We start from the raw sequence: 115,343 nt of genomic DNA, 5'->3' as shown, positions 1-115,343 counted from the left end.
TCCCATAACACCGTCAGAGGTGCTGCAGGCGGAGCTGTTCTCTGTGCAGAGACTCTGAAAGCAAAAGGATATATTACCAAAAAATAAATGAATTCACGCAGCTGTTCAGGCTGCCGGAGAATTCATACAGAGGATAAAGCCGCGAGAGGCAGGAATGATATTCTGTCTTTTGCGGCTTTCTTTTACAGAACCGGGTATCAGGAACTTTAGTTATCCGGCAAAGTGTATTTGAATGACAGGGAAATGTATGTTAAAATAAGATTCCAGTACATCGGAAAATAAATGACAGGTTATTTATTTTTCGATGTACTGGACACAGAGAAAAGGAGGTGCATCTGCATGAGTGAAAAAGAAAAGATTCGTCTGACCCAGTACGCCCATTCTGCCGGGTGAGCGGCGAAAGTAGGTCCTGGGACCCTTGCTCAGGTTCTGAGCAAGCTGCCGAAATTTACGGATCCCATGCTTCTTGTGGGAACCGAAACATCTGACGATGCGGCTGTTTATCAGATCAGTGACGATCTGGCCATGATACAGACTGTGGATTTCTTTACGCCCATCGCAGATGACCCTTATATCTTCGGGCAGATTGCGGCTGCCAATGCCCTGAGCGATGTGTACGCCATGGGAGGAGAGCCGAAGCTTGCCCTGAATATCGCTGCTTTTCCAAATTGCCTGGATCCCTCGATTCTTGGTGAAATCCTCGCCGGCGGTGCGGATAAAGTGCTGGAGGCAGGTGCTGTTCTTGCCGGAGGACATACCATTCAGGATGAAGAACCGAAATATGGCCTGTGTGTCACCGGGTTTGTGAATCCGAAGTATTTATGGAAAAATTACGGGGCAGAGGACGGAGATCTCCTGATTTTGACCAAGCCTCTTGGAAGCGGAATTATGAATACTGCAGTCAAGGGAGGGCTGGCTTCCACGGAGGAGACCGCATATGCCGTCAGAGTGATGTCCACGCTGAATAAATATGCGCGGGATGTGGCGAAGGAATTTCGTATTCACAGTTGTACCGATGTGACAGGATTTGGTCTTGCTGGACATGCACTGGAAATGGCAGAGGGAAGTGGTAAGACGCTGGTGATCGATACAGAAAAGCTTCCCGTGATGAAAGGCGTTTCGGAATATGCGCAGATGGGACTGATTCCTGCCGGAGCTTACCGCAACCGGGAATATGCAGGTGCCAGAGTTGACAGCCGTGTGGATGGAAGCTGGATCGAAGATGTGGTCTATGATCCGCAGACGTCCGGAGGACTTCTTCTGGCTGTGCATCCGGAGGATGTGCCGGAACTTCTGAATCAGCTTTCAGGACTGGAAATCCCTTCTGCCTGTATCGGAAAAGTTGTGGAAAAACAGGAAAAGTTACTAGTATTAGAATAGAAAATTTGAAAATGAATAAAAATGATTATCTTAGAATGATACCGAAGGTGGATCGGCTTCTGAAGGAGGAGCCTTATCAGGAATTGTCCGGGACATATGGCAGAGGTTTTGTGACGGAACTGATTCGTGAAGAACTGGAACTTCTGCGAAGCCGTATTCTTTCCTGCGGTGACGAGGAGAATCTGTCTGCTGCGGTTGAAGAATGGCTCAGGCAGATTCCCGTAAGGATCCGGGATGCTGCAGGATTTTCTCTGAGGAGAGTATGGAATGCTACCGGGATTATTCTTCATACCAATCTTGGCAGGGCACCGCTTGGAAAATGCCAGATGGAAGCTGCCATACAGGCGATGTCCGGATACTGCGATCTGGAATATGATCTGAGAACAGGCAGCCGCGGAAAGCGCCGGGAACATTATGCGGAGATCGGTGCGAAGGTTACAGGCGCGGAAGCGGTTCTGGCAGTCAATAACAATGCAGCAGCGGTCACTCTGATGCTTGCGTCAATTGCCGCGGGCAAAGAGGTTCTGGTATCCCGGGGGGAGCTGATTGAGATCGGCGGTCATTTCCGTCTTCCGGATGTAATGGAACAGAGCGGAGCCATATTGCGGGAAGTAGGAACGACGAACCGTACCAGAATCTCTGATTATGAAAGCGCCATTACGGAAGCAACCGGAGCCATTATGAAGGTACATACCAGCAATTACCGGATTTTTGGCTTTACGGAGGATGCTTCTGTAGAGGAACTGGCAGAACTGGGAAGAAAATATCATCTTCCGGTTCTGGTGGATCTGGGAAGCGGAGTGCTGGTAAATCTGGAACAGTTCGGTCTGGAATATGAACCGACGGTACAGGAAACACTGAAAAAAGGCGCAGATCTTGTCTGCTTTTCCGGAGATAAGCTTATGGGCGGTCCTCAGGCCGGTATAATTGCAGGAAAGCAGTCATACATTGAAAAAATGGAACACCATCCCATGATGCGTGCCATAAGGCCGGATAAGTGTACCATTGCGGTTCTTGACGCTACATTCCGGGAATATCTGGATGAGAACTGTGCAGTGAAGAATCTGCCGGTACTGGCGATGTTGTCCAGAACAGAAGAAGAACTGCGGATGCAGGCACAGAAAATCAAAACAATCCTTGAAAAAGAAGGATTTCCTGCAAAAATGGCGGTAGAATCCAGCATCAACCGCATGGGCGGAGGTTCCCTTCCAAATGAGCAGATACCGGGAATCGCCCTGACCCTGAAGCCTGTGGGAATGTCCTGTCTGGAAATGGCGGAACAGCTCCGGGGATTACCGGTTCCTGTTATCGCGCATATCAAAAATGAAATAATATGGCTGGAAATGCGGACGATTCTGCCGGAGGAAACTGCGGATTTTGTCTGTTGTATACAAAAGGGGAAAGTGCTATAATATAAAAACGAAAGGTCCGTTCCTCTGCTATGTAATGGACAAACAAAAGATACCTGTTCTTAAGTTATTATGGAGGTAGACAAATGAATTACGAAGATGTGCAGAAAGTGTCAAACGCGGCCGCAGCAAAGGCTAATTTGCTGAAGAACAATTTCAGCAGATATTTTATGCGTGCGATTATGGCTGGATTTTTTATTGTAGTAGCCATGATTTTTTCCAATGTTGTGGGAAATATTTTTTCGGCTTCTGAACTGCCAGCCTGGGGTAAATTCCTGGGAGCATTGGTGTTCTCGATCGCAGTACTTCTGATTTCCCTTGTTGGTGGAGAACTCTTTACCGGAAACAACCTGGTTATGGCATTCGGTGCCTTTGACAAAAAAGTGAGCTGGGGAGATGCCGGTAAAGTATGGATTGTAAGCTACATCGGAAACTTTGTGGGATGTCTGATCCTGAGCCTGATTTTTGTATGGGCAGGAGCATCAGGAACGAAGGATTATTTTGCAGGATTTATTAACAACAAACTGTCAATACCTGCCGGAGAAATGTTCTTCAGAGCAATTCTCTGTAATTTCTTCGTCTGTCTTGGTGTTCTCTGCGGCATCAAATTAAAGAGCGAAGCAGCAAAATTTTTAATGATCGTGATGTGTATTTCAGGATTCGTTGTAAGCGGATTTGAGCACTGTATCGCGAATATGGGAATTTTCGTAACTGCATACTGCCTGGTACCGGGACTTTCTCTTGGCGCCATGCTCAAGAGTATGGTGATTGTAACGATTGGAAATATGATAGGAGGAGCCATTTTACTCGCCTGGCCCCTTAGAAAGATGAGTGCAGATAATTAATGGGTAAATCTTTATACATAGCAGAAAAACCAAGCGTTGCGCAGGAATTTGCGAAGGCGCTGAAAATCACAGGACAAAGAAGGGACGGTTACCTCGAATCGGAGGACTGTGTGGTGACCTGGTGCGTTGGGCACCTGGTCACCATGAGTTACCCTGAAAAATACGATATAAAATACAAAAGGTGGAGTTTTGATACCCTGCCTTTTTTACCGCGCGAATTTAAGTATGAAGTCATTCCCGGAGTCCAGAAACAGTTCGATATTGTGAAAGGACTGCTGCATCGGCCGGATGTGGAAACCATCTATGTCTGTACCGACTCCGGACGTGAGGGAGAATATATTTACCGCCTTGTGGCACAGGAGGCGGGAGTCAGAGACAAAAAACAGAAACGTGTCTGGATCGATTCCCAGACAGAAGAAGAAATCCTCCGGGGAATCCGTGAGGCTAAAGATCTTTCCGCATATGATAATCTTTCCGCATCTGCTTATCTGAGGGCAAAAGAAGACTATCTTATGGGGATTAATTTTTCCCGTGTACTGACACTGCGTTACGGAAACAGTGTATCTTCGTACCTGAATACAAAATATCAGGCAATTTCCGTGGGACGTGTGATGACCTGTGTCCTTGGAATGGTCGTGCGCAGGGAGCGGGAGATTCGTTCTTTTGTGAAAACGCCATTTTATCGTGTGATTGCTGCAATCGCACTGGAGGGAGAACACTTTGACGGAGAATGGAGAGCGGTGGAAGGAAGCCGGTATTTCCAGTCTCCCCATTTATATAAAGAAAACGGTTTTAAGAAAAAGGAATATGCGCAGGAACTGATCGATATGCTCTGTACGGAACAGCCTCTTACTTGCCGTGTGGAAAAAGTGGAGCGCAAAAAAGAAAACAAAAATCCGCCGCTTCTGTTTAACCTAGCGGAGCTTCAGAACGTCTGCTCGAAATTGTTTAAGATCAGTCCGGATGAGACGCTGCGTATTGTACAGGAACTTTATGAAAAGAAACTGGTGACTTATCCCCGTACAGATGCCCGTGTGCTGTCAACTGCCGTTGCTAAGGAAATCCATAAAAACATTTCCGGGCTTCGAAATTATGCCCAGGCCGGGGAAGCAGCTGCAGAAGTACTGCAGATGGGTTCCTATCAGACAATCGCGAAAACGCGTTATGTCAATGATAAACAGATTACAGACCATTATGCGATCATCCCAACAGGCCAGGGTCTGAATGCACTTTCGAGTGTTTCTCAGACAGCGCAGAGAGTTTATGAGACCATTGTGAGAAGATTTCTGTGTATTTTTTATCCGCCTGCTGTTTATCAGAAAGTCAGCCTGGTGGTGAAAATGAAAGAAGAGTCGTTCTTTTCCTCTTTTAAGGTGCTTCAGGAAGAGGGGTATCTGAGAATTGCGGCGAATTCATTTGCAAAAAAGAAGGCATCCGAGGGAAAAGCTTCCGAAAACGAGAAAGACGGGGAAGAAACAGAGGTTGCCTGCGATGCGATTCTGCTGAGCGCATTGCAGAAACTGAAAAAGAATGATATACTTCCCGTAGATGGTCTGAGTATCCGGGAAGGAGAGACCTCTCCGCCCAAGCGTTACAATTCCGGTTCCATGATTCTTGCGATGGAAAATGCGGGACAGCTCATTGAAGATGAGGAGCTTCGTGCTCAGATCAAAGGATGCGGTATCGGTACCAGTGCGACAAGAGCAGAAATACTGAAGAAGCTTTTTACCATCAAATATCTGTCTCTGAATAAGAAGACCCAGGTAATTACTCCGACACTTCTGGGAGAGATGATTTTTGATGTGGTAAACTGCTCCATTCGCCAGCTTCTGAATCCGGAACTGACGGCAAGCTGGGAAAAAGGACTGAATTATGTGGCAGAAGGAAGTATCACATCTCAGGAATATATGGATAAGCTGGAGCATTTTGTACGGGTACGTACCAGTCAGGTGGAGGCGAGCAACAATACCTATATGCTGCGTCAGTGCTTTGATGCTGCAGCCCAGTTCTACAAAAAACCGGAAACATCGAAACGAGGAGGAAAATCATCATGATGAAAGATTATACCATTGCAAATCTTCTGGATTTGAATGAGACGATTGCGGGAGATCTCTTTGAGGGAAAGACTTATCCGTGGGAAGTCCTTCCGGAAATCGGAAATTTTATTGTAAAATTAGGCAAAACTTTAGATCCGGAAGAATACGAATACCGTGAAGGGGATATCTGGATCGCAAAGTCAGCCAAAGTCGCTCCGACAGCTTCTATTAATGGTCCTGCAATTATCGGCAAAGATGCAGAGATCCGCCACTGTGCCTTTATCCGGGGCAAAGCAATCGTAGGGGAAGGCGCCGTGGTAGGCAACTCTACAGAACTGAAAAATGTGGTACTGTTCAATAAAGTGCAGGTTCCTCATTATAATTATGTGGGAGATTCTGTACTTGGCTTTAAGGCACATATGGGTGCAGGTTCCATTTGCTCCAATGTGAAATCCGATAAGAAGCTGGTCATCGTAAAAGATGGCAGCGAAACCGTGGAAACCGGTATGAAGAAATTTGGAGCCATGCTGGGAGATCATGTGGAAGTTGGCTGCGGTTCTGTGCTGAACCCTGGTACTGTAATCGGAAGAGGTGCACATATTTACCCGCTTTCTCCGGTAAGAGGCTGCGTTCCGGCAAATCATATTTATAAGAGTAAGGATGAGATTATTAAGATTCACGAGTGAGCAAATCCTGTTGGCAAAGCCGGTCTTAAATGGTTTGCAAATCGTAACTATGAAGGTACGGAACAATTACTGACAACGAGGAAGTGAAAGTATGTATACAGAATTAATAGAAACGTTACATCGTGTAATGAAAGAGTCCGTGGAAAACAGTGAAGTGATGGGTGTGAATTTTCTGGTTGAAAAGGGAGAGGAAGAGATCCTTTACTGTCAGGAAGGAATGGCGGATAAAGAGAATGGAATGGAAATGAATAGGAATACGATTTTTCGGCTGTATTCTCAGACTAAGCCTGTCACAGGAGTAGCTGCTATGATTCTTATGGAGCAGGGATGCCTGGATCTGTGTCAGTCTGTAGGAGAAATTCTTCCTGCCTTTTCTCATTTGAAGGTTGAAAAAGATGGGAAGGTGGTGGATGCATCCCGTCCCATGTTGGTTCATGATCTGCTGCGTATGACATCCGGTCTTGTATATCCGGATGATTGCACGGCATCAGGAAAGGCAGCAGGTGTGGTATTTGATGATGCATGTGCCAGACTTCACACGGAAAACCCCATGACAACCCAGGAACTTGCAGAAAGACTTGCAGAGGGATCTCTTTTGTTTGAACCGGGCAGTTCATGGATTTATGGAACTTCCGCAGATGTGCTGGGGGCTGTGATCGAAAAAGTTTCAGGTAAGAAACTTTCGGAATTTATGGAGGATGAAATTTTCAAACCTCTTGGAATGACAGACACTGCATTTTGGGTTCCTGCAGAGAAGCAGTGTAGGCTTGCAAAAGCATATGAAACGGTTGTAAAAGAGGATGGAAGCAGAGCAATGGTTCCTTATACGGGAAATAACCTTGCTATATGTAATGATATGGCCAAAGCACCGGCATATGAGGCAGGAGGAGCAGGACTTACGTCCACTTTGGATGATTACATGAAGTTTGCCCGCATGCTGAGAAATGGTGGAACACTAAATGGAAAGCAGATTATCCGGCCTGAGACAGCCAGATATTTTACTGGTGGAGAATTGATGCCGGCACAGCAGCAGGCTTTTGAGAACTGGATCGGTCTTGACGGATTTTCCTATTCCAATCTTATGCGTGTCTGCAAAAAGCCTTCCCGCTGCGGTATGATAGCGAGAGAGGGAGAATACGGTTGGGATGGCTGGCTTGGAATGTATTTTGCTAACTTCCCAAAAGAAAATATGACGATACTCATGGGGACTCAGAAAAAGGATTCAGGTACTTTTTCCCTGACAAGAAAATTGAGAAATATAGTTTTAAGTAGTATTTAATTCGCTCTTTGTATTAAAATAAGAATCTCCTGTAGAATTCAGTGCTTTTTCAGCAAGCTGGCTTCTACAGGAGATTTCTTATTATATCTGTACAGGTAGTTGTCTTGTGTTCACAACGCACAGCCATATGTCTTGTGTTCCCACCGCTGCAGTCGGAACAGCCATATACTTCGAAAAAATTTATTTCCCTGAAGCTGTTTATGATGATATGTAAGAGCAATTTAACTGCACAAAGATGCTCTAATGAAACAGATAATTTCTCAGCAGCACAAGAATGGTGATATGCAGCGGGTAAAAAATATAAAACAGATATTTGGCCCATTTGCCGCGGATAAAGCCCCGTTCTCCATTGTACATGTTAATGGACAGAAAAGCGAAACATGCTTTCCATTCATAGGAAAGCCAGCAGCTTCCCACGATTGCCTGCGCAGGTTTGTCCATCCGCAGAACATACATGATAACGATAAAGACAAATCCCTTCCATCCGTAATCAGCACGTAGATAAACAGAGGCTGCCAGGAGAATCAGAAGACACAGGACAGTCATGTACTGTTTATCCCAGAAGTATTCAATTGCCCAGCAGGCCAGATAGCCAAGGAGCAGAGTGAAAAATACATTCTGTTTTTCGTACTGCCATTGATTGGTATGCATAAAATTCCATGGAATCTCGGAAATGAGTGCAAACAGAAGAAGATTCCGCCCATATTTCAGACGGTTCCGCGTGTGAAGAAATCCCTCAATCAGCAGAAAACAGAAAATCGGAAACGCGACTCTTCCGATATCCCGGCATATCCGGTATAGACTGTAGCCTTTTCCGTGAAAGATAAACAGTGTCTGTGTCGCAGGTTCATATTGGGAAAGCAGTACAAAAGCCGTATGATCGATCAGCATAGTGATGATTGCGATCATTTTCAGAGCACTTCCGCTCAGGATTTGCATTTTTTCCGGAAAAATCGAAGCCGGAAGTTTCTTTTCCATTGTCGTATACCTCCCTCTCAGAGTGTGTTTAAAAATTCGTTCCCATTTTACCATAGATTCTGTGAAAATGCTATCTGCTATGGTCGGAACTTGCAGATTTTGGGGAGTTCGTTTCTACAATATTCCCTTGAAAATATAACGATATTCCGTTATAATTGCTGTGGGGTGATTGATATGAATGATAATTTTAAGAGAATCGTGAATGAATCGGGAAAAACATTATACGCTATAAGTAGGGAATCAGGAATTCCCTACTCCACATTGAATGAACTTATGCATGAAAAAGGACATATAAATAAGTGTTCTGCTGATACAGTTTTTAAACTGTCACTTTTTTTTAATTGTAAATTGGAAGAGCTTCTGGATCCTATAGCATTGATGGCAAATGTATCCGGTAAATATCACAATATTAAGTATAAATGGATTGCCGGAAAAAATGCCATGGAACTTCATATCTGGGACAATGGAATTGAAAAAATTATTGATAATGACAGTGCCTGCAATCAGGTTCGTTTTTATCATTCTTATATTTCAATGACCAAGGCCATTATCGACGTTTATCTTGAGGATTCTCAAGCGGAAAGGATGCTGATGAAATGATCAAATTCTTCTTAATGCATAAAGATGACGTATGCGGAACACTGATTCTGGATGAAACCACAGGTCGTTTGCTTCAATATCATGATAATGGAGAACTACTATCTCCTTACCTTGGTACTGCTGATACACAAAAGATGAAAAAATAGTGGGAAATGCGAGCTGTTCCAGCTTCCAGAACAATGATCCAAATGCTTCTCTCGGAGGACAAATGGAAAAATACTGGAACTTACAAGGTTCTTCTCCTCTTCTGATAAAGGAAAGTTATAAGTATTATGGGCAGCAATCCATTAATGAAGTTTTTGCTTCCATGATTCATAAATTGCAGGATACAGATGTGCCTTATGTCCAGTATTCTGCCGCTATCACGGAAGATCATGGCATTCTTAGCAGATGTAATGCTTTTACTTCAGAAGAAATTGAGCTTATTTCTGCCTATGAAATCATCCAGAGTTCAAAAATCAACAACGAGTCCTCGCTTTATGACGGATATATACAAATTTGCATTCAAAATGGAATTGACCAGGAAGTAATTCAAAACTTTATGGATTATCAAACTTTGACAGACTTTGTTATCAGTAATACAGACGAGCATCTGCAAAATTTTGGAGTTTTAAGGGATACTTCGACCATGAAACTTATCGGACCTGCACCAATTTTTGATTCTGGAAACAGCATGTTTTTTTCAGAAACACGCACTCAGCCTTATACGAGAGCACAGATTCTCGAACGAAAAATTACTGGTTTTTATGAATATGAAGACAAAATGCTGCGAAAAGTTCAAAACCGCAAAATCGTAAAACTCGATTTGCTGCCCTCAAAACAGGATGTAAAGGAACGTTATGTGCAATCCGGCATCCCAGAAGAAAAAGCAGAATTCATAAGCAGTAATTATGAAACGAAATTGTCACTTCTTAATGAATTTCAACATGGGAAGATCATTTCACTGTACCATGAGAAGAAAAAAGAAAAAAATTCTTTATCTTCCCCCAAAGATAAAGAGGTATTCAAACAACAATTTATCATGATTTGTGACACAGATATGGAAGCAAAACAGAAAATAGATAAAATATGTTCTAGTTTGCGGGATGAGGGTTATACAGAAAAAGATTCGCATTTACTGTACACCGCTTCTCAGGGAGTATTTGATTCAGGATTTTTAGTTGATACAGTTGCTGCAATAGAAAATTTACAGTTGACAAAGTGTAAACCTTCTAAAAAATTTGTTCAAATAGTACTCGATGATATTCGAGATGAGTTGGAGAAAATCCAAAACCCTGTTAACCTTGTTGCCATAGATTTAATTGCTGAAAGCAGATTAAAAATTGCATTGCTCAAAGGAATGACGGTGGTTTTCCACTGTTCTGTTATTGATAAAAACGCAAAAATACGGTATTTGAAAATTGCCAGAGAAATTGGAAATATTGAATGTTCTTTGTAAAAAACCCCAGAAAAGTAAATCCTGGCAGAAATTTTGAAAGCAAACGACAGATATAAGCCAGGAATAAACAAATCTTTTTTGCAATTACCTCTCAATTATACTACCATGCACATACAATGAACGTAACTTTTATGTGAAAAACAATTCGAAAACTCAAGACGCCACATTGACTTCTTTCTGGTTGAAATCTGATTTTTCCTGTGCTATATTAAAAACGCATAATTATACATGGGAAATTTTGTATATTATTTTCAGAATCATTTAATCATATGGTATAAAAATCTGCAGCTGTATTTCGGAAAACGGACAGCAGCTGTACGACAGAATCTGGAGGCAACTATGGTAAAAAAATGGAAAGTACAATTTCCTGCCCCGACAGGCATGGAGGAAAGAACCGCATATCTGTATCTGCCGGAATCTTACCAGTGGGATTCCTGGAAAAGATATCCGGTTCTTTATATGTTTGACGGACATAACGTATTCTTTGATTCGGATGCGACCTACGGGAAATGCTGGGGGATGAAGGAATATATGGACAAAACCGGAACACAGCTGATCATTGCAGCGGTGGAATGCAATCACAGTCCGGACAATGGAAGACTGAAGGAATACTCTCCTTACAGTTTTTCAGATCCGAAACTGGGAGAAATCGAAGGACTTGGAAAAGAAACCATGGAGTGGTTCATTCATACTTTTAAGGCCGAAATTGACCGGGATTACCGGACTCTGCCGGACAGAGCGCATACATTTATTGCGGGCAGTTCCATGGGCGGACTGATGAGCCTTTATGCAGTGCTGGAGTACAATCAGGTCTTTTCCAGAGCAGCTGCACTGTCACCTTCCATCTGGACAGCACCTGTGCGGATCAAAAATTTGATAAAAAACGCAGAACTGGAGCCGGATACCGTAATCTATATGGATTATGGATCAAGGGAGTTATCTTTTCATTCCGGAATGGCAAAAATTTTCGGTAAAGTGACAGAACTTCTGATCACCAGCAAAATCATGGCAGAGTGCAGAATCGTTCCAGGTGGAAACCACTGTGAAGCATCCTGGGAAAAACAGATTCCGTTTTTTATGGATACCCTGTTATATGAGCTGCGAAATGAGGCATAAGGCATACGAGGAGAGAAAAAACATGGAAGTACAATATCGCAAACAATACAGTCAGGCACTGAACCGGGATATGGAATGCAAGATTTACGGACATGCAGGACGTCCGGTTCTGTATATTCCGTGTCAGGACGGACGGTTTTTTGATTTTGAAAATTTTGGGATGACAGAAGTATGGGCACCGTATATCGAAGCAGGTCAGGTGATGGTTTTTTCCATAGATACCATTGATAAAGAAACCTGGTCGGATTCCAACAGTGATCCGTACTGGAGAATCCGCCGTTATGAACAGTGGATTACTTATATTACAGATGAGATGGTTCCTTTTATGAGAGATATGGTAAATGAACGAAACGGCTGGACCGGTTATCCGGGAGTAATGGTATTCGGCTGCAGTCTTGGTGCAACGCATGCAGCAAATCTCTATTTCCGCAGACCGGATCTGTTTGACCGCCTGCTGGCACTGAGCGGAATTTATACTGCTGAATATGGCTTTGGCTCCTATATGGATGAAGTGGTTTATGAAAATTCAGTCATTCATTATCTGGGAGGAATGCCGCTGGATCACCCGTATATTCCGCTTTATAACAGGAAAAAGGCAGTCATCTGTGCAGGACAGGGGCCATGGGAGCTTCCGGATTCCACACGACAGCTGCAGGGAATTCTGCAGGACAAAGGAATCCAGGCATGGGTGGATTTCTGGGGATATGACTGTTCTCACGACTGGTGCTGGTGGTTTAAACAGGTGGAGTATTTTTTACCGTACCTTCTTAACAATGAATAAAAAAAACAAAAGAGGAGAGTGGATGTTATGAAAAATTTTGTGTTTATTTCCCCGAATTTTCCGGCAAACTACTGGATGTTCTGCCGGGAATTAAAGAAGAACGGGATGAACGTTCTTGGAATCGGTGATCAGCCATATGATGAGCTGACCAACGAATTAAAAGAAAGTCTGAATGAATATTACAAAGTCAGCAATCTGGAAAACGAGGAAGAAGTTTACCGTGCAGTGGCTTTTCTGATCTATAAACATGGACGGATCGACTGGCTGGAATCCAATAATGAATACTGGCTGGAGAGAGATGCAAAGCTTCGTACGGTATTTAACATTAAGAGCGGATTCCAGACAAAAGACATTCCAAGAATCAAATTTAAATCCAAGATGAAAGAATATTACAAAAAAGCCGGTATTACGGTTGCGCGTTACCATCTGGTAGATAACTGGGAAAATACCGTTGCTTTTATTCAGGAGGTTGGCTATCCGGTGGTTGCAAAACCGGACAATGGAGTAGGTGCCTCCCATACCTTCAAAATTGAAAATGAAGATCAGCTGAGAGCATTTTTTGCGGAAAAATGGGATGACACCCAGTACATCATGGAGGAATTTGTCAATGGTGAAGTGAATTCCTATGATGCGATTATTGATTCTCACGGAAAACCGTTATTTGAGACCGGAAATGTGACACCTGTGTCCATTATGGATATTGTCAACAATGAAGATGATTCTATTTTTTATATTCTCAAGGATCTGCCGGCAGATACCCGTGCCATGGGCCGTGCGACAGTGAAAAGCTTCGGTGTAAAGAGCCGTTTTGTTCATTTTGAATTTTTCCGTCTGTTAAAAGATCAGGAAGGTCTTGGCAAAAAAGGAGACCTGATGGCTCTTGAGGTCAATATGCGTCCAAGCGGAGGTGTTTCTCCGGATATGATGGATTTTGCCCATGGAACCGATGTTTATAAGATCTGGGCGGATATGATCGCATTTGATCGAACAGATATGAAACCGTACGAAGACCAGTACTGTGCGTTTGCCGGGCTTCGTGACGGCAAAAATCATGCCATGAGCCATGCCGATATTATAGAAAAATATGGCCCGAATATCAGGATGTCAGAACGTATTCCGGATGTGCTTTCCGGTGCAATGGGCAACGAGATGTATCTGGCTACTTTTAAGACAAAAGAAGAAATGGATGCATTTTACAGTGATGTGCTTCGGTGTGGAAAATAAATAGCGCTGGAGCAGAATGATGCGACATGATGGACTTTGTATAGATGTAATTATAGAAGGTTTTGTACAGGATGATGCATCACAACAGATTTGAAAAAATGATGGATTGTAACAGCTTTTGTGAAGAATGACGAATAATAACGCAATTTTTTACAAATTATGACTGGACGAATGAGCGATTTTGTGAGAAAATAACGCTAGGTTGTTATGACTATTTTAACAACATTATCAGTAAATCTATACTTGAAAGGAGTTTTAAAATGATTTATTCACGCGAAGTAGAAGAAATGTGCCCAGTTGCACAGGGCGTTCATCATGGCGCCGCTCCAATCCCGGAAGAAGCTAAATGGGTACAGGCTAAAGAAGTTAAGGATATTTCCGCTCTGACACACGGTGTTGGCTGGTGTGCACCTCAGCAGGGAGCATGTAAGCTGACTCTGAATGTAAAAGAAGGTATCATCCAGGAAGCACTGGTTGAGACAATCGGATGTTCCGGTATGACTCATTCCGCAGCTATGGCATCTGAAATTCTTCCAGGCCTGACTGTTATGGAAGCGCTGAATACTGACCTTGTATGTGATGCAATCAACACTGCTATGAGAGAGTTATTCCTTCAGATCGTTTACGGACGTTCCCAGTCTGCTTTCTCTGAAGACGGACTTCCTGTAGGTGCTGGTCTTGAGGACCTTGGCAAAGGACTTCGTTCTCAGGTTGGTACCATGTACGGAACTCTGAAAAAAGGACCTCGTTACCTGGAAATGGCAGAAGGATATGTTACCGGTATCGCTCTTGACGAAGATAACGAAATCATCGGATATCAGTTCGTAAGCCTTGGCAAAATGACAGATTTCATCAAAAAAGGCGATGATCCGAATACTGCATGGGAAAAAGCAAAAGGCCAGTATGGTCGTGTAGCTGATGCTGTTAAGATTATTGACCCGAGAAAAGAATAATTATTGTTGAGGAGGTAACGGAAATGGCTTTATTTGAATCTTACGAGAGACGAATTGACAAGATCAATTCTGTTTTAAACAGTTATGGAATTGCTTCTATCGAAGAAGCTGAAAAAATCACAAAAGATGCTGGTCTGAATGTATACGACCAGATCAAAGGCATTCAGCCGATCTGCTTTGAGAACGCATGTTGGGCATACACCGTTGGTGCAGCCATCGCTATCAAAAAAGGATGCAAGAGAGCAGCAGACGCAGCAGCAGCTATCGGTGAAGGTCTTCAGGCTTTCTGTATTCCGGGATCTGTTGCTGATACCCGTAAAGTAGGTCTTGGCCATGGTAACCTTGGCAAAATGCTTCTGGAAGAAGAGACTGAGTGTTTCGCATTCCTTGCAGGACATGAGTCTTTCGCAGCAGCAGAAGGTGCGATCGGTATCGCTGAAAAAGCAAACAAAGTACGTCAGAAACCTCTGCGTGTCATCCTGAACGGTCTTGGAAAAGACGCTGCTCAGATTATCGCAAGAATCAATGGATTTACATATGTAGAAACAGAATATGATCCATATACCAACGAAGTAAAAGAAGTATTCCGCAAACCATACTCTGAAGGTCTTCGTGCAAAAGTTAACTGCTACGGCGCAAACAGCGTTCCGGAAGGTGTTGCAATCATGTGGAAAGAGGGCGTAGACGTTTCCATCACCGGTAACTCCACCAACCCGACACGTTTCCAGCACCCGGTAGCAGGTACCTACAAGAAAGAATGTCTTGAAAAAGGCAAGAAATACTTCTCTGTTGCATCCGGCGGCGGTACAGGACGTACCCTTCATCCGGATAACATGGCAGCAGGTCCTGCTTCCTACGGTATGACTGATACATTAGGACGTATGCACTCCGATGCACAGTTCGCAGGTTCCTCTTCTGTACCAGCTCATGTTGAAATGATGGGTCTCATTGGCGCAGGAAACAACCCGATGGTTGGTATGACTGTTGCTGTAGCTGTTTCTATTGAAGAAGCCGCTAAAGCTGGTAAATTCTAAGAAATGCAGTAAAATCAAGGGTTTTGGTGTTCAATGAGTATTGTTAAAAATGGTGAAATTTCAGTCGTTTTAACACTGTTCGCACACTATTTTAACACCTTTATTTGCACATATTTTTGGGCTCCCATTTCGTTTGGGGGCCCTTTATTCTATGGTCTCGATATCTTTTCTCAGCCATTCAATATCCTTTTTACGAGAATCTGTGTATTCCACAAGAACCTGATACACTTGAGCGGATTGCATCCGTAATCAGTATGTAACAGAAACAAAACTGCTTGCTCAGCTTGAAATTACCCGCGCGGACGGAAGTGTGCTGACACTTCCTCATTGCTCCCCGCCCGGGCGGCCATTTTACCCATGCGAAAGTGTTACCAATGGTGTAGGTGTTCTCCTTGCAATCATTGTCAGGCTAAGTTATAATGAAAAAAACTGCCGGGAGGTGTGTATCGTATGGGAGTGTATTTTAATCCAGGCAATGAAAGCTTTACGCAGGCCAGAAATAGCATGATTTATGTAGATAAAACAGCCTTGCTGGAACAATTGAATAAAAGACTGTCAACTGAAAATAAGTGTATTGCAGTCAGTCATGCCAGACGATTTGGGAAATCTCATGCGGCAGGAATGATAGATGCGTATTATAGCCGTGGCTGTGATTCGACAAAATTGTTTGAAGATACCAAAATAGCTGAAGATGCTGATTTTAAGAAATATTTGAACAAGTATAACGTAATTCACCTGGATATTTCTTCATTTTGGGATGATTTTAAGGATAATATTGTTGAGAAAATACAAGAATATATTTTGGATGAATTGAAGGAAGTTTTTAAGGAAGGAATAGATTATTCAAAAAAAATTCAGTGTAATTCTTATGTCGATTTATAAGCAGACAAAGATTCCTTTTGTAATCGTGATTGATGAATGGGATTGTGTGATCAGAAACAGCGAAAATAAAGAATTGGTTCATAAATACCTGCAGTTTCTCCATTCCTTATTTAAAACAGAAGAATCGAAATCATTTTTGGCATTGGCATATATCACAGGAATTTTGCCAATCAAAAAGATAAAAGATGAGTCTGCACTTAATAATTTTATGGAATTTACAATGTTAAGTTCCTATCCGATTACGCAGTATTATGGTTTTACAGAAGATGAAGTGAGAAGTCTGTGTAATGAATATGATTTGGATTTTGAGAGTACTAAGCTTTGCAGATTTAGTGTTTATTCCAAGAACAAATGCCGGATATCGTCCGGCAATGGTTGTTGAGTTGAAGTATAATAAGTCAGCCGATTCAGCAATAAACCAGATAAAAACAAACAGATATCAAGGTGCATTAAAGGGATATTCTGACAAGGTATTGTTAGTCGGAATAAATTATGATGCAGAAGGGAAGGAGAAAAAGCATCATACATGCGTAATTGAGGAGTGGAACCACGGGGACGGAGAATGGTGAATTGTCCGTCCCCCAATGGCGGAAGAGTAGAATCATGGGGACGAAAGACCAGAAAACTCCGTCCCCAATAGTGTTTTTGAAGAAAATTCTCTGTAAGGTTTATTGACAGTTCTATGATGCAATGTTAAACTAATTATGGTTATATAAAACTAATAAAAGCAAAAGGATGAAAAACCTTATATTTTTTTGATTTATAGTTAGTTTAAACTAATTATTAAAAGGAGAAACTAAATGAGCGTTGTCATTATCGGAGGAAATGAATGCATGGTCTGTCAATACGAGAAAATCTGTAAGGACTATGGCTGTAAAGCAAAGATTTTTGCAAAGGAAAAGGGAAATATGAGGAAAAAACTGGGCAATCCGGATCTGATGATTCTGTTTACCAATACAGTGTCTCATAAGATGGTAAATACAGCTGTAACGGAGGCGAAGAGAAATAAGATTCAGATAGCCAGAACCCATTCCAGCAGCGCAGCAGCTTTGACAGATGTGCTTGAGGCGTATTGCAGTTAAAGAGGAGAAGGCGTGATCTGTCAGGAAGAGCCGGATGCAGAAGCGCTTGAAAAATGCAGGGAGCCTAGAGTGTGTTTGAAAATTCATTCCCGCCATTTGCACGTCCCACAAATTGTGACGGACATCTGTCGGAAAGCAATTTTCAAACACGCTCTGGCAGGGGATTGGTATAAGAAAAGGTATTTTTGAAGCTGGCATATAAGCGGAATTTTTGCTTGTATGCCGGCTTTTTTTATGTTACAGGAGCGTGCTTCGCATTTTCCTGTAATATAAAAAGCCTTCCGGTCGGGATTGCACAAACAAAATTTTACAAAGATATAACATAGTTTTATCTTGGAATTGACATCAGGAGATTATCATTTTTTATACTATGGGGGAAACTCTGTAGAACAGGGATAAAAATTTTGGGGAAAGGAACTGGATTATTCAGATGAAGAAAGCAGAAAAGAAGACAGAAAAAAACGCAGCCGTTTCCGTTTCTGAAAAATAAAGATATTTATGCGGTAGCCCTGCTGGCAACAAAAGGCGGTAAGACGAGAACCGCCATTATTCCATGCAGCAATAACGTTTTTAAGCGTCTGATCGATATTCCTACCAGGAAGGGGACGTTTATGCTCTCAGAAGAACTGATCTTGCATTTCCTTCCGAAGATGTTCAAAAACTATGAAGTAAAAGAAAAATCACTGCTTCGCGTGACGAGAAATGCAGATATTGATACAGAAACCATTTATGACGAAGACCTGGACTACAGAGAGGCTATGGAAAACCTGATCAAACAGAGAAAGCGGATGAATCCGGTAAGAATGGAACTTTCCAGAGAACTGGATAAAAAAATGATCAGTTCTTTGTGTAAAGATATTCAGGTAGAAAAAGACCATGTATTTCTGTCCAGAGTTCCATTGGATATGTCTTTTGTGTTTGCTATCCAGAGTTACCTGAAAAATACAGAACAGGAAGATCTTTTCTATCAGAGAAGAACTCCGAGAATGACGCCCCAGCTGGACACCAAAAGCCGCCTGATTCCGCAGATTATGAAAAAAGATGTGTTATTATCCTATCCATTTGAGAGTATCAAGCCATTTATCAATCTGCTTTATGAGGCTGCAAAGGATGATTCCGTAGTATCCATTAAGATGACCTTATACCGTCTGGCAAATAAGAGCCAGATCGTGGATGCACTGGTGGAAGCTGCTGAAAATGGCAAGGAAGTAGTTGTTCTGGTAGAACTCCGGGCACGGTTTGATGAAGAAAGTAATATTGAATATTCCAGAATCCTGGAAGAAGCCGGATGCAGAGTGATTTATGGATTGAATGGATATAAGGTACATTCCAAGCTCTGTCTGATTTCCAGAAAAACAGAGGATGGTGTTTCTTATATCACGCAGATAGGCACCGGAAATTATAATGAAAAAACATCTGCCATGTATACGGATCTGTCCCTGATCACCGCTGATCAGGAGATTGGAAAAGAAGCAGCGGAAGTCTTTGCAGCCACTGTTAAGAGGAGAAACAGTGGAAGAAACCAGAGCTCTTCTGGTAGCACCCAAGTGTTTACAGAACAAGGTTCTGGATATGATAGAGGAAGAAATTTCCCGTTTGAAAAACGGAGAAGATGGATATATCGGTATAAAAATCAATTCCCTGACAGACAAGGTGATTATTCAGAAACTGATTGAAGCTTCTCAGGCAGGTGTAAAGATTGAAATGATTGTCAGAGGAATCTGCTGTCTGATCCCGGAAGTAAAAGGCTATACAGAAAACATAAAAATAGTGAGCATTGTGGGGCGCTTCCTGGAACATTCCAGGATTTACCGGTTTGGCACAAAAGAACGGGAAAAAGTATATATTGCATCTGCTGATTTTATGACCCGGAATACCGTTCGCCGTGTGGAGGTGGCAGCACCGGTTCTTGATAAAAAACTGAAAGAACGTCTTGACTGGATGTTTGAAACCATGATGAATGACGATGAAAAAGGAAAACGTCTGACATCAAAAGGTAATTATGTTGACAGAAGTCTGAATGATGTAAAGATGAATTCTCAGGAATTGTTTTATGCGATGGCATATAGTAATTCAGAAAAAAAGTGAACTATTGACCACATCCCCAATGGTCTAGCTGGTAATATTTTTCATTAACGAATTAAGTGTTGACTTTTTGACTGAAAATAGAATAAACTAATGGAAGTTTCAAACAACTAATATCAAAGCAAGATGGAGGAAAATATGACCAGAAAATCAGTATTAGCCATGCTCACAGCAGGTACCATGGCAGTTGGAAGTTTCTCATTCACATGTATGGCAGGGGAAGAGGAAGAGCAGGCATCTCCTTCAATTGAGGTAAGTGAATATTATTTCGGAGTTCTTAATGTTCCTTATGCAGATTTTTATTATGGTGAGATCAATCATATTCAGCCGGAAGCTCTGGAAGACGGGATGGAAGGGAAATATGAAGCCGAGGATATGGCCGGACTGGAAGGATACCGGGAAGATGGCATTTATGATGCAGTGACGTCAGCAACCAATGCGAAATCCACCCGTTTTGCAAAGACCTACTACGAGGAAAATGGAGACGGTGCGAATATCATCGGTCCATCGGGAGTTCATGTAGCGATTTCCAAAGTTCTGTACGAGAATGTACAGCAGGCGATTAAAAATGGAACGGAATGTGCCAATCCGCTGATCGACCTGGTTTCTTCACTTGGTGAAGTAACAGAAGATATTCCTGCTGAATACAAGGTAATCAATTCTGATGGCACGTTGAGTGAAACAATTGGTGTAACGGTTCCGGCAGAAAATGTAACAGCAGAATTTGCATCAAACTCTGTATGGGGAAATTATCAGTTGTCCTTTGAAGGACTAGAGCTGGACGCAGCGACGATACAGGGGGCACTTCTGGAAACTTCAGATGGAAAAATTTATGGACTGGAACATCTGGATAATCTGTGGCTGCAGCCAAATGAAGTGGCATTTGCAGTGACGGAGATGACGGAACCGCATGGCAATACGCCTTCTTATCAGAGATTTGAAGATATTCAGGGAAAAACAATCACAAAAATGACATATATGATTGCAGATAGTGATGATATTTCTATTGATCTTGATTTTTACTGCAAGGAACTTCTTCCGGAAGATGCTTCTCTGTATTCCATGTCGGATGGCGTGATCACTCTGAGTCCGGAATTGAAGCCGGGACAGTATTCCCTTGTTCTTTCTGATGAAACCTATGCGGATCAGAAACTGACCTGTATGGTAGAGTCCGGTCTGAACGAAGAGGATGTTTCGATTGTGGAAAACCGGCTGACTGTAGCAGATAACGAAAGCGGACTGACAGCTTCAGATTATATTTCTGCTCTCAGTTCGGTAAGTGTGAATGGAGAGGCTGTGAACGGAAGAGATTTCGGAGCGGTTATTTTCCAGGAAGACGGAAGTGTCAATACGGATGCAGCTTTGGATGTAGATGGAGAACAGGTTCCGGTGTTTGATGAAGCAGGTTTCTGTGAAATCAGGCTGGAAGCGACAGGGTATCCGGCAGTGACAGGTACCGTTACTCTGGATTAAAACATGAGAAATGCGGATACATAAAAAATGAAAGTTTCTGTTGTTGTGGAGGACGGGATGATTGCTGAGGTTAAAATCCTGGAGAGAGTGGATGATGATCCGTATTTTACCGATGCAAGGACCGTACTTGTTCCAGCTATTCTGGAAAAACAGTCCGCTGATGTGGATACGGTAAGCGGGGCTACGTTCAGCTCCGAAGGAATTCTGGAGGCGGCAGACGATGCCCTGAAGCAGGCTATTGGGAACGTAGAATAGTGGTACTTTTTCTGTCCCTAATGGAATATGAGAAAAATTATCAATTGCGGTTATTGACATAGAATATATGTAAGTATATACTAACTACCGTAATAGATAAAAAATTATAATTAAAAGAGGAAAGCTGGTGGACTATGATGCCTTTATCTATAGCGGAAACCGGTCGGATGAATCAGATCCGGAAAATCGGTGGAAAAGAAGAGACCAGGCGTTTTCTGGAAAGTCTGGGATTTGTGGTTGGAGGCTATGTTACGGTTGTTTCTGAGATGAACGGCAACCTGATCGTGAACGTGAAAGAATCACGTGTGGCAATCAGCAGGGAAATGGCAAATAAAATTATGGTTTAGGAGGAAATGAAAATGAGTACATTGCGTGATGCAAAATGCGGTGAGACGGTAAAGGTTCTGAAAATCCGCGGAGAAGGAGCAGTAAAACGCCGGATTATGGATATGGGAATCACAAAAAATACAGATATTTTTGTTCGGAAAGTAGCTCCGCTTGGGGATCCGGTGGAAGTGACTGTGCGTGGATATGAATTATCTCTTCGCAAAGCAGATGCTGAGATGATCGAGGTTCAGTAATTTTTTTTGCTTTGTAGTTAGAAAAAGCTAATAAAAATTATATTTAAGAAATAAAAGAAAGATATATATAAAGAAAATATAAAAGAACAAACAGATATCTGACAACAAGGTTAAAATGAATGACATATTAATAGAGGAAATGAAACATAACAGGAACATGTAAAAGGAAAGAGAGGATGAATATGAAAGTTAAGATTGCGCTTGCGGGTAATCCCAACAGTGGTAAGACAACGCTGTTTAATGCACTGACCGGTTCCAATCAGTTTGTAGGAAACTGGCCGGGTGTTACGGTGGAAAAAAAGGAAGGAAAGATCAAAGGATATACGGCAAAGGGAGAAGAAGCCATCCTGGTAGACCTCCCGGGTATCTATTCTCTTTCTCCTTATACTCTGGAGGAAGTGGTTTCCAGAAATTTCCTGATCGGAGAGAAACCGGATGCCATTATTAATATTATTGACGGTACGAATCTGGAAAGAAACCTGTATCTGACTACGCAGCTGACGGAACTCGGCATTCCCGTTATCATAGCTGTAAATATGATGGATCTGGTAAAGAAAAACGGAGAAGAACTGAATGTAGACCGTCTTTCCAGGGATATCGGCTGTAAGGTTGTGGAGATTTCTGCTCTGAAAGGAGATGGAATTGACCAGCTGATCCAGAGAGCAGTAGCTATCGCAAAAACAGGAAAGAAAAATCAGCCGGCCCACAGATTTGAGGGATGCGTGGAGCATGCGATCGCGCATATTGAGGAAGCAATCAGCGGTAAAGTGGATCAGAGTATGGAGCGCTGGTATGCAGTAAAACTGTTTGAAAGAGATGAAAAGGTACGGGAAAGCCTGAATCTTGATTCTGCGCTTCTGAACCACATTGAAGAAGATATTGTCAGCTGTGAAAAAGAAATGGATGATGACGCAGAGAGTATCATCACAGGAGAACGTTACAATTACATTGGCAGTATCATTGAGGACTGTTACAAAAAGCGTGTGAAGAAGCAGATGTCTACATCCGATAAGATTGACCGCATCGTGACAAACCGTTTTCTGGCACTGCCGATCTTTGCAGTTGTGATGTTTATTGTATATTATGTGTCGGTTACTACGGTAGGAAGTATTCTTACTGACTGGACCAATGATACCCTGTTTGGGGAGTGGATCCTTCCTGCAGCACAGAGCGGTCTGGAAGCAATCGGATGCGCAGACTGGCTGACCGGTCTTCTGGTAGATGGTATTATCGGCGGTGTGGGAGCAGTGCTTGGCTTCGTACCGCAGATGCTGGTACTGTTTATCTTCCTTGCGTTCCTGGAAGGCTGCGGCTATATGGCTCGTATTGCATTTATCATGGACCGTATTTTCCGTAAATTCGGACTTTCCGGAAAATCCTTTATTCCGATGCTGATCGGTACAGGATGCGGTGTTCCGGGTGTCATGGCTTCCAGAACCATCGAGAATGACCGTGATCGTAAGATGACGATTATGACCACCACGTTTATTCCCTGTGGTGCAAAGCTTCCGATTATTGCCCTGATTGCAGGAGCGCTTTTTGACGGTGCTGCATGGGTGGCTCCAAGTGCTTATTTTGTAGGAATTGCGGCCATCATCTGCTCAGGTATTATTTTAAAGAAAACAAAAATGTTTGCAGGAGATCCGGCACCGTTTGTTATGGAGCTTCCTGCTTACCACCTTCCTACAGTAGGAAACGTACTCCGCAGTATGTGGGAACGCGGCTGGTCCTTTATTAAGAAGGCAGGAACGATCATTCTTCTTTCCACGATTTTCGTATGGTTTGCCCAGAGCTTCGGATTTGAAAGCGGAAGTTTCGGTATGGTAGAGGATATGGATAACAGTATTCTGGCAGGCATTGGTTCTGCTATTGCATGGATCTTTACTCCTCTTGGATGGGGCGACTGGAAATCAGCAGTGGCAGCGATTACGGGTCTTGTTGCAAAGGAAAATGTAGTTGGTACGTTTGGTATCCTGTATGGATTTGGCGAAGTTGCAGAAGACGGTGCTGAAATCTGGGGAACACTGGCAGGTTCTATGACTGCAGTGGCAGCTTATTCCTTCCTGGTATTCAACCTTCTGTGTGCACCGTGTTTTGCAGCAATGGGTGCGATTAAGAGAGAAATGAACAATGCAAAATGGTTCTGGTTTGCTATCGGATATCAGACACTGCTTGCATATGTTGTTTCCCTGTGTGTATACCAGATCGGTACACTGATTACCGCCGGTACCTTCGGTAGTGGAACAGTTGTGGCCTTCCTTCTTGTGATCGGGTTTATTTATCTTCTGTTTCGTCCATATAAGGAAAGTCAGAAACTGACAGTTCCAAATAGTATTGATGGAAAAGTGAGAGCGTAAATTAGAGTATGTTTGAAAATTGCTTTCCGACAGATGTGCGTCACTATTTGTGGGAAATTTGACTAAAATGAGGGAGGTATCGGGCATGGGAACGATGATTGTTTTTCTGATTCTGGCAGGAGCTGTCGGATTGAGTATTCGAAGTATGATAAAAGATAAAAAAGCCGGTAAGTCGCTGCAATGCGGGAAGAATTGCAGTCACTGCGGGTGTCATTGCCATCATTCTCAGGAGTAACCTATGCATAAAGACAGAAAAAATGTCGGAACGGAAAAGAAAAACATGGAATCCGAGCGATACCTGACGGGTAATATGGACAGAAAAACAGTGACAGAACTGCTCAGGGAAAATGGATTTCGTGTTACCAGACAAAGAGAAATACTGATCGATATTATATTGAATGAAGAATGCACATGCTGCAAAGAAATTTATTATCTGGCGTCCAGACAGGATCGTGGGATTGGAGTTGCGACGATATATCGTACGATCGGCGCACTGGAGGAAATCGGAGCGCTGAAACGCAAAAAACCGTATGAACTATGCTGCTGTGAACGGGAAATGAATGGAAGATTTCTGGTGGAACTGGAGGATCATTCTGTAGTGGAACTGGATCAGAATTCGCTGAATGCAGTAGTGGAGCAGGGATTGAAACGGTGTGGTTATTCCAGTGGAAAACGGGTGATGATGATCCGACATATGCAGCAGTCGTGAAGATACTTTCAAAAAGCGAAGTACAGAGGCAGAAAGCCGATTGTACTTCGCTTTTTGGGTTGAAACGGTTCAGTACCTCCGAATGCATTGCCAGTTCCATGGTAAATCCAATGGGGATGATATTGGGAGATTTTGGATGCGCTGCAGCAGAAAAAGTACTATTGTAATTACCTGATAAAATCGATATAATGAAAAAAGAAAAGGAAAAATATGAATACGGGGGGGAATGAAGTATGAAAAAGAAATCGAAAGGACTGTCTGCCCTGTTGATCCTGCTTTGTCTGACCGCTGTGATTTTTGGCTCAGCTCTGACGGTAAACGCGGCAGGCTACCGGCTGAACAGAACATCGTTGAGTCTGAACAAGGGAAGCAGCTATGTATTAACGGTAAATACGAAAAGCAAAATTACATGGAAATCCAGTGCTTCTTCCGTTGTTTCTGTAGCTTCAAATGGAAAAGTTACTGCCAGAAAAACGGGAACTGCATACGTGACGGCCAAATCTGCGGGACGGACATTGAAATGCAAGGTAACCGTTTTTTATGCAAAAATGGATGCGTCATCAAAATCGGTAGAAGAAGGCAAAAGCTTTTCTCTGAAAGTAAGCGGAAAAACAGTATCCAAATGGAGCAGTTCGGATACCGGAATCGCATCTGTTACATCTTCCGGGAAGGTTACCAGTAAAAAACCAGGCAAATGCACCATCTATGCCTATGTCGGCAATTCCAGGCTTTCCTGTACGGTAACGGTAACAAAAAAGAAAGCAACCGTTTCTTCGGGCAGTGCCCAGTTGATCGCTCATCGCGGAGCATATTATCAGGCACCGGAAAATACCATTCCATCGTTCCAGCTGGCTGCCCGGCAGGGATACAAAGCGATTGAGTGTGATGTAAGAGAAACCAAAGACGGCGCTCTGGTCATTTCCCATGATGCGTCTCTGCTTCGCTCCTGCGGTATAGATGCGCTGATTTCCAATCTGACTCTGAAGCAGATCCGTCAATACAGAATCATCAGCGGAAATGGAATCGGAAAATATCCAAACCTGAAGATTCCCACGCTGGAAGAATATCTGAAGGTTTGTAATCAATATAAGTGTACTCCGGTAATTGAGATTAAATCCCCCATGTCTGAGAAGGGAATTAAGAAGCTTTACAACACCATTTCCGGTTCTGTGAAGTCACCGGTAGTTATTTCTTTTTCAACAAAAATACTGGTAAGTCTGAGAAAGTACAGCTCACGCTTATCTTTGCAGAAAATTTCCAAAACCTGGAGTCAGTCCTTGCTGGATACCTGCAAAAAATATAAGTTTGATGTGTCTCTTCAGGATACGGCGTTTACTGCACAGAACGTGAAAAGCGTACATAATGCAAAACTGAAAATCGGTGTATGGGTTGCGGAAAATCAGTCCCAGATACTGAAGTATAAAAAAATGGGTGCAGATTATATTACTGTGAATATATAAGAGTTCCTGTGAATGCGGTGAACAGCAGTAGATCAGAATATGGGAGGATAACCAAAAGTCATCAGATGGAAAAACGGAATTTTTACAGATCTTTTGTTGCTGTGTATGTAGTTCTTGTGCTGCAGAATGTGATATCATTAAGTGTCAATCTGGCAGATAATCTCATGCTGGGTTCCTACAGTGAAACCGCGCTTTCCGGTGTGGCAGCAGTCAATCAGATTCAGTTTGTATATCAGCAGATCCTTACTGCAATCGGTGATGGACTTGTGATTTTATGCAGTCAGTACTGGGGCAAGAAGCAGACCGGAACTATGAAAAAAATTGCAGCAACTGCTATGCGTACAGCACTGTTCGCAGCAGTTTTTCTGTTCGTTTTAGTCAGCCTGTTTCCCGGTAAAGCCATGAGCTTTTTTACCACAGATGCAGCTATTGCGGCACAGGGCATGCGTTATATGAAGACGATTCGCTTTACTTATGTGTTCTTTGCTGTGACGATGATTCTTCTGGCATCCATGCGCAGTGTGGAAACCGTAAACATTGCGTTTTATCTGTCCATCTCCACACTGGTGATCAACTGCTGTATCAATTTTACCAGAGAGCAGTGAGGCAAATAAACATAGATACATACCAAAAGAACCGGGAACAGAAAAAATAAAAGATGATTTCAGGGAGAAGTGGAGAAAGTTGTTTTTTCCGGCAGGAGAAGGGTGAAAATGGATTATCAGGAAACGATTATATTTATTATGGAAATGCTTGGCACAGTGGCATTTGCAGCTTCAGGTGCCATGGTGGGCGTGGGCAGAAACATGGATATTTTTGGCATCAGCGTCCTTGGAGTAGTGACGGCTGTGGGCGGAGGAATGATCCGTGATATTGTTCTGGGGATTATTCCCCCGGGAGTATTCCAGAATCCTGTCTATGCTCTGGTGGCTACAATCACTTCCTGTATTGTGTTTGGAGTGATGTATCTGAAAAGAGAGATACTGGAAGGGAATTTCCGGATTGTATATGACAGGATTATGCTGATCATGGATACGGTAGGACTGGGGATTTTTACAGTAGTGGGAGTAAATACCGGAATCAAGCAGGGGTATACGGACAATACATTTTTGCTCGTGTTTCTCGGAACCATCACAGGAGTGGGCGGTGGTTTGCTTCGGGATATGATGGCAGGAGTTCCACCGTATATTTTTGTCCGCCACATTTATGCATGTGCTTCGATTGTGGGAGCTGTTACCTGTGTGTATATATATAGAAGCTATGGTATTCTGCGCGCCATGATTGTTGCCTGTGCAGTAGTCATTCTGATCCGGTATCTGGCTGCCCACTATCACTGGAACCTGCCAAGAATGCATTGGGATGAAGAACCCGTGGAGAAAGACTGCAGAAATGAGAGAAAATGATTGTTGACAGCAGTATGTCAGGGAATACATCGGGAAACGCATCGAGGGATATATCAGAAAATGTATCAGAAAAGACATCAGAAAAGACATCAGAAAATACATCAGAAAATACATCAGAAAATACATCAGGAGGTACATGATTGAAAAAACATCGATTAGCTGCAGTTTGTGCAGTGGTGACAGCAGGGACTTTCACACTGTCAGTTTCTGCAGGAGCATCTGAGGAGAAAGTCAGCAAAACAGAAACGTCTGGCGGAGAAGAAACCAGCAAAGAAGAAATCAGTGAAAAAGAAACTGACAAAGAACAGACCAGTGGAGAAAAAGACGAGACAGAATCTTCTGGAAAAGAAACTTCAGAAGGAAAGATTCTGAATGTTTTTTCCTGGAATGAAGAATTTAAAATCCGGATGGAAGAGTATTATCCGGGTTATGAAGCAGTAGATGATACAACCGGTACGATTGGAGAAGTCACTGTGAAATGGGTGATCGTCCCGGAGAGCAGTGCAGATTATCAGAAAGAACTGGATCAGGCTCTTCTGAATCAGGCATCTGCGTCAGAGGAGGAAAAGATTGATCTGTTTCTTGTGGAAGAGGAATATGCACGGAAATATGTGGAAACAGATTATGCCATGGATCTTGCTGATCTTGGAATTACAGAAGAGAATACGGCAGGACAGTTTTCCTTTACAAAGGAATATGTGACGGATGCGGATGGCAGGCAGAAGGGAAGTGCCTGGTATGCATGTCCTGGTGTTCTGATCTACAATCGGGAGATTGCCGGAGAGGTACTTGGAACAGATGAACCTTCGAAAGTGCAGGAATCTGTAAAAGACTGGGATACTTTTCTGGAAACAGCAGAGGCGATGAAAGAGGCCGGGTACTCTATGACGTCTTCTGTATATGATACTTATCGTATATTTGCGGAGAATGCTGATGGAAGCGGGAATGCCGGTGACGGCATCACAGCAGAGGAACACCTGAAAGAATGGGAAGAAATGTCAAAGATAATGGCTGACAATCAGGAGACCGGCACATTTGAAATGTGGAGTGAGGACTGGAGCAAAGGGTTCTATCCGGATGGCGGGGTATTCTGTTATTTCGGACCATCCTGGTTTTATGAGTACGATATGGACAGTGATGTGGAAGGAAGTGTGGCGGCACAGGGTGGATGGGCCGTAACAGAAGGACCGGAGAGTTTCTTCTGGGGAGGAACCTGGCTTTGTGCTGCAGAAGGGACGGATAATCCGGAACTGGTAAAAAATATCATGTTAAAAATGACCTGCAATAAAGAAGTGCTGAATGGAATTGCTGCTTCCTCAGGTGATTTTGTAAATCACATCAATGTGATGAAAAATTATGCAGAGGATGAACGGTTTGACAATGCAGTTCTTGGCGGACAGAATCCGGTAACACAGATTCTGAATTGTGCGAAATCCCTGAAACTGGGAAATACTTCCGGATATGGTGTGATTTCTGCAGAAGAATTTCTGGATGAAATAAAAGAAAGACCACAATAAAGTGGTCTTTCTTTTTGCCCTTTCGGACATGTATAAAAATATTATGAGTGGAAACTTAATCCAGAGGCTGAGTATCCTGAAGTGCCATAAAGCCTTCCTCACCTGTACGAATCTTAACAACGTTTTCGATATCGTATACGAATATTTTACCATCTCCATACTGACCTGTGTGAAGAACTGCTTTTGCAGTATCGATCACTTTCTGAACAGGTACCAGGCTGACAACGATTTCAATTTTGACCTTCGGAAGAAGATTCATATCCATTTCAACACCACGATAGTAGGAACGTGCACCTTTCTGTACACCGCATCCCATAACGTTTGTAATGGTGATACCGGTTACGCCGATCTCGTTCATTGCATGCATAAAATCATCCAGCTTGCTCTGACGGGTGATAATAACCACTTTGGTAAGTTTGTGAACACCTTCTGCCGGCATTTCCGGAATAGATTCTACCGGAGCAGAAGCAGCAGCGGTATTTACGACCGGAGCAGCTTTTGTAACACCCATAGGAGTAGGAACGGTTACCATGCTGTCATGAACAACGAATCCGTCGTATGCACTGGTAAGTCCGTGTTCTTTGCCATCCAGACCTGCAATTTCTTCTTCTGCTGATACACGAAGTCCTACCGTATGTTTGATTACCAGGAAGATAATGGTCATTGTAACAACGACCCATGCGATTGTAGCAGCCATACCGATGAACTGAACGCCGAAGCCGTGGAATCCGCCGCCTACAAGGAGACCTTTCCATTCAGTACCGGCACCGTCAGAGAAAAGACCAACAGCGAGAGTTCCGAAAGCACCGTTTAAGCCGTGAACGCCAACAGCACCAACCGGGTCATCGATTTTCAGGACTTTGTCGATAAATTCAATACCAAATACGACAATGAAACCGGAAAGAATACCAATAATTGCTGCAGAAGTAGGAGAAACGGTATCACATCCTGCAGTGATTGCAACCAGACCTGCCAGAGATCCGTTCAGAGACATGGAAACATCCGGTTTTTTATAGCGTACCCATGTGATAGCCATAACAGTTACGGTAGCAACAGCAGCAGCGAGGTTGGTTGTTACAAAAATTTTACCTGCGCTTACAATGGCATCGCCTTCCATACTTACGGTAGAAGCACCGTTGAATCCAAACCAGCAGAACCAGAGAATAAATACACCTAAAGCGCCTACTGTCAAGTTATGACCAGGAATCGCTTTGGATTTACCGTCTTTGGTGTACTTTCCGATACGAGGTCCAAGAACGATAGCACCGATTAGAGCGGCAACACCGCCGACCATATGTACGGCACAGGAACCTGCAAAATCGTGGAAGCCCATCTGGCTGAGGAAACCGCCGCCCCAGATCCAGTGACCGGATACCGGATAAACGACCAGACTGATCAGAAAACTGTAGATACAGTATGAGGAGAATTTGGTACGTTCAGCCATAGCACCGGAAACGATGGTAGCGGAAGTAGCGCAGAATACGGTCTGGAAAATCAGAAATGCCCAGAACGGAACACCGTCAGGAAGCATTCCGGTTCCATAATTTGCCTCAGAAGCGATTCCGTGAATGGAACCAAAGAAGCCGTTTCCTGTACCGAACATAATACCAAAACCAATGATCCAGAAGGTAGGAGTTCCGATACAGAAGTCCATCAGGTTTTTCATGATAATGTTACCTGCGTTTTTTGCTCTGGTGAAACCAGTTTCAACCATTGCGAAGCCGGCCTGCATAAAGAAGACCAGTGCGGCGCCAAGGAGCACCCAAATAGTGTTTACAGATGAAAATTCCATAATAATTTCCTCTCTTTCCCTTTTTTATCAACTTTTCAAGGTATCTTCAGAATGCCTCGAATCACCGGAGCATCCTGAGATGAAAAGGTGATCGATTCTGTAAAAGAATCATTTATCGAAAAACGCGGAAAAACTTTTCCTAAAAAAAGTTCTCCGCGTCTTTGCGAACATGAAATAATGTGATATAATAAATTTGTATTCACATCTTATGAGATGTGATATATGTAAAACAGGGGATATCGGTATCGTGTGATTAATGGATGAGGAAATCGATAATGAATTATGAAGTAGATGTTCATAATGATATCCCCTGTATTTACCTTGATTGATCCAGCGCTGTTAGACAGCGCTTTTTTACTGCAGAAAAATATCTGTATTTTTCTGTATATTCAACAGACAGTCTTCCTATTAAATAGAGAACAGAAGCTTGCCATAAGTAGGATATGGAAGAACGCTCTCTGGAAGCAGTGCCTCTGCCTCATCAGCAGATTTTCTGAGTGTTTCCATGTCTGCAAGAACCAAAGACTGATAAGCTTTTGCACTTTCCAGAAGATCTTCACATGCTTCTGCTTTTGCAGTATCTTCTTTCAGTGTTTCCAGACCTGCAGTCATTGCCTCAGAAAGAGCAGTGAGTTTTGTCAGCATAGCTGCTTCTGTAGAAACAGAAATATCCGGAACTACAGATTTTTTCAGTGCAGCAGTCTGTGCAACCTGTTCCATATATGTGGTAACGCTCGGAAGTATATCTTTCTGAATCATTTCAGCCATTGTACTGGATTCAATATGCAGTGTCTTCACATAATTTTCAAGCTTGATCTCATAACGGGAATGCAGCTCATCTTTTGTAAAGATTTTGTGGCCGGTAAGCAGCTCTTCGTTCTTCGGGCTGATGAACATTTCAAGAGCATCCGGAGTGGATTTGAGGTTATAAAGACCACGTTTTTCGGCTTCTTCAATCCATTCGTCTGTATAACCATTGCCATTAAAGATGACACGTTTGTGTGCGATAATGGTTTCTTTCAGCAGATTATGTACTGCCTGATCCATTTCTTCAGCCGGAACACCGGAAAGTTTTTCTGCAAACTGGCTAAGTACTTCTGCAACTGCAGTATTCAGGATAATGTTCGGGTTAGCAACAGAAGCGGAAGAACCAAGCATACGGAATTCAAATTTGTTTCCGGTAAATGCAAATGGTGAAGTACGGTTTCTGTCAGTATTGTCTTTGATAAAGTGCGGAAGTACTTTTGCTCCGATATCCATCTGGACTGCACCGTGTCCTACGAAGAACTCATCGTTTTCGATTGCTTTTAATACTTCAGTAAGTTCATCTCCAAGGAAGATGGAAACAACTGCTGGCGGTGCTTCGTTCGCTCCGAGTCTGTGGTCATTACCTGCGCTGGCAACGGAGATACGAAGGAGATCTGCATAATCATCTACTGCTTTGATAACAGCTACCAGGAATACGAGGAACTGTGTATTTTCTGCAGGTGTTTTGCCGGGATCAAGAAGATTGACTCCTGTATCAGTGCTCATGGACCAGTTGTTGTGTTTACCGCTTCCGTTGATTCCTTCGAATGGTTTTTCATGAAGCAGACAAACCATTCCGTGTTTATCAGCTACTTTCTTCATGATTTCCATGGTCAGCTGGTTGTGGTCAACGGCAACGTTTGTGGTATCGAAGACAGGTGCCAGTTCGTGCTGTGCAGGTGCAACTTCGTTATGTTTGGTTTTTGCCGGAATACCGAGTTTCCAGAGTTCTTCATCAAGGTCATGCATGTAAGCGGCTACTCTTGGTTTCAGTGTTCCGAAGTAATGATCTTCCATTTCCTGTCCTTTTGGAGCAGGTGCACCGATCAGGGTACGTCCGCAGAAGATCAGGTCTTTTCTCTGTTTGTAAAGTTCTTTGTCAACCAGGAAGTATTCCTGTTCCGGTCCTACGGTAGTAGTGATATGTTTTACTTCTGTATTTCCAAGAAGTTTCAGAACTTTTAATGCTTCTACATTAAGAGCATCCATGGAACGAAGAAGAGGTGTTTTTTTATCAAGTGCTTCACCGCTGTAAGAACAGAACGCTGTCGGAATATAAAGTGTGCGGTCCTTGATAAATGCCGGAGAAGTTGGATCCCATGCGGTATATCCTCTTGCCTCGAATGTAGCACGAAGTCCTCCTGACGGGAAACTGGATGCATCCGGTTCGCCCTTTACAAGTTCTTTGCCGGAAAATTCCATGATGATCTGTCCGTCACCTGTAGGAGAAATGAAGCTGTCATGTTTCTCAGCTGTGAAGTTGGTCATCGGCTGGAACCAGTGTGTATAATGGGTAGCACCGTTTTCGATTGCCCATTCTTTCATGGCTACTGCAACGGAATTGGCAACGTCCAGTTCCAGATGTGTTCCATTTTCGATGGTTTTTTTCAGTGCTTTGTACATGTCTTTTGGTAATTTGGTACGCATGATCTTGTCGTTAAAAACAAGACTGCCGTACAGTTCAGGAATATTTTGTGCCATATAGGTACTCTCCTTTCGATTAAGATCCATTAATCTTTTATTTCTTGAATATGTGTAAATAAACAAAAAAAGCGCCTTGGATCTCATCTCCAAAGCGCCTTTGCTTATGTGATGTAGTATACTCAAAAAAATCCGATTGTCAATGACTTTTTTGAAAAAAATAGCAAAAAGATTTTTTGAAAGCCACAAAAAGATTTTTCAAAAACCAGGGGTTGACAAATCGCTTTCTTCCATTATAATTCAGAAAGTGTAATGGCACTTTGATGCGGGAAAGTGAAAAACCTGTATGTTAAAGTCCGAAATTTGTATTTTCAGAAAATACAGAACATGTATTTTCACAAAAAAGAAAATGTAGAGTATGTATTTTCAAAAAATATAAAAGAGAAAATGAATGATGGAGGATGTTCAGATGGCAGGAATTAAAGAGGAATGCGGTGTATTCGGAATTTATGACCTGGATGGCGGTAATGTGGTTCCATCCATATATTATGGCCTGACAGCGCTGCAGCACAGAGGACAGGAATCCTGTGGTATGGCTGTATCAAAGACCAATGGTGAGATCGGAAATGTACAGTTCCATAAAGATCTGGGACTGGTAAGTGAAGTATTCAGGAAAGAAAACCTGGAAAAGCTGGAAGGAGATATCGGTGTAGGACATGTGCGTTATTCCACCACCGGTGCATCTGTCGCAGAAAATGCCCAGCCTCTGGTTTTGTCATATATTAAAGGTACACTGGGACTGGCTCATAATGGAAACCTGATCAATACCGGTGAATTGAAATGGGAACTGATTCAGACAGGAGCCATTTTTCATACAACAACAGACTCGGAAGTTATCGCGTTTCACATTGCAAAGGAACGTGTTCATTCGAAAACAGTAGAAGAGGCAATTCTGAAGACTGCCAAAAAAATCAAAGGCGGTTATGCCCTGGTAGTGATGAGCCCGCGTAAGCTGATCGGTGTGCGCGATCCATATGGACTGAAGCCTCTCTGCATTGGAAAAAGAGGAAATACCTATGTGCTGGCATCGGAAAGCTGTGCACTGACATCTGTAGGTGCGGAATTTGTCCGGGATGTAGAACCCGGTGAGATCGTGACCATCAGTCAGAAGGGAATTTCTTTCGATAGGAGCCTGACAACAGAGAAACATGCACACTGTGTGTTTGAATATATTTATTTTGCAAGACTGGACAGCACTATGGATGGTGTAAAAATCTATGATGCACGTATCCGCGGCGGCAAATCTCTTGCCAAGTCTTATCCGGTGGAAGCGGATCTTGTAACCGGTGTACCGGAGTCCGGAATTCCGGCAGCTAAGGGATTTTCGGAAGAATCCGGAATTCCTTTCGGGTTTGCATTTTACAAAAACAGTTATATTGGAAGAACGTTCATCAAGCCGACACAGAAAGAACGTGAGTCCAGCGTTCACATGAAACTGAGTGTGCTGGAGTCTGTGGTAAAAGGAAAACGGATTGTTCTGGTGGATGATTCCATTGTCCGCGGTACAACAATCAAAAATCTGATTCGTATGCTGAAAGAAGCAGGAGCGGTATCCGTGCATGTAAGAATCTGTTCTCCGCCGTTCCTTCATCCATGTTATTTCGGAACGGACGTGCCCTCCAATGACCAGTTGATTGCCAGCAGCAACAGTACAGAGGAAATCCGGGAACTGATCGGGGCGGATTCTCTTGGTTATATGGAAATTGATTATCTGGAAGGGATGGCCGGAGGACTTCCGCTCTGCAAGGCCTGCTTTGACGGAAATTATCCGATGGAAATTCCGGAGGAGCTGCGTGAAAAGTAAAAAAAGCAGAATTTACATATTTACAAATGAAAAAAAATAAGTTATAGTTATGCTCATATGTAAGCAAACATAGCTTTTTACAAAAGCGAAAGATAAATAAGTGATCATTCAGAACTGACAATGGCGTCAGAAGCGGAGGGGATTTTTACCCAATTTCCGGCTTCTGATGCCTTTTTTGTTTCCGAAAAGGATGATGGAGGAGGAAATCACAAATGGCAGTAAAATACGTATTTGTCACAGGCGGAGTTGTTTCCGGTCTTGGTAAAGGGATTACAGCAGCATCTCTTGGGCGTCTTCTGAAGGCAAGAGGATATCAGGTAACCATGCAGAAGTTTGATCCGTATATTAACATTGACCCAGGTACCATGAATCCGATTCAGCATGGAGAAGTGTTTGTTACGGATGATGGTACAGAAACAGACCTGGATCTGGGACATTATGAGCGTTTTATTGATGAATCTCTTGATAAAAATTCAAATGTGACAACTGGAAAAATATACTGGTCTGTACTTCAGAAGGAGCGCCACGGAGATTTCGGCGGAGGTACTGTGCAGGTGATCCCGCATATTACCAATGAAATCAAGAGCCGTTTTTACCGGGCAAAATCTCCGGATGAAGACAGAATTGCGATTATCGAAGTGGGAGGAACGGTAGGCGATATCGAAAGCCAGCCATTCCTGGAGTCCATTCGTCAGTTTCAGCATGAAGTGGGACATGACAATGCAGTGCTGATCCACGTGACCCTGATTCCGTATCTGAAAGCCTCTGAAGAGATGAAGACGAAGCCGACGCAGGCAAGTGTCAAAGAACTGCAGGGGATGGGAATCCAGCCGGATGTTCTGGTATGTCGAAGCGAACATCCGCTGACCGATGAAATCCGTCAGAAAATTGCACTGTTCTGTAATGTGCCGATTAGCCATGTGCTGCAGAACCTGGATGTAGAGTATTTGTATGAAGCACCTCTTGCTATGGAGCGGGAAAAACTTGCGGATGTGGTTCTTCAGAGCCTGCGTCTGGAAAACAGAAAACCGGATCTGACAGATTGGATCGAAATGGTACAGAATCTTCGCAATCCGGAAGGAACAGCAAGAATTGCAATTGTTGGAAAATATACACAGCTTCATGATGCGTATTTAAGTGTTGTAGAAGCACTGAAGCATGGCGGTATTGCCTGCAAGGCAAAGGTAGAGCTGGATTGGGTGGATTCTGAAGAATTAAACGAGAAGAATCTTGATCAGACTCTTCATAATGCAGACGGGATTCTGGTACCCGGAGGTTTTGGAAACAGAGGAACCGAGGGAATGATTCTTGCCGCACAGTATGCAAGAGTACACAAAATTCCGTATTTGGGTATCTGCCTTGGCATGCAGATGGCGATTGTGGAATATGCCCGTCATGTGCTGGGATATGAAGATGCCAACAGTATTGAACTTGATCCGGAAACAAAACATCCGGTGATCGCGCTGATGCCGGATCAGGAAAGCGTGGAAGATCTTGGAGGAACCTTAAGACTGGGAAGCTATCCGTGTGTACTGGCGGAAAATTCCCGCTCTATTGAACTTTTCGGCAAAAAAGAAATTCAGGAACGCCACAGGCACCGTTATGAAGTCAACAATGCTTTCCGTGCGGAATTAAACGAAAAAGGCATGCGGATAGCAGGTACATCTCCGGACGGACATATTGTGGAAATGATTGAGATTGCCGCCCACCCGTTCTTTATCGGAACACAGGGACATCCGGAATTCAAATCAAGACCAAACCATGCGCATCCTCTGTTTGCCGGATTTGTCCGCGCAGCACTGGAGAATGCAAAAGCCAAAAATCAATAACGGCTGGTCCGTTATTGTTCCCATAATAAACTGACAGAAAGGATGAGGGAAAATGAAAGAAGTGAGAAAGGAAGAACAGGGTCTGTATCGGCCGCAATTTGAGCATGACAACTGTGGTATCGGTGCAGTTGTAAACATCAAAGGGAAAAAGACACATGATACAGTTGCCAATGCCCTGAAGATAGTGGAAAATCTGGAACACCGTGCCGGCAAAGATGCAGAAGGAAAAACAGGTGATGGTGTTGGTATCCTCCTGCAGATTTCCCATAAATTTTTTAAGAAAGCATGCAAAAAAGAAGGCATTGAGATCGGTGGGGAAAGAGAATACGGAATTGCCCAGCTTTTCTTCCCGCAGCATGAGATCAAACGTGCCCAGGCAAAAAAAATGTTTGAGATTATTATCCAGAAAGAGGGGCTGGAGCTTCTCGGGTGGAGAACTGTTCCGGTTATTCCGGATGTGCTCGGACATAAAGCAAGAGAGTGTATGCCATGCATTATGCAGGCATTTATCAAAAAACCGGATGATGTGGAATCAGGACTTTCTTTTGATCGTATGCTTTATATTGCACGCCGTGAGTTTGAACAGAGTAATGACAATACTTACGTTGTTTCCATGAGCAGCCGTACTATTGTATATAAAGGTATGTTCCTGGTAGGACAGCTTCGTACATTCTTTGAGGATCTGCAGAGCCCGGATTATGAATCTGCCATTGCCATGGTACATTCCCGTTTCAGTACCAATACGAATCCAAGCTGGGAGCGCGCGCATCCGAACCGCTTTATGGTACACAATGGTGAAATCAACACAATTCGCGGCAATGCGGATAAAATGCTGGCCCGTGAAGAAAATATGGAATCACCGTACCTGAAAGGACAGCTTCACAAAGTCCTTCCGGTTGTCAACAGATCCGGTTCCGACTCCGCAATGCTTGACAATACTCTGGAATTCCTGGTAATGAGCGGTATGGATCTTCCGCTTGCTGTGATGATCACGATTCCGGAGCCGTGGGCAAACAATGATACGATTTCTCAGGAAAAGAGAGATTTTTATCAGTATTATGCAACCATGATGGAACCGTGGGACGGACCTGCATCCATTCTGTTTTCCGATGGTGATGTGATGGGTGCTGTACTTGACAGAAACGGTCTTCGTCCTTCCAGGTACTATGTAACATCCGACGGTTACGTAATTCTGTCTTCGGAAGTAGGTGTTATGCCGGTTCCGGAAGAAAAAATTGTTCTGAAAGAACGTCTGCATCCGGGAAAAATGCTTCTGGTAGATACCGTTCAGGGCAGAATTATTGATGATAATGAACTGAAAGAAAAATATGCCAAAATGCAGCCTTACGGGGAGTGGCTGAACAGCTATCTGGTACAGCTGAAAGATATTAAGATTCCGAATCAGAGAGTGGAAGAATACGGTGAAGAACAGCGTGCCCGTCTGCAGAAGGCATTTGGATATACGTATGAACAGTATCGTACCTCCATCCGCAACATGGCGCTGAATGGTGCTGAGAGTATTGGGGCGATGGGTGTGGATACACCACTGGCCGTTCTTTCCAAAGAACACCGTCCGTTATTTGATTATTTTAAACAGATTTTCGCACAGGTAACCAATCCGCCGATTGACTGTATCCGTGAGGAAATCGTAACTTCCACCAGTGTTTATGTAGGCAAGGATGGAAACCTTCTTGTTCAGCAGCCGGAAAATTGTCAGGTACTGAAAATCGTTCACCCGATCCTTACCAATACTGATATGCTGAAAATCAAGACCATGAAAAAAGAAGGCTTCAAAGTTGCCGTGGTTTCTACTCTCTATTATAAGAGCACAAAGCTGGAGCGTGCGATTGACCGTCTGTTCGTGGAAGTAGATAAAGCATTCCGTGAAGGTGCCAACATTCTGGTTCTTTCAGACAGAGGAGTGGACGAAAATCATATGCCGATTCCGTCTCTGCTTGCTGTATCTGCTGTACATCAGCATCTGGTAAAAACAAAGAAGAGTACTTCTCTGGCAATTATTCTGGAATCCGGGGAGCCGAGAGAAGTTCATCATTTTGCTACACTTCTGGGCTATGGTGCAAGTGCGATTAATCCATATCTTGCACAGGAAACCATCCGGGAACTGATCGATAATCACATGCTGGATAAAGATTATTATGCAGCAGTGGACGATTATAACAATGCTGTTTTAAGCGGAATTGTCAAAATTGCTTCCAAAATGGGTATTTCTACCCTGCAGTCTTATCAGGGCGCGCAGATTTTTGAGGCGATTGGTATTTCCCAGGATGTGATCGACAAATATTTTACTGGTACAGTCAGCCGTGTAGGTGGTATTACCCTGGAAGATATTGAAGAAAATGTAGAAAAACTTCATTCCGAAGCCTTTGATCCGCTGGGAATGAATACAGATCTGACTCTGGACAGTGTAGGCGCTCACAAAATGAGAAGCCAGGGCGAAGAGCATCGTTATAATCCGCAGACCATCCATCTTCTTCAGCAATCTACAAAATGCGGCGACTACAACATGTTCAAAGAATACACCAAAATGGTGGATATGGAAAGCCATGGCAACTTAAGAGGACTGATGGATTTCAAATATGCGGAAACTCCTCTTCCTATGGATGAAGTAGAAAGTGTGGAGGAAATCGTGAAACGATTTAAGACCGGTGCTATGTCCTATGGTTCCATTTCTCAGGAGGCACACGAGACACTGGCAATCGCTATGAATCATCTTCACGGCAAATCCAATACCGGTGAGGGCGGTGAAAGTGATGAACGTATTGATTCCTCAGGTTCCGATAGTGACCGCTGTTCTGCAATCAAACAGGTTGCCAGCGGACGATTCGGTGTTACCAGCCGTTATCTTGTATCTGCAAGAGAAATCCAGATTAAGATGGCGCAGGGTGCAAAACCGGGTGAGGGCGGACATCTTCCTGCAAAGAAGGTTTATCCGTGGATCGCAAAGACCCGTCATTCCACACCGGGTGTCAGCCTGATCTCTCCGCCGCCTCATCATGATATTTATTCGATCGAGGACCTGGCACAGCTGATCTATGACTTGAAAAATGCCAATAAATATGCAGATATTTCCGTAAAACTGGTATCCGAGGCCGGTGTTGGTACAGTCGCTGCCGGTGTTGCAAAAGCCGGTGCACAGACAATTCTGATCTCCGGTTACGACGGAGGTACCGGTGCGGCACCGAGAAGTTCGATTCATAATGCCGGACTTCCGTGGGAACTGGGACTTGCAGAAACTCATCAGACACTTCTGATGAACGGACTGCGCAACCGTGTACGTATCGAAACAGATGGTAAGCTTATGAGCGGTCGTGATGTGGCAATTGCTGCACTCCTTGGTGCGGAAGAATTCGGATTTGCAACGGCTCCGCTTGTAACGATGGGCTGTGTTATGATGCGTGTCTGCAATCTGGATACCTGTCCGGTGGGTGTTGCTACCCAGAATCCGGAGCTTCGCAAGAGATTCCGCGGCAAACCGGAATATGTGGAAAACTTTATGCGCTTTATCGCCCAGGAATTGAGAGAATATATGTCCCGTCTGGGGGTTCATACCATTGACGAGATGGTTGGACGTACCGATCTTCTTGTTCCGGCAAAGGATGTGGAAGAGCCGCATATCGGCAAATTGGATTTAAGTGCCATTCTGAACAATCCGTATGCAGGAAAAGGGGATAAAGTGACCTTTGATCCGAAGGCGGAATTTAACTTTGAACTGGAAAAAACACTGGATGAAAAGGTGCTCCTGAAGAAATGTGCAAGAGCAATTTCCACAGGAGAGCATACAGAACTGGATGTGACAGTTACCAATACAGACCGTACGTTTGGTACGATTCTTGGCGCGGAGATTACAAGAAAGAATAAAGAAGGGCTTCCGGATGATACGATCGTGATCAACTGTAAAGGTGCCGGCGGACAGAGCTTTGGCGCATTTATTCCGAAGGGTCTGACTCTGAATCTGACCGGTGACAGCAATGATTATTTCGGTAAAGGACTTTCCGGAGGTAAGCTGGTTGTAAAGGTACCGGAAAAAGCCACCTACAAAGCAGAAGAAAATATCATCGTAGGAAACGTGGCTCTTTATGGTGCGACAAGCGGAACCGCATTTATCAATGGTGTTGCAGGCGAGCGTTTTGCAGTCCGTAATTCCGGTGCCAATGCAGTTGTAGAAGGCGTGGGAGAACACGGCTGTGAATATATGACCGGCGGACGTGTCGTTGTTCTTGGAAGAACCGGGAAAAACTTTGCTGCAGGTATGAGCGGCGGTATCGCATATGTACTGGATATCCACAATGAACTTTACAAAAATATCAACAAGGCAATGATCTCTATTGAAAAAGTAGAGAATAAATACGATAAGAAGGAATTGCACGACCTGATTGAAGCCCATGTAAAAGCCACCGGCTCGAAACTTGGTGCAAAGATTCTGGCAGATTTTGACGCATATCTGCCGCACTTTAAGAAGCTGATTCCTGATGAATTCAAGAGAATGATCACCTTAAGTGCTAAACTGGAAGAAAAGGGACTGACAAGCGAACAGGCACAGATGGAAGCATTCTATGAAAGTATCGGTGTGAAACATTAAGGAGGAGAGAATCATGGGAAAACCAACAGGTTTCTTAGATTATAAAAGAGAAACGGCAAAAGTACTGCCGCCGAAAGTCCGGATCACCAATTTCAATGAATTCCGGGTTCCGTTAAATAAAGAAAAACAAAAATTACAGGGAGCACGCTGCATGGCCTGCGGCGTTCCCTTCTGTCAGTCCGGTATGATGCTGGGCGGGATGGCTTCCGGATGTCCGCTTCATAATCTGGTTCCGGAAACCAATGATCTGGTATATACCGGCAACTGGAAACAGGCATATCTTCGTCTCAGCAAGACCCACAGTTTTCCGGAATTTACCTCCAGAGTTTGTCCGGCACTCTGTGAAGCTGCCTGCACCTGCAATCTGGACGGCGAACCGGTAGCTACCAAAGAAAATGAGAGAGCAATTATTGAAACTGCTTTTGAAGAAGGATGGGTACAGCCGCAGAAACCAAATGTGCGTACTGGCAAGAGTATTGCCGTGATCGGAAGCGGTCCTTCCGGACTTGCTGCAGCACAGCAGCTGAACCGCAGAGGCCACAGCGTGACCGTTTATGAGCGCAGCGACAGAATCGGAGGTCTTCTCCGTTACGGAATTCCGAACATGAAGCTGGAAAAATCTGTGATTGACCGCCGAATCCGTCTGATGGAAGAGGAAGGCGTCAGATTTGTAACGAACACCAATGTAGGTGTGGATATCACTTCTGAAGAACTTCTGAAGAAATATGACCGTGTTGTTCTCGCATGCGGTGCATCCAATCCGAGAGATATCAAAGTTCCGGGAAGGGATTCCAAAGGCATTTATTTTGCGGTGGATTTCCTGAAACAGGTAACCAAAACTCTTCTGGACAGTGACTTTACAAAAGTTCCCTGTGAACTTGCAAAAGGTAAAAATGTTCTGGTCATCGGCGGCGGAGATACCGGTAATGACTGTGTGGGAACATCCATCCGTCTTGGAGCAAAATCTGTGACACAGCTGGAAATGATGCCGATGCCTCCGGTGGAAAGACTGGAAAGCAATCCATGGCCGCAGTGGCCGAGAGTTCTGAAAACCGATTACGGTCAGGAAGAAGCAATTGCCGTTTTCGGCAGTGATCCGCGTGTATATCAGACAACAGTCACAGAGTTTATTCCGGATAAAAAAGGCAATGTGTGCAAGGCAAAAATTGTAAAACTGCAAAGCCAGAAAGATGAGAAAACAGGAAGAATGATGATGGTTCCTGTGGAAGGAAGCGAAGAAATCATTCCTGCAGATTTAGTACTGATTGCAGCCGGTTTTCTTGGAAGTGAAAAATATGTGACAGATGCCTTCCATGTAGCAGTAAACGGACGAACTAATGTGGAGACAAAACAGGACTGTTATGAGACATCCGTTCCGCGTGTGTTTACAGCAGGTGATATGCACAGAGGCCAGTCCCTGGTCGTATGGGCGATCCGTGAAGGCCGTGAAGCTGCCAAAGCAGTGGATGAATCGCTGATGGGTTATACGAACCTTTGAGTTTTCGGTTTCGGGATAACAGAGAATCATTTTAACAGTCAATTTTAGCACTTTAAAAAGTGAAAAAGATGGTTGACAAAGAAGAGTGCGGTTGATATAATACCTGCATGAACAAGGGCGTTCTTTTGGATGAGATAACATGCCAAAAGTGCGCTCTTTTTTATTTCATATATTTATAGATGATAAGAAATGTGTGAGAATGGATTTCCGGAATGTGTTTTGAAATTTTCGGTATACTTTTAATGGATGATTAAGGAGAGATTGCGATGGGGAATTATACCAGAGAGGAAGTATTGCAGATTGCTGAGGACGAGGATGTAGAGTTTGTACGTCTTCAGTTTACAGATATGTTCGGCACTATGAAGAATATTGCCGTGACCGTCCGGGAACTTCCCAGGGCTCTTAATAATGAATTTACGGTGGATGCAAGCTTTATTGCAGGTGTTGCGGAAGACAGGGAACCAGATCTTTATCTTTGCCCGGATCCGGCTACATTTACGATTCTGCCATGGAGACCGCAGCAGGGAAAAGTTGCCCGAATGATGTGTGATCTCTATAAGGCGGATGGAACTGCCTATATGAGCAGCCCGAGATATATTCTGAAAAAAATAACAGATCTTGCGAAGGCGGAAGGGTATACCTGTTATATAGATACAGAGTGTGAATTTTTCCTGTTTCATGCGGATGATAACGGTATGCCTACTACAATCACGCATGAGAAAGCCGGATATCTTGATATGAGTCCCATGGATCTGGGAGAAAATGCCAGACGTGATATTGTGCTGAATCTGGAGGATATGGGAATTGAAGTTCAGTCTTCTCATCATGAGACAGCACCTGCGCAGCATGAGATTGATTTCAAAAACGGGGAAGTCGATGAAATGGCTGACCGTGTGATGACATTTAAGATGACAGTGCGTACCATTGCCAAACGTCATGGACTGCATGCAACGTTTATGCCGAAGCCGAGGGCAGAGGTGAATGGCTCCGGTATGCATATCAGTTTTTCTTTGTTTAAAAATGGAAGAAATATTTTTGAAAATCCGGAGAATCCGAAAGAACTCAGTCAGGAAGCGTATTATTTTATCGGCGGACTTCTTGCACACAGCCGGGAAATGGCACTGGTCACCAATCCTCTGGTGAATTCTTATAAGCGCCTTGTTCCGGGGTATGAAGCTCCCACAGAACTGACCTGGACAAAGAATAATCAGAATTCCCTTGTGCGGGTGCCGATTGCAAGAAAGGGAGATACAAGAATTGAGATGAGAAGTCCGGATGCGGCATCCAATCCATATCTGGTATTTGCTCTCTGTCTTGCTGCAGGACTGGATGGAATCAACAAAAAGATCGAACCTGCGGAAGCTTCCAATTGTTCGGATTCCGATTATGAAGTTCCTGTAGCGGAAGTGGAAAATCTTCCGGGAAATTTAAAGGAGGCCATTGATCTTTTTGAACAGAGTTCCTGGATGGAAGAAATCCTTGGAAAGAAATTCTGTGAGAAATATGCGGCTTCCAAGAAAAAAGAGTGGCTGAAATATACAAGACAGGTAACTGAGTGGGAAATTGAAAATTATCTATATCGAATTTAAAGTGGGCGTTTGAGTACTTCGTTTCACTGATTTATTCGGTTGGGGCGAAAGAGGAGTGGCATTGTATGAGCGTCAGTATCGTGGTTGCGTTACCGAAAATCGAAGATGCGAAAAAAATACGCACGATCCTTGTCAGACATGGCTTTACAGTGACAGCGGTGTGCAGCAGCGGTTCCCATGCTCTGGCAAGTATTTCGGAACTGGGATATGGAATACTGATATGCGGATATCATCTCTCAGATATGTATTATTATGATCTGAAAGAGGATCTGCCGGCAGGATTTGAAATGATTCTGCTGGCATCCGCAAGAGTGGTCAGTGAGGCACCGGTGTCTGTATTGACCGTTCAGATGCCCATGAAATCCAGTGATCTGCTCAATACTGTGAATATGGTAGACGGGCAGCTGGAACGCCGGATCAGAAAAGACAAGAAAAAGCCTAAGCTTCGCACATGGAAAGAACAGAACTATATTTCCAATGCAAAGATGATGCTGATGCAGCGTAATCGACTCAGTGAGGAGGAAGCTTACCGCTATATACAGAAATGCAGCATGGACTCCGGAACCAATATGGTGGAAACGGCACAGATGCTGCTGATGTTGTTTTATGATGAATTATGATACAAATGGAGGATGAGGAAATGGAATTTTTGGATGGAAGATGGGAAAAAGAAGTTACCGACTGGGATACTCTGCTTGGAGATTCTGTCCTGAATGAGACCGCTGTTGTAGAAGGAGCCATTCACAGTATCCGGAATATGGGGGATGTGGCCTTTGTGATTTTAAGAAGGCGTGAGGGATTGTTTCAGACAGTGTTTGAAAATGAAAAAGTGGGGATGTCCATTCATGATCTCAAAGAGGCCATGACTGTCCGTGCAACAGGAATTGTCAAAGCGGAGGAACGGGCACCGCACGGAAGAGAACTGAGAATCGTCAGCATGAAAATTCTCTCTTCTCCTGCAGAACCGCTTCCGATGGCAATTGATAAATGGAAGCTGAACACTTCTCTGGAGGCAAAACTGAATCTTCGTCCAATCGCTCTCCGCAATATTAAGGAGAGATCTAAATTCAAAATACAGGAAGCACTGGTAAGAGCATTCCGTGATTATCTTTATGATCACGGTTTTACAGAAATCCATACTCCAAAGATCGGCGCCAGAGGCGCAGAGGGCGGTGCGAACCTGTTCAAATTAAGCTATTTCCACAAACCTGCAGTTCTTGCCCAGAGTCCGCAGTTCTATAAACAGATGATGGTTGGCGTATTTGACCGTGTATTTGAGACAGGTCCTGTATTCCGTGCAGAAAAGCACAATACCAAACGTCATCTGAATGAATATACCAGCCTGGACTTTGAGATGGGTTATATTGACAGTTTTGAAGAGATTATGGCTATGGAAACCGGATTCCTTCAGTATGCCATGGAACTTTTGAGAAAAGATTACGCAAAAGAACTGGAAATCCTGAAAGTACAGCTTCCGGATGCATCAAGAATTCCTGCTGTACGTTTTGATGTGGCAAAAGAATTGGTATCTCAGAAATATAACAGAAAAATCCGCAACCCGTTTGACCTGGAGCCGGAAGAAGAAGCACTGATCGGTCAGTATTTTAAGGAAGAATATGATGCAGATTTTGTATTTGTGACACATTATCCTTCCAAGAAACGTCCGTTTTACGCAATGGATGATCCGGCAGATGACAGGTTTACCCTGAGTTTTGACCTGTTGTTCCATGGACTGGAGATTACCACAGGCGGTCAGCGTATTCACGATTATCAGGCATTGAAAGAAAAGATTGCAGCACGCGGTATGGAAGAGGAAGGAATGGAACAGTATTTGGATACCTTCAAACATGGAATGCCGCCTCACGGAGGACTTGGAATCGGTCTGGAACGTCTGACGATGCAGCTTCTCGGAGAGGAAAATGTCAGAGAAGCCTGTCTTTTCCCGCGTGATCTGAACAGACTGGAACCGTAAGCAGAGAAAGAAGGATATGATAAATGGCAAAAATAATTGATGATGAAACGATGGAAAATGTCTGCATCCTTGCCAAGCTTTCCCTGAGTGAAGAAGAAAAGGAAAAGGCAAAAGCAGATATGCAGAAAATGCTGGATTATGTAGAAAAATTGGATGAACTGGATACGGAAAATGTTGAGCCTCTTTCTCATATTTTCGGAGATACCAATGTATTCCGGGAAGATGTGGTGACCAATGGCGATGATAAGGAAGCAATGCTTGCCAATGCGCCGAAAGCCAAAGAATGGCAGTATCAGGTTCCAAAAACCATAGGATAGGAGAAATGAGACAATGGATCTGGAGAAACTTACCGCGTTACAGCTTGCGGAAAAAATAAAACAACATCAGATCAGTGTCCTGGATGGCGTGAAACATGTCTTTGAGCAGATTGAGAAGAAAGAGCCGAAAATCCATGCATATCTGGACACTTATAAAAAAGAAGCATATGCAAGAGCAAAACAGGTACAGAAAGGAATCGAGGACGGGACTTATACGGGTCCTCTTGCCGGTGTACCGATTGCCATCAAAGATAATATCTGTATCAAAGGGAAAACCACAACCTGTGCGTCAAAAATTCTGGAAAATTTTGTACCTCAGTATAATGCAGAAGTAATCGACCGTCTGGAACGTGCAGGACTGGTCATCATCGGAAAGACAAACATGGATGAATTTGCCATGGGAAGTACCACGGAAACCTCTGCATACGGTGTTACCCGTAATCCATGGGATACGGAACATGTTCCGGGCGGTTCTTCCGGCGGTTCCTGTGCGGCAGTTGCTGCAGGAGAAACATATCTTGCACTGGGTTCTGATACAGGCGGCTCCATCCGTCAGCCCAGCTCGTTCTGCGGCGTGACCGGAATCAAGCCTACTTACGGAACCGTATCCCGTTATGGCCTTGTGGCTTATGCATCTTCCCTGGATCAGATCGGACCTGTGGGAAAAGATGTGGCAGATTGTGCAGCGCTTCTGGAGATTATTGCAGGTCATGATACAAAAGACAGTACTTCCATTGAACGGCAGGATCTGAATTTCACAAAAGACATGGAAGGAAAACTGATGGGGATGAAATTCGGCGTTCCGAAGGAATACCTTGCGGAAGGACTGAATCCGGAAGTCAAGGCTGCTTTTATGGATGCCCTGAAAATTCTCTCCCAGCAGGGTGCGATTGTGGAATTTTTCTCTATGAAAACAACGGAATACATGATTCCGGCTTACTATATTATTGCCAGTGCAGAGGCAAGCTCCAATCTGGAACGTTTTGATGGTGTCAAATATGGATATCGTGCAAAAGAATATGAAGGTCTTCATGATATGTACAAGAAGACAAGAACCGAAGGCTTCGGAGAAGAAGTGAAGCGCCGTATCATGCTTGGATCCTTTGTACTGAGCTCCGGTTATTACGATGCTTATTATCTGAAAGCTTTGAAGACAAAAGCACTGATCAAACAGGAATTTGACCGTGCGTTTGAAAAATATGATGTTCTTCTGGCACCCGCTGCGCCGTATACGGCACCGAAGCTCGGGGAGAGTCTGAAAGATCCTCTTGCCATGTATCTTGGAGATATTTATACGGTTGCGGTAAACCTGTGCGGTCTTCCCGGAATTACTGTTCCATGCGGGATGGACAGTGCAGGACTTCCGGTCGGTATCCAGATGATCGGAGACTGCTTTATGGAAAAGAAAATTCTGCGTGCGGCAAAGGAATATGAAACCTGCCGCGGTACATTCCCGACAGCAGAGGAAGGAGGCAGAAAAGCATGAAACAGTATGAGACAATTATCGGTCTGGAAGTTCATGTAGAGCTTGCCACCAAAACCAAAATTTTCTGCGGATGTTCCACAGAATTCGGAGGGGCACCGAATACCCATACCTGCCCTGTATGTACAGGAATGCCGGGTTCCCTTCCTGTATTGAATAAAAAAGTGGTGGAGTTTGCCCTGAAAGCAGGAATTGCTGCAAACTGCCAGATCAATCAGTATTGTAAGTTTGACAGAAAGAATTATTTTTATCCGGACAATCCTCAGAACTATCAGATTTCCCAGCTTTATCTGCCAATCTGTCATGACGGATGGGTAGAAATCGAGACCTCCGCCGGAAAGAAAAAAGTCCGTATTCATGAGATGCATATGGAAGAAGATGCCGGAAAACTGATCCATGATGAGTGGGAGGACTGTTCTCTGGTGGATTATAACCGAAGCGGAGTTCCTCTGATCGAAATTGTATCCGAGCCGGATATGAGAAGCTCGGAGGAGGTCATTGCCTATCTTGAGAAACTGCGCTGTATGATGCAGTATCTGGGTGTTTCCGACTGTAAGCTGCAGGAAGGTTCCATGCGTGCGGACGTAAACCTTTCTGTCCGTGAAGCTGGTACAGAGAAATTCGGAACAAGAACAGAAATGAAAAACCTGAACTCTTTTAAGGCGATTGCAAGAGCCATTGAGGGAGAACGGGAGCGTCAGATCGAGCTTCTGGAAATGGGCAGACCGGTTATTCAGGAGACACGTCGATGGGACGATAACAAGGAATCTTCCCACGCCATGCGTTCCAAAGAGGATGCCAAGGATTACCGCTATTTCCCGGATCCGGATCTTCCGCCGATCCATATTTCCGATGCATGGATTCAGGAACTGAGAGAAGCTCAGCCGGAACTTCGTGAAGAAAAACAGCAGCGTTATCAGGAAGAGTACGGTCTTCCTGCATATGATGCCGGAATTCTGACAGAGTCCAGAACCCTCTCTGTTCTTTTTGAAAAAACGGCAGAACTCTGCGGAAATGCAAAAAAAGCAGCCAACTGGTTTATGGTGGAAGTTCTCCGTCTGATGAAAGAAAAATCCATGGATCCGGAGGAGGTAAGCTTTGCACCGAAGCATCTGGCAGATCTGATCCTTATGGTGGAGAAAAAAGAAGTCAGCGCACAGAATGCCAAGAAGGTATTTGAAATCGTATTTGATGAGGATGTGGATCCGGTTTCCTATATTGAAGAGCACGGGCTGAAAATCGTGGAAGATACAGGCCTTCTCAATGAGATACTGAACAAAATTCTGGAGGAAAACCCGGGACCGCTTGCAGAGCTTCTGGGAGGCAAAGAAAAAGTATTTGGTTTCTTTGTAGGAAAGATGATGAAAGAACTGAAGGGCAAAGCGAGCCCGGATGCGGTCAGAGAAGCACTGAATAAAGAGATTGAAAAACGCAGATAAGAGATTGCGATTCAATCATATGAAAGAGAGTAAAAGATGCAGATAAAATCATAGTCTGCAGAAAATGAATGATCAGGAGATTATAAAAATGGTTACAGTAAATAAAAATTATCTGAAATTACAGGGAAGTTATCTTTTTTCAACAATCGCAAAAAAGGTAGCGGCCTATCAGGAAGCGAATCCGGAGACAAAAATTATCCGTCTTGGCATCGGGGATGTGACACAGCCGCTGGCTCCTGCAATTATCACGTCCCTTCATAATGCAGTAGATGAGATGGCTCATGCAGAGACTTTTCGCGGATATGCCCCGGATCTTGGATATGAATTTCTCCGGAATGCCATTGCGAAAAATGATTATCAGGATCGTGGATGCCAGATCGATGCGGATGAGATTTTTGTTTCCGATGGTGCCAAAAGTGATTCCGGAAATATTCAGGAAATTTTCGGACTGGATAATAAGGTGGCAGTATGCGATCCTGTTTATCCGGTTTATGTAGATACCAATGTGATGGCCGGACGTACCGGAGAATACAATCCTGTCCGTGGAAATTTTGATGATGTGATCTATATGCCGTGTACCGAAGAAAACGGATTTCTTCCGGAACTGCCGGAGGAAATTCCGGATCTGATTTATCTTTGTTTCCCGAACAATCCGAGCGGTGCGGCTATTACAAAAGAGGGACTTCAGGAATGGGTAGATTATGCTAACAAAACAGGCGCAGTAATCATTTATGATGCGGCTTATGAAGCATATATCCGTGAAGAAAATGTTCCTCATACGATTTATGAGTGTGAAGGTGCCAGAACCTGCGCAATCGAGCTTCGCAGCTTTTCCAAGAATGCCGGATTTACCGGTGTAAGACTTGGATTTACCGTAGTTCCGAAGGAACTGGAAAGAGATGGCGTGAAGCTTCACAGCCTGTGGGCAAGACGCCATGGAACGAAGTTTAACGGTGCGCCTTATATTGTTCAGAAGGCAGGTGAAGCCGTTTATTCACCGGAAGGCAAGGCACAGTTAAAGGAGCAGATCAATTATTACATGCGCAATGCACAGGTCATTTATGAGGGACTGAAAAATGCCGGATATTCTGTTTCCGGCGGTGTGAATGCTCCTTATATCTGGCTGAAAACTCCAGATCAGATGACCTCCTGGGAATTCTTTGATTATCTTCTGGAGAAGGCACATGTGGTAGGTACTCCAGGTTCCGGTTTCGGTGCCCATGGAGAAGGCTTCTTCCGCCTGACAGCGTTCGGTACTTATGAGAATACAAAAGAGGCAATCGAGCGTATAGCCAAAATGTAAAATACAGACAAAAAACATAGAATAAGAACAGAGAATGCTGCAGGATGCTATTGCCTGCGGCATTTTTTATATTACAGGAAAGTGCTCCGCATTTTCCTGTAATATAAAAAAATATGAGAGACTGGATTTTGCCGGGAGTTCGTTATATAATAACAATTATTGCAGCAATACCTGCTGCGGCGAAATAGCCGCTTTGGAAGCAGGTACAAATAAGAAAATACGTTGAGGAGAAAACGATGCTTTCATTTGAGTGTGATTATTCCGAAGGCGCACATGAGAAGATTCTGAAACGCCTTCTTGAAACAAATATGGAACAGCTTCCGGGATATGGAAGCGATGCGTACTGCGAAAGTGCAAAAGAAAAAATTCGAAAAGCCTGCGGATGTCCGGAGGCAGAAATCTTTTTTCTGACAGGAGGAACCCAGACGAACCAGATCGTGATCGATGCCATGCTTCGTTCGTATGAAGGCGTGGTGGCTGCCGAGACCGGTCATGTGAGTGTTCATGAGGCAGGCGCGATTGAAGCCTGTGGTCATAAAGTCCTGACACTTCCGCAGCATCAGGGAAAAATAGACAGTACAGAGCTTGCAGCTCTTCTTGAGAACTTCTGGAAAGATGGAAACCATGAACATATGGTATTTCCGGGAATGGTTTATATTTCTCATCCTACCGAATACGGTACGCTGTACACAGCAGAGGAATTAAAGGCCATTTCTGATATCTGCAGGGAGTACCGGATTCCTCTGTATATGGACGGCGCACGTCTGGGATATGGCCTTATGAGTCTGCATACCGATGTGCCCCTTCCGATGGTGGCAGAATACTGTGATGTTTTTTATATCGGCGGTACAAAAGTGGGTGCACTCTGCGGAGAAGCGGTAGTATTTACAAAACATAATATGCCTGCTCATTTCCTGACAATCGTGAAGCAGCATGGTGCGCTCATGGCTAAAGGCCGTGTACTCGGTGTGCAGTTTGATACCCTGTTTACAGATGAGCTTTATTTTGAGATCAGCAAACATGCCATTGAACTGGCAGAATATATGAAAGAAGGATTTCGGAAAAAGGGTCTGGAATTTTTCATTGATTCTCCCACGAATCAGCAGTTCCTGATACTTGAGAATTCCCTGATGGAGGAACTTCAGAAGAAAGTGGCATTCAGTTTCTGGGAAACACTGGATGATTCCCATACAGTAGTGCGTTTTGCCACCAGCTGGGCGACACAGAAAGAAAACATTGACAGACTTTTGGAATTGCTTTGATACCGGTATATCATAAAGAAAATAACGGATATATTTGTCTGGAATATAAAAGAATTGAGGATAATGGAGACATGTACGAAAAGACCGCTGAGAATTTACTGAATTATTTGAAAATGAGTCCCACAGCTTTTCAGGCTGTGAATGTGATGAGGGAACGTTTCCTGAAGGAAGGATTTACAGAACTGAAAGAACAGGAACGATGGAAGCTTCAGAAAGGCGGCAGATATTTTGTCACCAGAAACAGCTCTGCTCTGATTGCATTTTCCATTCCGGAAACGGATGTATGGAAATTTCATATCACCGCCAGTCACAGTGACTCCCCTACCTTCAAAATCAAGGAAAACCCGGAAATGAAGGTGCAGGATGCCTATGTCAGACTGAATGTGGAAGGATACGGCGGGATGATCATGTCCTCCTGGTTTGACCGTCCGCTTTCTGTGGCAGGCCGTCTTGTTGTGAGAGAGAACGGAGAACTTGTGGAAAAGCTGGTAAATGTGGACAGAGATTTTGTTATGATTCCAAGTCTTGCGATCCACATGAATCGGGAAGTCAATAACGGTTATCAATTGAATCCCCAGAAAGATCTGCTTCCGCTGTTCGGATGCGGAGATACGGAAGGAAAATTCTGGACGATTATCGCAGAGAGTGCAGGAGTTCGGGAAGAAGACATTCTCGGCCATGATCTGTTTCTTTATAACCGCTGTGCAGGAAGTATCTGGGGAGCTGACAGGGAGTTCCTTTCTGCGGGACGTCTGGATGATCTCCAGTGTGCATTTGCATCGATGGAAGGATTTTTAAATGGCAAAAAAGAATCCGCCATTGCTGTTCATTGTGTTCTGGATAATGAAGAAGTGGGAAGCGGAACGAAACAGGGAGCAGCAGCCACATTTCTTCGTGATACACTTCTCCGCATGAATACAGGTCTGAGAAGAAGCTATGAAGAGTATCTGATGACGCTTGCCTGCAGCTTTATGATCTCTGCAGATAATGCGCAGGCGATGCATCCCAATTATACAGAAAAAGCAGATCCTGTGAACCGTCCGGTACTGAATCAGGGACCGGTAATCAAATTCAGCGCGAACCAGAAATACTGTACAGATGCGGTGTCCTGTGCATATTTCAAAAATCTCTGCCAGAAGGCGGGTGTGCCGTATCAGACTTATGTGAATCGTTCCGATATTCCGGGAGGGTCCACACTTGGAAATATTTCCACAAGTCAGGTCGCGGTCAATATGGTTGATATTGGCCTTCCGCAGCTGTCTATGCATTCTTCTTATGAAACTGCCGGTGTGAAGGATACCTGGTTTTTGAGCAGAGTTCTGGAAGAATTTTATGCATAAAGGTATGAAAATTGTTCTGGAGCAATTTTCAAACACGTTTTATGGAAATATGAAAGATACAGGAAAGAAAGAGTAAATCAGTCAGGAGAACTACATGAAGAAAAAAGCAGTTTTTTTTGATGCAGACGGTACTGTCTGTGATATTGAAAAGGGAGTGCCGCAAAGTGCCAGAGAATCCATTGCCAGCCTTATCGAAAATGGCCATGAGGCATGGCTCTGTACCGGCAGAAGTCGGGCATTTGTGCCATGGTATCTGGAAGAAATTCCTTTCACCGGAATGATCAGTGCCTGCGGTGCAACCATTGAGAAGAACGGGGAACGTCTTTTTAACCGGGAAATGACACCGGAAGTAGCGAAGCTTTCTGTGGGGGTGCTTCGGAAATACGGTCTGATTCCGGTTATGGAAGGCGCCGATTTTATGTATTATGACAAGGATGAATATAACAATAACATCAACTGGTACTGTGATCTGATCACAGAAGCACTGGGTGATAAATGGCGTCCCATACGCGGATATGAGAATGACATGCGTATCAATAAGATCAGTGCAAAGATGGTAGAAGGATGCAATGCGGAAAAAGCATGTGAGGAATTGTCTGCCTATTATGATGTGATTCGCCATGAAAATGGTTCTTTTGCAGGTACGACGATCGAAATGGTGCCGAAAGGAATGAATAAAGCAGTTGGTATTGCCGCTGTATGCAGACTTTTTGATATTCCATGGGAAGATACCGTAGTCTTTGGAGACAGCAATAACGATCTTTCCATGTTTGAATACGCGGCAACGAAAGTGGCGATGGGCAATGGCTCTCCGAAAATCCGTGAACTGGCGGATTATGTGACCACCGATATGTTCCATTACGGAATCAAAAACGGACTTACAAAATTAGGGCTGATCTGACTGACAGAAAGAGAGAGGAACGGATGAATCAAAGAGAAGAGTACAGAGAAAAACTGACAGAGCTTCGGAGACATTTTCATCGTTATCCGGAACTGGCTCTGAAAGAAGAAAAAACATCCGATTTTATCCGGGAATATATGGAGAAGCTTGGTTATACATTGACAAAAGTGCCGCCTACAGGTTGGATCGCCCAGCTTCCCGCAGCAAAAGAAAAGAAATGCTCTCTTGTACTGCGTGCGGAAATGGACGGTCTTCCCATGGAAGAAAAAACAGGTCTTTCCTATGCATCTGTGAACAAAGGCTGTATGCATGCATGCGGGCATGATGCTATTCTGGCAGCCGCGCTTGTTCTTGCGGAAATTCTTGCAGAGGAACAGGATACATTTCCTGCAAATGTCCGTTTTTTATTTGAGCCAGCTGAAGAAATCGGGGAAGGTGCCCGAAGGATGCTTGCGGCAGGGGCACTGGAAAATCCAAAGGCAGATGCTTTTCTGATGTTTCATTATGCGACAGATATGACTCTTGGCATGGCGGTTCATAAGGGACAGGCCTCCGCCATGATCGGAGGAATACGGATCGAAGTACATGGAAAATCAAGCCACTGGAGTGAGGCTGCCAAAGGAATTGACAGTATTTATGCGGCTTCTCTTGTTGTACAGAGAATTCATGAACTGAGCCGGACGTATCAGGGAAGTGCACCGTGTCTGGTGGGAATCGGTACCGTACATGGAGGAGAGTATGCCAATATTATTGCAGACCATGTGGTGTTGAACGGAAATATCCGTGCTGTGAAAGAAGAAGATTTCCGGAAGCTTGCCGGCAGACTGAAAGATATTCTGGAGGAAACCGCGCAGGAAACAGGAACAGAAATTACTCTGGAGTTCCCGAAAGAACCGGTTCTGGCGTTTGCCAATGATCCGGAGCTTACAGAAATTGGCGCCAGAGTGGGGAGAACTGTGTTCGGAGAGAAGTTTGTTCTGGAAGGAGAAGAGGAAGTTTTTCTTTCCGGTGATAATGCATATCGTTATTTTCAGAAGACAAAAGGGTTGTTTACCGTTTTTCTGGCGGCGGTTCCCGGAAAAGAACATCCGCTGCATCACCCCGGATTTGTTCTGGATGAAGAAATCCTGCCGTATAGTCTGGAAACTTTGTATCAGATTCTGTACAGCATAGGGGAAGAACATACGAAAAAACAGGAGGGCAGAGCGTGAAATACGGGAAAATTCGAATCGAGGATGGATATCTGATTTTTACCAAACATATGATGATCAACAGTCTGCCCTGCCGTGATATCCTGTGGGCATACCTGCGCAGGGAAGGGAATGAAGGCGAAGAAGGACGGCAGATCATCAGCAATTCTCTTGTGATTGTGACGCGCAGGAGAAAACGTTATAAATTTGAAATGACCGAAAAAGAAGTTCATGAATGTCTGGCCCTGCTTCGGGCTCTGAATCCGGAGATGGCTGTTGGATTTCCAAGAGGAGGACGGATTCCGCTGCAGAGCCTTTCGAATACCAGAGATCTTGGCGCGATTTCAGCAAAAGACGGCCGTCACATTCTTCCAAGAAAGCTTTTGCGCAGCGGACAGCTGTACCATATGTCACTTGCAGATCAGGATGTACTGTGCAAAGAATATCATTTGTCTGCAGTGATTGATTTCCGAAATGATTATGAACGGAAAAAGCGTCCGGATCTGATTCCGGAAGGTGTGATTTATCATTCCATACCGATCATTGATGAAGAATCTGTTTCCAATGAGGAAAAAAACTGGACTGCAGTGGATGCTGTACTGAATTTTGAAGGAGACCCGGATGAATTTATGGTTCGTCAGTATCAGAATCTGATCACGGATCAGTATTCTGTAAAAATGTATGCACGGTTTCTGGATGTTCTGCTACGGCAGGAGGAAGGAGCGGTTTTGTGGCACTGCAGTACCGGCAAGGACCGGACGGGTGTGGGTACGGCTCTGCTTTTGTGTGCTCTTGGCGTTTCCAGAGAAGATATCATGGAAGATTATATGAAATCCAATGCATGTCTGGAAGATGAAATGGAATATATCATTCGTCTGATGGAAACAAAGACCATTGTAGATCCTGGAATTATGGACCGTATCGGCATATTGTTCCGTGTCCGGGAGGAATATCTGGATGCAGTTTTTGAAACCATTGAAGAGAAATATGGCTCCGTGGAGCGTTTTCTGAGAAAGGCTTTATACCTGACTCCAAAAGCTATTGAGGCTCTTCAGAACAAGTATCTGGTATAAAAATATAAAAAAAGACCTGGATTTGTAAGTTTCCGGGCAGGAAAAAGGGCGGGTTTTGCCAATTTCTGATTGACAAAATTCCTTTTCTTGTTATAATTAGAAAGAGTCAACATTTATTAAGTTAAATGTTTAACAGTTTAAAGCGTTGAAAGCAGGTGGAGTATGCAGAAGAGAACATTATCCCTGCTGGTAGACAATACCGCAGGTGTACTTAGCCGTATTGCCGGATTATTCAGCCGTCGTGGCTATAATATTGATAGTCTTACCGTTGGTGTTACTGCTGATGAACGTTTTTCCAGAATGACAGTTGTATGCAGCGGTGACGAACAGATTCTGGAGCAGATCACCAAGCAGCTTGCCAAGCTGGTGGATGTCAGAGCCATTAAGGTTCTGGAACCGTCCAATTGCGTGAGCCATGAGCTTGTTATGATTAAGGTTGCTGCCAAACCGGAGCAGCGTCAGGGAATTATTTCTGTTGCTGATATTTTCCGTGCGAAGGTGGTAGATGTAAGCAAGGAATCTCTGACTGTGGAGATGACGGGAAATCACACGAAACTGGAAGCCTTCATCAATCTTATGAGTGATTATGAGATTCTGGAGCTGGCACGTACAGGTGTCACAGGTCTTTCCAGAGGAGCGGATGACGTAACATTCCTGTAAAACAGGCTGTTACATAGGCATGTTTGCTAGGGGAGAATCGTCCCTTAACGATATTATGAAAAAATTTAAAATACTAGGAGGAAGTCAAAATGGAGAATAGGATTTTTTACCAGGAAGACTGTAATTTAAGTCTGTTAGAGGGAAAAACTATTGCAGTAATCGGTTATGGCAGCCAGGGTCATGCACATGCCCTGAATGCAAAGGAGTCCGGATGCAACGTCATTATCGGTCTTTATGAAGGAAGCAGATCCTGGAAGAGAGCGCAGGAGCAGGGATTTGAAGTATATACAGCAGCAGAGGCAGCAAAAAAAGCAGATATCATCATGATTCTGATCAACGATGAAAAACAGGCTGCTCTTTACAAAAAAGATATCGAGCCGAACCTTGAAGAAGGTAATATGCTGATGTTCGCGCATGGTTTCAACATTCATTACGGATGTATCGTACCTCCGAAATATGTTGACGTTACCATGATCGCACCAAAAGGACCTGGACACACTGTAAGAAGTGAGTATCAGGCAGGCAAAGGTGTTCCGTGTCTGGTTGCTGTACAGCAGGACTACACAGGCAAAGCTCTTGATATGGCTCTGGCTTACGCACTTGCAATCGGCGGTGCAAGAGCTGGTGTTCTTGAGACAACTTTCCGTACCGAAACAGAAACAGACCTCTTTGGTGAGCAGGCTGTACTTTGCGGTGGTGTATGTGCTCTTATGCAGGCTGGTTTCGAAACTCTGTGTGAAGCTGGTTATGACCCGAGAAATGCATATTTTGAATGCATCCATGAAATGAAACTGATCGTAGACCTGATTTACCAGTCCGGTTTTGCAGGAATGAGATATTCCATCTCCAACACTGCAGAATACGGTGATTACATCACAGGACCGAAGATCATTACAGAAGATACTAAGAAAGCTATGAAGAAGATTCTTGCAGACATCCAGGATGGCACATTTGCAAAAGACTTCTTACTGGATATGTCTTCCGCAGGTTCTCAGGTACACTTCAAAGCTATGAGAAAGAAAGCTGCAGAGCATCCGTCTGAAATCGTTGGCGAAGAGATCCGTAAACTGTACAGCTGGAATGGCGAAGACAAACTGATCAACAACTAATCTGATTTTAGTATAATAAAAATACCCGGAATTGGTGTATGTCGATTCCGGGTTTTATTATGTCATAGATAAGTTTTTTGCATTTTCTTATGATATAAGAAAGCTCTCCGGGCAGGTTTCTGTCTTATACAAAAAAGTGCTGAAGAAGAGGATTGTGCTCTTCTTTTTTTCTGCAGACGAATCCGATTTCTCTGGAGGAAAACTTCATTCCCATGGGTACTTCTACGAGGATTCCCTGCTCCAGTTCCTGTTCGACAAATTCCCGGATCACACAGGCAATTCCAAGGCTGATCTGCGCAAATTCAATGAGAAGATCCATCGAAGTGACTTCCAGAATATGGCTCAATTCAATCTGATGTTCTTTCAGCTCGCTGTTGACAGACTGACGGGAGATATTTTCCTCATCCAGCATCATAAAAGCAGCAGTATGAAACAGAGATTCTCCAGGATAAAGCTCCTGCTGGTTCTTCAGATACCGGGTGGTTGCCACGAAGGTATCTGAGATGCGAAGAAGCGGACGGAAATGGTATCCGTGGAGATTTTTTGGCCGTCCGATAAGTCCGATGTCAATTTTTCCCTGATCCAGAAGCTTCAGTGTCTGGTAGGTAGACTGACAGGAAATATTGATACGGACTTCCGGGTGGGATGCTACATAGGACTTCAGGTGGGAGAGCAGAACGTATTTGCTCAGCGTGGAGCTGGCTCCGATACGGAGTCTCGGAATATTACGGTAACGGTTATGCAGAATCAGGTCTTCTCCTTCAGACAAAATGGAAAATGCTTCTCTCACTTTTTCAAATAGCGCTTCTCCGTCAGCGGTCATGGTTACGCCGCGGGAATTGCGGGTAAAGAGAGTGGTACCGAGATTTTCTTCCAGCTTCTGTATGGATTTGCTGATCGCAGGCTGACTGATGAACAGTTCTTTTGCTGCCTGCGAGATATTGCCGGTGCGGCCGACCGTATAAAAAATATGATAAAGAGATAAATTTTCCTGCATGTGGAAACCTCCGGTAAAGATATCAATTACTCTGCGTTCTGGATGCAACAATATATAACTGTAAGTTATAATAAATATATATAATATGTATTAGCATTATAACATAAATCGTGTTAGAATAACAACAGTTGAAAAAAAGATAACGGTTATGCTGCCGTTTATGGAAATAGTGATCAGAATAAACAGGAGGAAATGAAAATGGGAATGACAATGACGCAGAAAATTCTGGCTGCACATGCGGGACTGGATCATGTAGAAGCAGGACAGTTGATTGAGGCAGAGTTAGACCTGGTTCTTGGAAATGATATTACCTCTCCGGTGGCCATCCATGAGATGGAAAAAATGACTGTAAACACAGTATTTGATAAGGATAAAATTGCTCTGGTAATGGATCATTTTATCCCGAACAAAGATATCAAATCCGCAGAACACTGCAAATGTGTCCGCGAATTTGCATGCAAACATGAGATTACCAATTATTTTGATGTAGGACAGATGGGAATTGAACATGCACTTGTTCCGGAAAAGGGACTGGCTGTAGCCGGTGATGCAATTATCGGAGCTGACTCACATACCTGTACTTATGGAGCTCTCGGAGCATTTTCCACAGGCGTGGGAAGTACAGATATGGCAGCAGGAATGGCTACCGGCAAAGCATGGTTTAAAGTGCCGTCTGCGATTAAATTTAACATCGTCGGCAAACCGAAAAAATGGGTCAGCGGCAAAGATGTGATTTTACATATTATCGGTATGATCGGTGTGGATGGAGCTCTTTACAAATCCATGGAATTTGTCGGTGAAGGAATCAAAAACCTGTCCATGGATGACCGTTTTACTATTGCAAATATGGCAATTGAAGCAGGCGGAAAGAATGGAATTTTCCCTGTAGATGACCTTACTATTGCATACATGAGAGAGCATTCCATGAGACCATATAAGGCATATGAAGCGGATCCGGATGCTGTTTATGAGGCAGAGTACACCATTGATCTTGGCACTCTGGAACCTACTGTAGCGTTCCCGCATCTTCCGGAAAATACGAAGACAATCTCAGAAATTACGGAAGATGTTGTGATTGATCAGTCTGTGATCGGTTCCTGTACCAATGGACGAATCGATGACCTTCGCGTTGCGGCAGAAATCCTGAAGGGACGCAAAGTGAAAAAAGGAATCCGCTGTATTGTGATTCCGGCAACGCAGGCCATTTATCTGCAGGCGATGGAAGAGGGGCTTCTGAAAATCTTTATTGAAGCCGGTGCTGTGGTAAGTACTCCGACCTGCGGACCATGTCTCGGCGGTTATATGGGAATTCTGGCAGCAGGAGAACGCTGCATTTCCACTACCAACCGTAACTTTGTAGGACGTATGGGACATGTAGATTCCGAAGTGTATCTGGCAAGCCCGGCAGTAGCCGCAGCAAGTGCTGTAACCGGTAAGATTTCCGCACCGGAAGAACTGGGATTATAAGGAGGATCAGAATTATGCAGGCAAAAGGCAGAGTATTTAAATATGGAGACAATGTAGATACAGACGTTATTATTCCGGCACGTTATCTGAATTCTTCAGATCCTGCGGAACTGGCTACGCACTGTATGGAAGATATTGATAAGGATTTTGTAAAAAAAGTATCCAAAGGCGATATCATTGTGGCAACAAAAAATTTCGGATGTGGTTCTTCTCGTGAACATGCACCGATCGCTATCAAGGCAGCCGGTGTCAGCTGTGTGATAGCGGAGACTTTTGCGAGAATTTTTTACCGCAATGCTATCAATATCGGACTTCCGATTATTGAATGTCCGGAAGCAAGCAAAGGAATCGATGACGGTGATGAAGTGGAAATCGATTTTGATTCCGGTATGATCTACAACCGTACCAAAGGAACAGAATTCCAGGGACAGGCTTTCCCGGAATTCATGCAGAAAATCATCAAAGCAGAAGGCCTTGTCAATTATATCAACGCACAGAATGAATAAATCTGTAATATAGACTTGCTGAAAAAGTGTAAAGCTTTCGGATATAATTTCCGGAGCTTTACACTTTTTTCTGAGAATAAAAATACAAAGCAGGGTGAAAAAATGAAGGTGATTGTATGTGTAGATAATAAGGGAGGAATGGCTTTTTTTCAGAAAAGACAGAGCCAGGACAGGGTTCTTCGTGAGGATATTCTGGACGGTCTTCAGGGTGCAAAACTGTGGATGAGTCCATATTCATTGAAACAGTTTAAGGAAGAAAATCAGGCAGATCTGACGGCAGATGAACAGTTTCTGGATGCTGCAGGAGAAGAGGATTTCTGTTTTGTAGAGAATCAGAAATTGCAGCCATATGAGAAAAAAATCACGGAAATAATTGTGTACAGATGGAACAGAGATTACCCGGCAGATTTGTTTCTGGATATAGATCTGAAAGACTGGGAATTGGCAGAAACGGTAGAATTTGCCGGGAATTCTCATGAAAAAATTACGAAAGAAACTTATCAGAAAAAGTAAGAAAAGGAGTATTACGGTCAATGCATTATAAAATAAAGAAAAGAATTCTTCCCGTTTTATTTGCTTTATTGATGGGAGCAGTGGTGGTTCCAGATGTGGTTCCAAAGGTGGTTCTAACGCAGGAAATTTACGCTGCCGGTGGAGTTGATTTATCCGAAATTCCTGCGTATACCGGTGATCCTTATGTGGTCATTCATAATAATGTTCCGGATTTTTCAGAGGATGATTTTACCACAGAATCCTTTGAATCCTACAGTGAACTGGATTCTCTGGGAAGATGCGGAGCTGCCTATGCCAATATCGGACAGGATCTGATGCCTACAGAAAAGCGCGGCAGTATTTCTGAAGTAAAGCCATCCGGATGGCATTCTGTACAGTATGATTTTGTGGATGGAAATTCTCTGTATAATCGCTGCCATCTGATCGGATACCAGCTTTCCGCAGAGAATGCAAATGAGAAAAATCTGATCACCGGAACCAGATATCTTAATGTGGATGGGATGCTTCCTTTTGAAAATATGGTTGCCGATTATGTAAAAGAAACCGATTATCATGTATTGTATCGTGTGACTCCGGTATTTGAAGGGGATAATCTGGTAGCTTCCGGCGTCCAGATGGAAGCCATGTCTGTGGAAGATGAGGGCGATGGTATTGAATTCAATGTTTTTTGCTATAATGTACAGCCCGGGGTTGGAATTGATTACGCATCAGGTGACAGTTGGCAGGATGACAGTAATGTGCAGGGAGAAACGGCACGTTCTGTTCAGATTGAGTCACAGATTTCTGAAAACACAGACCAGGAAACAAAAGAGGAAGTTTCTGTTGGTACCACCTATATTATTAATATCAATACCGGAAAATTTCACTATCCGGACTGCCGCAGCGTGAAACAGATGAAAGAAAGCAATAAAATGGAATATACCGGAAGCCGGGAGGAACTGATTGGAGAGGGATATTCTCCCTGCGGGAATTGTCATTCGTGATTTTGAAATAACATAAACAAGATATCGGCGGAGAGGAATTATATTGCCAAAGCAATCCGCCGCAGGCGGAGAATCCTGCACAGCAGGATTCTTTCTCATTTTTAATTACAAAAACATATTTTCTTGATAAAAAAAGATTGATTTTCTGATGAAGTATTGATATAATATCATTTGTTACGGGGTATGGCGTAGCTTGGTAGCGCGCACGGCTGGGGGCCGTGAGGTCGCAGGTTCAAATCCTGTTGCCCCGATTGAAAGAGCCTTGATTTTCAAGGCTTTTTTCTTTTTGTGTTGCATTCCGTGCTGCATAATTCATGGAAATGATTGTTTGCAATATCGGAATATTTTTTGACGAGCCTTTCAGATTCCATTTTGCAGTCTGAAAGGCTCATTTTACTGTTTATCCCGAAACAGAGAACAACATATCCTCCATCGGGGCGAGAAGGTTATATTAATTAACGTATACTTCTGTTTATTCACGGTTAAAGACATTTCTGTCCAGCGCACCTTCCTGATGAGAAACGATGGTTGTACAAACCGCATCTCCTGTAATGTTTACTGCGGTACGCAGCATATCCAGAATTCTGTCGATACCCATGATCAGAGCAATACCCTCTGTAGGAAGACCGACGGAAGAAAGCACCATGGCAAGAGTGACAAGACCGACACTTGGAACACCGGCTGTTCCAATGGAAGCCAGAGTCGCTGTTACAACAACTGTCGCCAGATTTCCCATGGTAAGCGGGATACCGTACGCCTGAGCAATAAACACGACCGCTACACCCTGCATAATGGAAGTTCCATCCATGTTGACAGTTGCACCCAGAGGGATGGTAAAAGAAGAAATCTGTTTGGAAACACCCATCTTTTTGTTCAGAGTATCAATGGACATCGGAATGGTTGCATTTGAAGTAGCTGTTGAAAATGCAAATCCCATAACCGGAGCAAACTTCTTAATGAATTTCAGCGGATTCAATCTCGTGAATATAAAAAGAAGAATCTGGTAAATGACAAAGCACTGAATTGCCAGGGCAAAAGTTACATTTCCCATATATTTCAGCATAGGTTTAAATGCGGCAAAACCAACGGTTGCAAATGTTCTGGCAATCAGACAGAAAACACCGACAGGTGCGATTTTCATGATTGCCATGGTCATTTCCATCATAACATCGTTAAACTGGCTGAAAAAGTTTGCAACTGTAGAAGCTTTGCTTCCGAGCTTTGCAAGTATAATTCCTACAAACAGGGCAAAAACAATAATCGGAAGCATATCTCCATTGGCCATGGAGCCAATTGGATTTTTGGGGATAATATTCAGAAGTGTATCCACAATACTGGTGCTCTGCGCAGCTGCTGCAACTTCACTTGTCTGAACGGCATCCATATCAAGTCCGATTCCCGGATTGATGATATTGGCACTTGCCAGTGCAATGGTAACGGCCAGAGCCGTTGTAGCAAGATAAAAACCAATGGTTTTAATTCCAACTTTTCCCAGAGTTTTTGTATCACCAATAGCCATACTTCCGCATACCAGAGAACAGAATACAAGCGGTACTACCAGCATCTGCATCAGACGGATAAAGCCCTGTCCCATAACGTACAGGATACCTTCAACCAGCACTTTGTCCCTGATGGTTCCGGAAGGCATGACATAATGAATCAGAACACCGATGACGGCACCAATGAGAAGCGCTGCGAAAATTTGTGTGGAAAGCCCCATTTTTTTCTTCATTATTCAATTCCTCCTGTTTCATCCAGATATTCTTTCAAAGCCATCCGCCATTCCTTAGGCTCTTCGATTCCGGTCAGGCGAAGCATCATATTATCAAGAACGGAATAAACAGGACGGGAGGTATCCCTGGAAATCACAGGTCTGATTTCCATTTCGTCTGATTTTCCGGAAAGTTCCAGAATGGCTTTTGCAAATTCATAGCGGCTGCAGCTTCCCTGACATACTGCATGATATAAACCATATTCGTCAAAATCAATGAAATGTTTGATGACTTTCGCAAGTTCTCTGGCGCTGGTCGGAACAGCATAACGGTTGTTTGGCACTTCCATGACCGGAACTTTTCCCACATTTGACAGAAGATAATCGACAAAATCATGTCCGATTCCATAGATCCATGAGCTGCGGAGAATCACAAAACGGTTCATGAGCTGTGACAGAATCTTTTCTCCGGCTTCTTTTGATTTTCCATAAACAGATCTCGGATGTGTCTGATCAAATTCATGATATGGAACACTGGATTCCAGATCAAAAACATCATCTGTAGAAATATGAATTACCTTCGCGTGTGTTTCATCCGCTGCCAGTGCGACGTTTCTCACACCAATAGCATTTACTTTGTAAGCCATATCTACATTTTTTTCACAATATTCTACATCGGTAAGACTGGCACAGTTGATGACTACATCCGGCCTGTTAATGTGCATATAATGATTGACTTCATTAATATCTGTGATATCCACTTCGTTGATATCCGTGGTCAGGATCTGGTACTCGATGGAATCCAGAAGTGCGACCAGTGCGGAGCCGATATGCCCTTCGGCTCCCGTAATCCATATTTTTTTCATCTTCGTTTCCCTCTTTTTCTATAGTATTTTGTTACAGTAAATAAAATATTACTAAAAAATGTGAAGAAATGCAATATGTTTCGGTTGTTTTTTATAAATTTTACGAATATTTGAGTATTGTTTTATCAAAAAAATCGTTTTTTATATAGATTTGGTTTGATAAGGGTCTATACTTTTATGAATGTTTCCAATATACTATAAGCATATCCGGCAGACACTGGGTACACCCTGTGAAAAGTTCTGGAATTGCTTTTTGGTTATGAAATTCAGAGAGAGGTGTTGCATAATGGAAAAGAAAATGACAGTTGGTGTCATTGGGACGGGAGCAATCAGTGACATTTATATCGAAAACATGAAGAATGTGTTTGAAGTGCTGGAAGTGAAAAGCGTCTGTTCCAGACGTTTGGAAAGGGCGCAGTTAAAAGCTGCGCAGCATAATCTCGCAGCATGCACGCTGGAAGAAATAACGCATTGGAAAAGTACCGGGCACAGAAGATTTTGGAAAAGAATACGAAACACCGAATGAAAGTGTCGTAGCTGCTATTCTGGAACTGGAAAATGGGATGGTGGGTACTATTCATCAGAATCATGAGAGTATGTGTCATGACCGGGCGGATTTCGCCGTTTATGGAACGAAAGGGATTTTGCTTCTGGGAGATCCGAATCAGTTTGGGAACCCTGTTCGTTTGCTTCAGACAGATGGTTTTGAGGAACCGATTCCTCAGACTTTAGAGGAAGTGGGAGCATATTCCGGGAATTCCCGCGGATTGGGAGCAGCGGAAATGGCTGATGCTGTTTTAAGCGTCAGAAAGAATCGTGCCAGCAAAGAGCAGGCGTATCATGTGCTGGATATACTGGAATGTATGGAAAAGGGCTTTCCATCTGGGATGTTCATGGCAGAATAAGACAGGGAAGAATATGTTCGAAAGAAAAAAAGTATTAACAGAGCATTAAATATTTAGCCTGGCTTCGTGAAACAACCCTGCTGACAGTAATTTTCCGGTTGACAAAAACAGGGGAACGTGTTAATCTATCGTTAACGCATATGAGAAATGCCGTGATGAGGAATAGTACACAGGAACTGGAGCACAGAGAACTGCTGACTGGTGGAAAGCAGTGGAAGGAACGTGTGGAACTCGCCTCGGAGCATCTGCCCCAAATCTTATTCAGAGAGTAGGCGCAGACGGTGTCCACCGTTACCTGGAGAGGATATAAGCGTGTCAGAGATGGCATTCCGTATCCGATAAGTGTATGATTTTCATCATAAAAAAGAGTGGTACCGCGTAGGACATTTATCGTCTTTCGTCTCTTGCAGATAATGCAGGACGGAAGACTTTTTTTTATCATAGGAAAGTGCTTTGCATTTTCCTGTAAATTCAGAGAAATTCCGGGTAAATCCGAAGAGAAAAATGGAGGGAAAACAACATGATGAATGTAAACAAGTATCAGAGACAGTATTATATGCCGCCAAAAAGCTGCATGAAATGGACAGAAAAAGAGTATGTGGATAAAGCTCCGATCTGGTGCAGCGTTGACCTTCGTGACGGTAATCAGGCGCTCGTGATCCCGATGAGTCTGGAACAGAAAATCGAGTTTTTTAAGCTCCTTGTAAAAATTGGTTTCAAAGAAATCGAAGTCGGTTTTCCGGCTGCATCTGAGACGGAATATACCTTTCTCCGTACACTGATCGAACAGAATCTGATTCCGGATGATGTGACGATTCAGGTACTGACACAGGCCAGAGAACATATTATCCGCAAGACATTTGAAGCAGTAAAAGGTGCTCCGAAAGCAATCGTGCATGTATATAATTCCACCTCTGTTTCCCAGAGAGAACAGGTATTCCGGAAATCAAAAGAGGAGATTCTTCAGATCGCAGTTGAGGGTGCTTCTCTCCTGAAAAAACTTGCAGACGAGACAGAGGGGAATTTCCAGTTTGAGTACAGCCCGGAAAGCTTTACCGGAACAGAACCGGAATATGCACTGGAAGTCTGCAACGCTGTTCTGGATGTATGGCAGCCGACTCCGGATAATAAATGCATCATCAACCTGCCTGTAACTGTGGAACATTCCATGCCGCATGTGTATGCAAGCCAGGTGGAATATATGTGTGAGAATATGAAGTATCGTGAGAATGTCATTGTTTCTCTTCATCCGCACAATGACAGAGGCTGCGGTGTGGCTGATTCGGAAATGGGACTTCTTGCCGGAGCTGACCGAATCGAGGGAACCCTGTTCGGAAACGGAGAACGTACCGGTAATGTGGATATTGTGACACTTGGTATGAATATGTATTCCCAGGGCGTGGATCCGAAACTGGATTTCTCCGATATGCCGCATATCTGTGAAGTATACGAAGAATGTACAGGCATGAAAGTAGATGAGAGAAGCCCGTACAGCGGTGCACTGGTATTTGCCGCATTCTCCGGTTCCCATCAGGATGCCATTGCAAAAGGTATGCACTGGATTGAGGAAAAAGACCCGAATCACTGGACCGTTCCATATCTTCCAATCGACCCGACAGATGTGGGACGTAATTACGATGCAGATGTAATCCGTATCAACAGTCAGTCCGGTAAAGGTGGAGTCGGCTATATTCTCGAGACAAAATATGGTCTGAATCTTCCTGCTAAAATGCGCGAAGCTATGGGATACGCGGCCAAAGCGGTTTCCGATCACAAGCACAAGGAACTGCTTCCGGAAGAAATATACGAACTGTTCAAGCATACTTTCGAAAATGTAACAGAGCCGTACAGTATCAACGAGGTACATTTCCAGCAGAAAGACGGAGGCATCTGCACACAGGTAACTTCTACTTTCCATGGAAAAACAATTACAACAGAAGCTTCCGGTAATGGTCGTCTGGATGCAGTCAGCAATGCACTGAAGAAAGCATATGAACTGAAATTCAAGTTGGTTACTTACCAGGAGCATGCACTGGAACAGAGCTCCAGCTCCAAGGCTATCGCATATGTAGGTATCCAGAAACCGGACGGAACACTTTCCTGGGGTGCCGGTGTGGATCCGGATATTATCCGCGCATCCATTGATGCTCTTGTAACAGCAATTAACAACCGATAGGAGAAACATGATCTTACAGCAGATGCCGGAGACAGACTTTTCCGGCATCTGCTTTTTCGTCTCAAAAAGGAGAAACATGATAATCGAAACAGACAGATTAATATTGAGAAATTATTCCATGGATGATTTTGATGCTTTATATGAAATTATGTCAGATGAAGAAATCATGCGGCATTACCCGAAACCATTTGATGAGGAAAAAACGAGAAACTGGATCCAGTGGAATCTTGATAATTATAAAACCTGTGGTTTTGGTCTCTGGGCTGCGGTACTAAAAGAAACAGGGGATTTTATCGGAGATTGCGGGATTACCATTCAAAATATTGACGGTGAATTCCTTCCGGAGATCGGTTACCATATCCATAAGAAATACTGGAGACGGGGATATGCAGGGGAAGCAGCCAGAGCAGTCCGTGACTGGGTGTTTCAGAATACAGATTATGGGATTATTTATTCATATATGAAATATACAAATGTGGGCTCCTATTCTACGGCAATCGCCACCGGGATGAAAAAAGTAAAAGATACCCGGATCCGAAGAATGGGATTTCATATGTATATGCAATTACCAGAGAAGAATGGGAAAATATAAAAGATGCCTGAAATAGCCGCCTGCATCAGTGATCAGTATTGCTGCAGGCGGTATATTCCGGCTGAAATACCACTTATAGTTGTTTCATAAGAAAACGGTAATCTGTCGGACTCATTTGCAAATTATTGTAAAAGACCTGATTGAAGTATTTCGTAGAAGTATATCCGACTTTTGCAGATATATCAGATATTTTTAATGTAGTATTCACCAGCAAATCTTTTGCAGCCGTTAAGCGCCGCTCTGTCAATAACTGAGAAAAACCCATCGATAATTCTTTTTTCAGGATGCGTGATATGTAAGAACTATTCCGGTTAATATGTTCGGATACATCATTTAAACTGATTTGTTTTTCATAGTTTTTGTTGATAAATTCTATGACTGCGGTAACAATCATACCTGTATTGTGTGAGGTAGCGCGGGATAATTCCTGAATTAAATTTTTAATACAATTGGAAAATACCATCCTGCTATGCTCACTGCAGGGAGCATCTATACAGTTTCTGGTGATTGGTTGTGTAAGGAAACTGATATCCATAGGATTTTCCAATGCATTTTTTAACTGGCTGTGAAGGTTGAGCTCCACCAGTTTTACAGCATCCTGCTGGGTCTGCAGATCTTCGTTCTGAATCAGAGAGAAAAGGGCATCGCCTATTTTCAGAGACTGGTTCAGATTTCTTGTTTGGATTGCATTGATCAGATGAGAGATAATATCATTGATTTCAATGATATTGGAATTATAATCATTGATTTCATTAAAAAATAAAATATTTTCATCATTCAGACTGTCATAGGAATTACTGTATGAAAAACAATACTGAATCTGTTTGTTCAGTTTGGAAATCTGCTGAATAGAAGTACCGGTCTCACTGATACCAATGGTTATGGAAGAAAACAGCTTTTCTTCCGCATAATGGATTAATGATTGGGCAAAGTCCAGAATCTCTGTCATTTCATTATTGTGTATCGGCATGAAAATATAAACAATATTTCCAATATAACAGGACGCAACGGTACTGTATTCTTTATTGATTTTTTCAGAAATAGAATATGAAATATAATATTCCTGATTCTGGAGAATATTCATCCGGTTATTAGTGTTGCATTTTACACCAATCAGACAAAATGATTCCGAATGGATTCCAAGTGAAACACATTGATGAATCAGATCAGGAGACACGTGAGAAAGCGGATTGATCAAAAGTGTTTCCATCAGCTGTTTTTTGAGAAGAAGTTGATTTTCTTTAAAAAACCGGGACAGTAATTCCTTTTGCTTTTGGGAATTTTCTTTTGCCTGAATAGTGGAAACCGCTTTTTGCAGGCAGGAGATAAAATTGTCATGACTTAATGGCTTTAGCAGATAATCAAAGGCATCATATTTCAGCGCAGCCTGTGCATAGGAAAACTCTGAGTAACCGGACACAAAGATCAACAGAAGCTCAAGCTGCGCATCATGAATTTTCTGCAGAAGAGTAACTCCGTTTTCGCAGGGCATTTGAATATCGGTGAATACGATTTCAGGGCTTTCTTTTATGATTATTTCCCAGGCAGTTGCTGCGTTATTGGATGAAAGGACAGTGTAATGGCTATAATCTGAATTCTTAATCAGATTCTCCATAGTATAGAGTGCAATTGGTTCATCGTCAACAAGTAATATTTTCATGATAAACTCCTTTTCATGAATGAAGGATTTTCTGTAATCCGCAATGGAATAGAAATTGTTACGCAGGCCCCATTATTTTCATTGTTTTTCAGAATCAGTCCATATCCATTACCGTAATAGAGTTTCAGGCGGCGGTCAATATTGTGAAGACCATAGGAAGATGTCTGTTTCTGATATTGAGCAGAGTGAAATAAATCCAGAAATTCCTGGCTGAACCCGGGCCCGTTATCTTTTACGGATATTTGCAGTCTGGAATCGTCTGAACTTCCCTGAATGGCAATAAGACCATGACCGGTTATCTTTGATGTTCCGTGAATTACCGCATTTTCAATTAACGGCTGTATTACCAGTTTGGGAATATAGTAATGCTGCATACTTTTGGGGATATCGAAAATAATGGAAAGATTATTTTCAAATCGGAGCTTCTGAATATAAGTATACTCTCTCACATAGGTAAGATCCTCACCGATTTTACAAAATGGTTTACCTTTAAGAGACATCCTTTCAATATCTGCAAGTGCTATCAAAGCCTGATGGCATTCTTCTTTTCGATCCATGTCCACTAGTCCGGAGATGCAATTAAGTGTATTGTATAGGAAATGCGGGTTGATCTGTGACTGCAGGTTTTCGATTTCGATATTTTTAGTAAGCAGTTCCTGTTCATGTATTTTTTCTGACAGAGTGTGAATCCGTGATAGTGTCTGGTTATATACGCTGGATAATTCTGCGAATTCAGTGGAACTGTCCATATGGATAAAGGCATCTTTGCTGATAGATTTTGTTTCATTAAGCTTTTTCATAAAATAGTCAAATTCATTAGCAATACTTCTGGAGATAAAGCTGGTAGCGGATATCATGGCTACTAATGCAAGGATACAGGGAATTAAAAGGAGCATAATAAAAGTCGGTGTATTTCTATAAATATGAGTCTGATTTTTGATCAGAAAAAGGTTTGTTTGTGAAAGAGAGAGCGGCATGGAACGCATCTCATATGTATTTTGTCTGATCGTTGTTTTTTGTTTGCAATTGGCCAGAAGCTGAATTTCTTTATTGGTTAAGTCTGTATAATTCAAATATATCTGCTGTTCATTGTCTGAAAGCGCTAATTGATAAGATGGGTTATTCAGGGAAAAAATCTTGTCAAATACAGAAATCTTGGGTTCTACGATAAGAGTCCCAAGATAGTATTTTCCGGCTGTAGATACTTTGCCGGTCCATTGATAAATATCCCTGGCAATATAAAGCTTTCCTGGATCGTCTGGATTTGAAAATAGAAAAGGAAGCCCATGATATTTGTGTCCTTTCTCAATAATTGTATCTGCACATGACAGAATGGCAGTGGAAAGTGTCTCTGATGACAGTGCAGAAGTTGATAATAAACGTTTATCTTTGGTATAAAAAAATACATTCTCTGTATAGCTGGCACTCAAATAGGGATAATAGGGTGCTTCATTTTGAAGCAGAGTCTTTGCCTGCAGAGCCTGATCTGCCGGAATTTTCAAGAGTGCATCCTGGGTAGCTGTCTTATAAAAGAAAATACTGGTATCAAGGGTAAACTGTTCAAAAATTGAGTCCAGAGCTGACGCTGCTGAATTAAGATAGGTAGATTCTTCACGTCGGGAAGATTCTCTAATAGTTCTGAAATAGAACAGGGTATCTGTGATACCGATGATCAGAAAACTGACAAGTAAAATCGGGACAACATATCTTGTATATTTGATTCGAATACTGACCGGATGTGTCTGATTTTTCATAAGATAAATCACCTCATTTTTATTTATGGGAATATCATACCATACGGATAGTTGAAAAAAAAGAACAGGTAAAAAAATTGGTAAGATAAGTCATTTTTATGGAATCGTCAAATGACTTATCCGATATTATAATAGAATTAACAAAAGAAACAAGGAGGTTTTTCTTCATGAAAAAGAAAGCAATCAGTGTACTTATGGCACTGGCAATGACCGCAGGCATGGTTGGAGGAAGCGTATCCATGGTTAACGCGGAAAATTTATCATCCGGAGAATATGTGTACGAGGAACTGGAGGATGCAGAAATTACTTATTTCCACTTTTCTGTAGAAGGGAAAGAATTATTTGAGAAAGAAATTGCTGCATACAATGAAATCCATCCCAATGTAAAAATCAATCTGGAACTTGTCGGCGGCGGTACCGACTGGCGTTCTACATTAAAAGCAGAAATTTCCAGTGGTCAGGCCCCGGATGTTATTGCATTTGAAGGTGCATCTGATTTTGATACTTTTGGAGATCTTCTGGAAGATTTAAGTGACCAGCCATGGGTGGAGAATGTATATGAGAACAGTATCAATGACTGTAAGATTAATGATACGGTAATCGCATTGCCGGCAGGTGTTGTGTGTTACGGTCTGCTTTACAATAAGCCGGTCTTTGAAGCCTGTGGAATCGATGTAGCATCTATTACAAGCTATGATGCGATGGATGAGGCATTTGGCAAAGTACAGGCTGCTATTGATGCAGGAGAACTTGCAGAAGAATTCCCGGATCTGGAAGCTGTTGTATCTGTTCCGGGTGCAGAAAAATGGGTACTTGCAAATCATGGTTCCAATCCGGCTCTTCAGTCCGAATTTGGCAGTGCGTTTGATACATATAAAGCAAAAGAACTTGAATTTAAATATGCAGATGCATTAAAAGATTACGTGGACCTTCTGGTAAAATATTCACCGGACGCAGATAAACCGGAAGCGCTTGTTGCTGTTGATTATGACAGTGCTATGGGTGGATCCTTCTGTATCGGAAGAACAGCAGTTATTCAGATGGGTCAGTGGGTTGCGCAGGTGATTGAAGAAGTAGATCCGGAACTGCTGGAAAACATTGGAGTACTTCCGATGCCTTTGAAAGGGGTAGATGAGGATAATATCTGTTATGGTATTGCTTCTTATCTGGTAGTAAACAAGAATTCTGATGATGCGAAAAAAGCGGCAGCAAAAGATTTCCTTAGATGGTTATATATGTCTGATGAAGGAAAGGCACTTGTTTCTTCAAATATCAGCATTCCAATGAATAACTTTGAAGATTATCCATCTTCCAACGTAATCAGCCGTGCATGTGAAGAGTATGCGCAGGCTGGAAACACATTCTCTCTGGTATTTGGCGGATGTCCGGATGGATGGCTGGATCTTCTTGGTGCAGGAATTCAGGGCTATATTTCTGGTGACAAAGAATGGAGCACAGTTGTAGAAGAGGCAAAAACAAACTGGGCAGAAATGAGACAGTAATAAGTTAAAATTCAGAACAGCCAGAGAATTTTCTTTCTGGCTGTTCTTTTATGGATATGGAGGATAAACAATGCGTAAATCAAAAACAGTTTTCTGGCTTTTTCTGGCCCCATGTTTGATTACTTTTTGTATCGCAGTTATCATCCCGACTATTACAGGAATTTATTATTCGTTTACTGCCTGGGATGGACTTCATGCAAATTGTGAATTTGTTTTTCTGGATAATTATTTAAAAGTATTTCAGGATTCTTATTTTTTAAATGCAGCAGTATTTACATTTAAATTTGTGATTGTTTCAGTAATCGCAATTAATGCAGTTGCTTTTGCAGCTGCCTTGCTGGTTACTCAAAATATCAAGGGACGCAACCTGTTCAGAAGTATTTACTTTATGCCGAATCTGGTGGGTGGAGTTCTGGTTGGTTTTGCATGGCAGTTTATTTTATGTGATGTGTTCGACAGTATGGGAGAAATGATGGGAATAGACTGGCTTTGTGACTGGCTTTCCACGCCGGCTACAGGCTTCTGGGGAATGGTGATCGTTGTCGTATGGCAGATGAGTGGTTACATGATGCTGATCTATATTGCACAGATTCAAAATATCCCGGAGAATCTTCTGGAATCAGCGAAAATCGATGGAGCTACTTCGTTTCAGTGCTTTTTGAGAATAAAACTTCCACTGATGATGCCGGCATTTACCATTGGCTTATTCCTGACGTTAACAAACTGCTTTAAGTTATATGACCAGAATCTTACACTGACTGGAGGCGGACCCGCAAAATCTACGGAAATGCTTACGATGGATATCTGTAATACTGCATTTTCAAGAAATATGTATGGTCTGGCACAGGCGAAAGGTATTATTTTCCTGATTGTTGTGGCGGCTATCACAGTTGGTCAGCTGATGTTTACAAAATCCAAGGAGGTGGAAATGTAATGCAGAAAAAGAAAACCATATCCCATATCCTGATTATTATATGCTGCACGATTCTTGCATGCATTTTCATATTTCCAATTTTGTTGTTATTTATTAATTCTTTTAAATCATTAAAAGAAATTTATATGAGTGTTCTTCAGCTGCCGAAAACACTGAATCTTGATAATTATATTTCTGCATTTGAGGAACTTGATTATCTTGGTGCGATCAGAAACTCTCTGATTGTTACCTGTACAGTAACTACAGCAAATATTATCTGCTGCTCCATGGCTGCCTGGGTGCTTGTTCGATATAAAACACGTATCAGTACTTTTATTTTTACCATGTTTTCGGTGGCAGTGCTGATACCGTTCCAGTGTGTTATGCTTCCGCTTCTGACAGAAATGGGAATACTCAATATGATCAACATGCCGGGATTAATGCTGGTTAACCTTGGATTTGGTTCTTCCATGTCCATTATTCTGTTTCATGGATTCATAAAAAATGTTCCGGTTGAACTGGAAGAAGCTGCAGCAATCGACGGAGCAAGTCAGCCAAGGATCTTTTTCACCATAGTTCTTCCTCTGATCAAGGGAATTGCTGTTACCGTTGCAATTCTGAACGTGATGTCACTCTGGAATGACTATCTGCTTCCGTCTCTTACCATTAATAAAAGAGGAACGCAGACATTACCTCTGAGAACTTATCTGTTTTTTGGTGCATATACAAAAAAATGGAATCTCGGTGCGGCAGCACTGATTATGGCAATGATTCCAATTGTTATTTTCTATGTGGCATGTCAGAAACATATTATCAAGGGTGTAACCGAAGGTGCTGTGAAAGGATAATGGCGGGAGTAAAAATGTACGAAAAAAATATAGAGACACTTGATCAGGTAACAAAGGAAAAAGCAGCGATACGACATATTTCCAGACATAGAAATCCGGATGGCACGCTGGATGTAGAGGGAAATTTAAAAATCTGGAAAGATGTGACATCCAGATTTGAACGTGTACCGCTGTGGGAAAAAGGTGCTCCCGGATTTGATCCTGAGGACAGCAGACAGGAGCAGCCATTTCTTATTTTTGTGCCAAGTGGGCAGAAAAACAGTGATACCATATTGATTGCGCATGGAGGTGGCTTTTTATGGCGTACCGGATGCGAGGGAATTGACACAGCAAAGTATTTTCATGACAGGGGATTTCATACGGCGATTTTGTCTTATCGTCTGCTTCCTTATAGCAGAATGGACTCCTTTGCAGATATGCGGAGAGCAATCCGGCTCCTGAGAAGCAAAACTGAAGCATGGGAGCTGGGAGAACATCTTTATGTTATGGGGTTCTCTGCAGGAGGTATGCTTGCAGCAAACTGTGCGACACAATTTGATTATGGAAATCCAGATACAGATGATCCCGTTGAACGTGTAAGCAGTCGTCCTGATGCAGCGGTTGTTGGCTATGGGGCAATGTCGGCAGTTTCTTTTCCATGTGAATTTGGAAAAACGATTGAAAATGAGATATGGGGGAGAAACCGCAGAGAACAGTTGTTTCTGGCTCCTGAAAAAAATATTTCCGCAGATACTCCGCCATTTTTTATCTGGCAGACAATGAGTGATGATGGAAGACATGGTATGAATCTTGCAAAAGCTCTTCAGGATGCGTGGGTTCCTTATGAAATTCATATTTTCCAGAATGGAGAACATGGACTTGCTATGGCAGATGGAAATAATGATCTGGATCTGGATATTCCGCATATCCATCATTGGGGAGAACTCTGTACAGAATGGCTGAAAGAAGTAATCTGGGAAAGAAAGATTGAAAAAGGTGAAAATGTATGTGTTGGACAGTAAAAGAAATAAAAAAGAATGTATGGTATTTTGATGAAAGTGGTCTGGACGCAATGTATCTTGTAAAGGGATCTGACAGAGCCGCTGTCATTGATACCGGGACAGGAATCGGAGATTTTAAAAGCATGATAGAATCACTGATCGATGTGCCATACGTAGTGATCATTACACATGGTCATGTAGATCATGCAGGTGGATGCGGACAATTTTCAGAAGCATATATCAGCGAAGCGGATTATCAGGCTGCATTAAATATTACGGTGGAAGACAGGGAAGGGTATCTGAAAAATATGGAAAGTTCCGGTGCTGTTAGTCCGGATGCTGTAAAAATTGCAGAGGAAATGAAAAATAACCAAAAACCGGAATTCCACTTTGTGAAAGATGGGGATATCATTGATCTCGGTGATAAAACATTAAAGATATTTGATATGCCGGGACATACGGCAGGTTCTATTTGTGTACTGGATGAAACGGATAAAGTGTTATTTTCCGGTGATAATGTAAATGACATTGAACTGTTATGTGCGCCGACTGAGGATAGAGGTGCTCTTCTGGAAAAATGGTACGGAATCGGTAAAAAGATTTTTTCTCAGGAAAATGCTTTTGATATCTGTGGAGGAGGACATTGTCTGATCAGTGTAGAAAAAGCAAAAGATACACTGGAATGCGGAAAGCAGATTTTAGATGGAAAAATCAATGCTGAGATTCAGAAAGTTCATTTCTTTCATGGTCCGTTTTATCGCTATAAAGATATTTATTTGTATAACGGTTCTTTTGAAGAACTTCATTCAAAATAACAACTGAACAATAATGAATGAATAAATGCGTAAGGGAGTACCGGCTTCCAGAAATCCGCAGAAAAGCGGAGCAGGAAGCCGGTATTTTACTGAAATTATTAAGTAGTTATATAATATGATGATGGGGTCAAAAGGTATTTTGACCCCTCTGATACACGGATTTCTCCGCACTTTGTGCTCCCGAAAATCTGCGCTTCGCTCCGGTCGGCGCTAAACAAACGTCCACCGGACGTTCAGCGCCCTTAAAACATTCGAAATCCGCCCTATTCGGGCTTCTTTCTCATGTTTTTGCGGGTCCCAAAGTCATGTTTTTTCATGCAAGCATGAAACACATGACCTTTTGACCCTTGTATCATAATATGGGAGAATTGTATTTGAAAAAAGAAAATCTTTTTTGAAAATCATTGACAACCACTGTTACATATGATAATCTAAACACACTCTTTGCACTGCATATTTATCTACAGTACAAACTGAGCAGACCGTGACATCAGTCATGGAGTCGGGTCACATATGTGACAGTGGAATCTTTCATCCACGGGACAGTAGTTGCTAATACTGATTCGTGGGTGTTTTTTTATTCTTTTTCAGCATTCGCGTAAAATTACCCACAAATATAAAGTGCCATAGAGCTATCTTAATTTTGGAGGTAACTGATATGGGAAAAAACAGAAAAAAAGCAAAAGACGATTTTCAGAGCATTGCAAACAGGGTGTCTATGACTACGATCATCGGGAATGTTCTTCTGTCTGTCCTGAAGCTTGTGGCAGGAATCGCAGCACATTCCAGTGCGATGATCAGTGATGCGGTACATTCTGCATCAGACGTGTTCAGCACCATTGTGGTGATCATCGGCATCCGGCTATCATCAAAGGAATCGGACAAAAATCACCCCTACGGTCATGAACGACTGGAATGTGTTGCAGCTATCCTGCTGTCAGTTGTTCTTTTAGTTACAGGATTGGGAATCGGCGCAGATGCACTGAAGAATATTTTCAGCGGACATTATGAGAATCTTCAGGTACCCGGTTTGCTGGCGCTGGTTGCGGCAGTCATTTCCATTGGCGTTAAAGAAGCTATGTACTGGTATACGAGGCACTATGCAAAAATGATCGATTCCAGTGCATTGATGGCGGATGCCTGGCATCATCGTTCCGATGCATTTTCCTCCATCGGGGCACTGATCGGAATTGCGGGAGCAAGACTTGGCTTTCCGGTGATGGATTCCCTGGCCAGTCTGGTGATCTTTATATTTATCGTCAAGGCAGCAGCCGATATATTTAAAGATGCCATGGATAAAATGGTAGACCATTCCTGTGATGAGGAAACCGAACGACAGATTTATAACTGTGTGATGAAAAATAAAAAGGTGCTTGGCATTGACCTGCTTCAGACGCGTATTTTTGGAAATAAGATTTATGTGGATGTGGAAATTCAGGCAGACGCCATGTGTACCCTGCAGGAGGCTCATAATATTGCGGAAGAGGTACATGATGAGATCGAAAAAGATTTTCCAAAGGTAAAGCATATCATGGTACATGTGAACCCGAAGTGAAGATTACGGTCTGCTTCGTTTTCAGTACACACAATGATATCTGCAGTATTTCCTGTGGCAGCCGCTGGTCTTGCACAGTACAATCTTGTGTAATTTACTGCAAAACTGATTTAGAGATTATATTCACCGGCAGATCAGGAATCTGCCGGTGTGTTTTTTAAATTATACTGGTATTCAGCACTATGATATGGTACAATAATTTCAGGGTGTTTTTACAACATTCATAAGTCGCCGCAAGGATAAGGAGAATGACAATGAAAATATATGTAAATGAAAAAGCAGGGCATGATGGAAATGGAACTACTGAAAGACCTTTCCGACGTATCAGTGAAGCAGCCAAAATTGCACAGCCGGGAGATGAAGTGCTGGTTGCTCCGGGGGTCTATCGCGAATATGTAGATCCTGTACATGCCGGAACAGAAGAAGCTCGTATTACCTATCGGAGTATTGAGCCGCTTGGAGCAGTCATCACTGGTGCCGAGCAGGTGAAGAACTGGGAAGTTTATGATGGAAATGTGTGGGTCTGCCGTATCAGTAACAGTATTTTTGGCGGTTATAATCCCTATACAACCTTTGTATATGGGGACTGGTATTTTGCAAAAGCAGACAAGCATACGGGATGTGTTTATTTAAATGACAGAGCTCTGTATGAGACAGCTTCTCTGGAAGAATGTATCAGAGGAGAGATTTACGAATGCAGCTGGGTGCCGGAGGAATCGGTGTATAAATGGTATACCGAGCAGGATAAGGAGAAGGATGAAACAGTACTCTACGCGAATTTTCAGGGGAAAAATCCGAACGAAGAAAATGTGGAGATCAATGTCAGAAGAGAATGTTTCATGCCGTCAGAAACAGGCATCGGTTATATTACCGTCAGTGGATTTAACATTAACAAGGCAGCGACTACCTGGGCTCCGCCTGCCGCATTTCAGGACGGTATGATCGGGCCGCACTGGAGCAAAGGATGGATTATCGAAGACTGTGAGATTTCCAACAGCAAGTGTGCCGGTATATCTCTGGGTAAATATCTGGATCCTGACAACAACCATTATTTTACGTATAAGTATGTGAAGAGTCCGACGCAGATGGAGCGTGATGCTGTATGCCGCGGTCAGTATCATGGATGGCTCAAGGAAAATGTGGGAAGCCATATTATCCGCCGCAACAATATCCATCACTGTGAACAGGGCGGCATTATCGGCCGTATGGGCGGTGTTTTCAGCATTATTGAAGATAATCACATTCACCATATTAATAATATGATGGAGCAGGGCGGTGCGGAAATTGCGGGAATTAAAATGCATGCTGCCATTGACGTCATCATGCGCCGGAATCATATCCATCACTGTACGATGGGAATCTGGTGTGACTGGGAAGCACAGGGAACACGTCTTACTCAGAATCTGCTTCATGACAACCAGCGTCCTCCGTATGCAAAAGTTCTCAAGGGCGGTATGATGTCTCAGGATATTTTTGTAGAAGTAAGTCATGGACCGACACTGATTGACAACAATATTATGTTATCCGATGCCAGTATGAGATTTGCCACACAGGGCGTTGCTATGGTACATAATCTGATCTGTGGTGCGCTTACCTGCGTGGGAGCCGGAACAGACTGGCGTTATACACCGTATCATATGCCGCATCGTACAGAAGTGATGGGATTTATGACCTTCCTTCACGGAGACGACAGATTTTATAACAATATCTTTGTTCAGAAATGGCCTTCTGAAGATATGATTACCATGCATGATTCGGATGATGGATTTGACCGGGAAAACCGGCTGGCCGGTACCTGGATGTTTGATGAATATCCTACCTATGAAGAGTGGATTTCCCAGTTTGATTTCAGCAGACCTGCGGATATGAAGAAACTGGAGCCTGCTCATTTTGGCCATCTTCCGGTATGGACAGAGGGAAATGTATATCTTGGCGGTGCGAAAGCATGCAAAAATGAAAAGAACGGTTTGACGGCTGCGGACGAACGCAGTGATGTCAGAGTGGAACTTGTGGAAAAAGACGGACAGTATTATCTGGATACGAATATCTATGAGTTTATGAATGGTTTTGCAGACAGAATGATCAACACGGATGTTCTGGGAAAGGCATTTGAGCCGGAGCAGCTGTTTGAAAATCCGGATGGAACGCCGATTCAGTTTGATGCGGATTATTTTGGAAATCACCGCGGAGTGAATGTCATTCCGGGACCATTTGCAGGTGAGGCGGATGCGAAAGAAGCGCTTTGATAATGGAAAGACTTCTATGAAGAACTTAAGACATATCATTATTCAGATATGAAGCTGGATTGTGTAAAAAACATATTCGAAAATTTTTCCTGTATCAGAATCATGGAAAAGAAAAAAGCCCGGAGAATATTGCGAAATTTCTCCGGGCTTTCAAACAGGCTCTGAGTAATCAGAAGAATGATATTTTTGAAGTATTCTGCCGCAGATAGGGAATCTGTCAGAGTAGGTTATTTTTCATTTGCGATCTGCGATCACGATTGCTCCGATACCGGCAGCGTTAATGCCTACATGGCAGGCGATACTGCAGGAAAGAGGCGTATAGTATACGGTACTTTCGGGAAAGGCTTCCTGAACCATATTTCGCCAGCGGTCAATATCTTCCTTCTTTTCCAGAGTCCCGGCAGTAGCAATATGAAGCCGCTCATTCGGGATGCTGGAAAAACGGGATGCAATGTCAGATTTCAGAGCTTCGATCATTTTTTTCTCACTTTGTCTGGTTCCTCTTACTTTCGCAAAAAGATCCAGTTTATCTCCCTGTATGGTAAGAACCGGTTTGATATTGAGAACATTTGCAATCGCTGCAGCGGAGGAAGTGATGCGACCGCTTTTTTTGAGATATTTCAGGGAGTTTACGCAAATATAAATGCTTGCATCATATGCTGTTTTCTCCAGATATTCCTTGATTTCTACGGCAGAACAGCCCTGGTCGGCAAGGGTTTTTGCATCATAAACAGATTCCATTAATGTAACAGAAATGCGGTGATTATCAACAACCTGAACTCTGGCATCATAGTCAAGAGCGAGCTGAATGGCATTCTGACAGGAACCGCTTAGTCCGCTGGACATGGGAATATAGACAATATCATCAAATCCATCTTTGAGTACCTGATTCCACAGATCCATAACATCACCAGGGGAGGGCTGAGAGGAAGATAAGTCCTTATCTGCCTTCATGGCTTGATATAATTGTTCATTTGTAATGTCTGCACCTTCCAGATAACATGTTCCTTCAATAATGACAGGCATTGGCAGTACATAAATTCCCGCTTTTCTTCCTTCTTCTACGGTAATTCCACTGTTTGTATCAGTTACAATTGCAGTTTTCATGAGATTCTCCTTGATATTGACAAAATAATTGATAAATTAACATGCTCTACATTCATTTGAAACATGTTCAAGTACAGGAAATACATGACGTTTCTGTATGTATCGCCTATAATATCAAAATAGACATGAAATAACTGTATCATAATATGAAAAAATCAACAAGAGGAAAATATGATACAAAAGCAATTAATTTGTACCAGGAAAAACTGCAGTAAAAAAATGAAAAAAATTCGAAATAGGTATTGACAATATAGAATCAGGTGCTATAATACTTTAAAAATAAATAGTTTAAATAAAAACTAAAAACCAAAAACAACGTTTCATCAGAAGCGTTCTTTTTTGGAGAAAAAGCTGGCACTCGCAAAAAGAGAGTGCTGACAGAAAACGAAAGGCAGGTTATTATTATGACATTAAGACCATTAGGAGACAGAGTTGTTTTACAGTATCAGGAAGCAGACGAGAAGACACAGTCCGGCATTATCCTTCCGGACAGCGCAAAAGAAAAACCGCAGGAAGCAGTTGTCATTGCAGTTGGACCAGGAAAATGTGAAAATGGCAAGAAAACAGAAATGCACGTAAAAGAAGGCGATAAGGTTATTTTCTCCAAATATTCCGGAACAGAGGTTAACCTGGATGATGAGGAATATATCATTGTCTGTCAGAATGACATTATGGCAGTTGTTGAATAAGCAGAATACGCTCTGATACTGAGTTTACGGGAAACAACAGAATACATTTAATATAACAAATTCATGAAAAACAGAGTTCATTTCAACCAATAGAGCTCATTTTAAATAGAAAGAAGGATTTTTATCATGGCAAAGGATATCAGTTTTGATCTTGATGTAAGAAAGAAAATGGAAAAGGGTGTGAATGCACTTGCAGATACCGTAAAGGTAACTCTTGGACCAAAAGGAAGAAATGTAGTTCTGGACAAATCATTCGGAACTCCGCTGATCACCAATGACGGTGTTACGATTGCAAAGGAAATCGAACTGGAAGACCGGTTTGAAAATATGGGAGCACAGCTTGTAAAAGAAGTTGCAACCAAAACCAATGATATTGCCGGAGACGGGACGACTACTGCAACAGTACTTGCACAGGCTCTTGTGGGCGAAGGTATGAAGAATATTGCTGCAGGTGCTAATCCGATCATTGTCAGAAAAGGAATGAAAAAAGCCTGTGATGCAGCAGTGGAAGCTCTGGAGGAAATGAGTCATCCGGTAACCGGAAAGGATCATATTGCAAAAGTAGCAGCCATTTCTGCAGGCAATGAAGAAGTAGGTCAGATGATTGCTGATGCGATGGAGAAAGTCGGAGAGAATGGTGTCATTACTATTGAAGAATCGAAGACCATGAAGACAGAGATCGATGTTGTAGAAGGTATGCAGTTCAATAACGGCTACCTGTCCGGATACATGTGTGATGATAAAGAAAAAATGATCGCCAATATGGAACATCCTTACATTCTTCTGACAGATAAGAAGATTTCCAACATTCAGGAAATTCTTCCGATTCTTGAAAACGTTATGAGAGAAGGAAGAGAACTTTTGATTCTTGCAGAAGATGTGGAAGGAGAGGCACTTACCACTCTGATCGTCAACAGACTGAGAGGAACGCTGAAAGTTGTTGCAGTAAAAGCTCCGGGATATGGAGACAACAGAAAAGAAATGCTGCAGGATATCGCAACTCTGACAGGCGGAAAAGTCATCATGGATGATCTTGGCCTTCAGCTGAAAGATACTGCCATGGATATGCTTGGACAGGCAAAATCCGTGAAGGTGACAAAAGAGAATACGACAATTGTTGACGGTGGAGGAAATAAAGAAGAAATTGAGGAACGTATCGGAAATCTCAGAAGACAGATGGAAGAAACAACCTCTGATTTTGACAGAGATAAACTGATGGATCGTGTGGCAAAACTTGGCGGCGGTGTAGCTGTGATCCGCGTAGGTGCTGCTACAGAAACTGAAATGAAAGAAGGCAAATACCGCATGGAGGATGCTATGAATGCTACAAAAGCAGCTGTATCCGAAGGTATTATCAGCGGCGGCGGTTCCGCGTATATTCATGCGCAGAAAAAAGTAAATGAACTTTCCTCTACGCTTTTGGGTGACGAAAAAACAGGTGCGGAGATTGTTGCCAAAGCTTTGGAAGCACCGCTCTATGCGATTGCAGATAACGCAGGTCTGGAAGGTGCAGTTATCGTGAATAAAGTAAAAGAAAGCGAGCCTGGAATCGGATTTGATGCAGTCCATGAAGAATACGTGGATATGATGAAAGAAGGAATCATCGACCCGGTTAAAGTAACCAAACATGCGCTTACCAACGCTGTCAGTGTTGCCGCAACACTGCTTACGACAGAAGCTGCAGTGGCAGATATTAAGGAAGAAACATCTGCTCCGCAGCCGCAGCCTGATATGTATTAAAATGTCCCTGACGATTGCGATAAAGGTGCAGTGTATAAATATCTTGTGTATAAAAACATATTACGACAGGATATAGCAGCTGTTTCGCTTTGCAGTATTTCCTGGAAATAAGTAAATAAAAGGTGCTTTGAAACAAGAGGATTTGTGGTGAACCTGGAAATGTTTCAAAGCACTTTTTATATTGGATAACCCGCGATAAATAACCATATGTTTCGATGGTCTGCTTTCGCTATAGTATAGGTGTAAAAGCCTCAGCGTAGCCAGCTGCTTTTTTACAACTGCACTCTCGAAAAAATATCCTCGCGAAACAGTAAGGTATTTAGCGTGGGCTATACTAAGTGATGTCTGCTCTGGCAGACATTTCTGTTTAGATGTTTATGGTATTACTTGATATAATTAAAAACCAATATAACGACTCCGAGTACAGTTAATACAATACCGACCGCACGGTTGAGAGTTTCCGGCTTTGCCTTGTTGGCAAAAACAGCTGCAATCCGTGCCCAGATAAATGTGAACAGGATACATAAAATCATAATGACCGGATCTGGTTTTCCGCCGAAAGAAAAATGAGAAAGAGAACCGGTAAGTGCCGTGAAAGTCATAATGAAAACACTGGTTCCTACTGCTGTTTTTAATTCATAGCCAAGGACACTTGTCAGAATCAGAAGCATCATCATTCCGCCGCCTGCACCTACAAAGCCGCAGATAAAACCGACACATGCACCGCAGATCAGAGACCCGGTGATCTTCTTTTTGCGGCTGACTGCGTCCATGTCCTGTTTGGTCGTCATGACTGGTTTTATGATAAATTTAATACCAAGAAGCAGTGTCATGAACGTGCTGAAATTTCCCATAGTACGGGACGGAACGATTTTGGAAACATAGCTGCCGATTACGGTGAAAATCAGAACCATGACCATCATGAGAGAGCCATTTTTGATGTCAAGATTATTATTTTTCTTATACGTATAGGCAGAAACTGCACTTGCCAGAACATCGGATGCAAGTGCGATTCCTACAGCCATATACGGTTCCACGCCAAGAAAAGAGATTAACATGGGACTGATGACAGCGGCAGCACTCATGCCGGCAAATCCGGTTCCGAGACCGGCTCCCATACCGGCAAAAAAAGTAATAAGCAAGATAAGTAAAGTGCTCATATGTCTGGTACCTCCTTATGCAATATTAAGTTTTTTATATTACAGGAAAGTGTTTTGTACTTTCCTATGATATCATAAAGTCATCCGGGCAGAATCCTTTCTCATTTGGATTCATAGATTTCCTGAAGATTCTGAAAAACACGATTCAGATGTAACCGGAAGTGTTCTTTGTCCTCATCTGTTAATCCACGTTCTACAGCCATACAGAATTTTTTCTGCTCGTCACGACCAAAAAGGATAACTGGTTCCGCTTCAGGGGTGGGTGTGAGACGCATGATTTTATGATTGGCGCGATCACTGTATTTCGTCAGGAATCCTTTTTCAATCAGGGATTTTACGGCCATGGAAACATGGGACTTGGCGATTTTGCGAAGCCGGACGATATCCGCAGAGGTGTTGAGCGAAGGATTATTTGCGACAAACATCAGTACATCCACTTCAATGGCGCTCAGTCCGAATTGCTTCATCACTTTTTTACGATGATAATCGTATGCCTGATCAAATTCTGCAATGAAATTCCAAAATGTCATCAGATCCATAAGCAACCTTCTTTCTATTATGAACTCGTTATATGTTTAAAAACAAACAAATTATAGTTCGATTTTGAACACATGTCAAGGGATATTGGGAATGAATTTCCAAACACGCTTTAAGAATGCCTATAATACACTCTGGGAATATCGAGGATTAATGATACACGCTCTGGAATATTGAAAATTAATGATACACACTCTGGGAATGTCGATAATTAATTTGTGCTTTCCCATGCTTCGTGCTATGATAAATTCATATATTGTTTTCATATCAGGAAAGTGATTCGCATTTTCCTGTAATATGAAAAAGTAGTGTATTTTCGTATATGATTTACAGGATAATGAAGCTGAGTATCTGCAAAGGAACTGTACAGGCGGATATAGAAGATGCATTCCAAAAGGAGAGAAAGATGAGCAGAGAATTTGAAAAGAAAGTGGTTGTTGTAACAGGCGGAGCGCATGGCATTGGAAAAGCAATTGCAGAACTGTTTCTGGCAGAAGGTGCCGATGTGGCCGTGATCGATCGAACAGAAGGGGAGCATTATGTTGGAGATATCAGCAAAAAGGAAGTTCTGGAAGCTTTTGCAGACGAAGTTTTAGAGAAATACGGGCATGTAGATATCTTGGTAAATAACGCCATGTCAATGATGAAGGGGCTGGACGACTGTTCCTATGAGGAATTTCAGTATTCCCTGGCAGTGGGAGTGACCGCACCGTTTTATCTGACAAAACTGTTCCATGAACATTTTTCAGCTGGCGCTTCCATCATTAATATTTCTTCTTCCAGAGATCGTATGAGTCAGCCGCAGACGGAAAGCTATACAGCGGCAAAAGGCGGGATTTCGGCGCTGACTCATGCGCTGGCGGTGAGCCTTGCAGGGAAAGCGAGAGTCAATTCTATTTCACCGGGATGGATCGATACAGATTACAGAATTTATGAAGGCGCAGATGCGGTGCAGCAGCCGGCAGGAAGAGTGGGAAATCCGATGGATATTGCCAACATGGTATTGTTTCTTTGTTCAGAAAAAGCCGGATTTATCACGGGTGAAAATATCTGCATCGATGGCGGTATGACAAAACAGATGATTTATCATGGGGATTATGGCTGGAAGCTGGAAAGCGCAGAATAAACAGAAAATAAGTGAGGAACCGGAATGGGAAAAATAAGAATTATAAAGAAAAATGATACAGGCAGTCTGGAATATGAAATTGGAGATATTTTTGAAATCGAAGGAACCTGGTATGGCGGTGTGCATATCTTAGGAAGAACGGGAATACCGGTGTCACTTGATAAAGAAGAGTATGTGGAGCTGATGTCGGAAATGGAAGATAAAGGGTCGGAAATAAACGAGGAAGGCAAAAGAACAGTTGCAGAAAATCAAGAGCAGGAAATAAAAGAAGAGGGTAAAAAAAACGATCCGGAAAATCAGGAAAAGGTAATTAAAGACAATTGCAGAAAAACAGGTTTGAAAGCTCAGAATCAGGAAACGAAAAAAGAATGTGGAAAAACAGGTTTGAAAAATCAGAAACAGGAAGAAACGCTTACTCCGGAGAGAGAAATCCGGGTGGGGGATATTGTGCAGCATTTCAAACGGGAATGGGTTTCGGAAGAAACTTCCGAATACCTGTATAAAGTTCTTGCGTTTGCAGAACATACGGAAACAGGCGAAAAACTGGTGATCTATCAGGCATTATATGCACCGTTTAAAACCTGCGCCAGACCTTTTGAGATGTTTATGAGTCAAGTGGACAGACAGAAATACCCGAATGTAAAGCAGAAGTACCGGTTTGAAAAGATTGTATTGGATGATATCTGCAGATAATGGATAGAAAGAAAAGATTATTATTTTTGTGAGATAGGAACTTTTCTTTGAAAAAGGTTTTATGGAGTAAAGAATGAAAGGTAATGTTGAAAAACCAATAGTCAGGAGAATTGCGGATAATGAAAATGCATTAGCTGAATTTGAAAATGAGATACTGTCGGAAGAAGAGGAAAAGATACAAAATATTATCATGAATTTTCCAACGGTATATATTCATAATTGGTCGGAAACAGGCAAGTATGAGGTTTATATTGGAGAATCAAATAATGTTTTTTATCGAACCAGAACGCATTACCATGACGGGATAAAAAAAGAAACCTGGCAGCGCAAGTTGTTGGGAAATAAACACGCAACTCTTTATATCATTGGACATAATCATTTTAATAAATCGTTGACATTGGATGTTGAAAATAGACTGATACACTATCTGATGAGTGCTGAAAAGGTTCATCAGGTACACAATGGAAGAGGAAATCCGCAGAAAAATTATTATCCGTCTGATGAATTTGATATTATTTTTGATAAAATCTGGAATGAACTTCATGTTATGGATGAAGAGCTGTTTCCTGATGAACATGTGATTAAAGATTCTGCAATTTATAAGGCATCACCATTACATAAACTGACAGACGAGCAGGAACGTGCAAAATTGCAGATACTGGATCGCATTGACGCAGCACTTCAGCAAAATGAAAAGCAGATCATATTTCTGGACGGTGAGGCGGGAACAGGGAAAACTGTGTTAAACAGCAGTATATTTTATGAATTGTACTGCCAAAAAGAAGAACAAAATCAATCGGATTTCAGATGCTGTATCGTTGTTAACCATGATGAACAGGTAAAAGTGTATTCAGATATAGCACAAAAACTTGGAATTACAGAAGAATACGGTGAAGTTGTAAGCAAGGCATCGTCATTCCTGCATAAGAATCCGAAGGAGAATTCCGTTGATGTTGTATTTATCGATGAAGCACATTTGCTTTTTACCCAGGGTAATCAGGGCTATAGCGGGAAAAACCAGCTGGATGATATTGTAAAGAAAGCGAAGGTAGTGGTAATTGTTTTTGATGAAAATCAGATACTGAGAATGGATCAGTATTGGGAAAGTCAGATGCTTGATCGCTATCGTAATAAGGCGATTGAACAGCATAATCATATTACTTTAACGAAGCAGTTGCGTATGCAGGCAGATGAGGAGACCCTTGATTGGATAGATTCTTTTACCAAGAATCAGGTCATTAAGAAAATTCCGCACAATAAATATGAAATAAAAATTTTTGATTCGCCGGCTGCATTAGAACTGGAAATACAGGCAAAAGCAAGACAGGAAAACAGCAGATTATCACGTTTAATTGCAAATTATGATTGGAATTATAAAAAGGGCCGCAGACCGGAAAATGAATTGCAGAAGTATTGGGAAGTATGTATAGAAAAAGAAGACTGGAAAAAACCCTGGAATTACGAACTGCAAAGAGAACTTGACAAAACAGAAGCCGGAAAAATAAAGGGACAGGCATGGGCAGAGCAGAAACATACGATCGGAGAAGTGGGCTCCACGTTTACGATTCAGGGATTTGATTTGAATTATGCGGGAGTGATTTTGGGAGAATCTGTGAAATACCGTGATGGCAAAATTATTTATGACCCAAGTAATACCAGTAACAGTAAAGTAACTATGAGAAAAACGATGGAAGATGGATCAAAGCAGAATTTTGCAGAAGAGTTACTGAAGCATGAAGTTCGTGTATTGATGACCCGTGGAGTAAACGGATTATATATCTATGCATGTGATGATCAGTTAAGAGAAGCGTTAAAGAATGCAGCAGAACAGGAGTGATAAAAATGACAGAAGAGACCATTCATCAGATTTTAAAATTTAGAGATGACCGCGATTGGAAACAATTTCATAATCCAAAAGACCTGGCAATATCGATTTCACTGGAAGCAGCTGAACTTCTTGAAATTTTTCAGTGGAGTGGAGAAGATGTTTCCGATAAAGGAAAGACGGAAAAAATAAAAGAGGAACTTGCGGATGTTTTGAATTATTGTGTATTAATGGCAGATGTTTGTGGATTTGATATTGATGAGATTGTGCAGGAGAAAATAAAAATTAACAGCGAAAAGTACCCTGTAGAAAAGGCAAAAGGAAATAGCAATAAATATGATAAATTGTAATGAAACCGGGATTATCCTGATTTACCGCCAAAGCGATTCAGGATTATTGCAGGAAACAAAAGTATGAAGTCGGAGCGCATCTGGACAGCAGATGCGCTCCTGTTATATTTCTCCATTCTGTTCCAGATATTTCAGGAACTTTTCACATCCTTCTTTAATATCGGAATAGGTGACGGTGAAATTACCGGTGTACCAGGGATCAGCGATATCTCTGGGATTGTCTGAGAAATCCAGGAAACGTCTTACTTTTCCGTATGGATCATTTCGAAGGATCCGCATCATATTTTTCATATTCCAGGAATCCATTCCGAGAATATAATCATATTTGTCATAGTCGCTTTTTTTCAGCTGAACCGCTCGTTTTCCGGCGCAGCTGATACCGTGCCTGGCAAGTTCTTCCCGTGCCGGAGGATAAACAGGATTTCCGATTCCGTTCCAGATTTCTTCCGTGCTGGTAGCGGCAGATGCAATATGAAACTGATCTGCGATTCCCTGTCTTGATACCATATCTTTGAAAACAAATTCTGCCATGGGAGACCGGCAGATATTGCCGTGGCAAATAAATAGAACTTTAATCATCTTTTTATATCTCCATTTAAGTCTTGTATTTCTTCTCAAACGCTTGATTTTTCAGGTTTTTCTGACTTTTGAGTTTTCCTTTCTCTTCAAGGTATCTTCTCAAATCTTCCCGTGTTTTCTTATGATTTCCCCTGTAGTCCTGGTAAATACGTTGGTAAAGCAAGCGTCCTTACCAACGGTTTTTTTAACTATTTGCTATCCGATTTACTTCTTCCTTTGTATCATCAAAATTCACATACCTTTATCATAGCACAAATCCAGCTCTCCGCATAGTTATTTAATGGAAATCGGTAAAACTGTCAGATCTTTTGTTACTGTCACTGGTAATATTCCGCGAGGTGTTTCCATGCATTTTTGCATGGAAATCCCGAGACAGTAAACGCACGAAATTATGCAATGTGCATAATTTCTGTACATCGCGAAGCGTGTTACTGAGAACGGAGTGAACAGTAACGATCTTTTTACACAGCAGTAGCCTGATACGGATACCTCTCAAATTTCTCACGCTTAATGAGGGTACGATTGCCGCTCATCACATAAAAATCCTCATTGGGATGTGAGTCAATAAGCATTCTCAGTTTTCCTTCGCCGGTATGATAAAGCAGGAAACCTTTTTCAGATTTCCTGCCTGGTATGCAGCTGCCTAAGCAAAGATACCAACCATATTCTGTTTCATGATTGAGATAGGCTTCTATACATTCAAGGTAAGCTTCTTGTGGCACTTCCCATTTATCATGAAACCATGCAGCTGCTTCTTCTTATAATACAGGTTTTTGTCTAAAAGTAACATAGGTATATTCTTTCAAATTTACCTCCACAGCTTTTGATTTAAATGCCTATAAGTTTACTTCATCATATGATGTATCGTGAACGGTACACGGTGATTATTGAATTCACTTTCACCCAGTTTGTAGTCCATGAACCCCGAAATCAATCCTAAACAAAGTAAAATTAATCCGATTACAAGAAAGAATTTTGTTTTTGATATAATACCATAAATCAACAGAAAAGCCCTATTACCAATACAATAACGTTAATTATCATATATCATCCTGCAGATCATTATAATTTGTTCGTACCAAAGAATTGCGAAAATACCAGGAGTTCTTTTCTGCTGACATAGCTGCACCTCGTTTCCTGCTTAATACGCAATCCTGAAATAATCCAAATATACTTTATATTTATCCTGTGCCGTCAGGCAGGTATCTGTCAGATAGCCTTTCTCATTGTTCCATTCTTTCAATCCTCGGTAGTAGAACATCTTCAGATTATCCTCAATGATGAATGGAACAATATTATATTTCAGGCACTCTTTGAACATAATCAGTCTGCCTACACGACCGTTACCATCCTGGAACGGATGTATTCGCTCAAATTTCACATGGAAGTCCAGAATATCTTCAAAGGTTTTTGATTCTTTTCTATTGTACTCTGTCAACAGAGCTTTCATTTTATCAGCAACTTCTTCCGGGAGGGCGGTATCAATACCTCCAACTTCATTCGGCAATTTCTTATAATCACCAACAGCGAACCAGTCTTTTCTGGAATCGCTGGTTCCGTTCTTCAGTGTCAGATGAAGCTCTTTGATGAACTTCTCGGTCAATGCCGTTTTTGCATTCTCAATAATCATGTCAATGCAGCGGAAATGGTTCGCCGTTTCGATCACATCATCCACATTGAGAACTTCGTTTTCCACGCCGATGGTATTGGTTTCAAAAATATATCTGGTCTGATCGTGGGTCAGGCGGCTGCCCTCGATGTGGTTGGAATTGTATGTCAAATCAATCTGTGTTTTATGGTAAATTCCACCGGAGTATTTGCTCGCCTTCTGCTCTTTCAGAATATCCAACAGAGTAATCGGTTCTTCTTTTCTCTTGTTGGTACGCTCCGGTTTTTCCGCATTTTCAGGAATGTTCCAAGTTTTGCCGGTGAGAAACGCACCGTTTACTCGTCCCTGGGCACAGTAATTTCTAACGCTGCGTTCCGACACATCCCACTTTTTTGCTATTTCAGTAACTGAAAGGTATCGCATCTGCTATCCTCCGTCATAAATTAAATAAGTTACACTAACCTGCTATATAGTATATCATGTCATCGGCAAAAATATCAACTGTTTTTAGCTCAACCCATATGTTTTTGCCGTTATGGGAAGTTTTATTTTTGTAACATAACGTCCCATCACTCCAAATAGATAAAGCGTGTTTAGAATCACGTTATTATCTATAATTATGATGATGGGGCCAAAAGGTATTTTGCCCCCTCTGATACACGGATTTCTCCGCACTTTGTGCTCCCGAAATTCCCTGTGTGAAATCGGTAAATTTGTCAGATCTTTTTACACAGCAGTATTTTGGGCAGAAAAAAGCAGGAGACCTTTTTCAGATTTCCTGCCTGGTATGCCGCTGTGCGGGCGGCGGATATTTCGTTGTAAAAGTTCGGGACAAGTTGCCACGATGTGTGTGATGGCAAATCGGAATTTATCTATGGATGTACATTCTTGTCATATCAGGCGCATTATCTCCTTGAACCATACACAAAAATTCCCAGCCATATCTTTCGTAAAAGCTTGTATGGTCTGTAATCAAATAGATAGGAGTAATTCCCTTTGATCTCATATCCTTCACAACAGTATCAAGTAATTGTCCCGCAATTCCTTGACAGCGATATTCCTGTTCTGTATACACCGCACATACATTTGGCGTAAGGTCTTTCCTGTCATGAAAATCATTTTCAATCACGCCAAGACCGCCTGCAATGCGTCCGCTGTCTAAGCAAAGATACCAACCATATTCTGTTTCATGATTGAGATAGGCTTCTATACATTCAAGATAAGCTTCTTGTGGCACTTCCCATTTATCATGAAACCATGCAGCTGCTTCTTCTTTTAATTCAGGTTTTTGTCTTAAAGTAACATAAGTATATTCTTTCATATTTATCGCCCCAGCTTCTGATTTAAATGCCTGGAAGGTGATCTATCGTGAACGGTACACGGTGATTATTGAATTCACCTTCACCCAGTTTGTAGTCTATGAACCCCGAAATTAATCCTAAACAAAGTAAAATTAATCCGATTACAAGAAAAAATTTTGTTTTTGATTTAATACCATAAATCAACAGTAAAAGCCCTATTACCATTACAATAACGTTAATTATCATATATCATCCTCCCGAAAGTGATGTTAGCATAAATATCCTCCTTTTTATCCGCAAAAAAGCTGATGTTTTCTGCGATAATTGATTCACAGAAGTCATCAGCTGTAAAAGCGGTTTAGGTTTCCCATGGGAGAACTTCATTCCCGCATTTATTATACAGGATTCGAGGAAAGATGTAAATCTGTTTTTGCAGATGTCGGAACTTGTCAGATATTGTCGAACGCTTTTCCTTTACAAAATGCAGACAGGTATTCTATACTGTTCCTACAGCAACTCATTAGGGAATGGAGAAATTCCCGTCATATCAGTGCACAGACACGCAAAACGCGAACTCTTCTGTGCATTCGAAAGCCGGATATTGTTTGCCGTATAGGCGGTGTCCGGAATCTTTTTCAGTATCTCAGGCATTCGCCTGCAAAATTCAAAAAAGCATGCAAAGTAGTAAGGAAAGGAATTTTCTATGGAAAAAGAGTATGAAGCTTTTGCGGAAGAATTACGACAGGACCTGCTCAGAGCAACAGGGTATGAGGAAAGCAGAATTTACTTTAAGAAAAAAGAGGATTATCCTCAGACTTCCGGAGACAGGATTTTTGTGGAATGCGGGATCGGTGAGAAGTCCCGGGAGGTTTGCGGACTATATGTCAGGGAACTTTATGAGAATTATCTTGACGGAGAAACAATGCCGGAAATTGTGAGGCGTACGATGGCGGAACTGGACAGGATGAAACGGTCAGGGATTCTGGAGAAAGCCCATGATCTTGATGATTATGAAAAAATAAAAGGAGATTTGTTTATTCGTCTGTTGAATTTTGACCGGAATCAGCAGGAATTACGGAATGCCATTTATCGGAGAATCGGGGATATCGCACTGGTGCTTTACATGAGAATGGGAAATTTCGATGGCATTATGTCCAGTTTCAAAATCCATTATGATATGGTGGAGAGATGGAATATGGACAGTGAGGAGGTCTTCGGGAAAGCGCTGCTGAATACTTATTTTATGACTCCGCCCCGTATCTTCCGATGGGAAAGAATGGTTTTTGAACCGGATTATAACGGAGAAAATTTTATGAATCTGCTGTCCGATTTTATTCTCCGGAAAGATGCCGGAGGAAATTGCCTGAGTACTACAGAACGGACAAATGGAGCTGTGGCTGTTTTTTTGCCGGGTGTTGCAGAGCGGCTGGGAAAATTGCTGGGAAGCGGGTTTTATATGGTGTTTACCAGTATCCATGAAGTGATGATTCATCGTGATAATGCAGTGGAAGTGGACGAACTCCGAAAGGTATTGAAAGAAACCGTTGATGAGGCAACTCCGGAAGAAGACTTTCTGAGTTATTATATTTACCATTATAACAGGGAGAACGGTGAATTTACATGGGAGTGATATTCTTCCGGATGCATATGTTTTTCTTATGCATATAATATAAAGGAAATATCTTTCATAAGGAGTTTTGACTGTGCCGGAATATAAAATTATGCTGGATGCCGGACACGGAGGAAGTGATCTTGGTGCTGTATATAACGGTCGTCAGGAAAAGGATGACAATCTGCAGCTGATGCTTGCAGTCGGAAAGATTCTTTCGGAAAATGGAATTGACGTGGTCTATACCAGGACAACAGATGTTTATCAGACGCCTTTTGAAAAGGCAATGCTTGCCAACCAGTCAGATGCGGACTTTTTTATTTCTTTTCACAGGAACAGCAGTCCGAAGGCCAATCAGTACGATGGAGTAGAGGTCCTGCTGTATGATAAAAGCGGAATCAAATATGAGATGGCGGAAAATATTCTGGGTGCTATGGGAGAGGTAGGCTTCCGTGAAATCGGAATCGAAGAACGTCCGGGACTTGTGGTGCTGCGCAGAACCAAAATGCCGGCACTTTTGCTGGAAATCGGTTTTATTAATTCCGATGTGGATAATCAGCTTTTTGATGAAAAGTTTGATGAGATCGCACAGGGGATTGCAGGAGCAATTCTGGGAACCCTGGATGAAAATGAAATTGAAGGTCCTGTTTATTACCGTGTGCAGACAGGAGCTTTTCGGAACAGAGAAAACGCAGACCGCATGCTGTACCAGTTGACGGGCAAAGGTTACCCGGCGTTTCTGCTTTATCAGGATGGTCTGTATAAAGTACAGGTAGGAGCATTCCTTCAGCTGGGAAATGCAATCAATATGGAACAGCGGCTGAGAGATGACGGATACAGCACTTTGATCGTAACGAAATAGAAATATCGAATCATCTGCAAAAACCGGAGTAATTGTTGCGGACGGGAATGTCTGCGAAAGCCGGAGTAATTGTTACGGACAGGAATGTCTGCGAAAAACTGAAGTATTTGTTACGGACAGAAATGTCTGTAAAACTGGATTCTATGTGGGAAAAAGACCGGATTATGTGAGAGAAATCTGGTCTTTTTTTGGCTTCTGTGTTATGATGACGGGGATGCAGAAACATAAAATAGCAGAATATGTAGCAGACTGAATAAAAGAAAAGGACAAGATTATTATGGATCATAAAAATAATGATATAACATACAGAAATATAAAGGAAGAATACAATGGAGATTTCAAAGACGATTCCTACGAGGCTCTTTTGAATCATACGGAAGAGTTTATTTTTGCGGAGGACAGGCTTCAGAAAGCGGATATTATTTTTGTGCCCGGGAATGGATATCCGCAGATGGCAGAGCAGGCGGCTGTGTTATACAGAGAGGGATATGCACCCTATATTCTTCCCAGCGGAAGATTCAGTATCGTGACAGGGGCATTTTCCGGTGTGCTTGCAGAGCAGGAAAAATATAATGGAAATTATGAAACAGAATTTGAATTCCTGAAAGATGTTCTGATGAAAAATGGTGTTCCCAAAGAGGCGATTCTGAAAGAAGACCAGTCGACCTTTACCTATGAAAATGCGAAATTTTCGAGGAAAGTGACGGATGAGGCAGGTCTGGAAATCAGAAGTGCCATTCTTTGCTGCAAGAGTTACCATGCGAGACGGTCTCTGATGTATTATCAGTTATCGTATCCGGAAACACAGTTTTATGTATGTCCGTCCTGTCCGGACGGAATCAGCCGCAGCAACTGGAGAGATACACTGGAAGGAAGAAACGCTGTGACAGGAGAAGTATCCCGGATTATCACTCAGTTTCCGTTGATGCTTTAATATGCGATGCCGTCGGAGTTTTTTATATTACAGGAAAATGCAAAGTACTTTCCTGTAATACAAAAACAGCCGTATCTTACCGGAAAAATCTCAGAATCTCCTGGAAAGATAACGGCTGTCGGTTTATTTTTCTTTATGTTCTTCTTCCGGTTCTTTTGGTGGAAGCCAGATGTGAACAAGTTCAATGCGGTTTTTGTCAATGTCATCCACAACAAGACGGATTCCACTGTCTGTTGTGACAGCCTGTCCATGGACAGGCAGGCAGTCTAACTGTTCGATGATATATCCGCCGATGGAATCATAATCTTCGGAAGAAAGATCTGTATGAAGGATTTCATTGATGTCATCCAGTTTGGCAGAGCCAAGTGCGACATATTCGATTCCGGGCTGGACTTCTCTGAGAGGTTCTGCTTCGTCTTCATCGTATTCATCCCGGATTTCGCCAACGATTTCTTCCAGAAGGTCTTCCAGAGTGACAAGACCCGCAGTTGCCCCGTATTCATCCAGCACAATGGCAAGATTTACAGAAGCTTTACGCATTTCCAGCATCAGATCGGCGGTGGACTTATATTCATAGGTGAAATATGGTTCACGCAGAATCTCTCTGATGGAAAAAGCTTTATCCTTGGGGTAGAGCAGAAGATCCTTGATATTGATGATGCCAATGACATTGTCTGTGTTATCTTCATATACGGGGAATCGTGTATGCATATCCTCCCGGAAAATATCCATCAGTTCTTCAAAAGTACAAGAAACATTGATAAAGGTCATATCAATTCTTGGAATCATCACATCTTTTGCAGTGGAATCACCAAAATCAAATACATTGTAGATCATCTGCTTTTCTTCGCTCTCGATGACGCCGTCTTCCTGACTGACATTTACGAGAGTTCTCAGTTCATGCTCGGTCATGGTGTTATGTTTGGCATCCGGATCTACATGCAGGAGAAACATCACACCGTTGGAAAGCTTGCCGATGATATAAACGACAGGTGTCAGGATGATCATCAGGAAATAGATGATACGCGCATAGGAGAGCGACAGTTTTTCCGAGTGGATGGAGGCAAGCGTCTTTGGCGTAATCTCACCGAAAATAAGAATTAATAAAGTCAGAAGACCGGTTGCCAGGCCGACATATACATTTCCGAGAACCTGGATCGTCAGGGTTGTCATCAGAGAAGATGCAGCCATATTCACAATATTGTTTCCAATTAAAATAGTACTGAGCATCTTGCTGGAGTCTGAGATGACCTTATCCAGTATGATTGCCCGTTTGTTGCCCTGTTCGACAAGGGACTGGACACGTATCCTGTTTACCGTGGTCATAGCTGTCTCTGCAGAGGAAAAAAAAGCTGAGAGCAGCACCAGAACCAGTACGGAAAGCGCTTGTATAGGAACACTTGAGTCCAAAATAACGTTCACTCCTTTTTTACTTTGAAATGACTGACAGGCAGCGGGTAAAAAATAGATGCTATTTTTATCATCAGCTCCTGCCATTAATAGATATACAAAGAGAAATATACAGGAAAATCGTAATATTTGCAAGAACGAAAAAAAAGATAATTTTGGGGCTGTCCAAACGAACAATAGTGTGTTATGATATTTTTTGTCATAAAATGAAAATAAATATTACAAAATATTTACAAAAGATTAAAACTTTGATATACTATTAAAGTCAGATTTAAAATTGGGCTGAGTATATAAACACGGTCCGTTACATATAGAAAGAAATCGTGACAGAAAGAGCACGGTTTCAGGTGAGTACAGGTGAAGAGTGATTGATACAGAGGTGTAAGATGATGAAAAAGAAAATGAGAAAAATGAACAGAAGAAACAGGAAACTGATAGCGGCAGCAGTGCTGTCTGCAGCACTGATAAGCGGTCAGATGCTTCCCGCATTTGCAGAGAGCCGCAGTACCGCTATTGAGAAAAATTCCATATTTCCTGATAATATAACGATAGAAACACCGGTTCCGCTTTCTGAGATTTCTTTACCCAAATGTGAATATGGAAAGCTTTCCTGGGCAGATGACACACAGGTTCCCTCCAGACGTTCAGAAGCGTTTGAAGTGATTTTCCGTCCGACAGAGACTTTTGATCTTTCCAGAATTGATGGATGGGATGGGGAATCCGATAAGATGATCGGTTATGTGACTGTTGTTGTGAGCAGTATAGAGGCATCCGAAGAAGAGAGCACAGGAACGGAGTATTCCGACACAACAGAGAACGGGGGATACGATAATTCTGAGACAGCAGGGGAGGAAGTGACATCCGGAGATACAGTTTCAGGTGAGACTGCTGCTGAAACGGAGAATACACAGGAGCAGGGTGATAATTCACAGATATCCGGTGAGAAAGACTCCGATGTGCAGGAAGGTTCCGACACCCGGACCGGTGAAACTCTGAACGACAGTGAAGAGAAAAAAGACAGTGCAAAAACCAATATAGAAAAAGATATAGAAACAGATTCCGGAAAAAGCTCCGGGGAAGCAGAACCGGAGGAAAAAACAGAAACTTCCTCATCAGAAAAATCAGATTCCCCGGAAACAGTGACAGAGAATCCGGATATTTCCACAAATGATAAGGTCGAATCAGAAAGCGGAAAGGCAGAAGATTCGAAGGATAAGGAATCTTCTGAAGACAAGACAGATAGTTCGAAAGACAATGTGTCTGACGGTGCTTCCGATTCTGTGACTGATGAAGAGAGGAATCAGGAAGAAGAACAGGAAACGGACGAGGAAATACCGGATAACATTTTTGACCGTGCAGACGAGGAAACGGTCGACGAGCGTCCGGCGACTGCAGAAGAGGATTTGACGGAAGAGGAAATGGAACAGCGTGCAGTGGAGAATCATAGCTGTGACGGAATTTCTGTTTCCGGAATTAATCTTCCCTGGTATGTTCAGTTCCGTGCAACAAGCGGAGAGAGTTATGAGTTTTCCAATGAATCAGAAGCGACTATTTTCAGATCTTATGAATTTGAACTCTGGGATCTGAAGAATGATACGGAATACGAGATTCCGGATGGAGAATATATCAGTGTGACCATTCCGGTAAAAGAAGGTTATGATTATACCATTGAACATCTGCTTGACAATGGTGCGGTAGAAACCATCATTCCAAGTGTAAACGGCAGTACCATGATCTTCAGCACACATTCCTTCAGTCCGTTTGGAATTGCCGGAAGCAAAACGCTGATCGGCGGAGACGGAATGGATAATAATTACACAACACCGATGCCAACCAAAGCTCCGACTCAGGCACCTTCAAATACGGGCAGCAGTTCCGGCAGTTCTTCGTCCGGCAGCGGAAACAGCAGTACCGGAAATAATACATCTGCCAACAGCGGAAATTCTTCAAACAGCAGTGGGAATTCCGGAGTAAGTGACGGATCATCCGGCAGCAGTACGCAGAACGGTCAGAATAACACCGGTACATCCGGCCAGTTTTCTTCAACGGCTGCAGTACAGACCGGTGATGATACACAGATCCTTCCGTTCGTGATTCTTGTAGCAGCGGCAGTGATTATCATTGTAGCTGTAGTTGTTTTGAAGAGAAAGAAAAAATAATATCCTGTAAATCTGCGAAAGCATAATCCACGCAGCTCTCCCATATATATCAATGGGAGGGCTGTTTTTATGAGAGTAAAGGCTGTTCTGAAATCGCTGCTTCTGTCTTACGTGCTGACCGGAATCTCTCTTCTGCTGCTGGCTTTTCTGCTTTTTCAGTTTAATCTTGGAGAAAAACCGGTTGCCATAGGGATTCTTGTCATCTATGTAATTTCCTGTCTGGCAGGAGGATTTCTTGTGGGGAAAATCATACGAAAAGAAAAATATCTGTTCGGTTTACTGGTCGGCCTCAGCTATTTTCTGCTTCTGGCCATCGTTTCATTTGCTGTGCAGGGCAAATGGGATATGACTATGCGGCACGCAGTGACGACATTCCTGATGTGCCTTGGCGGAGGTGCTCTTGGCGGAATGCTTTCGTAAACAGAGAAAGCTATTTGGTACAGTATTTAGAAAATGCTATACCAGTGAAACTACATGGATAACCGGCAAATAAAAAGACTGTCATGAGATAATGAAAAAAAGACTTTAAAAACAGAAAGTTTTATGCTATACTAGGCAAAGACATATAATACATAAGGAGGATACCTCAATGGAACATATTAAAACATTAAATACAAAAAATCTTCAGAATACAGTGAAAAAAGGCGGATGTGGCGAATGTCAGACTTCTTGCCAGTCTGCTTGCAAGACTTCCTGTACAGTAGGAAACCAGAGCTGCGAGCACAAATAAGAGCCGCTCTGTGAGAAATGGTAAGCAGCGGGTTATCTAATCCGCTGCTTATTCTTATGTTTTTCACAAATACGGGAAGTGAATGTCTGCATATGCAGTCTTTACGATATAGAAAAGTCAGGAAAGGAAACTGAAAAATGAGTCTGATTCACAGATATCAGAATAATGGCTACAACATTGTTCTGGATATTAACAGTGGCTGTATTCATGTTGTGGATGATGTTACCTACGAAGTTCTGCCATATCTGGAGGCGGAAGAATCACAGGAAGCCATTGTGGATAAGCTTGGCGACAGATTCCCGGAAGAAGCTGTGCGTACTTCTATAGACGAGTGCCGCAAGCTTCAGGAAGAGGGAATGCTTTTTACAAAAGATATTTATGAGAGCGCCATTGAAGAATTCAGCAGCAACCGTCAGACAGTTGTCAAGGCACTCTGTCTGCATATAGCACATGACTGCAATCTTGCATGCCGGTACTGCTTTGCAGAAGAAGGAGAATATCACGGAAGAAGAGCGCTGATGTCCTTTGAAGTGGGCAAAAAAGCGCTGGATTTCCTGATTGCCAATTCCGGCAGCAGGCGTAATCTGGAAGTGGATTTCTTCGGTGGAGAACCGCTGATGAACTGGCAGGTGGTCAAAGACCTTGTGAAATACGGAAGAGAGCAGGAGAAGCTCCATAACAAAAAGTTCCGCTTTACTCTGACCACGAATGGCGTGCTTTTGAATGATGAAGTAATGGAGTTCTGCAATAAGGAAATGGGCAATGTGGTCCTGAGCGTGGATGGACGCAGGGAAGTGCATGATTATATGCGGCCTTTCCGCAAGGGAGCCGGAAGCTATGATCTGATCATGCCGAAATTCCAGAAATTTGCCGAGTCCAGAAATCAGGATAAATATTATGTAAGAGGAACCTTTACTCACCATAATCTGGATTTTTCCAAAGATGTGCTTCATCTTGCAGATCTTGGATTTAAACAGATTTCCGTTGAGCCTGTCGTTGCACCGGAGGAAGAGGAATATGCGATCCGTAAGGAAGACATCCCTCAGATTCTGAAAGAATATGATACACTGGCAAGAGAAATGATCAGAAGAGAAAAAGAAGGAAATGGCTTTAATTTCTTCCATTTTATGATCGATCTGACAGGCGGTCCCTGTGTTTACAAACGTCTGTCCGGATGCGGTTCCGGTACAGAATATCTTGCTGTGACTCCATGGGGGGATTTATATCCGTGTCATCAGTTCGTCGGAGAAGAAAAATATCTGATGGGCAATGTGGATGAGGGAATTACCCGTCCGGAAGTCCGTGAGGAATTTGCCGGCTGCAATGTTTATACAAAAGAATCCTGCAAAGACTGTTTTGCAAGATTTTACTGCAGCGGAGGCTGTGCTGCCAATGCCTACCATTTCCAGGGAGATGTAAAAGGTAATTATGAAATCGGATGCGAGCTCCAGAGGAAGCGTGTGGAGTGCGCTATCATGATAAAAGCCGCGTTAGCGGAATAAGTAATAATCTAGAAAGGGAAAAACAATGAAGAAAAACAAAGGGGTCGTAGTATTGCTCCTGACTGCCGTTCTTACAGTTCTGCTGTGCTATACAGCTGCTGTCGGTTTCGGACCGACCGGTACGGGATCTGCCAGGAACATCAATACAGGTCTTGACCTGTCCGGTGGTGTCAGCATTACTTATCAGACCAAAGAAAGCAACCCAAGCAGCGAAGACATGTCTGATACTGTCTATAAGCTGCAGAAACGTGTGGAACAGTACAGTACTGAAGCACAGGTCTATCAGGAAGGTTCCAATCGTATCAATGTAGAGATTCCAGGTGTAACAGATGCAAATGCAATTCTGGAAGAACTTGGTAAACCGGGTTCTCTGTGCTTTATTGAGCAGACAGACGCAGACGGCAACCAGAACTTCGAATATAATGGTACAGAATATGTTCTCAGCAGAAGTCTGGACGAGATCCGTGAAGCCGGTTCTGTTGTACTGGAAGGTACGGATGTGGCAGATGCAACAGGCGGTGCTTATCAGAACGATCAGAACAGCACCAAAGAATACATTGTCAGTCTGGTACTTACCGATGAAGGCAAGGACAAATTTGCAGAAGCAACCGAAGCAAATGTGGGCAAACAGATTGCAATCATCTACGATAACAGTGTATTAAGTGCACCGAATGTCAATGAGGCCATTACCGGAGGCAAGGCGCAGATCACCGGTATGTCCAGTGTAGAAGAGGCACAGAATCTTGCTTCCTACATCCGAATCGGTTCCCTCAGTCTGGAACTGGAAGAACTCCGTTCCAGCGTAGTTGCCGCACAGCTGGGTGAAGAAGCAATTGCTACCAGTGTAAAAGCTGCTGCAATCGGTCTTGTGCTCGTTATTCTGTTTATGATTTTTATATATCGTGTTCCGGGACTTGCGGCAGGTGTCGCACTTGTTCTTTATACAGCCCTGATGCTGATTTCCCTGAATGCCTTTGACATTACCCTTACGCTTCCGGGTATTGCAGGTATTATTCTTGGTATCGGTATGGCAGTAGACGCGAACGTAATTATTTATGCACGAATCAGAGAAGAAATTACTGCGGGATTATCTGTACCCAATGCGATCCGAAGCGGTTTCAAGAAAGCTTTTTCCGCAATCTTTGACGGTAATATCACGACATTGATCGCGGCATGTGTGCTGATGTGGCTGGGCTCCGGTTCTGTAAAAGGATTTGCTTATACTCTGGCAATGGGTATTGTCATCTCTATGTTTACCGCACTGGTCGTATCAAAACTGGTTGTCAATGCACTTTATGCAGTCGGTGTGCGTGATGAAAAATTCTATGGACGCGCAAAAGAAAGAAAAGCAGTTGATTTTGTCGGAAAACGCAAAACATTCTTTATCCTTTCACTTGTACTGATCATTCTTGGACCGGTATTTATGCTGATCCACAGCCAGACAGAAGGAAAAGCACTGAATTACAGCCTGGAATTCTCCGGCGGTACTTCTACAAACGTTACTTTTAATGAAGAAATGGACATCAAACAGATTGACTCTGAAGTAACTCCTGTTGTCGAGGAAGTGACCGGAGATAAGAATGTTCAGACTACGAAGGTAGTTGGAACCAATCAGGTAGTTATCAAAACACGTGCACTGGCTCTTGATGAGCGTGAAGCATTGAATCAGGCTCTTGTTGACAAGTTCGGCGTAGATGAAAGTCTGATCTCTGCAGAAAGTATTTCTGCTACCGTAAGTTCCGAGATGCGTCAGGATGCAATCATCGCTGTGATCGTTGCAACGATTTTTATGCTTCTTTACATCTGGTTCCGTTTCAAGGACATCCGCTTTGCAGGAAGTGCAGTACTTGCCCTTCTTCATGATGTTTTGATCGTACTGACTTTCTATGCGATCGCGCGTGTATCTGTCGGAAATACATTTATTGCATGTATGCTGACGATTGTAGGTTATTCCATCAATGCTACCATTGTTATCTTTGACCGTATCCGTGAAAATCTTCATGGAAGCAGCAGAGTGGATGGCCTGGAAGAAATCGTCAATGCAAGTATCACAGAAACACTGACAAGAAGTATCTATACTTCCATCACCACCTTCATCATGGTTGCGATTCTTTTCATCATGGGAGTTTCTTCCATTCGTGAATTTGCAGCACCTCTGATGGTTGGTATTGTCTGTGGTGCATATTCTTCTGTATGCATTACAGGTGCTCTGTGGCTGGTATTTAAGAAAAGATTCCAGGGTGGTGTACAGCCTGCTGGTGCAGCTGTTGCCAAAGCTCCTGCAAAGGAAGTAAAAGCTCCGGAAAAAAAGAAAACAGCCGGTACTGAAACAGCCAGAAAAGATCCGGTTCAGCCAAAGAAGAAAAACCGCAAGAGAGTCGCAGAACGTCTTGCAGCTCAGGAAGCAGCCGCAAAAGAAGCGGATGAAAACAAATAAGAAACTCGGATGGTATTTGCCTGAAGAACAGAAATGCCTTCTGAGAGTTTTTCTGAACAAACGTATACATATCCCGGGACAGGAATAAAACCTGCCCCGGGATGTTTTGAATTACGGCATTTCTGTGTGACAGAAAAGAGAGGGAACAGAACATGATGGAAAAATGGGTTGTAACAGCCAAGAGAGCAGATTTTCAGGAAATCGGCAGAACCTTTGAGATTGATCCGGTGATCGCAAGACTGATCCGCAACCGGGATGTGGAGGGAATGGATCATATCCGGACTTATCTGTACGGGGGCCTGGAAGAACTGCCGTCCCCGTGGCTTTTGAAGGATATGGAAAAAGCGGTAGATATTCTTTTGGAAAAAATCAGGAGCCGCAGAAAGATCCGGATCATTGGAGATTATGATATTGACGGTGTGACGTCTACCTATATCCTTCTGAAAGGAATCCAAAGACTTGGCGGAAATGTGGATACCTATATTCCGGATCGGATCACAGATGGCTACGGTATGCACCAGGAATTGATCCTTCGGGCAAAAGAAGACGGAATTGATACGATTGTTACCTGTGATAATGGGATTGCCGCGTCAAAAGAAATTGCATCCGCCCGTGAACTGGGGATTACTACCGTGGTTACCGATCACCACGAAGTTCCCTATGAAGATACCGAAAACGGACGCATCTACCGTATTCCGCCGGCAGATGCGGTGATCAATCCCAAACAGCAGGACTGTACTTATCCGTTCAAAAATATCTGTGGTGCTGTGGTTGCATGGAAACTGATATGGGCGTTATATGAAAAGTCAGGCTTGCAGCGGGAAGATATTATGAGCTTCCTGGAATTTGCGGCCATCGCAACTGTTGGCGATGTGATGGATCTTCAGGGAGAAAACCGGATTATTGTAAAAGAAGGACTGAAATGTCTTTCCAGAACATCGAATTATGGATTGCGGGCACTGATTCAGGCAAATGGTCTGGAGGATACGGAGATTTCTTCCTATCATGTTGGATTTGTGCTGGGGCCATGTATCAATGCCAGCGGAAGACTGGATACCGCGTCGCGTTCGCTTGCTCTGTTTCTTTCGGAGGATGCGGAGAATGCCGCACGCCTTGCCGGAGATCTGACAGCACTGAATCAGAGCAGAAAGGCGATGACAGAGCAGGGAAAAGATGAGGCAATAAAGCTGGTTGAAGAGACAGCAGATGGGAGAGACCGGGTTTTGGTTCTGTATCTACCGGAATGTCACGAAAGCCTTGCCGGAATCATAGCCGGAAGAATCCGTGAAAGATACCATAAACCGACATTTGTTTTGACAAGAAGTGAAACAGGAGTAAAGGGAAGCGGACGTTCCATAGAAGCGTATTCCATGTATGATGAGCTGGTCAGATGCTCTGAACTGCTGGAAAAATTCGGAGGGCATCCCATGGCAGCCGGACTTTCCCTGAAAGAAGAAAATGTCGGTGAATTTCGCCGGCGCATCAATCAGAACTGTACCCTGACGGAGGATGAACTGATGCCGAAGGTTGTGATTGATGTACCCATGCCTCTTTATTACGCAGGCAGGGAACTGGTGGAACAGCTTTCTCTTCTGGAACCCTTTGGAAAGGGGAATACGAAGCCTTTGTTTGCGGAGAAGGGACTTCATGTTTTAGGACTCCGGATTTTGGGCAAAAATCGTAATGTAGCCAAAATGCAGCTGATGGACGCAAAAGGAAATGTAACGGATGCGGTATATTTCGGAGAAGCAGAGGAATTCCAGAGATTTGTCCAGAGCAAAGAAACCGTTTCTGTGACCTATTATCCGGAGATCAATTCCTATCAGGGAAGAGAAACGCTGCAGGCAGTCATCCGGAATTATCGCTGAAAGAGTAAGAAAGAGGACGATTTCCTGACGCGCTCTGGTGTAATTCCTCGATGTATGTCGGGTTTTCATTGATTCTGAAAAAAAAAGGTGTTATAATATAGAATATTTTTATCACATAGTAATATTTTTATAAATATTCTGAAGAACAGTGTAAGGAGTGGAAGATAAAGATGAAAAAAATTGAGGAATATGTAAGAAGCATTCCGGATTTCCCGGAACCGGGGATTATTTTCCGTGATGTTACAAGTATTTTACAGGATGCCGATGGACTGCAGCTGGCAATCGACTCCATGCAGGACTGTTTGAAAGATGTGGACGTAGATGTGATCGTTGGTGCGGAATCCAGAGGATTTATTTTTGGAATGCCGATTGCGTATAATATGCATAAGCCTTTTGTTCTGGTCCGCAAGAAGGGAAAACTTCCCTGTGAAACGATTTCCAGAGAGTATGATCTGGAATATGGTACAGCAACGATTGAAATGCATAAAGACTCTATTAAACCGGGGCAGAAGGTTGCCATTATCGATGACCTGATTGCTACAGGCGGTACGATCGAAGCAGCAGCCAAGATGATCGAAGAACTTGGCGGAGAGGTGGTTAAGATCGTATTTCTGATGGAACTTGCCGGACTGAATGGACGGGAGAAACTTGCAGGTTATGATGTATCATCGGTAATCTGTTATGAGGGCAAATAAACCGCTTGGAGCGAACGAGATTTGATTTGAGGGGAACTGAGTATGGCAGAAAAAAGACAAAAAGCAAATCAGGAACCGTCCTCTCTGGAGGTCGAAAAAGAAAAGCTGGAATCTGTCAGGAAAGCAGATGCGGCAGTGAAAACCATGAATGATTTCACCAGTCCGGAAGATTTATATCATGAGCTGATAGCCAGTGTAAAGAAATACCATCCGTCTACGGATATTTCCATGATACAGAAGGCTTATGAAGTTGCCAGAGAAGCACATAAGGATCAGAAGAGAAAATCGGGAGAACCGTATATTATCCATCCTCTTTGTGTCGCAATCATTCTTGCGGATCTGGAACTTGACAAAGAAACCATCGTGGCAGGTCTGCTTCACGATGCAGTGGAAGATACCTGGATGACTTCGGAGGAAGTGGAAAAGGAATTCGGACCGGAAGTTGCGCTTCTCGTGGATGGAGTAACGAAACTTGGACAGCTCTCCTATTCTGCAGACAAGGTGGAATTGCAGGCAGAAAACTTAAGGAAGATGTTTCTGGCAATGGCCAAGGACATCCGTGTCATTCTGATCAAGCTGGCAGACCGTCTTCATAATATGCGTACACTTCAGTATATGCGGCCTGAGAAACAGCAGGAAAAAGCCAGAGAAACGATGGATATTTATGCACCGATCGCACAGCGTCTTGGTATTTCCAAAATTAAAGTGGAGCTGGACGACCTTTCTCTGAAATATCTGAAGCCGGATGTATATTACGACCTTGTAGAAAAAGTGGCATTGCGCAAAAGTGTCCGCGAAGAGTTTGTAAACGGAATCGTACAGCAGGTGAAGAAACACATGGAAGATGCCGGGATCAAAGCGCAGGTGGATGGCCGTGTGAAGCACTTTTTCAGCATCTATAAGAAGATGGTAAATCAGGATAAGACGATCGACCAGATTTATGATCTTTTTGCAGTGCGTATTCTTGTAGATACAGTGAAGGACTGTTATGCGGCGCTGGGTGTCATTCATGAAATGTACAAGCCGATCCCCGGCCGTTTCAAGGACTATATTGCCATGCCGAAGCCGAATATGTACCAGTCTCTTCATACAACTCTGATCGGTCCTAATGGACAGCCGTTTGAGATTCAGATTCGTACTTTTGAGATGCACAAAACAGCAGAGTACGGTATTGCTGCTCACTGGAAATACAAAGAATCTTCCGATGGCAAGGTGCCGGTAGGAAAGAGCGAAGAAGAAAAATTAAACTGGCTGCGTCAGATTCTGGAGTGGCAGAGGGACATGTCTGACAATAAAGAATTCATGAGCCTTCTGAAAAATGACCTGGATCTTTTTGCAGACAGTGTTTACTGTTTTACTCCGGAGGGAGATGTCAAGACACTTCCCAATGGTTCCACACCGATTGACTTTGCATACAGTGTCCACAGTGCAGTAGGCAATAAGATGGTAGGCGCAAGAGTGAACGGCAAGCTGGTTCCGATTGAATATCAGATCAAAAACGGTGACAGAATTGAAATCATTACTTCCCAGAATTCCCAGGGACCGAGCCGCGACTGGCTGAAACTGGTCAAGAGCACACAGGCCAAGAATAAGATCAATCAGTGGTTTAAGAAAGAACTGAAGGAAGATAATATCCTCAAGGGAAAAGAAATGCTGGCGCAGTATGCCAAGGGAAAAGGTTACAAGATCAGCACTTATACAAAATCTCAGTATCTGGAAGCAGTTATGCGCAAATATGGCTTCCGTGACTGGGAATCCGTACTGGCAGCCATCGGACATGGCGGTCTCAAAGAAGGCCAGGTCTTCAATAAACTGATGGAAGCCTTCGAGAAGGAAAATAAAAAGAACCTTACAGATGAACAGGTTCTGGAAGCTGCCAATGAGAATCAGGAGAAGCTTCATATTGCCAAGAGTAAGAGCGGAATTGTGGTGAAGGGAATCCATGATGTGGCAGTGCGTTTTTCCAAATGCTGCAGTCCGATTCCGGGGGATGAGATCGTGGGATTTGTCACAAGAGGAAGGGGCATTACCATTCACCGTACCGATTGTGTAAACGTTCTGAATATGCCGGAAATTGACAGAACCCGTCTGATCGAGGCAGAATGGCAGCAGCCGGATACGAAAACAGCAGAAAAATATATGGCAGAGATTCATGTGTTCGCCAACAACCGTACCGGTCTTCTGGTGGATCTGTCCAAGATCTTTACAGAGCGTAAAATTGATGTGCGGAGCGTGAACAGCCGTACCAACAAACAGGAAAAGGCAACGATTTCCATGAGCTTTGAAGTAAAGAGCAAGGAAGAACTGAACACCCTTATCGAAAAAATCCGTCAGGTGGAAAGTGTTCTGGATGTGGAACGTACCACCGGCTGAGAAGGAGTTATAGATGGCAAAATTAGAACTGCAGAAATGTATCGTGGGAAATGTATATACAAACTGCTATTTTTTGAAGAATAAAGAAACAGGAGAAATGCTCATTGTAGACCCGGGAGCTTCTGCGGATAAAATTTTCCGCAAAGTTGCGGAAATGGGCGGAAAGCCTGCAGGTATTCTGCTGACTCATGGACATTTTGATCATATTCTTGCTGTAGAAGAGGTCAGGGATCAGTATAAGATTCCTGTATATGCAAGCCGTTCTGAACAGCAGATGCTGAAGGAACCGTCCATGAATATGTCCAGTCATTACGGAACGGGATGTTCCATAAAACCGGAAGAACTTCTGGATGATCTGCAGGTGTTTGAAGCAGCGGGATTTTCCGTACAGATGCTGCTCACACCGGGACATACACCGGGCAGCTGCTGTTATTACCTGAAGGAAGAAGACGTTCTTTTCAGCGGAGATACGTTGTTTTACGGATCTGTCGGAAGAACGGATTTTCCGGGAGGAAGTACGGCACAGATTGTAAGAAGTCTTCATAAACTGGTAGATTCCCTGCCGGAAGAAACGGAAGTCTATCCGGGGCATGATGCTTCTACTACCATAGGTTATGAAAAGAGGTATAATCCATTTGTGTAAAATCCAGATTCTGTTTTTGGACAGAGAATTTGAACATGATATTTATGAACTGATCAAAGCTTTTTATCCGGGAGCAGAGTTCCACATTTCTTACAGTGAAGAAGAGGAGATTTGTGGAACTGTGTTCCGGGTGGAAAAGATTGGGAACGATTATGAGATCCGCTATAAGAATGAAGAACACAAAGGGGTTGTTCATGCAGAAGTGATAGAAGGGCAGACGAGGGATGCCCTTATTTCTTGCCTCAGAGGAAAGGATTCGTCAGATTCTTCTGCAGGTTCCTCTGCCCGAGGAGAGTCCTCAGGGCAGGAGTGTGATCAGAATTGCAAAGAATCGGAGCAAATGCCGGCTGCGAAGCGCTCTCAGGAGGAGATGGAACTTCGCAAACAGAATAAGGACAGTATCAAATATGCGCTGTATCGCATTCTGGAAAAAATGACCGGAAGAACACTGCCGTGGGGAAATCTTACAGGAATTCGTCCTGCAAAGCTTGCTATGGGAATGATCGAATCCGGGATGACGAACCCGGAGATTGCCAGAGAAATGCGGGAAAAGTATCTGGTAAGTCCTCAGAAGGCAGCACTGGCAATCACAATCGCCAATCGGGAAAGGGAGATTCTGAAAAATATTGATTACGAGAATGGATACAGTTTATATGTCGGTATTCCGTTTTGTCCGAGTATCTGTCTGTATTGTTCTTTCAGTTCTTATCCCCTGAAACTGTGGAAAGCAAAGGTGGATGACTATCTGGATGCGCTCTGTAAAGAAATCCGCGCTGTTGCAGAAATGATGAAAGGACGCAAGCTGGATACGGTTTATATCGGAGGAGGAACTCCCACGACACTGGAACCGGAACAGTTTACCTGTCTTCTTGGAACATTGGATGATGCGTTCGGATTAGACGGACTTGAGGAATTTACCGTGGAAGCCGGACGGCCGGACAGTATCACAGAACAAAAACTTATGGCTATGAGGAAATTTCCTGTAAGCCGTATTTCTGTGAATCCTCAGACAATGAATCAGAAAACTCTGGACATTATCGGACGCCGCCATACAGTAGAACAGACGAAAGAAGCTTTTCATATGGCAAGGGAATGCGGGTATGACAATATCAATATGGATCTGATCGTAGGTCTTCCGGGAGAGGATTACTCCATGGTTGAGAAAACACTGGAAGAAGTCCGTAAACTGTCTCCGGACAGTCTGACTGTTCATTCGCTGGCAGTAAAACGTGCGGCACGTCTGAATATGTTCAAAGACCGGTATCAGGAAATGACATTTGAGAACAACCAGCAGATCATGGATCTGACGATGAAAACGGCTTATGAAATGGGAATGGGACCCTATTATCTGTACAGACAGAAAAATATGAAAGGGAATTTTGAAAATGTTGGCTATGCAGCAGTTGACAAAGCCGGAATTTACAATATACTGATTATGGAAGAAAAACAGCCGATCATTGCATTGGGAGCCGGCGGCTCCTCCAAGCTGGTTTTTGACCATGGGAAACGCATTGAACGTGTGGAAAATGTAAAGGATGTATCCAATTACATCAGCCGCATTGATGAGATGATTGAAAGAAAGCGGGCAGGCATCCGGACCTGGCTGTGACTGACAGGAGGTGTGCTCTTTGGGTTCGTCATACAAAAGGACGTCAGATACCCCGGAGAGGATTCTGGAATTTGATTTAACTACAGAATTGAATCATGGTATGGCGGTCAGTAATCTGGCGTATGCGGTCGCAGAGGAATTGGGGCTGGAAGAACATCTGTGTTATGAACTGGCAATTGCCGGAATGCTTCATGACATCGGCAAGCTGAAACTGACATGCTATATTAACGGGCAGGAATGTAATCCTCTGGTGATTGAAGAACTGAAATATGTCCGCATGCATCCGACACTGGGGTATGAGGAACTCAAAGACCAGGGATACTCGGATTTTATTCTGGAGAGTATTCTTTATCATCACGAAAACTATGACGGGAGCGGTTATCCAGCTAACAAGGCCGGAGAGGAAATTCCTGTCGGAGCAAGAATACTCAGGGTGTGTGATGTTTTTTCCGCACTGAGCTCCAATCGTCCGTACAGAAAGGCATTTGACCGGGAAACCGCCATTGAACTGATGATTGAAGAAGTCAAGAATTTTGATATGGATGTTTTTATTGCATTTCAAAAAGTAATACACAACACATAAGGAAATACGAGGAGGAAAATATGGCACTGAAAAAGAAGCCGGTAACCGGCATGAAAGATATTTTACCAAGGGAGATGGAAATCCGTAATTATGTGATGAACATGATTCGGGAAACATATAAAACATTCGGTTTTTGTGCAATCGAGACCCCCTGCGTGGAGCATATTGAAAATCTCTGCAGCAAACAGGGCGGTGAGAATGAGAAACTGATCTTTAAAATCCTGAAACGCGGGGAAAAACTGAAACTGGACGAGGCAAAAGAAGAGGCAGATCTGGTGGATTCCGGTCTCCGTTATGACCTTACGGTTCCTCTTTCCAGATATTATTCCAATAACGCCAATGAGCTTCCGGCTCCGTTCAAAGCACTTCAGATGGGAAATGTATGGAGAGCTGACCGCCCTCAGAGAGGACGTTTCCGCCAGTTTATGCAGTGTGATATTGACATTCTTGGAGAGCCTACTTATCTTGCGGAAATCGAACTGGTACTGGCAACGACGACGCTTCTTGGAAAACTGGATTTTCATAATTTTACCATTCGTATCAATGATCGCAAGATTCTGAAGGCTATGGCACAGTACAGCGGTTTTCCGGAAGAAAGCTTTGACACTGTATTCATTATCCTTGATAAAATGGATAAAATCGGCCTGGAAGGCGTTGCAAAAGAACTGGAAGAAGAAGGATTTTCCAAAGAGAGTATCGATACGTATCTCGGCATGTTCCAGGAAATCACCTCTGATGTGGAAGGTGTCCGTTACTGCAAAGAGAAGCTGAAAGAGGTACTGGATCCAAAAGTTGCCGAAGATCTGGAAACGATCATTACAACTGTGGACGCTGTAAAGACGGCCGATTTCCGTATGTCCTTTGATCCGACTCTGGTGCGTGGAATGTCTTATTATACAGGACCGATTTTCGAGATTGCTATGGATGAGTTCGGCGGTTCTGTCGGAGGCGGCGGACGTTATGATGAAATGATCGGTAAATTTACCGGAAAC

General features: G+C 43.0%; 99 protein-coding genes, 1 tRNA gene, 1 pseudogene, 2 riboswitches and 1 other annotated feature (2 of these 104 running past the window's edge). Of the genes and pseudogenes, 86 read left to right on the top strand and 15 right to left on the bottom strand.

Translation table 11 applies throughout. The annotated features are described in order from the left end of the window. The 7 genes from asd to ACTNEW_RS04490 all read left to right on the top strand — a co-directional run. Positions 1 to 87, top strand: partial view of an aspartate-semialdehyde dehydrogenase gene (asd, locus tag ACTNEW_RS04520; RefSeq protein WP_441058427.1) — the 3' portion only. Its footprint begins 999 nt before the window's first position; 87 of the gene's 1,086 nt are visible here — the last part of the coding sequence; the start codon falls outside the window, past its left edge; the stop codon is at positions 85 to 87. Positions 88 to 339: 252 nt separating this feature from the next. Beyond that, positions 340 to 1,380, top strand: coding sequence for a selenide, water dikinase SelD (gene selD, locus ACTNEW_RS04515; RefSeq protein ID WP_441058425.1), 1,041 nt, complete (start codon positions 340 to 342; stop codon positions 1,378 to 1,380). A gap of 11 nt (positions 1,381 to 1,391) precedes the next feature. Next, positions 1,392 to 2,792, top strand: a complete 1,401-nt coding sequence (gene selA / locus ACTNEW_RS04510) for an L-seryl-tRNA(Sec) selenium transferase (RefSeq protein ID WP_441058423.1) — start codon at positions 1,392 to 1,394, stop codon at positions 2,790 to 2,792. 83 nt (positions 2,793 to 2,875) lie between these two features. Next, entirely contained in the window at positions 2,876 to 3,634 is a 759-nt protein-coding gene (locus ACTNEW_RS04505; RefSeq protein ID WP_441058421.1) for a formate/nitrite transporter family protein, read from the top strand. Then, on the top strand, positions 3,634 to 5,688 hold the full coding sequence (locus tag ACTNEW_RS04500) for a DNA topoisomerase (RefSeq protein ID WP_441058419.1): 2,055 nt from the start codon (positions 3,634 to 3,636) through the stop codon (positions 5,686 to 5,688). Before ACTNEW_RS04505 ends, ACTNEW_RS04500 begins: the two co-directional genes overlap by 1 nt. After that, positions 5,685 to 6,356, top strand: a complete 672-nt coding sequence (locus ACTNEW_RS04495) for a UDP-N-acetylglucosamine pyrophosphorylase (RefSeq protein ID WP_441058417.1) — start codon at positions 5,685 to 5,687, stop codon at positions 6,354 to 6,356. The genes ACTNEW_RS04500 and ACTNEW_RS04495 overlap by 4 nt, the downstream gene beginning before the upstream one ends. Before the next feature lie 91 nt (positions 6,357 to 6,447). Beyond that, positions 6,448 to 7,635 carry a serine hydrolase domain-containing protein gene (locus ACTNEW_RS04490; RefSeq protein ID WP_441058415.1) on the top strand — a complete coding sequence of 396 codons (1,188 nt, stop codon included), beginning with the start codon at positions 6,448 to 6,450 and terminating at the stop codon, positions 7,633 to 7,635. Between the two features lie 240 nt (positions 7,636 to 7,875). Here ACTNEW_RS04490 and ACTNEW_RS04485 read toward each other — a convergent pair whose 3' ends face one another. After that, on the bottom strand, positions 7,876 to 8,613 hold the full coding sequence (locus ACTNEW_RS04485) for a TraX family protein (protein ID WP_441058413.1): 738 nt from the start codon (positions 8,611 to 8,613) through the stop codon (positions 7,876 to 7,878). Between the two features lie 198 nt (positions 8,614 to 8,811). Between ACTNEW_RS04485 and ACTNEW_RS04480 the strand changes: the two genes are divergently transcribed. The 24 genes and pseudogenes from ACTNEW_RS04480 (at position 8,812) to ACTNEW_RS04365 (ending at position 29,563) form a co-directional block, all read left to right on the top strand. Further along, positions 8,812 to 9,213 carry a helix-turn-helix domain-containing protein gene (locus ACTNEW_RS04480; RefSeq protein ID WP_441058411.1) on the top strand — a complete coding sequence of 134 codons (402 nt, stop codon included), beginning with the start codon at positions 8,812 to 8,814 and terminating at the stop codon, positions 9,211 to 9,213. 208 nt (positions 9,214 to 9,421) lie between these two features. Continuing rightward, complete coding sequence (locus ACTNEW_RS04475; protein ID WP_441058409.1) at positions 9,422 to 10,651, top strand: hypothetical protein; 1,230 nt, start codon at positions 9,422 to 9,424, stop codon at positions 10,649 to 10,651. 339 nt (positions 10,652 to 10,990) lie between these two features. After that, positions 10,991 to 11,767 (top strand): alpha/beta hydrolase, encoded by a 777-nt coding sequence (locus ACTNEW_RS04470; protein ID WP_441058407.1) that lies wholly within the window; start codon positions 10,991 to 10,993, stop codon positions 11,765 to 11,767. 22 nt (positions 11,768 to 11,789) lie between these two features. Beyond that, positions 11,790 to 12,548, top strand: coding sequence for an esterase family protein (locus ACTNEW_RS04465; protein WP_441058405.1), 759 nt, complete (start codon positions 11,790 to 11,792; stop codon positions 12,546 to 12,548). Positions 12,549 to 12,575: 27 nt separating this feature from the next. Next, positions 12,576 to 13,772, top strand: a complete 1,197-nt coding sequence (locus ACTNEW_RS04460; RefSeq protein WP_441058403.1) for an ATP-grasp domain-containing protein — start codon at positions 12,576 to 12,578, stop codon at positions 13,770 to 13,772. A 260-nt stretch (positions 13,773 to 14,032) separates the two neighbouring features. Next, positions 14,033 to 14,725 (top strand): iron-sulfur cluster assembly scaffold protein, encoded by a 693-nt coding sequence (locus ACTNEW_RS04455; protein ID WP_441058401.1) that lies wholly within the window; start codon positions 14,033 to 14,035, stop codon positions 14,723 to 14,725. 23 nt (positions 14,726 to 14,748) lie between these two features. Beyond that, entirely contained in the window at positions 14,749 to 15,759 is a 1,011-nt protein-coding gene (locus tag ACTNEW_RS04450; protein WP_441058399.1) for a GGGtGRT protein, read from the top strand. 450 nt (positions 15,760 to 16,209) lie between these two features. After that, a complete protein-coding gene (locus ACTNEW_RS04445) occupies positions 16,210 to 16,641 on the top strand; it encodes an AAA family ATPase (protein WP_441058397.1) in 432 nt (143 codons plus the stop codon). Then, on the top strand, positions 16,628 to 17,023 hold the full coding sequence (locus ACTNEW_RS04440) for an AAA family ATPase (protein ID WP_441058395.1): 396 nt from the start codon (positions 16,628 to 16,630) through the stop codon (positions 17,021 to 17,023). Before ACTNEW_RS04445 ends, ACTNEW_RS04440 begins: the two co-directional genes overlap by 14 nt. After that, positions 16,929 to 17,210 (top strand): hypothetical protein, encoded by a 282-nt coding sequence (locus tag ACTNEW_RS04435; RefSeq protein ID WP_441058721.1) that lies wholly within the window; start codon positions 16,929 to 16,931, stop codon positions 17,208 to 17,210. The genes ACTNEW_RS04440 and ACTNEW_RS04435 overlap by 95 nt, the downstream gene beginning before the upstream one ends. Before the next feature lie 231 nt (positions 17,211 to 17,441). Further along, positions 17,442 to 17,723, top strand: a complete 282-nt coding sequence (locus ACTNEW_RS04430; RefSeq protein WP_441058393.1) for a DUF2325 domain-containing protein — start codon at positions 17,442 to 17,444, stop codon at positions 17,721 to 17,723. 125 nt (positions 17,724 to 17,848) lie between these two features. Beyond that, positions 17,849 to 17,896 (top strand): hypothetical protein, encoded by a 48-nt coding sequence (locus tag ACTNEW_RS04425; RefSeq protein ID WP_441058707.1) that lies wholly within the window; start codon positions 17,849 to 17,851, stop codon positions 17,894 to 17,896. Between the two features lie 285 nt (positions 17,897 to 18,181). Further along, positions 18,182 to 19,811 (top strand): annotated as a pseudogene (gene ppk1 / locus ACTNEW_RS04420) (polyphosphate kinase 1); the annotation flags it as partial. Between the two features lie 135 nt (positions 19,812 to 19,946). Further along, positions 19,947 to 21,281 carry a hemoblobin-interacting domain-containing protein gene (locus ACTNEW_RS04415; protein ID WP_441058391.1) on the top strand — a complete coding sequence of 445 codons (1,335 nt, stop codon included), beginning with the start codon at positions 19,947 to 19,949 and terminating at the stop codon, positions 21,279 to 21,281. A gap of 27 nt (positions 21,282 to 21,308) precedes the next feature. Beyond that, complete coding sequence (locus tag ACTNEW_RS04410) at positions 21,309 to 21,536, top strand: FMN-binding protein (protein ID WP_441058389.1); 228 nt, start codon at positions 21,309 to 21,311, stop codon at positions 21,534 to 21,536. Positions 21,537 to 21,670: 134 nt separating this feature from the next. Then, positions 21,671 to 21,883 carry a FeoA family protein gene (locus ACTNEW_RS04405; RefSeq protein ID WP_441058387.1) on the top strand — a complete coding sequence of 71 codons (213 nt, stop codon included), beginning with the start codon at positions 21,671 to 21,673 and terminating at the stop codon, positions 21,881 to 21,883. Positions 21,884 to 21,895: 12 nt separating this feature from the next. Next, the gene (locus ACTNEW_RS04400) at positions 21,896 to 22,117 is read left to right on the top strand and encodes a FeoA family protein (protein WP_441058385.1); all 222 of its coding nucleotides are present in this window, start codon (positions 21,896 to 21,898) and stop codon (positions 22,115 to 22,117) included. 182 nt (positions 22,118 to 22,299) lie between these two features. Then, a complete protein-coding gene (gene feoB, locus ACTNEW_RS04395; protein ID WP_441058383.1) occupies positions 22,300 to 24,474 on the top strand; it encodes a ferrous iron transport protein B in 2,175 nt (724 codons plus the stop codon). An 85-nt stretch (positions 24,475 to 24,559) separates the two neighbouring features. Continuing rightward, complete coding sequence (locus tag ACTNEW_RS04390) at positions 24,560 to 24,709, top strand: FeoB-associated Cys-rich membrane protein (protein ID WP_441058381.1); 150 nt, start codon at positions 24,560 to 24,562, stop codon at positions 24,707 to 24,709. Positions 24,710 to 24,712: 3 nt separating this feature from the next. Continuing rightward, positions 24,713 to 25,183: a transcriptional repressor gene (locus tag ACTNEW_RS04385; RefSeq protein WP_441058379.1), complete on the top strand. Its 471-nt coding sequence runs from the start codon at positions 24,713 to 24,715 to the stop codon at positions 25,181 to 25,183. A 233-nt stretch (positions 25,184 to 25,416) separates the two neighbouring features. Next, a complete protein-coding gene (locus ACTNEW_RS04380; protein ID WP_441058377.1) occupies positions 25,417 to 26,643 on the top strand; it encodes a glycerophosphodiester phosphodiesterase family protein in 1,227 nt (408 codons plus the stop codon). A 65-nt stretch (positions 26,644 to 26,708) separates the two neighbouring features. Next, positions 26,709 to 27,248, top strand: coding sequence for an MATE family efflux transporter (locus tag ACTNEW_RS04375; protein WP_441058375.1), 540 nt, complete (start codon positions 26,709 to 26,711; stop codon positions 27,246 to 27,248). Positions 27,249 to 27,356: 108 nt separating this feature from the next. Beyond that, positions 27,357 to 28,046: a trimeric intracellular cation channel family protein gene (locus ACTNEW_RS04370; protein ID WP_441058373.1), complete on the top strand. Its 690-nt coding sequence runs from the start codon at positions 27,357 to 27,359 to the stop codon at positions 28,044 to 28,046. Positions 28,047 to 28,186: 140 nt separating this feature from the next. Beyond that, entirely contained in the window at positions 28,187 to 29,563 is a 1,377-nt protein-coding gene (locus ACTNEW_RS04365; RefSeq protein ID WP_441058371.1) for an extracellular solute-binding protein, read from the top strand. Between the two features lie 55 nt (positions 29,564 to 29,618). Here ACTNEW_RS04365 and ACTNEW_RS04360 read toward each other — a convergent pair whose 3' ends face one another. Together ACTNEW_RS04360 and ACTNEW_RS04355 are read right to left on the bottom strand one after the other, a co-directional pair. Then, a complete protein-coding gene (locus ACTNEW_RS04360; protein WP_441058369.1) occupies positions 29,619 to 31,355 on the bottom strand; it encodes an ammonium transporter in 1,737 nt (578 codons plus the stop codon). A gap of 408 nt (positions 31,356 to 31,763) precedes the next feature. Then, positions 31,764 to 33,863, bottom strand: coding sequence for a glutamine synthetase III family protein (locus ACTNEW_RS04355; RefSeq protein ID WP_441058367.1), 2,100 nt, complete (start codon positions 33,861 to 33,863; stop codon positions 31,764 to 31,766). 409 nt (positions 33,864 to 34,272) lie between these two features. On the opposite strand from ACTNEW_RS04355, the gene purF reads away from it, so the two are divergent. The 18 genes from purF (at position 34,273) to ilvC (ending at position 59,232) form a co-directional block, all read left to right on the top strand. Continuing rightward, positions 34,273 to 35,667 carry an amidophosphoribosyltransferase gene (gene purF, locus ACTNEW_RS04350; RefSeq protein ID WP_441058365.1) on the top strand — a complete coding sequence of 465 codons (1,395 nt, stop codon included), beginning with the start codon at positions 34,273 to 34,275 and terminating at the stop codon, positions 35,665 to 35,667. 212 nt (positions 35,668 to 35,879) lie between these two features. Then, positions 35,880 to 37,496, top strand: coding sequence for a CTP synthase (locus ACTNEW_RS04345; protein WP_441058363.1), 1,617 nt, complete (start codon positions 35,880 to 35,882; stop codon positions 37,494 to 37,496). Positions 37,497 to 37,548: 52 nt separating this feature from the next. Further along, positions 37,549 to 42,096: a glutamate synthase large subunit gene (gene gltB, locus ACTNEW_RS04340; RefSeq protein WP_441058361.1), complete on the top strand. Its 4,548-nt coding sequence runs from the start codon at positions 37,549 to 37,551 to the stop codon at positions 42,094 to 42,096. 13 nt (positions 42,097 to 42,109) lie between these two features. Continuing rightward, positions 42,110 to 43,594 carry a glutamate synthase subunit beta gene (locus ACTNEW_RS04335; protein WP_441058359.1) on the top strand — a complete coding sequence of 495 codons (1,485 nt, stop codon included), beginning with the start codon at positions 42,110 to 42,112 and terminating at the stop codon, positions 43,592 to 43,594. A 266-nt stretch (positions 43,595 to 43,860) separates the two neighbouring features. Continuing rightward, positions 43,861 to 45,183 (top strand): glutamine synthetase family protein, encoded by a 1,323-nt coding sequence (locus ACTNEW_RS04330; protein WP_441058357.1) that lies wholly within the window; start codon positions 43,861 to 43,863, stop codon positions 45,181 to 45,183. 65 nt (positions 45,184 to 45,248) lie between these two features. Beyond that, a complete protein-coding gene (locus ACTNEW_RS04325) occupies positions 45,249 to 45,803 on the top strand; it encodes an ANTAR domain-containing response regulator (RefSeq protein WP_441058355.1) in 555 nt (184 codons plus the stop codon). Between the two features lie 20 nt (positions 45,804 to 45,823). Continuing rightward, positions 45,824 to 47,155, top strand: a complete 1,332-nt coding sequence (aspS, locus tag ACTNEW_RS04320) for an aspartate--tRNA(Asn) ligase (RefSeq protein ID WP_441058353.1) — start codon at positions 45,824 to 45,826, stop codon at positions 47,153 to 47,155. A 23-nt stretch (positions 47,156 to 47,178) separates the two neighbouring features. After that, entirely contained in the window at positions 47,179 to 47,472 is a 294-nt protein-coding gene (gatC, locus tag ACTNEW_RS04315; RefSeq protein ID WP_441058351.1) for an Asp-tRNA(Asn)/Glu-tRNA(Gln) amidotransferase subunit GatC, read from the top strand. Between the two features lie 13 nt (positions 47,473 to 47,485). Next, entirely contained in the window at positions 47,486 to 48,958 is a 1,473-nt protein-coding gene (gene gatA / locus ACTNEW_RS04310) for an Asp-tRNA(Asn)/Glu-tRNA(Gln) amidotransferase subunit GatA (RefSeq protein WP_441058349.1), read from the top strand. After that, positions 48,955 to 50,394: an Asp-tRNA(Asn)/Glu-tRNA(Gln) amidotransferase subunit GatB gene (gene gatB, locus ACTNEW_RS04305; RefSeq protein ID WP_441058347.1), complete on the top strand. Its 1,440-nt coding sequence runs from the start codon at positions 48,955 to 48,957 to the stop codon at positions 50,392 to 50,394. Before gatA ends, gatB begins: the two co-directional genes overlap by 4 nt. 88 nt (positions 50,395 to 50,482) lie before the next feature. Continuing rightward, positions 50,483 to 51,697, top strand: coding sequence for an LL-diaminopimelate aminotransferase (locus ACTNEW_RS04300; protein ID WP_441058345.1), 1,215 nt, complete (start codon positions 50,483 to 50,485; stop codon positions 51,695 to 51,697). A gap of 236 nt (positions 51,698 to 51,933) precedes the next feature. Then, on the top strand, positions 51,934 to 52,959 hold the full coding sequence (locus ACTNEW_RS04295; protein ID WP_441058343.1) for a threonine aldolase family protein: 1,026 nt from the start codon (positions 51,934 to 51,936) through the stop codon (positions 52,957 to 52,959). Positions 52,960 to 53,030: 71 nt separating this feature from the next. Beyond that, positions 53,031 to 54,299, top strand: coding sequence for a M18 family aminopeptidase (locus tag ACTNEW_RS04290; RefSeq protein WP_441058341.1), 1,269 nt, complete (start codon positions 53,031 to 53,033; stop codon positions 54,297 to 54,299). Positions 54,300 to 54,393: 94 nt separating this feature from the next. Next, positions 54,394 to 55,200, top strand: coding sequence for an HAD-IIB family hydrolase (locus ACTNEW_RS04285; protein ID WP_441058339.1), 807 nt, complete (start codon positions 54,394 to 54,396; stop codon positions 55,198 to 55,200). Between the two features lie 23 nt (positions 55,201 to 55,223). Next, a complete protein-coding gene (locus ACTNEW_RS04280) occupies positions 55,224 to 56,411 on the top strand; it encodes a M20 metallopeptidase family protein (protein ID WP_441058337.1) in 1,188 nt (395 codons plus the stop codon). Further along, positions 56,408 to 57,463, top strand: a complete 1,056-nt coding sequence (locus ACTNEW_RS04275) for a tyrosine-protein phosphatase (protein ID WP_441058335.1) — start codon at positions 56,408 to 56,410, stop codon at positions 57,461 to 57,463. Before ACTNEW_RS04280 ends, ACTNEW_RS04275 begins: the two co-directional genes overlap by 4 nt. Positions 57,464 to 57,625: 162 nt before the next feature. Continuing rightward, positions 57,626 to 58,123, top strand: coding sequence for an acetolactate synthase small subunit (gene ilvN, locus ACTNEW_RS04270; protein WP_441058333.1), 498 nt, complete (start codon positions 57,626 to 57,628; stop codon positions 58,121 to 58,123). Positions 58,124 to 58,212: 89 nt separating this feature from the next. Next, entirely contained in the window at positions 58,213 to 59,232 is a 1,020-nt protein-coding gene (ilvC, locus tag ACTNEW_RS04265) for a ketol-acid reductoisomerase (RefSeq protein ID WP_441058331.1), read from the top strand. A gap of 124 nt (positions 59,233 to 59,356) precedes the next feature. Here ilvC and ACTNEW_RS04260 read toward each other — a convergent pair whose 3' ends face one another. After that, positions 59,357 to 60,229, bottom strand: coding sequence for a LysR family transcriptional regulator (locus ACTNEW_RS04260; protein WP_441058329.1), 873 nt, complete (start codon positions 60,227 to 60,229; stop codon positions 59,357 to 59,359). A gap of 198 nt (positions 60,230 to 60,427) precedes the next feature. Here ACTNEW_RS04260 and leuC point away from each other — a divergent pair, with 198 nt between their 5' ends. The 5 genes from leuC (at position 60,428) to ACTNEW_RS04235 (ending at position 63,949) form a co-directional block, all read left to right on the top strand. Next, on the top strand, positions 60,428 to 61,696 hold the full coding sequence (gene leuC, locus ACTNEW_RS04255) for a 3-isopropylmalate dehydratase large subunit (RefSeq protein ID WP_441058327.1): 1,269 nt from the start codon (positions 60,428 to 60,430) through the stop codon (positions 61,694 to 61,696). 14 nt (positions 61,697 to 61,710) lie between these two features. Next, positions 61,711 to 62,202, top strand: coding sequence for a 3-isopropylmalate dehydratase small subunit (gene leuD / locus ACTNEW_RS04250; protein WP_441058325.1), 492 nt, complete (start codon positions 61,711 to 61,713; stop codon positions 62,200 to 62,202). 102 nt (positions 62,203 to 62,304) lie between these two features. Continuing rightward, complete coding sequence (locus ACTNEW_RS04245) at positions 62,305 to 62,715, top strand: ribonuclease Z (protein WP_441058323.1); 411 nt, start codon at positions 62,305 to 62,307, stop codon at positions 62,713 to 62,715. 20 nt (positions 62,716 to 62,735) lie between these two features. Beyond that, the gene (locus ACTNEW_RS04240) at positions 62,736 to 63,698 is read left to right on the top strand and encodes a DNA/RNA non-specific endonuclease (protein ID WP_441058321.1); all 963 of its coding nucleotides are present in this window, start codon (positions 62,736 to 62,738) and stop codon (positions 63,696 to 63,698) included. A 177-nt stretch (positions 63,699 to 63,875) separates the two neighbouring features. Further along, a tRNA-Pro gene (locus ACTNEW_RS04235) sits at positions 63,876 to 63,949 on the top strand. 221 nt (positions 63,950 to 64,170) lie between these two features. Here the strand turns inward: ACTNEW_RS04235 and ACTNEW_RS04230 are convergent. Together ACTNEW_RS04230 and rfbD are read right to left on the bottom strand one after the other, a co-directional pair. Then, positions 64,171 to 65,430, bottom strand: a complete 1,260-nt coding sequence (locus tag ACTNEW_RS04230; RefSeq protein WP_441058319.1) for a dicarboxylate/amino acid:cation symporter — start codon at positions 65,428 to 65,430, stop codon at positions 64,171 to 64,173. Further along, entirely contained in the window at positions 65,430 to 66,275 is an 846-nt protein-coding gene (gene rfbD / locus ACTNEW_RS04225) for a dTDP-4-dehydrorhamnose reductase (protein WP_441058317.1), read from the bottom strand. The genes ACTNEW_RS04230 and rfbD overlap by 1 nt, the downstream gene beginning before the upstream one ends. A 286-nt stretch (positions 66,276 to 66,561) precedes the next feature. Between rfbD and ACTNEW_RS04220 the strand changes: the two genes are divergently transcribed. From ACTNEW_RS04220 to ACTNEW_RS04205, 4 genes are all read left to right on the top strand, one after another. Continuing rightward, positions 66,562 to 66,801: a hypothetical protein gene (locus tag ACTNEW_RS04220; protein ID WP_441058315.1), complete on the top strand. Its 240-nt coding sequence runs from the start codon at positions 66,562 to 66,564 to the stop codon at positions 66,799 to 66,801. Next, a complete protein-coding gene (locus ACTNEW_RS04215; protein ID WP_441058705.1) occupies positions 66,746 to 67,180 on the top strand; it encodes a Gfo/Idh/MocA family oxidoreductase in 435 nt (144 codons plus the stop codon). The genes ACTNEW_RS04220 and ACTNEW_RS04215 overlap by 56 nt, the downstream gene beginning before the upstream one ends. Positions 67,181 to 67,323: 143 nt before the next feature. Further along, positions 67,324 to 67,588 (top strand) — a binding site (T-box leader). A 112-nt stretch (positions 67,589 to 67,700) separates the two neighbouring features. Continuing rightward, entirely contained in the window at positions 67,701 to 69,356 is a 1,656-nt protein-coding gene (locus ACTNEW_RS04210; protein WP_441058313.1) for a 2-isopropylmalate synthase, read from the top strand. A 76-nt stretch (positions 69,357 to 69,432) separates the two neighbouring features. After that, positions 69,433 to 69,948: a GNAT family N-acetyltransferase gene (locus tag ACTNEW_RS04205; protein WP_441058311.1), complete on the top strand. Its 516-nt coding sequence runs from the start codon at positions 69,433 to 69,435 to the stop codon at positions 69,946 to 69,948. Positions 69,949 to 70,021: 73 nt separating this feature from the next. On the opposite strand, the gene ACTNEW_RS04200 is transcribed toward ACTNEW_RS04205, so the two are convergent. Further along, positions 70,022 to 71,608: a response regulator gene (locus ACTNEW_RS04200; RefSeq protein WP_441058309.1), complete on the bottom strand. Its 1,587-nt coding sequence runs from the start codon at positions 71,606 to 71,608 to the stop codon at positions 70,022 to 70,024. After that, complete coding sequence (locus ACTNEW_RS04195; RefSeq protein ID WP_441058307.1) at positions 71,605 to 73,362, bottom strand: sensor histidine kinase; 1,758 nt, start codon at positions 73,360 to 73,362, stop codon at positions 71,605 to 71,607. Before ACTNEW_RS04195 ends, ACTNEW_RS04200 begins: the two co-directional genes overlap by 4 nt. A 167-nt stretch (positions 73,363 to 73,529) precedes the next feature. Here ACTNEW_RS04195 and ACTNEW_RS04190 point away from each other — a divergent pair, with 167 nt between their 5' ends. The 7 genes from ACTNEW_RS04190 to ACTNEW_RS04160 all read left to right on the top strand — a co-directional run bounded on the left by ACTNEW_RS04190 (position 73,530) and on the right by ACTNEW_RS04160 (position 82,221). Then, positions 73,530 to 74,864 (top strand): ABC transporter substrate-binding protein, encoded by a 1,335-nt coding sequence (locus ACTNEW_RS04190; RefSeq protein WP_441058305.1) that lies wholly within the window; start codon positions 73,530 to 73,532, stop codon positions 74,862 to 74,864. A gap of 70 nt (positions 74,865 to 74,934) precedes the next feature. Continuing rightward, positions 74,935 to 75,798 (top strand): carbohydrate ABC transporter permease, encoded by an 864-nt coding sequence (locus ACTNEW_RS04185; RefSeq protein WP_441058303.1) that lies wholly within the window; start codon positions 74,935 to 74,937, stop codon positions 75,796 to 75,798. After that, entirely contained in the window at positions 75,798 to 76,625 is an 828-nt protein-coding gene (locus ACTNEW_RS04180) for a carbohydrate ABC transporter permease (RefSeq protein WP_441058301.1), read from the top strand. The genes ACTNEW_RS04185 and ACTNEW_RS04180 overlap by 1 nt, the downstream gene beginning before the upstream one ends. A 14-nt stretch (positions 76,626 to 76,639) precedes the next feature. Then, positions 76,640 to 77,626, top strand: coding sequence for an alpha/beta hydrolase (locus tag ACTNEW_RS04175; protein WP_441058299.1), 987 nt, complete (start codon positions 76,640 to 76,642; stop codon positions 77,624 to 77,626). After that, positions 77,611 to 78,420 carry an MBL fold metallo-hydrolase gene (locus ACTNEW_RS04170; RefSeq protein WP_441058297.1) on the top strand — a complete coding sequence of 270 codons (810 nt, stop codon included), beginning with the start codon at positions 77,611 to 77,613 and terminating at the stop codon, positions 78,418 to 78,420. Before ACTNEW_RS04175 ends, ACTNEW_RS04170 begins: the two co-directional genes overlap by 16 nt. Positions 78,421 to 78,883: 463 nt before the next feature. Next, a riboswitch (NiCo riboswitch) is annotated at positions 78,884 to 78,968 on the top strand. Positions 78,969 to 79,078: 110 nt separating this feature from the next. Beyond that, positions 79,079 to 79,975 carry a cation diffusion facilitator family transporter gene (locus ACTNEW_RS04165; RefSeq protein WP_441058295.1) on the top strand — a complete coding sequence of 299 codons (897 nt, stop codon included), beginning with the start codon at positions 79,079 to 79,081 and terminating at the stop codon, positions 79,973 to 79,975. A gap of 254 nt (positions 79,976 to 80,229) precedes the next feature. Continuing rightward, complete coding sequence (locus ACTNEW_RS04160; protein ID WP_441058293.1) at positions 80,230 to 82,221, top strand: right-handed parallel beta-helix repeat-containing protein; 1,992 nt, start codon at positions 80,230 to 80,232, stop codon at positions 82,219 to 82,221. Positions 82,222 to 82,455: 234 nt separating this feature from the next. On the opposite strand, the gene ACTNEW_RS04155 is transcribed toward ACTNEW_RS04160, so the two are convergent. Then, the gene (locus tag ACTNEW_RS04155; RefSeq protein ID WP_441058291.1) at positions 82,456 to 83,328 is read right to left on the bottom strand and encodes a DegV family protein; all 873 of its coding nucleotides are present in this window, start codon (positions 83,326 to 83,328) and stop codon (positions 82,456 to 82,458) included. A gap of 404 nt (positions 83,329 to 83,732) precedes the next feature. Between ACTNEW_RS04155 and groES the strand changes: the two genes are divergently transcribed. Beyond that, positions 83,733 to 84,017, top strand: a complete 285-nt coding sequence (groES, locus tag ACTNEW_RS04150) for a co-chaperone GroES (RefSeq protein ID WP_441058289.1) — start codon at positions 83,733 to 83,735, stop codon at positions 84,015 to 84,017. A 126-nt stretch (positions 84,018 to 84,143) separates the two neighbouring features. Beyond that, positions 84,144 to 85,757 carry a chaperonin GroEL gene (groL, locus tag ACTNEW_RS04145; protein ID WP_441058287.1) on the top strand — a complete coding sequence of 538 codons (1,614 nt, stop codon included), beginning with the start codon at positions 84,144 to 84,146 and terminating at the stop codon, positions 85,755 to 85,757. Positions 85,758 to 86,140: 383 nt separating this feature from the next. On the opposite strand, the gene ACTNEW_RS04140 is transcribed toward groL, so the two are convergent. Continuing rightward, entirely contained in the window at positions 86,141 to 86,917 is a 777-nt protein-coding gene (locus ACTNEW_RS04140; protein ID WP_441058285.1) for a sulfite exporter TauE/SafE family protein, read from the bottom strand. 101 nt (positions 86,918 to 87,018) lie between these two features. After that, entirely contained in the window at positions 87,019 to 87,456 is a 438-nt protein-coding gene (locus tag ACTNEW_RS04135) for a MarR family winged helix-turn-helix transcriptional regulator (RefSeq protein WP_441058283.1), read from the bottom strand. 404 nt (positions 87,457 to 87,860) lie between these two features. Between ACTNEW_RS04135 and ACTNEW_RS04130 the strand changes: the two genes are divergently transcribed. The 4 genes from ACTNEW_RS04130 to ACTNEW_RS04115 all read left to right on the top strand — a co-directional run bounded on the left by ACTNEW_RS04130 (position 87,861) and on the right by ACTNEW_RS04115 (position 91,448). Further along, positions 87,861 to 88,580 (top strand): SDR family NAD(P)-dependent oxidoreductase, encoded by a 720-nt coding sequence (locus tag ACTNEW_RS04130; protein ID WP_441058281.1) that lies wholly within the window; start codon positions 87,861 to 87,863, stop codon positions 88,578 to 88,580. Positions 88,581 to 88,916: 336 nt separating this feature from the next. Next, the gene (locus ACTNEW_RS04125; protein WP_441058703.1) at positions 88,917 to 89,273 is read left to right on the top strand and encodes a DUF1653 domain-containing protein; all 357 of its coding nucleotides are present in this window, start codon (positions 88,917 to 88,919) and stop codon (positions 89,271 to 89,273) included. Positions 89,274 to 89,346: 73 nt separating this feature from the next. Next, a complete protein-coding gene (locus tag ACTNEW_RS04120; RefSeq protein ID WP_441058279.1) occupies positions 89,347 to 91,110 on the top strand; it encodes a DNA/RNA helicase domain-containing protein in 1,764 nt (587 codons plus the stop codon). Positions 91,111 to 91,115: 5 nt separating this feature from the next. Further along, the gene (locus tag ACTNEW_RS04115) at positions 91,116 to 91,448 is read left to right on the top strand and encodes a nucleotide pyrophosphohydrolase (RefSeq protein ID WP_441058277.1); all 333 of its coding nucleotides are present in this window, start codon (positions 91,116 to 91,118) and stop codon (positions 91,446 to 91,448) included. Between the two features lie 102 nt (positions 91,449 to 91,550). On the opposite strand, the gene ACTNEW_RS04110 is transcribed toward ACTNEW_RS04115, so the two are convergent. The 3 genes from ACTNEW_RS04110 to ACTNEW_RS04100 form a co-directional block, all read right to left on the bottom strand. Further along, positions 91,551 to 92,027 (bottom strand): low molecular weight protein-tyrosine-phosphatase, encoded by a 477-nt coding sequence (locus ACTNEW_RS04110; RefSeq protein ID WP_441058275.1) that lies wholly within the window; start codon positions 92,025 to 92,027, stop codon positions 91,551 to 91,553. 1,141 nt (positions 92,028 to 93,168) lie between these two features. Further along, positions 93,169 to 94,059 (bottom strand): Fic family protein, encoded by an 891-nt coding sequence (locus ACTNEW_RS04105; RefSeq protein WP_441058273.1) that lies wholly within the window; start codon positions 94,057 to 94,059, stop codon positions 93,169 to 93,171. Positions 94,060 to 94,504: 445 nt separating this feature from the next. Next, positions 94,505 to 94,957, bottom strand: coding sequence for a GNAT family N-acetyltransferase (locus ACTNEW_RS04100; RefSeq protein ID WP_441058271.1), 453 nt, complete (start codon positions 94,955 to 94,957; stop codon positions 94,505 to 94,507). A 305-nt stretch (positions 94,958 to 95,262) separates the two neighbouring features. After that, a riboswitch (Fluoride riboswitch) is annotated at positions 95,263 to 95,334 on the bottom strand. A 306-nt stretch (positions 95,335 to 95,640) separates the two neighbouring features. Between ACTNEW_RS04100 and ACTNEW_RS04095 the strand changes: the two genes are divergently transcribed. From ACTNEW_RS04095 to ACTNEW_RS04085, 3 genes are all read left to right on the top strand, one after another. Beyond that, on the top strand, positions 95,641 to 96,567 hold the full coding sequence (locus ACTNEW_RS04095; RefSeq protein ID WP_441058269.1) for a DUF5688 family protein: 927 nt from the start codon (positions 95,641 to 95,643) through the stop codon (positions 96,565 to 96,567). Positions 96,568 to 96,658: 91 nt separating this feature from the next. Further along, a complete protein-coding gene (locus ACTNEW_RS04090) occupies positions 96,659 to 97,408 on the top strand; it encodes an N-acetylmuramoyl-L-alanine amidase (RefSeq protein ID WP_441058701.1) in 750 nt (249 codons plus the stop codon). Between the two features lie 277 nt (positions 97,409 to 97,685). Next, entirely contained in the window at positions 97,686 to 98,342 is a 657-nt protein-coding gene (locus ACTNEW_RS04085) for a YdcF family protein (protein WP_441058267.1), read from the top strand. A gap of 123 nt (positions 98,343 to 98,465) precedes the next feature. On the opposite strand, the gene ACTNEW_RS04080 is transcribed toward ACTNEW_RS04085, so the two are convergent. After that, the gene (locus ACTNEW_RS04080) at positions 98,466 to 99,752 is read right to left on the bottom strand and encodes an HlyC/CorC family transporter (protein WP_441058265.1); all 1,287 of its coding nucleotides are present in this window, start codon (positions 99,750 to 99,752) and stop codon (positions 98,466 to 98,468) included. 386 nt (positions 99,753 to 100,138) lie between these two features. Between ACTNEW_RS04080 and ACTNEW_RS04075 the strand changes: the two genes are divergently transcribed. The 12 genes from ACTNEW_RS04075 to hisS form a co-directional block, all read left to right on the top strand. Continuing rightward, on the top strand, positions 100,139 to 101,911 hold the full coding sequence (locus ACTNEW_RS04075; RefSeq protein WP_441058263.1) for a hypothetical protein: 1,773 nt from the start codon (positions 100,139 to 100,141) through the stop codon (positions 101,909 to 101,911). A gap of 69 nt (positions 101,912 to 101,980) precedes the next feature. After that, the gene (locus ACTNEW_RS04070; protein ID WP_441058261.1) at positions 101,981 to 102,331 is read left to right on the top strand and encodes a TIGR04086 family membrane protein; all 351 of its coding nucleotides are present in this window, start codon (positions 101,981 to 101,983) and stop codon (positions 102,329 to 102,331) included. A gap of 169 nt (positions 102,332 to 102,500) precedes the next feature. Next, complete coding sequence (gene scfA / locus ACTNEW_RS04065; RefSeq protein ID WP_015524633.1) at positions 102,501 to 102,641, top strand: six-cysteine ranthipeptide SCIFF; 141 nt, start codon at positions 102,501 to 102,503, stop codon at positions 102,639 to 102,641. Positions 102,642 to 102,778: 137 nt separating this feature from the next. Continuing rightward, complete coding sequence (gene scfB / locus ACTNEW_RS04060; protein WP_441058259.1) at positions 102,779 to 104,143, top strand: thioether cross-link-forming SCIFF peptide maturase; 1,365 nt, start codon at positions 102,779 to 102,781, stop codon at positions 104,141 to 104,143. 25 nt (positions 104,144 to 104,168) lie between these two features. Further along, complete coding sequence (gene secD, locus ACTNEW_RS04055; protein WP_441058257.1) at positions 104,169 to 106,580, top strand: protein translocase subunit SecD; 2,412 nt, start codon at positions 104,169 to 104,171, stop codon at positions 106,578 to 106,580. Positions 106,581 to 106,735: 155 nt separating this feature from the next. Then, positions 106,736 to 108,448 (top strand): single-stranded-DNA-specific exonuclease RecJ, encoded by a 1,713-nt coding sequence (gene recJ, locus ACTNEW_RS04050; RefSeq protein WP_441058699.1) that lies wholly within the window; start codon positions 106,736 to 106,738, stop codon positions 108,446 to 108,448. 170 nt (positions 108,449 to 108,618) lie between these two features. Continuing rightward, positions 108,619 to 109,143, top strand: coding sequence for an adenine phosphoribosyltransferase (locus ACTNEW_RS04045; protein ID WP_441058255.1), 525 nt, complete (start codon positions 108,619 to 108,621; stop codon positions 109,141 to 109,143). A 42-nt stretch (positions 109,144 to 109,185) separates the two neighbouring features. After that, entirely contained in the window at positions 109,186 to 111,516 is a 2,331-nt protein-coding gene (locus tag ACTNEW_RS04040) for a RelA/SpoT family protein (RefSeq protein WP_441058253.1), read from the top strand. Between the two features lie 13 nt (positions 111,517 to 111,529). After that, the gene (locus ACTNEW_RS04035; RefSeq protein WP_441058251.1) at positions 111,530 to 112,159 is read left to right on the top strand and encodes an MBL fold metallo-hydrolase; all 630 of its coding nucleotides are present in this window, start codon (positions 111,530 to 111,532) and stop codon (positions 112,157 to 112,159) included. Beyond that, positions 112,131 to 113,768 (top strand): coproporphyrinogen dehydrogenase HemZ, encoded by a 1,638-nt coding sequence (gene hemZ, locus ACTNEW_RS04030; RefSeq protein ID WP_441058249.1) that lies wholly within the window; start codon positions 112,131 to 112,133, stop codon positions 113,766 to 113,768. The genes ACTNEW_RS04035 and hemZ overlap by 29 nt, the downstream gene beginning before the upstream one ends. Positions 113,769 to 113,778: 10 nt before the next feature. Next, positions 113,779 to 114,351 carry an HD-GYP domain-containing protein gene (locus tag ACTNEW_RS04025; protein ID WP_441058247.1) on the top strand — a complete coding sequence of 191 codons (573 nt, stop codon included), beginning with the start codon at positions 113,779 to 113,781 and terminating at the stop codon, positions 114,349 to 114,351. Positions 114,352 to 114,371: 20 nt separating this feature from the next. Beyond that, positions 114,372 to 115,343, top strand: partial view of a histidine--tRNA ligase gene (hisS, locus tag ACTNEW_RS04020; protein WP_441058245.1) — the 5' portion only. 285 nt of this gene lie beyond the right edge of the window; only the first 972 of its 1,257 coding nucleotides appear in the window; its start codon is at positions 114,372 to 114,374; the stop codon falls past the right edge of the window.

Origin of the sequence: Blautia sp. HCP3S3_G3, from assembly GCF_052063365.1 — a bacterium.
GTDB lineage: Bacteria > Bacillota > Clostridia > Lachnospirales > Lachnospiraceae > Blautia_A.
The sequence above is the reverse complement of the archived record's forward strand: the minus strand, read 5'-3'. Positions and strand labels throughout refer to the sequence as shown.

Coding starts and splice junctions, on each gene's coding strand:
- selA (WP_441058423.1), top strand. CDS start 1,392: ATGAATAAAAATGATTATCTTAGAATGATACCGAAGGTGGATCGGCTT.
- ACTNEW_RS04505 (WP_441058421.1), top strand. CDS start 2,876: ATGAATTACGAAGATGTGCAGAAAGTGTCAAACGCGGCCGCAGCAAAG.
- ACTNEW_RS04500 (WP_441058419.1), top strand. CDS start 3,634: ATGGGTAAATCTTTATACATAGCAGAAAAACCAAGCGTTGCGCAGGAA.
- ACTNEW_RS04495 (WP_441058417.1), top strand. CDS start 5,685: ATGATGAAAGATTATACCATTGCAAATCTTCTGGATTTGAATGAGACG.
- ACTNEW_RS04490 (WP_441058415.1), top strand. CDS start 6,448: ATGTATACAGAATTAATAGAAACGTTACATCGTGTAATGAAAGAGTCC.
- ACTNEW_RS04485 (WP_441058413.1), bottom strand. CDS start 8,613: ATGGAAAAGAAACTTCCGGCTTCGATTTTTCCGGAAAAAATGCAAATC.
- ACTNEW_RS04475 (WP_441058409.1), top strand. CDS start 9,422: ATGGAAAAATACTGGAACTTACAAGGTTCTTCTCCTCTTCTGATAAAG.
- ACTNEW_RS04470 (WP_441058407.1), top strand. CDS start 10,991: ATGGTAAAAAAATGGAAAGTACAATTTCCTGCCCCGACAGGCATGGAG.
- ACTNEW_RS04465 (WP_441058405.1), top strand. CDS start 11,790: ATGGAAGTACAATATCGCAAACAATACAGTCAGGCACTGAACCGGGAT.
- ACTNEW_RS04460 (WP_441058403.1), top strand. CDS start 12,576: ATGAAAAATTTTGTGTTTATTTCCCCGAATTTTCCGGCAAACTACTGG.
- ACTNEW_RS04455 (WP_441058401.1), top strand. CDS start 14,033: ATGATTTATTCACGCGAAGTAGAAGAAATGTGCCCAGTTGCACAGGGC.
- ACTNEW_RS04450 (WP_441058399.1), top strand. CDS start 14,749: ATGGCTTTATTTGAATCTTACGAGAGACGAATTGACAAGATCAATTCT.
- ACTNEW_RS04445 (WP_441058397.1), top strand. CDS start 16,210: ATGGGAGTGTATTTTAATCCAGGCAATGAAAGCTTTACGCAGGCCAGA.
- ACTNEW_RS04440 (WP_441058395.1), top strand. CDS start 16,628: ATGTCGATTTATAAGCAGACAAAGATTCCTTTTGTAATCGTGATTGAT.
- ACTNEW_RS04435 (WP_441058721.1), top strand. CDS start 16,929: ATGAATATGATTTGGATTTTGAGAGTACTAAGCTTTGCAGATTTAGTG.
- ACTNEW_RS04430 (WP_441058393.1), top strand. CDS start 17,442: ATGAGCGTTGTCATTATCGGAGGAAATGAATGCATGGTCTGTCAATAC.
- ACTNEW_RS04415 (WP_441058391.1), top strand. CDS start 19,947: ATGACCAGAAAATCAGTATTAGCCATGCTCACAGCAGGTACCATGGCA.
- ACTNEW_RS04410 (WP_441058389.1), top strand. CDS start 21,309: ATGAAAGTTTCTGTTGTTGTGGAGGACGGGATGATTGCTGAGGTTAAA.
- ACTNEW_RS04405 (WP_441058387.1), top strand. CDS start 21,671: ATGATGCCTTTATCTATAGCGGAAACCGGTCGGATGAATCAGATCCGG.
- ACTNEW_RS04400 (WP_441058385.1), top strand. CDS start 21,896: ATGAGTACATTGCGTGATGCAAAATGCGGTGAGACGGTAAAGGTTCTG.
- feoB (WP_441058383.1), top strand. CDS start 22,300: ATGAAAGTTAAGATTGCGCTTGCGGGTAATCCCAACAGTGGTAAGACA.
- ACTNEW_RS04390 (WP_441058381.1), top strand. CDS start 24,560: ATGGGAACGATGATTGTTTTTCTGATTCTGGCAGGAGCTGTCGGATTG.
- ACTNEW_RS04385 (WP_441058379.1), top strand. CDS start 24,713: ATGCATAAAGACAGAAAAAATGTCGGAACGGAAAAGAAAAACATGGAA.
- ACTNEW_RS04380 (WP_441058377.1), top strand. CDS start 25,417: ATGAAAAAGAAATCGAAAGGACTGTCTGCCCTGTTGATCCTGCTTTGT.
- ACTNEW_RS04375 (WP_441058375.1), top strand. CDS start 26,709: ATGGAAAAACGGAATTTTTACAGATCTTTTGTTGCTGTGTATGTAGTT.
- ACTNEW_RS04370 (WP_441058373.1), top strand. CDS start 27,357: ATGGATTATCAGGAAACGATTATATTTATTATGGAAATGCTTGGCACA.
- ACTNEW_RS04360 (WP_441058369.1), bottom strand. CDS start 31,355: ATGGAATTTTCATCTGTAAACACTATTTGGGTGCTCCTTGGCGCCGCA.
- ACTNEW_RS04355 (WP_441058367.1), bottom strand. CDS start 33,863: ATGGCACAAAATATTCCTGAACTGTACGGCAGTCTTGTTTTTAACGAC.
- purF (WP_441058365.1), top strand. CDS start 34,273: ATGGCAGGAATTAAAGAGGAATGCGGTGTATTCGGAATTTATGACCTG.
- ACTNEW_RS04345 (WP_441058363.1), top strand. CDS start 35,880: ATGGCAGTAAAATACGTATTTGTCACAGGCGGAGTTGTTTCCGGTCTT.
- gltB (WP_441058361.1), top strand. CDS start 37,549: ATGAAAGAAGTGAGAAAGGAAGAACAGGGTCTGTATCGGCCGCAATTT.
- ACTNEW_RS04335 (WP_441058359.1), top strand. CDS start 42,110: ATGGGAAAACCAACAGGTTTCTTAGATTATAAAAGAGAAACGGCAAAA.
- ACTNEW_RS04330 (WP_441058357.1), top strand. CDS start 43,861: ATGGGGAATTATACCAGAGAGGAAGTATTGCAGATTGCTGAGGACGAG.
- ACTNEW_RS04325 (WP_441058355.1), top strand. CDS start 45,249: ATGAGCGTCAGTATCGTGGTTGCGTTACCGAAAATCGAAGATGCGAAA.
- aspS (WP_441058353.1), top strand. CDS start 45,824: ATGGAATTTTTGGATGGAAGATGGGAAAAAGAAGTTACCGACTGGGAT.
- gatC (WP_441058351.1), top strand. CDS start 47,179: ATGGCAAAAATAATTGATGATGAAACGATGGAAAATGTCTGCATCCTT.
- gatA (WP_441058349.1), top strand. CDS start 47,486: ATGGATCTGGAGAAACTTACCGCGTTACAGCTTGCGGAAAAAATAAAA.
- gatB (WP_441058347.1), top strand. CDS start 48,955: ATGAAACAGTATGAGACAATTATCGGTCTGGAAGTTCATGTAGAGCTT.
- ACTNEW_RS04300 (WP_441058345.1), top strand. CDS start 50,483: ATGGTTACAGTAAATAAAAATTATCTGAAATTACAGGGAAGTTATCTT.
- ACTNEW_RS04295 (WP_441058343.1), top strand. CDS start 51,934: ATGCTTTCATTTGAGTGTGATTATTCCGAAGGCGCACATGAGAAGATT.
- ACTNEW_RS04290 (WP_441058341.1), top strand. CDS start 53,031: ATGTACGAAAAGACCGCTGAGAATTTACTGAATTATTTGAAAATGAGT.
- ACTNEW_RS04285 (WP_441058339.1), top strand. CDS start 54,394: ATGAAGAAAAAAGCAGTTTTTTTTGATGCAGACGGTACTGTCTGTGAT.
- ACTNEW_RS04280 (WP_441058337.1), top strand. CDS start 55,224: ATGAATCAAAGAGAAGAGTACAGAGAAAAACTGACAGAGCTTCGGAGA.
- ilvN (WP_441058333.1), top strand. CDS start 57,626: ATGCAGAAGAGAACATTATCCCTGCTGGTAGACAATACCGCAGGTGTA.
- ilvC (WP_441058331.1), top strand. CDS start 58,213: ATGGAGAATAGGATTTTTTACCAGGAAGACTGTAATTTAAGTCTGTTA.
- ACTNEW_RS04260 (WP_441058329.1), bottom strand. CDS start 60,229: ATGCAGGAAAATTTATCTCTTTATCATATTTTTTATACGGTCGGCCGC.
- leuC (WP_441058327.1), top strand. CDS start 60,428: ATGGGAATGACAATGACGCAGAAAATTCTGGCTGCACATGCGGGACTG.
- leuD (WP_441058325.1), top strand. CDS start 61,711: ATGCAGGCAAAAGGCAGAGTATTTAAATATGGAGACAATGTAGATACA.
- ACTNEW_RS04245 (WP_441058323.1), top strand. CDS start 62,305: ATGAAGGTGATTGTATGTGTAGATAATAAGGGAGGAATGGCTTTTTTT.
- ACTNEW_RS04240 (WP_441058321.1), top strand. CDS start 62,736: ATGCATTATAAAATAAAGAAAAGAATTCTTCCCGTTTTATTTGCTTTA.
- ACTNEW_RS04230 (WP_441058319.1), bottom strand. CDS start 65,430: ATGAAGAAAAAAATGGGGCTTTCCACACAAATTTTCGCAGCGCTTCTC.
- rfbD (WP_441058317.1), bottom strand. CDS start 66,275: ATGAAAAAAATATGGATTACGGGAGCCGAAGGGCATATCGGCTCCGCA.
- ACTNEW_RS04220 (WP_441058315.1), top strand. CDS start 66,562: ATGGAAAAGAAAATGACAGTTGGTGTCATTGGGACGGGAGCAATCAGT.
- ACTNEW_RS04210 (WP_441058313.1), top strand. CDS start 67,701: ATGATGAATGTAAACAAGTATCAGAGACAGTATTATATGCCGCCAAAA.
- ACTNEW_RS04205 (WP_441058311.1), top strand. CDS start 69,433: ATGATAATCGAAACAGACAGATTAATATTGAGAAATTATTCCATGGAT.
- ACTNEW_RS04200 (WP_441058309.1), bottom strand. CDS start 71,608: ATGAAAATATTACTTGTTGACGATGAACCAATTGCACTCTATACTATG.
- ACTNEW_RS04195 (WP_441058307.1), bottom strand. CDS start 73,362: ATGAAAAATCAGACACATCCGGTCAGTATTCGAATCAAATATACAAGA.
- ACTNEW_RS04190 (WP_441058305.1), top strand. CDS start 73,530: ATGAAAAAGAAAGCAATCAGTGTACTTATGGCACTGGCAATGACCGCA.
- ACTNEW_RS04185 (WP_441058303.1), top strand. CDS start 74,935: ATGCGTAAATCAAAAACAGTTTTCTGGCTTTTTCTGGCCCCATGTTTG.
- ACTNEW_RS04180 (WP_441058301.1), top strand. CDS start 75,798: ATGCAGAAAAAGAAAACCATATCCCATATCCTGATTATTATATGCTGC.
- ACTNEW_RS04175 (WP_441058299.1), top strand. CDS start 76,640: ATGTACGAAAAAAATATAGAGACACTTGATCAGGTAACAAAGGAAAAA.
- ACTNEW_RS04170 (WP_441058297.1), top strand. CDS start 77,611: ATGTGTTGGACAGTAAAAGAAATAAAAAAGAATGTATGGTATTTTGAT.
- ACTNEW_RS04165 (WP_441058295.1), top strand. CDS start 79,079: ATGGGAAAAAACAGAAAAAAAGCAAAAGACGATTTTCAGAGCATTGCA.
- ACTNEW_RS04160 (WP_441058293.1), top strand. CDS start 80,230: ATGAAAATATATGTAAATGAAAAAGCAGGGCATGATGGAAATGGAACT.
- ACTNEW_RS04155 (WP_441058291.1), bottom strand. CDS start 83,328: ATGAAAACTGCAATTGTAACTGATACAAACAGTGGAATTACCGTAGAA.
- groES (WP_441058289.1), top strand. CDS start 83,733: ATGACATTAAGACCATTAGGAGACAGAGTTGTTTTACAGTATCAGGAA.
- groL (WP_441058287.1), top strand. CDS start 84,144: ATGGCAAAGGATATCAGTTTTGATCTTGATGTAAGAAAGAAAATGGAA.
- ACTNEW_RS04140 (WP_441058285.1), bottom strand. CDS start 86,917: ATGAGCACTTTACTTATCTTGCTTATTACTTTTTTTGCCGGTATGGGA.
- ACTNEW_RS04135 (WP_441058283.1), bottom strand. CDS start 87,456: ATGGATCTGATGACATTTTGGAATTTCATTGCAGAATTTGATCAGGCA.
- ACTNEW_RS04130 (WP_441058281.1), top strand. CDS start 87,861: ATGAGCAGAGAATTTGAAAAGAAAGTGGTTGTTGTAACAGGCGGAGCG.
- ACTNEW_RS04120 (WP_441058279.1), top strand. CDS start 89,347: ATGAAAGGTAATGTTGAAAAACCAATAGTCAGGAGAATTGCGGATAAT.
- ACTNEW_RS04115 (WP_441058277.1), top strand. CDS start 91,116: ATGACAGAAGAGACCATTCATCAGATTTTAAAATTTAGAGATGACCGC.
- ACTNEW_RS04110 (WP_441058275.1), bottom strand. CDS start 92,027: ATGATTAAAGTTCTATTTATTTGCCACGGCAATATCTGCCGGTCTCCC.
- ACTNEW_RS04105 (WP_441058273.1), bottom strand. CDS start 94,059: ATGCGATACCTTTCAGTTACTGAAATAGCAAAAAAGTGGGATGTGTCG.
- ACTNEW_RS04100 (WP_441058271.1), bottom strand. CDS start 94,957: ATGAAAGAATATACTTATGTTACTTTAAGACAAAAACCTGAATTAAAA.
- ACTNEW_RS04095 (WP_441058269.1), top strand. CDS start 95,641: ATGGAAAAAGAGTATGAAGCTTTTGCGGAAGAATTACGACAGGACCTG.
- ACTNEW_RS04090 (WP_441058701.1), top strand. CDS start 96,659: ATGCTGGATGCCGGACACGGAGGAAGTGATCTTGGTGCTGTATATAAC.
- ACTNEW_RS04085 (WP_441058267.1), top strand. CDS start 97,686: ATGGATCATAAAAATAATGATATAACATACAGAAATATAAAGGAAGAA.
- ACTNEW_RS04075 (WP_441058263.1), top strand. CDS start 100,139: ATGATGAAAAAGAAAATGAGAAAAATGAACAGAAGAAACAGGAAACTG.
- ACTNEW_RS04070 (WP_441058261.1), top strand. CDS start 101,981: ATGAGAGTAAAGGCTGTTCTGAAATCGCTGCTTCTGTCTTACGTGCTG.
- scfA (WP_015524633.1), top strand. CDS start 102,501: ATGGAACATATTAAAACATTAAATACAAAAAATCTTCAGAATACAGTG.
- scfB (WP_441058259.1), top strand. CDS start 102,779: ATGAGTCTGATTCACAGATATCAGAATAATGGCTACAACATTGTTCTG.
- secD (WP_441058257.1), top strand. CDS start 104,169: ATGAAGAAAAACAAAGGGGTCGTAGTATTGCTCCTGACTGCCGTTCTT.
- recJ (WP_441058699.1), top strand. CDS start 106,736: ATGGAAAAATGGGTTGTAACAGCCAAGAGAGCAGATTTTCAGGAAATC.
- ACTNEW_RS04045 (WP_441058255.1), top strand. CDS start 108,619: ATGAAAAAAATTGAGGAATATGTAAGAAGCATTCCGGATTTCCCGGAA.
- ACTNEW_RS04040 (WP_441058253.1), top strand. CDS start 109,186: ATGGCAGAAAAAAGACAAAAAGCAAATCAGGAACCGTCCTCTCTGGAG.
- ACTNEW_RS04035 (WP_441058251.1), top strand. CDS start 111,530: ATGGCAAAATTAGAACTGCAGAAATGTATCGTGGGAAATGTATATACA.
- hemZ (WP_441058249.1), top strand. CDS start 112,131: ATGAAAAGAGGTATAATCCATTTGTGTAAAATCCAGATTCTGTTTTTG.